At 64.7% G+C, this 115,343-nt stretch carries 96 protein-coding genes (1 of these 96 running past the window's edge); 61 read left to right on the forward strand and 35 right to left on the reverse strand.

The window, feature by feature from the left end; genetic code table 11:
- The 4 genes from G6032_RS07760 to G6032_RS07775 all read left to right on the forward strand — a co-directional run.
- Window positions 1–768: carbohydrate binding domain-containing protein (locus G6032_RS07760; protein ID WP_206211883.1), on the forward strand; the 768-nt coding region annotated here is incomplete at its 5' end.
- A 74-nt stretch (window positions 769–842) separates the two neighbouring features.
- The gene (locus tag G6032_RS07765) at window positions 843–3,995 is read left to right on the forward strand and encodes a hypothetical protein (RefSeq protein ID WP_165281584.1); all 3,153 of its coding nucleotides are present in this window, start codon (window positions 843–845) and stop codon (window positions 3,993–3,995) included.
- Window positions 3,996–4,027: 32 nt separating this feature from the next.
- Complete coding sequence (locus G6032_RS07770) at window positions 4,028–4,783, forward strand: hypothetical protein (protein ID WP_165281585.1); 756 nt, start codon at window positions 4,028–4,030, stop codon at window positions 4,781–4,783.
- Complete coding sequence (locus G6032_RS07775) at window positions 4,780–6,579, forward strand: glycoside hydrolase family 2 TIM barrel-domain containing protein (protein ID WP_165281586.1); 1,800 nt, start codon at window positions 4,780–4,782, stop codon at window positions 6,577–6,579. Before G6032_RS07770 ends, G6032_RS07775 begins: the two co-directional genes overlap by 4 nt.
- Window positions 6,580–6,607: 28 nt before the next feature.
- Here G6032_RS07775 and G6032_RS07780 read toward each other — a convergent pair whose 3' ends face one another.
- Genes G6032_RS07780 through G6032_RS07795 form a run of 4 tightly spaced genes read right to left on the reverse strand, consistent with a single transcriptional unit; the run spans window position 6,608 to window position 12,979 of the window.
- Window positions 6,608–7,663 (reverse strand): LacI family DNA-binding transcriptional regulator, encoded by a 1,056-nt coding sequence (locus tag G6032_RS07780; protein WP_206211884.1) that lies wholly within the window; start codon window positions 7,661–7,663, stop codon window positions 6,608–6,610.
- A 15-nt stretch (window positions 7,664–7,678) separates the two neighbouring features.
- Window positions 7,679–8,590 (reverse strand): glycosyl hydrolase family 17 protein, encoded by a 912-nt coding sequence (locus G6032_RS07785; protein WP_165281587.1) that lies wholly within the window; start codon window positions 8,588–8,590, stop codon window positions 7,679–7,681.
- A 33-nt stretch (window positions 8,591–8,623) separates the two neighbouring features.
- Complete coding sequence (locus G6032_RS07790; RefSeq protein ID WP_165281588.1) at window positions 8,624–9,511, reverse strand: glycosyl hydrolase family 17 protein; 888 nt, start codon at window positions 9,509–9,511, stop codon at window positions 8,624–8,626.
- A 9-nt stretch (window positions 9,512–9,520) separates the two neighbouring features.
- Window positions 9,521–12,979, reverse strand: a complete 3,459-nt coding sequence (locus G6032_RS07795; RefSeq protein ID WP_165281589.1) for a hypothetical protein — start codon at window positions 12,977–12,979, stop codon at window positions 9,521–9,523.
- Between the two features lie 190 nt (window positions 12,980–13,169).
- Here G6032_RS07795 and G6032_RS07800 point away from each other — a divergent pair, with 190 nt between their 5' ends.
- Complete coding sequence (locus tag G6032_RS07800) at window positions 13,170–13,613, forward strand: malectin domain-containing carbohydrate-binding protein (protein ID WP_165281590.1); 444 nt, start codon at window positions 13,170–13,172, stop codon at window positions 13,611–13,613.
- A gap of 16 nt (window positions 13,614–13,629) precedes the next feature.
- On the opposite strand, the gene eda is transcribed toward G6032_RS07800, so the two are convergent.
- The 4 genes from eda to zwf form a co-directional block, all read right to left on the reverse strand.
- On the reverse strand, window positions 13,630–14,289 hold the full coding sequence (gene eda, locus G6032_RS07805; RefSeq protein ID WP_165281591.1) for a bifunctional 4-hydroxy-2-oxoglutarate aldolase/2-dehydro-3-deoxy-phosphogluconate aldolase: 660 nt from the start codon (window positions 14,287–14,289) through the stop codon (window positions 13,630–13,632).
- Window positions 14,290–14,354: 65 nt separating this feature from the next.
- On the reverse strand, window positions 14,355–16,169 hold the full coding sequence (gene edd / locus G6032_RS07810) for a phosphogluconate dehydratase (RefSeq protein ID WP_346763803.1): 1,815 nt from the start codon (window positions 16,167–16,169) through the stop codon (window positions 14,355–14,357).
- A gap of 5 nt (window positions 16,170–16,174) precedes the next feature.
- Complete coding sequence (gene pgl, locus G6032_RS07815) at window positions 16,175–16,885, reverse strand: 6-phosphogluconolactonase (protein ID WP_165281593.1); 711 nt, start codon at window positions 16,883–16,885, stop codon at window positions 16,175–16,177.
- A gap of 8 nt (window positions 16,886–16,893) precedes the next feature.
- Window positions 16,894–18,357: a glucose-6-phosphate dehydrogenase gene (zwf, locus tag G6032_RS07820; protein WP_206211886.1), complete on the reverse strand. Its 1,464-nt coding sequence runs from the start codon at window positions 18,355–18,357 to the stop codon at window positions 16,894–16,896.
- A 211-nt stretch (window positions 18,358–18,568) separates the two neighbouring features.
- On the opposite strand from zwf, the gene G6032_RS07825 reads away from it, so the two are divergent.
- Window positions 18,569–19,015, forward strand: a complete 447-nt coding sequence (locus G6032_RS07825) for a DUF305 domain-containing protein (protein WP_165281594.1) — start codon at window positions 18,569–18,571, stop codon at window positions 19,013–19,015.
- A 139-nt stretch (window positions 19,016–19,154) separates the two neighbouring features.
- Window positions 19,155–20,420, forward strand: a complete 1,266-nt coding sequence (locus G6032_RS07830; RefSeq protein WP_165281595.1) for a bifunctional alpha/beta hydrolase/OsmC family protein — start codon at window positions 19,155–19,157, stop codon at window positions 20,418–20,420.
- Here G6032_RS07830 and G6032_RS07835 read toward each other — a convergent pair.
- Window positions 20,374–21,249: a sterol desaturase family protein gene (locus tag G6032_RS07835; RefSeq protein ID WP_165281596.1), complete on the reverse strand. Its 876-nt coding sequence runs from the start codon at window positions 21,247–21,249 to the stop codon at window positions 20,374–20,376. The genes G6032_RS07830 and G6032_RS07835 overlap by 47 nt on opposite strands.
- Before the next feature lie 333 nt (window positions 21,250–21,582).
- On the opposite strand from G6032_RS07835, the gene G6032_RS07840 reads away from it, so the two are divergent.
- Window positions 21,583–23,331 (forward strand): EAL domain-containing protein, encoded by a 1,749-nt coding sequence (locus G6032_RS07840; RefSeq protein ID WP_165281597.1) that lies wholly within the window; start codon window positions 21,583–21,585, stop codon window positions 23,329–23,331.
- A 67-nt stretch (window positions 23,332–23,398) separates the two neighbouring features.
- On the opposite strand, the gene G6032_RS07845 is transcribed toward G6032_RS07840, so the two are convergent.
- Window positions 23,399–26,626 (reverse strand): putative Ig domain-containing protein, encoded by a 3,228-nt coding sequence (locus tag G6032_RS07845; protein WP_165281598.1) that lies wholly within the window; start codon window positions 26,624–26,626, stop codon window positions 23,399–23,401.
- 187 nt (window positions 26,627–26,813) lie between these two features.
- Here G6032_RS07845 and G6032_RS07850 point away from each other — a divergent pair, with 187 nt between their 5' ends.
- From G6032_RS07850 to G6032_RS07880, 7 genes are read left to right on the forward strand one after another with little or no spacing between them, the layout of a single operon-like run.
- Complete coding sequence (locus G6032_RS07850) at window positions 26,814–27,407, forward strand: sigma-70 family RNA polymerase sigma factor (RefSeq protein ID WP_165281599.1); 594 nt, start codon at window positions 26,814–26,816, stop codon at window positions 27,405–27,407.
- The gene (locus G6032_RS07855) at window positions 27,407–30,145 is read left to right on the forward strand and encodes a serine/threonine-protein kinase (RefSeq protein WP_165281600.1); all 2,739 of its coding nucleotides are present in this window, start codon (window positions 27,407–27,409) and stop codon (window positions 30,143–30,145) included. Before G6032_RS07850 ends, G6032_RS07855 begins: the two co-directional genes overlap by 1 nt.
- 43 nt (window positions 30,146–30,188) lie before the next feature.
- Window positions 30,189–30,875, forward strand: a complete 687-nt coding sequence (locus G6032_RS07860; RefSeq protein WP_165281601.1) for a tellurite resistance TerB family protein — start codon at window positions 30,189–30,191, stop codon at window positions 30,873–30,875.
- Between the two features lie 2 nt (window positions 30,876–30,877).
- Entirely contained in the window at window positions 30,878–31,927 is a 1,050-nt protein-coding gene (locus G6032_RS07865) for an iron ABC transporter substrate-binding protein (protein ID WP_165282150.1), read from the forward strand.
- Window positions 31,924–32,928, forward strand: coding sequence for an iron ABC transporter permease (locus G6032_RS07870; RefSeq protein WP_206211888.1), 1,005 nt, complete (start codon window positions 31,924–31,926; stop codon window positions 32,926–32,928). The genes G6032_RS07865 and G6032_RS07870 overlap by 4 nt, the downstream gene beginning before the upstream one ends.
- Window positions 32,925–33,740 (forward strand): ABC transporter ATP-binding protein, encoded by an 816-nt coding sequence (locus G6032_RS07875; RefSeq protein ID WP_165281603.1) that lies wholly within the window; start codon window positions 32,925–32,927, stop codon window positions 33,738–33,740. Before G6032_RS07870 ends, G6032_RS07875 begins: the two co-directional genes overlap by 4 nt.
- Complete coding sequence (locus G6032_RS07880; protein ID WP_240902090.1) at window positions 33,682–34,563, forward strand: ion transporter; 882 nt, start codon at window positions 33,682–33,684, stop codon at window positions 34,561–34,563. The genes G6032_RS07875 and G6032_RS07880 overlap by 59 nt, the downstream gene beginning before the upstream one ends.
- 70 nt (window positions 34,564–34,633) lie before the next feature.
- Here the strand turns inward: G6032_RS07880 and G6032_RS07885 are convergent, their stop codons facing one another.
- Window positions 34,634–34,840: a hemin uptake protein HemP gene (locus G6032_RS07885; protein WP_165281604.1), complete on the reverse strand. Its 207-nt coding sequence runs from the start codon at window positions 34,838–34,840 to the stop codon at window positions 34,634–34,636.
- 34 nt (window positions 34,841–34,874) lie between these two features.
- Window positions 34,875–35,261 (reverse strand): HMA2 domain-containing protein, encoded by a 387-nt coding sequence (locus G6032_RS07890; RefSeq protein WP_165281605.1) that lies wholly within the window; start codon window positions 35,259–35,261, stop codon window positions 34,875–34,877.
- Between the two features lie 146 nt (window positions 35,262–35,407).
- Between G6032_RS07890 and G6032_RS07895 the strand changes: the two genes are divergently transcribed.
- Entirely contained in the window at window positions 35,408–35,827 is a 420-nt protein-coding gene (locus G6032_RS07895; protein ID WP_165281606.1) for an HMA2 domain-containing protein, read from the forward strand.
- Between the two features lie 15 nt (window positions 35,828–35,842).
- Here G6032_RS07895 and G6032_RS07900 read toward each other — a convergent pair whose 3' ends face one another.
- The 8 genes from G6032_RS07900 to G6032_RS07935 all read right to left on the reverse strand — a co-directional run bounded on the left by G6032_RS07900 (window position 35,843) and on the right by G6032_RS07935 (window position 43,569).
- Window positions 35,843–36,178: a YtxH domain-containing protein gene (locus G6032_RS07900; protein ID WP_165281607.1), complete on the reverse strand. Its 336-nt coding sequence runs from the start codon at window positions 36,176–36,178 to the stop codon at window positions 35,843–35,845.
- A gap of 10 nt (window positions 36,179–36,188) precedes the next feature.
- Entirely contained in the window at window positions 36,189–38,339 is a 2,151-nt protein-coding gene (locus tag G6032_RS07905) for a heavy metal translocating P-type ATPase (protein ID WP_165281608.1), read from the reverse strand.
- A gap of 11 nt (window positions 38,340–38,350) precedes the next feature.
- On the reverse strand, window positions 38,351–38,689 hold the full coding sequence (locus tag G6032_RS07910; protein ID WP_165281609.1) for a hypothetical protein: 339 nt from the start codon (window positions 38,687–38,689) through the stop codon (window positions 38,351–38,353).
- Window positions 38,682–39,038, reverse strand: a complete 357-nt coding sequence (locus tag G6032_RS07915) for a magnetosome protein MamC (RefSeq protein WP_165281610.1) — start codon at window positions 39,036–39,038, stop codon at window positions 38,682–38,684. Before G6032_RS07915 ends, G6032_RS07910 begins: the two co-directional genes overlap by 8 nt.
- Window positions 39,035–39,301 carry a hypothetical protein gene (locus G6032_RS07920; protein WP_165281611.1) on the reverse strand — a complete coding sequence of 89 codons (267 nt, stop codon included), beginning with the start codon at window positions 39,299–39,301 and terminating at the stop codon, window positions 39,035–39,037. Before G6032_RS07920 ends, G6032_RS07915 begins: the two co-directional genes overlap by 4 nt.
- A 379-nt stretch (window positions 39,302–39,680) precedes the next feature.
- Complete coding sequence (locus G6032_RS07925) at window positions 39,681–40,061, reverse strand: HMA2 domain-containing protein (protein ID WP_165281612.1); 381 nt, start codon at window positions 40,059–40,061, stop codon at window positions 39,681–39,683.
- A gap of 359 nt (window positions 40,062–40,420) precedes the next feature.
- Window positions 40,421–42,931 carry a hypothetical protein gene (locus G6032_RS07930; protein ID WP_165281613.1) on the reverse strand — a complete coding sequence of 837 codons (2,511 nt, stop codon included), beginning with the start codon at window positions 42,929–42,931 and terminating at the stop codon, window positions 40,421–40,423.
- A gap of 59 nt (window positions 42,932–42,990) precedes the next feature.
- Entirely contained in the window at window positions 42,991–43,569 is a 579-nt protein-coding gene (locus G6032_RS07935) for a sigma-70 family RNA polymerase sigma factor (protein WP_165281614.1), read from the reverse strand.
- A 53-nt stretch (window positions 43,570–43,622) separates the two neighbouring features.
- Here G6032_RS07935 and G6032_RS07940 point away from each other — a divergent pair, with 53 nt between their 5' ends.
- Window positions 43,623–46,538 (forward strand): serine/threonine-protein kinase, encoded by a 2,916-nt coding sequence (locus tag G6032_RS07940; protein ID WP_165281615.1) that lies wholly within the window; start codon window positions 43,623–43,625, stop codon window positions 46,536–46,538.
- Between the two features lie 67 nt (window positions 46,539–46,605).
- Here the strand turns inward: G6032_RS07940 and G6032_RS07945 are convergent, their stop codons facing one another.
- The 3 genes from G6032_RS07945 to G6032_RS07955 all read right to left on the reverse strand — a co-directional run bounded on the left by G6032_RS07945 (window position 46,606) and on the right by G6032_RS07955 (window position 50,678).
- Window positions 46,606–47,736 carry a PepSY-associated TM helix domain-containing protein gene (locus tag G6032_RS07945; protein ID WP_165281616.1) on the reverse strand — a complete coding sequence of 377 codons (1,131 nt, stop codon included), beginning with the start codon at window positions 47,734–47,736 and terminating at the stop codon, window positions 46,606–46,608.
- Between the two features lie 74 nt (window positions 47,737–47,810).
- Window positions 47,811–50,030, reverse strand: coding sequence for a TonB-dependent siderophore receptor (locus tag G6032_RS07950; RefSeq protein ID WP_165281617.1), 2,220 nt, complete (start codon window positions 50,028–50,030; stop codon window positions 47,811–47,813).
- A gap of 150 nt (window positions 50,031–50,180) precedes the next feature.
- Window positions 50,181–50,678, reverse strand: a complete 498-nt coding sequence (locus G6032_RS07955; protein WP_165281618.1) for a hypothetical protein — start codon at window positions 50,676–50,678, stop codon at window positions 50,181–50,183.
- 23 nt (window positions 50,679–50,701) lie between these two features.
- Here G6032_RS07955 and G6032_RS07960 point away from each other — a divergent pair, with 23 nt between their 5' ends.
- The 7 genes from G6032_RS07960 (at window position 50,702) to G6032_RS07990 (ending at window position 55,350) form a co-directional block, all read left to right on the forward strand.
- Entirely contained in the window at window positions 50,702–52,591 is a 1,890-nt protein-coding gene (locus G6032_RS07960; protein ID WP_165281619.1) for a DUF4382 domain-containing protein, read from the forward strand.
- A gap of 51 nt (window positions 52,592–52,642) precedes the next feature.
- Window positions 52,643–53,188: an RNA polymerase sigma factor gene (locus G6032_RS07965; protein WP_165281620.1), complete on the forward strand. Its 546-nt coding sequence runs from the start codon at window positions 52,643–52,645 to the stop codon at window positions 53,186–53,188.
- Window positions 53,188–53,553 (forward strand): hypothetical protein, encoded by a 366-nt coding sequence (locus G6032_RS07970; RefSeq protein WP_165281621.1) that lies wholly within the window; start codon window positions 53,188–53,190, stop codon window positions 53,551–53,553. Before G6032_RS07965 ends, G6032_RS07970 begins: the two co-directional genes overlap by 1 nt.
- Entirely contained in the window at window positions 53,537–53,854 is a 318-nt protein-coding gene (locus G6032_RS07975; protein ID WP_165281622.1) for a hypothetical protein, read from the forward strand. Before G6032_RS07970 ends, G6032_RS07975 begins: the two co-directional genes overlap by 17 nt.
- Complete coding sequence (locus G6032_RS07980) at window positions 53,838–54,311, forward strand: DUF3106 domain-containing protein (RefSeq protein ID WP_165281623.1); 474 nt, start codon at window positions 53,838–53,840, stop codon at window positions 54,309–54,311. Before G6032_RS07975 ends, G6032_RS07980 begins: the two co-directional genes overlap by 17 nt.
- A 207-nt stretch (window positions 54,312–54,518) precedes the next feature.
- Window positions 54,519–54,986, forward strand: coding sequence for a hypothetical protein (locus tag G6032_RS07985; protein WP_165281624.1), 468 nt, complete (start codon window positions 54,519–54,521; stop codon window positions 54,984–54,986).
- A 40-nt stretch (window positions 54,987–55,026) separates the two neighbouring features.
- Window positions 55,027–55,350 carry a helix-turn-helix transcriptional regulator gene (locus tag G6032_RS07990; RefSeq protein ID WP_165281625.1) on the forward strand — a complete coding sequence of 108 codons (324 nt, stop codon included), beginning with the start codon at window positions 55,027–55,029 and terminating at the stop codon, window positions 55,348–55,350.
- 129 nt (window positions 55,351–55,479) lie between these two features.
- Here G6032_RS07990 and G6032_RS07995 read toward each other — a convergent pair whose 3' ends face one another.
- Window positions 55,480–57,006 carry a CARDB domain-containing protein gene (locus G6032_RS07995; RefSeq protein ID WP_165281626.1) on the reverse strand — a complete coding sequence of 509 codons (1,527 nt, stop codon included), beginning with the start codon at window positions 57,004–57,006 and terminating at the stop codon, window positions 55,480–55,482.
- A gap of 166 nt (window positions 57,007–57,172) precedes the next feature.
- Here G6032_RS07995 and G6032_RS08000 point away from each other — a divergent pair, with 166 nt between their 5' ends.
- From G6032_RS08000 to G6032_RS08040, 9 genes are all read left to right on the forward strand, one after another.
- Window positions 57,173–59,194: a hypothetical protein gene (locus tag G6032_RS08000; RefSeq protein WP_165281627.1), complete on the forward strand. Its 2,022-nt coding sequence runs from the start codon at window positions 57,173–57,175 to the stop codon at window positions 59,192–59,194.
- The gene (locus G6032_RS08005) at window positions 59,191–60,363 is read left to right on the forward strand and encodes a hypothetical protein (RefSeq protein WP_165281628.1); all 1,173 of its coding nucleotides are present in this window, start codon (window positions 59,191–59,193) and stop codon (window positions 60,361–60,363) included. Before G6032_RS08000 ends, G6032_RS08005 begins: the two co-directional genes overlap by 4 nt.
- Window positions 60,364–60,404: 41 nt before the next feature.
- Window positions 60,405–61,061 (forward strand): hypothetical protein, encoded by a 657-nt coding sequence (locus G6032_RS08010; protein WP_165281629.1) that lies wholly within the window; start codon window positions 60,405–60,407, stop codon window positions 61,059–61,061.
- A gap of 285 nt (window positions 61,062–61,346) precedes the next feature.
- Complete coding sequence (locus G6032_RS08015; protein WP_165281630.1) at window positions 61,347–64,073, forward strand: HAD-IC family P-type ATPase; 2,727 nt, start codon at window positions 61,347–61,349, stop codon at window positions 64,071–64,073.
- Window positions 64,074–64,289: 216 nt separating this feature from the next.
- Window positions 64,290–64,664 (forward strand): hypothetical protein, encoded by a 375-nt coding sequence (locus tag G6032_RS08020; RefSeq protein WP_165281631.1) that lies wholly within the window; start codon window positions 64,290–64,292, stop codon window positions 64,662–64,664.
- Window positions 64,665–64,881: 217 nt separating this feature from the next.
- Window positions 64,882–67,080, forward strand: a complete 2,199-nt coding sequence (locus G6032_RS08025; protein WP_206211889.1) for a TonB-dependent receptor — start codon at window positions 64,882–64,884, stop codon at window positions 67,078–67,080.
- Between the two features lie 161 nt (window positions 67,081–67,241).
- Window positions 67,242–69,365: a 5'-nucleotidase C-terminal domain-containing protein gene (locus tag G6032_RS08030; RefSeq protein ID WP_165281632.1), complete on the forward strand. Its 2,124-nt coding sequence runs from the start codon at window positions 67,242–67,244 to the stop codon at window positions 69,363–69,365.
- Between the two features lie 211 nt (window positions 69,366–69,576).
- Window positions 69,577–70,734, forward strand: coding sequence for a hypothetical protein (locus G6032_RS08035; RefSeq protein WP_165281633.1), 1,158 nt, complete (start codon window positions 69,577–69,579; stop codon window positions 70,732–70,734).
- A gap of 4 nt (window positions 70,735–70,738) precedes the next feature.
- On the forward strand, window positions 70,739–71,887 hold the full coding sequence (locus G6032_RS08040) for a hypothetical protein (protein WP_165281634.1): 1,149 nt from the start codon (window positions 70,739–70,741) through the stop codon (window positions 71,885–71,887).
- Between the two features lie 62 nt (window positions 71,888–71,949).
- Here G6032_RS08040 and G6032_RS08045 read toward each other — a convergent pair whose 3' ends face one another.
- On the reverse strand, window positions 71,950–74,088 hold the full coding sequence (locus G6032_RS08045) for a TonB-dependent receptor (RefSeq protein WP_165281635.1): 2,139 nt from the start codon (window positions 74,086–74,088) through the stop codon (window positions 71,950–71,952).
- Between the two features lie 390 nt (window positions 74,089–74,478).
- Here G6032_RS08045 and G6032_RS08050 point away from each other — a divergent pair, with 390 nt between their 5' ends.
- The 7 genes from G6032_RS08050 (at window position 74,479) to G6032_RS08080 (ending at window position 83,087) form a co-directional block, all read left to right on the forward strand.
- Entirely contained in the window at window positions 74,479–75,723 is a 1,245-nt protein-coding gene (locus tag G6032_RS08050; protein WP_206211890.1) for an efflux RND transporter periplasmic adaptor subunit, read from the forward strand.
- Between the two features lie 15 nt (window positions 75,724–75,738).
- On the forward strand, window positions 75,739–76,428 hold the full coding sequence (locus G6032_RS08055) for an ABC transporter ATP-binding protein (protein WP_165281637.1): 690 nt from the start codon (window positions 75,739–75,741) through the stop codon (window positions 76,426–76,428).
- Between the two features lies 1 nt (window position 76,429).
- Window positions 76,430–77,587 (forward strand): FtsX-like permease family protein, encoded by a 1,158-nt coding sequence (locus G6032_RS08060; RefSeq protein WP_165281638.1) that lies wholly within the window; start codon window positions 76,430–76,432, stop codon window positions 77,585–77,587.
- A gap of 12 nt (window positions 77,588–77,599) precedes the next feature.
- Window positions 77,600–78,784, forward strand: coding sequence for an ABC transporter permease (locus G6032_RS08065; RefSeq protein ID WP_165281639.1), 1,185 nt, complete (start codon window positions 77,600–77,602; stop codon window positions 78,782–78,784).
- A gap of 119 nt (window positions 78,785–78,903) precedes the next feature.
- Entirely contained in the window at window positions 78,904–79,845 is a 942-nt protein-coding gene (locus G6032_RS08070; RefSeq protein WP_165281640.1) for a CHAD domain-containing protein, read from the forward strand.
- Window positions 79,846–79,968: 123 nt separating this feature from the next.
- Window positions 79,969–80,550, forward strand: a complete 582-nt coding sequence (locus G6032_RS08075; RefSeq protein WP_165281641.1) for an ECF-type sigma factor — start codon at window positions 79,969–79,971, stop codon at window positions 80,548–80,550.
- Window positions 80,547–83,087 carry a serine/threonine-protein kinase gene (locus G6032_RS08080; protein WP_165281642.1) on the forward strand — a complete coding sequence of 847 codons (2,541 nt, stop codon included), beginning with the start codon at window positions 80,547–80,549 and terminating at the stop codon, window positions 83,085–83,087. Before G6032_RS08075 ends, G6032_RS08080 begins: the two co-directional genes overlap by 4 nt.
- Before the next feature lie 72 nt (window positions 83,088–83,159).
- On the opposite strand, the gene G6032_RS08085 is transcribed toward G6032_RS08080, so the two are convergent.
- Both G6032_RS08085 and G6032_RS08090 read right to left on the reverse strand, forming a co-directional pair.
- Window positions 83,160–84,419 (reverse strand): hypothetical protein, encoded by a 1,260-nt coding sequence (locus G6032_RS08085; protein WP_165281643.1) that lies wholly within the window; start codon window positions 84,417–84,419, stop codon window positions 83,160–83,162.
- Window positions 84,420–84,434: 15 nt separating this feature from the next.
- On the reverse strand, window positions 84,435–84,929 hold the full coding sequence (locus G6032_RS08090) for a hypothetical protein (protein ID WP_165281644.1): 495 nt from the start codon (window positions 84,927–84,929) through the stop codon (window positions 84,435–84,437).
- Between the two features lie 244 nt (window positions 84,930–85,173).
- On the opposite strand from G6032_RS08090, the gene G6032_RS08095 reads away from it, so the two are divergent.
- The 5 genes from G6032_RS08095 (at window position 85,174) to G6032_RS08115 (ending at window position 90,862) form a co-directional block, all read left to right on the forward strand.
- Complete coding sequence (locus G6032_RS08095) at window positions 85,174–86,760, forward strand: peptidoglycan-binding domain-containing protein (RefSeq protein WP_165281645.1); 1,587 nt, start codon at window positions 85,174–85,176, stop codon at window positions 86,758–86,760.
- 65 nt (window positions 86,761–86,825) lie between these two features.
- Window positions 86,826–87,416, forward strand: coding sequence for a peptidoglycan-binding domain-containing protein (locus G6032_RS08100; protein ID WP_165281646.1), 591 nt, complete (start codon window positions 86,826–86,828; stop codon window positions 87,414–87,416).
- Between the two features lie 5 nt (window positions 87,417–87,421).
- On the forward strand, window positions 87,422–89,143 hold the full coding sequence (locus G6032_RS08105; protein ID WP_165281647.1) for a LamG domain-containing protein: 1,722 nt from the start codon (window positions 87,422–87,424) through the stop codon (window positions 89,141–89,143).
- A 69-nt stretch (window positions 89,144–89,212) separates the two neighbouring features.
- Window positions 89,213–89,665 (forward strand): hypothetical protein, encoded by a 453-nt coding sequence (locus G6032_RS08110; protein WP_165281648.1) that lies wholly within the window; start codon window positions 89,213–89,215, stop codon window positions 89,663–89,665.
- A 129-nt stretch (window positions 89,666–89,794) separates the two neighbouring features.
- Window positions 89,795–90,862 (forward strand): Yip1 family protein, encoded by a 1,068-nt coding sequence (locus G6032_RS08115; RefSeq protein WP_165281649.1) that lies wholly within the window; start codon window positions 89,795–89,797, stop codon window positions 90,860–90,862.
- A gap of 30 nt (window positions 90,863–90,892) precedes the next feature.
- Here G6032_RS08115 and G6032_RS08120 read toward each other — a convergent pair whose 3' ends face one another.
- Both G6032_RS08120 and G6032_RS08125 read right to left on the reverse strand, forming a co-directional pair.
- Window positions 90,893–91,531: a DUF4412 domain-containing protein gene (locus tag G6032_RS08120; protein WP_165281650.1), complete on the reverse strand. Its 639-nt coding sequence runs from the start codon at window positions 91,529–91,531 to the stop codon at window positions 90,893–90,895.
- Between the two features lie 80 nt (window positions 91,532–91,611).
- Window positions 91,612–92,763, reverse strand: a complete 1,152-nt coding sequence (locus G6032_RS08125; protein WP_165281651.1) for a hypothetical protein — start codon at window positions 92,761–92,763, stop codon at window positions 91,612–91,614.
- 237 nt (window positions 92,764–93,000) lie between these two features.
- On the opposite strand from G6032_RS08125, the gene G6032_RS08130 reads away from it, so the two are divergent.
- The 8 genes from G6032_RS08130 to G6032_RS08165 all read left to right on the forward strand — a co-directional run bounded on the left by G6032_RS08130 (window position 93,001) and on the right by G6032_RS08165 (window position 99,346).
- Entirely contained in the window at window positions 93,001–93,723 is a 723-nt protein-coding gene (locus tag G6032_RS08130) for a cytochrome d ubiquinol oxidase subunit II (RefSeq protein WP_165281652.1), read from the forward strand.
- A gap of 157 nt (window positions 93,724–93,880) precedes the next feature.
- Entirely contained in the window at window positions 93,881–94,627 is a 747-nt protein-coding gene (locus G6032_RS08135; protein ID WP_165281653.1) for a CHAD domain-containing protein, read from the forward strand.
- Window positions 94,628–94,637: 10 nt separating this feature from the next.
- The gene (locus G6032_RS08140; protein WP_240902091.1) at window positions 94,638–95,108 is read left to right on the forward strand and encodes a hypothetical protein; all 471 of its coding nucleotides are present in this window, start codon (window positions 94,638–94,640) and stop codon (window positions 95,106–95,108) included.
- Window positions 95,109–95,127: 19 nt separating this feature from the next.
- A complete protein-coding gene (locus G6032_RS08145; protein ID WP_165281654.1) occupies window positions 95,128–96,060 on the forward strand; it encodes an aldo/keto reductase in 933 nt (310 codons plus the stop codon).
- On the forward strand, window positions 96,057–96,782 hold the full coding sequence (locus G6032_RS08150; protein WP_206211891.1) for a DUF6064 family protein: 726 nt from the start codon (window positions 96,057–96,059) through the stop codon (window positions 96,780–96,782). The genes G6032_RS08145 and G6032_RS08150 overlap by 4 nt, the downstream gene beginning before the upstream one ends.
- A 274-nt stretch (window positions 96,783–97,056) precedes the next feature.
- Window positions 97,057–97,683 (forward strand): chalcone isomerase family protein, encoded by a 627-nt coding sequence (locus G6032_RS08155; protein ID WP_165281655.1) that lies wholly within the window; start codon window positions 97,057–97,059, stop codon window positions 97,681–97,683.
- Window positions 97,680–98,498 carry an alpha/beta hydrolase gene (locus tag G6032_RS08160; RefSeq protein WP_165281656.1) on the forward strand — a complete coding sequence of 273 codons (819 nt, stop codon included), beginning with the start codon at window positions 97,680–97,682 and terminating at the stop codon, window positions 98,496–98,498. Before G6032_RS08155 ends, G6032_RS08160 begins: the two co-directional genes overlap by 4 nt.
- A 2-nt stretch (window positions 98,499–98,500) precedes the next feature.
- On the forward strand, window positions 98,501–99,346 hold the full coding sequence (locus G6032_RS08165; protein WP_165281657.1) for a cupin-like domain-containing protein: 846 nt from the start codon (window positions 98,501–98,503) through the stop codon (window positions 99,344–99,346).
- A 40-nt stretch (window positions 99,347–99,386) separates the two neighbouring features.
- On the opposite strand, the gene G6032_RS08170 is transcribed toward G6032_RS08165, so the two are convergent.
- Together G6032_RS08170 and G6032_RS08175 are read right to left on the reverse strand one after the other, a co-directional pair.
- On the reverse strand, window positions 99,387–101,003 hold the full coding sequence (locus G6032_RS08170; protein WP_165281658.1) for a hypothetical protein: 1,617 nt from the start codon (window positions 101,001–101,003) through the stop codon (window positions 99,387–99,389).
- A 2-nt stretch (window positions 101,004–101,005) separates the two neighbouring features.
- Complete coding sequence (locus G6032_RS08175) at window positions 101,006–102,172, reverse strand: cytochrome c (RefSeq protein WP_165281659.1); 1,167 nt, start codon at window positions 102,170–102,172, stop codon at window positions 101,006–101,008.
- Window positions 102,173–102,303: 131 nt separating this feature from the next.
- On the opposite strand from G6032_RS08175, the gene G6032_RS08180 reads away from it, so the two are divergent.
- Complete coding sequence (locus G6032_RS08180) at window positions 102,304–103,305, forward strand: aldo/keto reductase (RefSeq protein WP_165281660.1); 1,002 nt, start codon at window positions 102,304–102,306, stop codon at window positions 103,303–103,305.
- A gap of 49 nt (window positions 103,306–103,354) precedes the next feature.
- Here G6032_RS08180 and G6032_RS08185 read toward each other — a convergent pair whose 3' ends face one another.
- The 4 genes from G6032_RS08185 to G6032_RS08200 all read right to left on the reverse strand — a co-directional run bounded on the left by G6032_RS08185 (window position 103,355) and on the right by G6032_RS08200 (window position 107,109).
- Window positions 103,355–103,792, reverse strand: coding sequence for a YqaA family protein (locus tag G6032_RS08185; RefSeq protein WP_165281661.1), 438 nt, complete (start codon window positions 103,790–103,792; stop codon window positions 103,355–103,357).
- Window positions 103,789–104,490 (reverse strand): gamma-glutamyl-gamma-aminobutyrate hydrolase family protein, encoded by a 702-nt coding sequence (locus G6032_RS08190; protein WP_165281662.1) that lies wholly within the window; start codon window positions 104,488–104,490, stop codon window positions 103,789–103,791. The genes G6032_RS08185 and G6032_RS08190 overlap by 4 nt, the downstream gene beginning before the upstream one ends.
- The gene (locus tag G6032_RS08195) at window positions 104,463–105,491 is read right to left on the reverse strand and encodes an amidoligase family protein (RefSeq protein WP_165281663.1); all 1,029 of its coding nucleotides are present in this window, start codon (window positions 105,489–105,491) and stop codon (window positions 104,463–104,465) included. Before G6032_RS08195 ends, G6032_RS08190 begins: the two co-directional genes overlap by 28 nt.
- Before the next feature lie 85 nt (window positions 105,492–105,576).
- Window positions 105,577–107,109 (reverse strand): hypothetical protein, encoded by a 1,533-nt coding sequence (locus tag G6032_RS08200; protein WP_165281664.1) that lies wholly within the window; start codon window positions 107,107–107,109, stop codon window positions 105,577–105,579.
- A 625-nt stretch (window positions 107,110–107,734) separates the two neighbouring features.
- Between G6032_RS08200 and G6032_RS08205 the strand changes: the two genes are divergently transcribed.
- From G6032_RS08205 to G6032_RS08235, 7 genes are all read left to right on the forward strand, one after another.
- Entirely contained in the window at window positions 107,735–109,597 is a 1,863-nt protein-coding gene (locus tag G6032_RS08205) for a tetratricopeptide repeat protein (protein ID WP_165281665.1), read from the forward strand.
- Between the two features lie 169 nt (window positions 109,598–109,766).
- On the forward strand, window positions 109,767–110,228 hold the full coding sequence (locus G6032_RS08210; RefSeq protein ID WP_165281666.1) for an NfeD family protein: 462 nt from the start codon (window positions 109,767–109,769) through the stop codon (window positions 110,226–110,228).
- A gap of 33 nt (window positions 110,229–110,261) precedes the next feature.
- Window positions 110,262–111,200 carry a stomatin-like protein gene (locus tag G6032_RS08215; protein ID WP_165281667.1) on the forward strand — a complete coding sequence of 313 codons (939 nt, stop codon included), beginning with the start codon at window positions 110,262–110,264 and terminating at the stop codon, window positions 111,198–111,200.
- Between the two features lie 196 nt (window positions 111,201–111,396).
- Window positions 111,397–112,251, forward strand: a complete 855-nt coding sequence (locus tag G6032_RS08220) for a hypothetical protein (RefSeq protein ID WP_165281581.1) — start codon at window positions 111,397–111,399, stop codon at window positions 112,249–112,251.
- Window positions 112,248–114,209 carry an MAC/perforin domain-containing protein gene (locus G6032_RS08225; RefSeq protein ID WP_165281668.1) on the forward strand — a complete coding sequence of 654 codons (1,962 nt, stop codon included), beginning with the start codon at window positions 112,248–112,250 and terminating at the stop codon, window positions 114,207–114,209. The genes G6032_RS08220 and G6032_RS08225 overlap by 4 nt, the downstream gene beginning before the upstream one ends.
- A gap of 50 nt (window positions 114,210–114,259) precedes the next feature.
- Window positions 114,260–114,916: a LamG domain-containing protein gene (locus tag G6032_RS08230; protein ID WP_165281669.1), complete on the forward strand. Its 657-nt coding sequence runs from the start codon at window positions 114,260–114,262 to the stop codon at window positions 114,914–114,916.
- A gap of 11 nt (window positions 114,917–114,927) precedes the next feature.
- Window positions 114,928–115,343: the 5' portion of a hypothetical protein gene (locus tag G6032_RS08235; protein ID WP_165281670.1), read on the forward strand. It continues 388 nt past the right edge of the window; the window shows 416 of its 804 coding nt (coding positions 1–416); its start codon is at window positions 114,928–114,930; its stop codon lies beyond the right edge, outside the window.

Here is a 115,343-nt window from a genome sequence, read left to right on the forward strand (position 1 = left end):
GTGTTCAAGGTGAAGGGCGACGCCGGTAACCTGGCGGCCTTTGAGGTCAAGTTCATTGAGAACGGCGACACGGGCCAGGTTTACAACCTCGGGACTTACAGTGGCGTGACCGACCTGGGCAACGGCTGGCTGCAGGTATCGATCCCGATGAGCGATTTTGCGGCGACCATCGCCGGCAACCAGGGCTTCCTGCTCGGCCCGCTGGGCGGCCAGGCGGCGCCGTTCACGCTCCTGTTGACCGATATCGGCTTCACCGGAACCGCGGGCGGCGGCGGAGGCGGCGGTGCGACCGGCGAGCTGGTGGTCAACGGCGATTTCGAGACCGGTGACCTGAGCGGCTGGGAGGCGTCGCCGAACGGCGGGACGATCACGACGACGAACGACAGTGCGTCCGGCAGTTTTGCGGCCAATCTGAATATCACTGCCGCGGGCAATCCGACACTCAAAGCGGCCAACCTGGGAGCTGGAGACCTCACGCCCGGCCAACAGGTTACGGTGTCTTTCGACTGGAAAGGCAGCGATGCCAATGGCGGCGTTGTTGACATCAGGCTCTTTTCGGAGCTGAGCGGGGGCGGCGTCTCTGCGACGGAAATCATTCGCGAGGGCGCCGGGTTCCCGTCGGACTGGACCACCGTGGGTCCGCTGAACATCGCCATCGGCCCTGATGTCAGTGGCGGGGTGTCATTGCAGTTGACGGCGATCTGCGGGGCCGTTGCCGGATGCGTCTCGGACATCTCCATCGACAACGTCTCCATCGTGGCCAACTGATGGTCAGGCCGGCAGGGCATTCAAGCCGAATCGACATCCACCAAGAAGTCAAATCTCAAGCAAGAGTAGTCGCTATGGCCCAATCAAGCTTCTCCAACCGTATGGCCTTTTTCGGCAGCCTGCTGGCGGCCGTACTGATCTTCGCCGCTCCCGACGTGACTCATGCGCAGGTGAACAAGGTCGAGACCTACAAGGACGAGAAGGGCTGGAAACTCAAGGTCGATGGCGAGGACTTCTACGTCAAGGGCGTGGTCTGGAGCTACTCGCCGCGGGGGCAGAACTACACCTACGGGCTGTTCAACGAGCCCGACGACTTCATCCGCAAGGTGCTGGATTACGACTTCGGCCTGATGAAGAAGATGGGCGTAAACACGATCCGGAGCTTCACGACGATCCCGCCCGAGTGGGTGGAGTACATCTACCGTGAACACGGCATCATGAGCGTCATCAATCCGCTGATGGGCCGTTACGGCTATTCCATCGACGGGCAATGGGTGCCGTTCACCGACTACTCTGATCCACGCACCCGAGAAATCCTGAAGCGGGACATGCAGGAGTTCGTGCGCCGCTACAAGGCCACCCCCGGCGTGCTGATGTTTGCGTTCGGCAACGAGAGCAACTACGGCCTTTCGTGGTCGAGCTTCGAGATCGAGAACCTGCCGGAAGGCGAGCAGAACACGGCCAAGGCCCGCTACTTGTACAGCCTGTACGAAGAGGTCATCTCCGCGGGGAAGGAGATCGCCCCGAATCATCCGTTCAGCATCGTGAACGGTGACATCCAGTACATCGATCTCATCGCGGAACTCGTTCCGTCTCTCGACATTCTCGGCAGTAACGTCTACCGCGGCACGAGTTTCACCGACCTGTGGCAGCGCGTCGAAGAGAAACTCGACCTGCCGGTCGTGTTCTTCGAGTTTGGCAGCGATGCGTTCAATGCCCGCACCTTCCAGGAGGACCAGGCGGCCCAGGCGCTGATTCTGAAGGAACAGTGGCACGAGATGTACAACAAGTCCTACGGCAAGGGCGAAGAGGGCAACGCGATCGGCGGCTACATCTTCGAATGGCGCGACGAGTGGTGGAAATACCTGCAGACTGAAAACCTCGACATCCAGGATACGAATGCCTCGTGGTCGAACCAGGCGTACCTGTTCGACTGGACCCCGGACGGCAACAACATGAACGAGGAGTGGTTCGGTATTGCGGCGCTCGGCCTGCCGAATGCGGAGGGGGTGTACGAGGCGATCCCGCGCATGGCCTACGACGTGATGAAGGAAATCTTCTCGCTGGATCCATACGAGGCATCGCGTAGCGAGATCAACTCTATGTTCGCCAGCATGGACGTGGACTATTACGAGCTGAGGGGCGACGTTCGTCGGGTCAAGGCCGACGCCAATGAGGTGAGCCGCGCGCTGAGGTTGACGGGCGGCAGGTTCCAGGCCGAATTCGTGGCGCGCGGCGAGGATCGGCCTATCGAGGAGGACGGGGAGAACGCCATCGATTTCAGCGATGGGCAGATGGTGTTCCTTGACTTCGCATTCAATCCGAACTCGAAACTTGAAGGCCAGTTCACGCTCAACGTGCTCGGCAACGTCGCAGACAAGCGCCCGCTCGAGTTCAGCTACGGTGACCGGGGGCTGGAACGCGAGATCTTCGTGGCTACTGAAGAGATCGAGGGCACTCAGCGGACTCCGATCAAGATCGACGACGGCCGGCGCATAGAGATCTATGACTTCAGTGCGGAGTACCGGGGCGAGGCCTTCGACCTGGAAGCTTTCTATCACACCCCTCGTTTCCACTGGGGCTATGAAGGCGATTTCTTCGGCCTGGTCCAGGAGGCCACGGACATCGCGGGCATCGATATCTGGGATGCCAACGCACCCTCGGGTGTCGAGATCAGGGGTAAGGGCAGCCTGGAGGGCCTGACCCTTCTGTTCGGCCCTGAGGTTTACTGGGGCGCCAACCCGAAGGCGGTCCTGAAATATGATTTCGGCCTGGCGGACATGGACTGGACGTTCATCCACTCCGAGGACGTCGCGCGATTGGGTCGGTCGGTGGGCGGCGCCGGTCAGACTGAGCCGCAGTCCCGGCAGACGACGATCTACGGCAAAAAAGAATTCGTGAACGGCTGGGAACTCGAATTCGGCGGAATCATGGCGGCTACGGAGAAGGTCGGCGACAAGTTCGATCGTTACGACGCCGGCAATGTCTACCTGGACGAGATCGACTGGAAGGATACGCTCGGCGTGAAGGCCAAGCTCACCTTGCCCCTTTTAGGTACGCGCACCTACCTCTCGGCGCACCATGCCGGGCTGGTGGCGGACGGTGGCCAGCATCACAAAGTCTACGGGGTTCTGGACCCGAGCAACCTCCCGTACTCCGGCCTTGGCAACAAGCAGGAGTTCGAGGCCGGCTCGCAGATGTTTTTCGGTAATTGGATGGTCTTCCCGCGGGTGATGTACCGGGACAACCTGGTTCACGCGAACCCGCTCATCGAGCCGGAGATCATCGACGGTATCCTGTCCCCCGGGACCAACCCGCGTAACCGCGATGCGGATCCGTTCGCAGTCCTCGGCAACCGCGAGGCGCGTTCGGGTGAGATCTATTTCACCTGGGATCCGACCGGCGCGACGCCTTACTACGACTGGGACAACGAGTGGCGGGAAGACGCACCGTTCGCGATCGACTTCGGCGGCACCTACACGGAATACCCGACCGCGACCGATTCCTATCGCTTCTTCTTTGCGCCCAACGAGTCGAACGTGGCCTTCGGAGAGGGACTGCCGGCCGAGGATGTCTGGCTGCTTTCGAGCCGGGTGACCATGAATACGAAGAATCGGACGAAGCTGATATTCAAGGGGATCCGGGGCTTCCAGCAGTCGACGGGCAGCCCCGACGGTGGGACCCAGAAATTCTGGGAGCTGCATGGCAAGGCCGTCTGGGGCGGCAAGCACAGGCTGTCGGGCTATTTCATGAAGGACCGCTGGGGGCCGTACGACTTCTACCGCCAGTTCAACGTCACGTTCCCGGAACAGGTAGAGCTGGACTACTCCTACCTGCTCGGACCGGGCTACACGGCGATCGCGGACAGTGTCTCTGAGCAGCATGCGACCAGGATCGGTGTCCGTGGCTTGTACCGGTCCTTCGGCGAGGGATCGGAGTCTGAGGAAGAGTTCCCGGGCAGCGACTACATCTTCAGCGTCAACGTCTACTTCATCTATCAGTTCTAGCAAAGTGCATGCACAGCCGAGGTAATATTGGAATGAGAGAGCTGAATCGAAAATCCGCCAGGCCGGCTCGCGGCAAGCACCTGCTCCTCGCGCTGCTGGGTACGGCAGCGCTGGTTTCCGCCGGCTGCAGCGGCGAGCGTGACGAGAGCGACGGCGAGCTGATCAATACCATCGTCCTGCCGACGGACGTGGTCCTGGATCTTTATTGCGAAAACATCGGCGTCCACCCGGAGACCTGCGTCATGGAGGACCCGGAGAACCCGTTCGCCACGACCACCATCATCGAGTTCGACGTCAACAACCCGGACGCCGACAACAAGTTCGACCTGTTCAACGCGCTGCCGCCAGGTCCGTCAGGTGCGAAAGCACGGTTCTACTTCTGGGCGACCGCGCTGGCGCAGCGGCCCTCCGGAGAGAACCAGTATTACACCGCGCTTGCATTGCACGAGTTATACGACGCGAACAGCAACGCCATCTCGACGGATGAACTGGTCCGGCAGCAGGCACTCAAGGCCTACCGGTCCGTGCTGGACAATTTCTACAGTTCGGTCACGGTGTTCGAATGCTGCCCGGCGGCTAGCCCCGACGGCGAACCCGTGCCATTTTCCATTCCGCTCAACGAACTCACGGCGGACGCCCTGTACCGGACGGAGGCCACTGGCTTCCGGCGCGTGGTTCCGGGTGACCCGATCCTCGTGTTAGAAGTCCTGCTGGACTGGGGGTATTCCTATCAGCCGGCCACGCCGCCGGATTTCAACAACGGGGTAGTGTCAGTCAACGGAGGTTGAGCGGGCGCGAAGTGCTTGGTAAAGCCCTCATCAAGGCCCTGCTGATCGCGGGGCCTTCCCTTTTCTGGAATCCGGTCATGGCGGAAGCGGTTCCCGTTGAATTGCGGCAGACGGAGGAAGGCTGGCAACTGCTTCGCGGCGGCGAGCCCTATTTCATCCGTGGCGCCGGCGGAAACCACTCACTGGAGTTGCTCGCGGCCGCCGGTGCCAACTCCGTGCGCACCTGGGATGCCGAGGATCTCGAGCCGTTGCTCGACCAGGCGCATGCGCTCGGCCTCACCGTGACCGTCGGGATCTGGCTGGGTCACGAGCGGCACGGCTTCGACTACGATGACCCGCAGCAGGTGGCCGAGCAGCTCGAGCGCGTGCGGCAGATTGTACTTCGCTACAAGGACCACCCGGCCGTGCTGTTGTGGGGGCTCGGCAACGAGATGGAAGGGTTTGACGACGGCGGCAATCCAGCCGTCTGGAGCGCCGTGAACGAGGTCGCCGCCCTGGTCAAGCGGCTGGATCCTCACCATCCGACGATGACGGTCACGACCTTCGTCCATGGTGAGCGCATCGAATGGGTTCATCGCCGCAGCCCCGCCATAGACATCCATGGCATCAATGCCTACGGTGGCGCGCCGCTGGTGCCACGGCTGCTGCGCGACGGCGGCGCAACGAAGCCGTTCGTGCTGACCGAGTTCGGTCCCGTCGGTCCCTGGGAGATGCCCGCCACCGAGTGGGGCGCTCCGCTGGAGCAGACCAGCGCCGAAAAGGCATCGTCCTACCGCGAAAGCTGGGAGCGGGGCGTCGATGCGGCTCCCGGCCTGGCACTCGGCGGCTATGCCTTCCTCTGGGGCCATAAGATGGAGGCGACCGGGACGTGGTTCGGGATGTTTCTGGAGGACGGCGCGAAGACTGCGGCTGTCGATGTCATGACCGGGATCTGGTCGGGGGAAGAGCCGGACGACCTTGCTCCGCGTGCGGCACCGCTGTCGGTGGACGGCCCGACAAGGTCAGAACCGGGTGCGGTAGTCGTGGTCCGCGCGTCCGTGGAAGATCCGGAAGACGGCGGCATCCGCGTCCGCTGGGAACTGCGGCCGGAATCGTCCGACTACCTGACCGGCGGTGATTTCCGCGCAGACATGCCCGTCATCGAGGGCGCCGTACTGGAATCAGGCATCGACGGCGCACGGGTTCGCATGCCCGAACAGCCGGGACCCTATCGCCTGTTCCTGTATGCCTACGACGGGGCCGGGCACGCAGCCACCGCCAACATCCCGCTGCTTGTCGAAGGCGAAGCTCGCATGCCGCTGCCGTTCCCGGTGTACGAGGATGCGCTCGCCGGGATGCCCTGGGTACCGTCGGGCTGGATGGGCGACATCGAGCATCTGTCGCTGGACGGCGAGTACGCCGGCAAGTTCCATCGGGGCGCACGCAGCATCCGGCTGCGCTTCGAGAAACCTTTCGGTTGGGTGGGAGTCGCCTGGCAGCACCCACCGAACAACTGGGGCGACCAGGAAGGGGGCTACGATCTCCGTGGCGCCCGGGAGCTGGAGCTCTGGGCCCGGGGGGAGTACGGCGGCGAGAACGTGAGCTTCGGCGTCGGGTTGCTCGGAGAAGACAAGGCGCATCCCGATTCCGTCGTTCGCAAGGTTGACGGCATCGTGCTGACCCGTGAATGGCAGCGCTACACGGTGCCGCTCAAGGGGGCTGATCTCTCGAGCATCAAGACGGGATTCGTGGTCACGATGACCGGACGCGCCACCCCGGTGACGGTCTATCTTGACGGGATCCGCTACGTCCGCTGACGTTGACGACGAGCGCTCGGGAGCGTCCTCAGGATCGTGCTTCGGATGGTGCCGGGCCGGTCGACTCGCGGATTCGCAGCTGAGCGGGCACAACGGCGACGCCTTTGTATAGAGAATCCTTGTGGGAGCCGTCCACCAGCGCCAAAGTCGCGAGCTCCGCCATGGCGGCGATCGGCTGCCGGATGGTCGTCAGGCTCGGGTAGAACTGGCGTGCCAGCGAAATGTCATCGCAGCCCGCTACCGAGAGCCGTGCGGGGATTTCTATACCCTGCCGTGCTGCGACACGCATCACGCCTGCGGCCATGTCGTCGTTTGCTGCGAAAATCGCAGTCGGGGGCTTGCTGAGGCCCAGTAACTGGTCGGCGGCCGCCTCGCCGCTGCCGACCGAGTTGTCGCCCTGTGCCACCAGCTCATCGCGAACCTCGAGGCCGCTGTCCCGGAGACCGTCGAGATACCCGAGATAGCGGTTGCCCACCGCCTTGTGTTGGCGGTTTCCCTTGATAAAAGCAATGCGGCGGTGCCCCAGGGAAGCGAGATGTCGGGTCATCTCCGCGCTGATTTCGCGGTCGTTGGTAGCCACGCAGAACTGTTTTCCATCTTCCTTTCCGGGGGAAAGCCGCACAACCGGGGTGCCGCTCGCCTGGATGGCGCGCACGATGCGGGGCATGTTCGATAGCGGGGCGGCCAGGATGATCCCGGTGGGCCGGATGTGCCTGATCAGTGCTTCGAGTTCCGTCACCACGTCCTTGTCGCGATAACGGCAAGGATGAATGAGCAATTCGTAATTGGCCGCGTGGCAGGCGCGCAGGGTGCCTTCCTGCAGCCGGATGACATAGCCCGAGCTCGGCACCTCATATGCGCTGGGATCGTCGTAGATCAGCCCGATGAGCCGGGAGCGGTGGCTGGCGAGGTTGCGTGCGAACTGGTTCGGCCGGTACTGGAGCGCGTCGATGGCCTTCTCGACCCGCTCGCGCGTCGATGCGCGCACGTTCGGCTCGCTGTTGATCACCCTGGACACTGTCTTGGGCGAGACTCCGGCGAGTCGGGCAACGTCGTCGATATTGGATTTGACCATTTGGGCCATCCTAACCCGCTTCCGCTATGGATACATTCCCTGCATTACGAGCTTTGGCTGCCGTTCGACGGTGAACAGGCCCCAATGCTTTTCCGGTTCGAGCGGATCCGGAGAGCCCTTCCACGGCTCATCGAAAGCCTCGAACACAAAGGTAAGAATCTGCGCGGCATTTGTCCACTCCATGAGCTGCTCGTAATAATCGCGCTGCAGTTCCTCGTTGGCGTTCCACGGCTCGATGCCCCGCCCGTTGGAGGCTGTGGTCCAACCAGCCTCCGTGATGATGACAGGCTTGCCCGGATAATGATCGGCCACGGACAGGTAATTTTGCCTGGTGTAGCTGAGCGCATCTTCCATGGTGCGGTACTCCCACGCGGGGTAGGTGTGCACCGAGATGAAGTCGAGTTCCGCGGCAAGAGGCTCGAGCTTGTAAGTCCACGGGACATAGTTCTCGCAGAAAGTGACCGGGTGGGGAATCGCGCTTTTGAGCTTGCGAACATGGGCCACCAGGCGATCGACCGGCACCATGTGGTCCGTCCACTCGACGCTGGCCTCGTTGCCGACGGAGACCGCAAACACGATATCCTCGTAGCGGCGTGACAGCTGGATGGCCCGCTCGACTTCTTCCTCGTTGCGCTTGCGGTTGCCGGCGAGCGTCTCCGGGCTGAACTCTGCGCCCCAGGGACAATGCGGATTGCTCATCTCGGCGGCCATGTCCAGTCCGAGCATCAGCCTGAAGGGTAAGCGCTCGCGCCGGATGACTTCGAGGACAAGCTCCGCGTGCGGGCTGCAATCGTAGAGCCGCAGAAATCCCCAGTTGCGGGACAGGATGCGAAGGTCTTCATGGACCTGATCGTACGAAGGGTAGACCTGGTCGACCGGGCTCTGCCCGTGCCGATACCCGGAATAACAGATCGCGTTGCCGTGCTCGAGTCTCATAGCCGTCGTCTCCAGCCGGCGCCATCCAGCCTTTCAGAAATACTTGGGGCTGCCGTGCTTGTCCCACAGTCCCCAGTAAGCCCCCACGTCGCCCTCCGCCGCTACTTTCCAGGCTTCATCGAAGGAGGAGAAATAGAAAATTTCCACCCCGTCTTCCTCGGCCCACTGGTAGGTGTCGATAAAATACTTCACGGCATTCTGGTAGGACGGCACGGCGCCCCCGGTTGCGGTCCCGATGTTGGGCCAGCCGGTCTCGCTGATGATGACCCGCTTGCCTGCCGCGACCTTGAGGGCTCGACGGTACATGTCTTTCATGTACAGCAGGGCGTGCTCTGCAGGACAGCCTTCCCAGAAGGGATAGCAGTTGGCGAGCACCACGTCGCAGGCTGCGGTGACGCGGGGATAATCGACGAACTTGAAGTAGGCATCGACATAGCCCACGGGCACTCCGGGGGCTGCCTCTCGCGCACGCTCGATGTAATCGATGAGCTCGTCCTCCGAGAGCTCGCCGCGGAGCAGGACCTCGTTGCCCACGGCGAGAATGTCTGCATGGCCGGCCCGGGCTACCTCGACGGCATTAGCGAGGTCGGCCTCGTTCCCCGTGCGATCTTCGTCCAGCCAGACGCCCACCAGGGTCTTGAGGCCGGCCTCCTTGGCGATGCGTGGCGTAAGCTCGTTGCCCTCCCGGCAGGAGAAAGTCCGGATCCAGTGCACCGAGGGCTGGATGATGCTGAGCCGCTCGCGCAGCTGGTCGGCCTGCAACTGTGTTCCCGGTTCCTGGCCCTCGAGGTAGGGGCTGAAACAAAGCCCATGGATTTTTCCCGCCAGGATCTCCCGCAGCGTGCGCTGTAACTCCTCGGGCGAGACGGCAGATGCATCGATCCCCGCCAGCGAGGTCTTTCGGGCGTAGTGATTGGACATTGGCAGTCCTCAGTGGTGCCGTGTATTGAAAAGCATGCTTGCGCCGAGGGTCAGCTCGATGCGGCGAATCTTGCCGCCGTGGCGGAAAAGCGCGGCGCTGTCCTCCGCCGTCAAGCTGAGTTGCTCCAGGCGTTGTTCACTGCCGTCGTTCCTGGTGATGGTCAGTGCAGGCGAGTTCACGGCGCCCAGGCGGTAGATGACGGGCACCTGGCACCAGGTGAAGGCGAGGGCGCCGGCCGGCACCTCGATATGCTGCCAGCGGCTCTCGGTGTCCAGGTAGCGGAAATCCCTCGACTGGCCGTTGAATTCCTGCCGACGCAGCAGCGCCGGTTCGAAGCGCGCCAGGCCGTCCGCCACGCGCAGGCCAAGCTCACCGAAGCGCGTGATGATCTCTTCCTTGACCTGGCCGGTCATGCCAGGCTGCCGCGCGCCCGCGTGCCCCGGCGTGTGGGAGTAAGGATCAGTGGGAAAGGCGCCGTACTCGGCAGGGGTCTTGTTGAAGCCGATGCCCTCCCGGATCCGGTAATAAAGATCCCCAAGGCGCTGCTGCACTTCGGCGTCAGCGTCGTGGTCGAGAGCTGCGAAAAAATTCTCCTGCGCCGCCAGCAGCAGCTTGGACACCATGTGCCAGTAGATCGAGCCAAGGCCCTCGAAGCCGAACATGGTCCCGGAACGGCCGGTGAAAGCCTTGTGATGAAACACCGACTCATAGAGCGCGACCAGGGCGGGGCGTGCGGCCTCCAGTTCTGTGCCGTACTCGGCAACGAGCAGGTCAACCTCCGCATGGAGATCGCTCACGTTCCTGAATTCCGAGCTGAAGCGATAACAGCCCTCGGCGTCGCGCGCCACGATACGCTCATCGCCCTTGTCGAACATCCGGCGCAGCATCGGAATCGCTTCGGCTTCGGCGGCGCTGATGCGGTTCTTTTCCAGAAAAGATGGCAGCTTGCGGTCCGGGTAGAGCATGAAACTGTGCTGGTCGGGGCGGTAGAGGCTGCTGCCGAAGAGGGACTCCAGCAGCGTCGCCGCCTCCGCAGCGGGAATTGCGCCTGAGCTGAGCGCTGCCACCTGGCCCTCGAGCATCGGGTAAAGGCTTTCGGTCTCTGCAGCGCCGTCGCGCAAGTCCATGAGGTTGTAAGCATTGAACAGGCCGTCTTCGCGGCGGTTGGCCTCGACGCCGTGGTCGATCACTGCGAGCGCATCCTCCAGCATGAGGCGGATCTCGCTCGCCGGCTGCTCGATTTGGCCCGAAAAACCCTCGAGCCCGTACACGGCATCCCGATAGCGACTCGCAGCCTGCCCGAGTTCGGCCAGCGCCCGGTAGCGCAGTTCGGCGCTGGCGCGACCGGGCTGCAGCTGCGCGCGAAGACCGTGCAGGGCGGACGCCGTGTCCGTGAGCCACTGCTTCACCTCGGCGGATAGCGTGAATGAGCCGTCCTCCGTCGCGAGCAGCCGGGAGAGGAAACGCACGTAGCGACGCATGTAGCAGAGGGTCACCACCGACAATCCGTGACCGACCAGCGCGTTGTTGGCGTCATTCCACTCCGGCCGCTGGGTGTTCAGCCAGATTCCGCCGTCCACGACCAGGTTGCCGAGCTTGCACAGCAATGTCACGAGCAGCTTTTCCAGCAGGTTCACCAGCCGAACCTGGCCGTCGGAGCCGAGCACCAGCTTGCCGTCGGCGCCGAGCGTGGCGACGCGATGCTCGATCCTTTGCGCCAGGTCCTCGTCATACAGCACGGTGGCCTTGGGGTCTTCGAGCAAGGCTTCGAAGGGCTTGATCCGATAAGGAACGTTGGCGTAGCAGAATCGGGGCGCGCGCAGCATGCCGGGCAACCACTCCGGATAAAACTGGCTGGAGAGTTCCAGCAGCTTCTGGAGATAGATGACCTGGTGGTCGCCCCAGTAACCGATATAGCTCCAGGGATCGGCGGGGTCCTCGACCTCCCAGTCGATCCCTTCCTTGGTGATGCGGTAGGGGTTGTAGCCGTCCATCGTCGAGGCATTGACGAACTTGGCGATCATGCTGCCGATGAACCCGGGGAAGCTGAGCGCCAGGGCTTCCCAGTTCTGGAAGATGTCGCGCCAGTTACCCTCGTAGGACAGCAGTGCATTGCCGTAATCGTCCTTGAGCCGGATGGCGAACTGGTTCCATGGCCGGCTGGGGTCGCCATGCCGGCGGCCGAATGTCAGGGGCAGGTATTCGCCGGCAAGGCGCAGCAATTGCGGGTCCCCGCAAGCCTCCACCCGCGCCAGCAGCTCCTCCACGCCCAGCTCCGGCGGCAGCCCTTCGAGCAGCTCCCGGTGGCGTGCGTGGACCTCCCGGTTGAAGTGCCGGAGGGTGCGGGAGAAGTCGCTCGAACGAACCGTGTACTGGTCGAAGAAGATGCCGCCGCGCAGAACGTTGAACAGCACGTTCGCATAGTGGTGCACCGAGACCGCTTCCTCCGCGGTGGCCTGGAACCCGTCTCCGCTCGCCAGGATCCTTGCCAGCTTGTCGCTGCCTTCCTCGACAGAGCGGGTGATGGCGTCGCCGATCTCGGCCTTTTCCCGCAAGGCCCGCCGGAGCGCGACGACATCCTTCTGCGTCTTCGCGGTGTCGGCCACGATGCGCCAGCGTTGCACTTCGCCGTCGCGCAACTGGAGCGGGACGCCGACAAGATATGCGCCGCGGATGCCGCGCTTGTGAGGCTCCGGCTGCAGTTCAAGGCCCGCACGGAAAGCGTCGATCTGCACGGAGGAGATCAGTATCGTGGGATCCTGGAGGCCAAGGTTGAATACCGTCGTGGCTTTCAGCGACTCGGCAGGCTCGGCACGGTCCGTGATGGCGGAGTAGAGGGTCATGATGGCGAGCCCGGTGGACTCGTCCAGTTCGTTCCACTTGTAGGCATCCACCAGGTTGCTGACGTTGGTTTGGGTGAACAGCGGTGTGCCCGCGGGCAAGATGTTCTGCACGCCGTCGAGCAGGTCGATGCGCAGCGTCCGTGCTCCCAGGTTCTCCAGCTCGCAGCTTCTTACGAAGCCATAGTCGCGGCTGGTCATCCAGGTGTATCGAAACGCCAGCTGGAGGTCATGATTGACCTCTTCGAAACACAACTTGTTGCCCAGGGTGTTCTTGAAGATGTTCCGCGTGACCGGGTGCCGGCCGGCCTGCTCGCGGTTGAAGGGTTCCCAGAGCTCGAAACCGTGCTCCCCGTAGACGCGCAACAAGGTGCGACTGCCGGTGTGCGTGATGCTCTCGTGAATCTTGTCGACGGTGACGTACGGAAACAGGGCGTTCGCGGGAGACACGCGACCCGCGGTAAGGCCGCCCGTGGATGACGCGAACAGCCAGTGGTCATCGCTGGAAACAACGCTGACGAAGAACGGCTGCATCTTGTCGACGTGCCGAATTGCGTAATAGCGTTCGCCGGCGATATCCACGAATTCGCCGCGGACCCGTTGGCCGTTTTCTGCATGGTCAAACATGCGCGCCATTCTAGTCAAAGTTGACAGCGCTGTCAGCACTAGGTAAACCGTTGCGAAGGGGACCGGTCACGAACGCGCGCACCAGCGGCCCGCGGCGGACCGGACAGGGTCACTCGTGCTGCAATCGCAGCATCATCATGTTCTTAGGCGCAGTGCAACAATGAACCCGAAATCTGCAGCTATTCTCGCCATGACGGCATCCGTTGTATTCACCCTCAAGGGAGGCCTGGCCCAGGCAGATGAACGCCCGATGGTATGGGCCGTCAACGTCGGCGGCCCGGCCTACCAGGCGACGGACGGTACGGCTTACGAGGCCGAGTCCTCGCTCAGCGGAGGAATAACGGGCACGCTCGATCACGTCAAAGGCTCCCAGGACCCCGTCCTTTACGAGACGTTCCGCGAAGGCGCGCTGCGGGTTGAGAGGCCTGTGCCGAACGGTCGTTACGACATCACCTTCCATTTTGCCGAACACGAGCCGATCGGCGGGGGCGAGCGCGTGTTCGATGTGCTGGTCGAGGACCGGGTCGTGATCCGGGCGCTGGACGTCATGCGCAGCCGCGACGGCATCGATGACGACATCTTCCCGCAGCGAATGCTCGTGGATTACGTGCGCGTGTATCGCCTCGAGCCGTAGCGCGTCGGGCGCGGACTCAAGGCGCCGTGCGCAGCCGGCTGGCGTGCTCGGCGAGCGACCTGATGCGGGGCCAGTCGCCAGCGCGCACGGCGTCCGCCGGCACCATCCAGGACCCGCCGACCGTCACCACGTTGCCGAGGGCCAGGTAGGCGGGCGCGCGGACTGCGTCGATGCCGCCCGTCGGGCAGAAGCGGACATCGGGAAACGGACCTGAAAAGGCCTTGAGTGCGGCGACTCCGCCCGCGGCCTCGGCCGGGAAAAACTTGAAACGACGATGGCCCGCCGCGATGCCGTGCAGCAGCTCGGTGGCCGTCGCGATCGCGGGAATGAAGGGTATCGCGCTTTCCGCCCCGGCGACGTACAAGGCTTCGCTGGCGCCGGGGGAGATCGCGAACATCGCCCCGGCTTGTGCGGCTGATTGCAGCCCCGCGGGGTCGAGTATCGTGCCGGCGCCGACGATCGCGGTCGGAACCTCCTCGCGAATAAGGGCGATCGCCTCCAGAGCGGCGTCGCTGCGCAACGTCACCTCGAGGACGGGCAGGCCGCCGTCCACGAGCGCGCGTGCCAGCGGAACTGCATCGTCCAGACGTTCGATCGTCAGCACCGGCAAGACCGGAGCTCGTTGCAGAATGGCGTCGACCGCGGCTGCACGACTTGTCGGATCCCACTTGTTCATTGCGCTTCCTCGTCTGGGCAAACCGTGCGTTCGTGCCGCCGATATCGGCGACCAGCGCCCGCGTACTAGTCTCCGTCGAACAACGCGCAGGCGCCTTGTTCCGCGCTGCCGGCGCCTCTGCGCATCAAGCCGAACATCTCTCGCCCGTAACCGACGTGATGCGTCTCCAGTTCCAGCGGGGCGGGCGTTCGCGCGGCCAGCGTGGCTGGCTCGACATCGACATCGAGTCGCCCTTGCTCGGCATCGATCGAGATCGGGTCGCCGTCGACCACGCGGCCGATGGCGCCATCCGCTACGGCTTCGGGCACGACGTGGATCGCCGCCAGCACCGTGCCGGACGCGCCGGACATGCGGCCATCGGTCAGCAGTGCGACGCGCTGGCCACGGTCCTGCAGCAACGACAGGACAGGCGTGAGCTTGTGCAACTCCGGCATGCCGTTTGCGCGCGGGCCCTGGCCGCGTATGACTGCGACGAAATCACCTGTGAGCGTGTCATCCCGGAATGCGTCCAGCAGGGCGTCCTGGGAATCGAAGACGCGGGCCGGCGCCTGGATGGCGCGGTGCTCCGGCGCCACCGCCGAGATCTTGACCACCGCCCGGCCGAGATTGCCCTGCAAGAGGCGGATTCCGCCCTCGGGCGCAAAAGGACTTGCGGCAGTTCGCAGCACGTCGATGTCGAGAGACGCTGTCGGCGGCTCCCGCCAGCAGAGCTGTGCACCGTCGAGCCAGGGCTCGCGCGCCTGCGCATACAAGTCGCCACCGTGCACGCAGGCAATATCCGGATGGAGCAATCCGGCACCCAGCAGTTCCCGGATCAGCAACCCGAATCCCCCGGCCGCATGGAAGTGATTCACGTCCGCGCTGCCATTGGGGTAGATCCGCGTCAGCAGCGGGGTCACGCGGGAGAGCTCGTCGAGATCGCTCCAGTCGATCACCAGTCCGGCGGCGCGGGCGATCGCGACGAGATGGATGGCGTGGTTGGTGGATCCTCCCGTCGCGGCCAGGCCGACCATGGCGTTGACGATCGCCTTCTCATCGATGGTCCGGCCGATGGGCGTGTAGCAATCGCCGAGGGCGGTGATCGTGCACGCGCGTTCTGCGGCGGCCGCCGTGAGAGCGTCACGCAGAGGCGTGTTTGGGTTGACGAAGGCCGTACCGGGCATGTGCAGGCCCATGACCTCCATCAACATCTGGTTCGAGTTGGCGGTGCCGTAGAAGGTGCAGGTGCCGGGACCATGGTACGACTGGGACTCGGCTTCCAGCAGTTCTTCCCGGCTGGCCTTGCCCTCGGCATAAAGCTTGCGGATGCGTGCCTTCTCGCGGTTGGGGATGCCGGAAGGCATCGGCCCGGCCGGAATCATGATGACCGGGAGATGACCGAAGCTGAGCGCGCCGATCAGCAGGCCAGGGACGATCTTGTCGCAGACGCCCAGCATTACGGCGGCGTCGAACATGTCATGTGAAAGGGCCACGGCGGTGGCCAGCGCGATGGTGTCGCGGGAAAACAGCGACAGCTCCATGCCGGGCCGACCCTGGGTGACGCCGTCGCACATCGCGGGTACGCCCCCCGCAACCTGGGCGGTGCAGCCGGCCTGGCGTGCGGCCAGCTTGATCAGCGCGGGATAGCGCTCGAGCGGCTGATGCGCAGAGAGCATGTCGTTGAAGGCAGTCACGATGCCGAGGTTGGGCCGTTGCAGCCCGCGCAGCACCGGCTTGTCGCCGGCGGAGGCCGCGAAGCCGTGTGCGAGGTTGCCACAACTGATGTTGCCGCGTGCCGGGCCCTGGCTGCGCGCCCGGTCGATCTTCGCCAGGTAAGCATTGCGCTTGGGATGGCTGCGGATCCGGATCCGTTCCGTGACGGCTTCGATGACGGGATGAATCGGCATCATGGACTCCAGTGGATTTCGATTGGCACCGTAGCGCGCCGCAACAGAGTCGCGACCGGCAGGTCCGGCCCGTTGCGCTGCGACTGGGCCTGGTCGAGAACGGCGCGCTTGGCGTCGCCGGTGGCGACGAGAAAGAGCCGCTTCGTACGCATCAGTCGGGCCAGGGTGAGCGACACCCGGGGATAGGGGGCTTCCGGCGGCAGCGGGACCGGGTTCACCACCAGGGCGGATCGGCGACTGGCCGGATCCAGGCCGGCGGCCAGCTCTGCGGCGCCTGGGAACAGCGAGGCGAAATGGCCATCGGCCCCGATGCCGAGCAGAACGGCATCGAAAGGCTCGCTGACCGCGCCCATCGTGGTCTCGCCCTGTTCGGCATTGGCGTCGGCGTCGGGTCCCACGGCTGCCGGGACCAGTTCGAGCACGTGCACGCCGGCAGCCGCGCCGAAGGCGTTACGCACTTCGCGGCTGTTACGCGCGGGGTGACCCGCCGGCACCCAACGCTCATCAGTCGCGACCAGGGATACTCTCGACCAGTCCAGCCGGGCCTCTGCGAGGCAGCGATAGATCGGAAAAGGCGTGCGCCCGCCGGCCAGGGCCAGCACGGCTTTGCCGCTCGAGTCGAGCGCTTCACGAACCAGGGCCTCGAACTGCCCTGCGACCCGGGTCGCAAGCGTCTCGGCGTCGGCATGGCTCGATTCCGTCCAGCTCACGTCGAGATTCACTCGCGCCAGCTGTGACCGTAGCGCTCGGTCAGCGTCACGGCGCTGCTGGGCCCCCAGGTGCCGGCCTGGTAGCGTTTCGGGCCATGTTCGTTGTTCCGCCAGCCCGACAGGATCTCGTCCACCCAGTGCCAGGCGGTTTCCACCTCGTCACGGCGGACGAACAAGGTGCTGTTGCCTTCGATGGCATCGATATACAGGCGTTCATAGGCGCCGCGCCGGCGCACGTCTTCGAAGGCGTCATCGAGATCCAGGTCCAGGGCCACCTGGGACAAGCGCAGCCCGCCGCGGTCGAGACCCGGCGCCTTGTTCATGAGGTGCAGGGAGATGTGTTCTTCTGGCTGCAGGTGGATCACGAGGGCATTCGGCTCCACTCGCGCTCCCCCGTTGGCGAAGATCGAATGCGGGACGGCGCGGAACTGGAGGCAGATCTCGCTGCAACGTCGCGCCATGCGCTTGCCGGTGCGCAGGTAAAAAGGCACGCCCGACCAGCGCCAGTTGTCGATATGGGCCCGCAGGCCGACGAAGGTCTCGGTGCGGCTGGGTGCGCCGAGTTCCTCTATGTAACCGGGCACGGCCACGCTGTCCACGGCTCCCGCGCTGTACTGGCCGGACACGCTGTGGGTGGCGATGTCGGCGCCCTGGATGGGCCGCAGTGAGCGCAGGACCTTGATTTTTTCGTTACGCACCGCGCTCGGGTCGAATCGCGAGGGCGGTTCCATCGCGGTGAGGCACAACAACTGGAGCAGGTGGTTCTGCACCATGTCGCGCATGGCGCCGGACTCGTCGTAATAACCGGCACGACCCTCGACTCCGACGGTCTCGGCCACGGTGATCTGCACCTGCTCGATATGCCTGGCGTTCCACAGGGGTTCGAACAGCGCATTGCCGAATCGCAGGGCCAGCAGGTTCTGCACGCCTTCCTTGCCGAGGTAATGGTCTACTCGGTAGATGCGGCCTTCGTCGAAGGTCGTGGCGACGGCATCGTTGATGCCGACGGAGCTGGCGAAGTCGTGTCCGATCGGTTTTTCCATCATCACCCGCGTGCCCGGGCCAGTCAGTCCGGCCGCGCCGAGTGCGGCGCACACGTGGCCGTACCAGCGCGGGGCCGTCGACAGGTGAAACAGCACCTCGCCGGTGCGCCGCTCGGTCACAAGGCGGGTCAAGCGGTTTATCGACTCCTGGTCCTCAAGATCGACCGGAAGATAGTCGACCCGGGCGAGCAGGCGTTGCACGCTGTCCTCGCTTCGATCCTGGGGCGGGGTTCTTCGCGTGATCGATTCGGCAACCTGGGCGTGAAAAGCCTCGCGATCGAGGTTGCTGCGAGCGCAGCAGAGAATCTGCAGCGATTCCGGGAGCAGGCCGTCACGCTCGAGGCTGTGCAGCGAAGGCAACAGCATCCGCTGCCCCAGGTCGCCCGTGGCGCCGAATATGACCAGCAGCGAAGCCGCCTGGGAATTCAATGCGCTACTCCGCGCACATCGTTGTGTAATGCGTCATGGTTGAGCATGCTCGACGAAGTTGACAGCGCTGTCAATCGGGCGATACATGTGGCGCGCGCCGCGTTGTCCTGACTGCGCCCTGCCTCGGCCTGCCTATACTTGATGCAAAGGCAGGCCGACCGTCTTCCGCACGGCCGATGCCTGCGGTCCGGTCATTCAGAAGGAAGCATCCATGAAATCTTACCTGCGATTCGCCGCGATGATCGCCACCTCGACCGTCGTGATGTTCGGCCTCATGTACTTGAACACTTACGAGTTCGGGCACCTCTTTTTCAGCGAGACCCGCCTGTACATGGCCCTGTTGATGGGTGCATCCATGGCGATCGTCATGCTGAGCTTCATGTGGAACATGTATTCGGATCGTCGCGTGAACATTGCCATCTACGTGCTGGGCGCCGTGGTATTCGCGGCATCTTTATGGCTCGTGCGGAGCCAGGCTACGGTGGACGAGGTGTCGTACATGCGGGCCATGATTCCGCACCACTCGATTGCAATCCTGACCAGTGAACGCGCCACCATCGAGGATCCGCGGGTGCGGGAACTCGCGGACGAGATCATCGCAGCGCAGCGCCGCGAGATCGAGGAGATGGAAATGCTGATCGACGACCTGGATCGCTAGGGATCCGAGTCCCGAGACGCAACCGATTTTGATGGCCGTGTGCCCGTCCCCGTGAAATCGCGTGTCGCGGCCCGTAAGCTTTCGGCATGCAGCCGGGTCTTACAGGTAGCGGCATACGAAACACGCGGAGGGGAAATTGATGGCCGAAGAGCGCATTCGCTTCATGGGAACCGGGGGAGAATGGCTCGTGGGCCGCATCACGCGACCGTCGGACGGCGCGCCGCACGCCTGGGCCCTGTTTGCCCATTGCTTCACCTGCAGCAAGAGCATCGCGGCGGCGACGCGGATTTCACGCGCCCTCGCGGAGCGCGGCTTCGGCGTATTGCGCTTCGATTTCACCGGGATCGGTGAGAGCGCGGGAGATTTTGCCGACACTAACTTCTCCAGCAACATCGAGGACCTGCTGGCGGCCGCCGACTGGATGCGCAGCGAGGCCCGTGCGCCGCGCTTGCTGGTCGGCCATTCCCTGGGCGGCACCGCCGCACTGGAGGCGGCGGCCCGGATAGAGGAATGCGTGGCGGTGGCGACGATCGGCGCGCCGGCGCGCGCGGATCACGTCGAGAAGCTGTTTGGCCCGGATCGCGAGTCGATCATGCAGGACGGCGAGGCGACCGTGGACCTCGGCGGACGGCCGTTCAATATCAAGCGGCAATTCATCGAGGACCTGCGCAAACACGATATGCCGCGGTCGTTACGCAAACTGCGTCGCGCGATGCTGGTCATGCATTCGCCGCAGGACGAGGTGGTGGCGATCGACAATGCCAGCGAACTGTTCAGCCACGCGCTGCACCCGAAGAGCTTCGTCAGTCTCGACGGGGCAAACCACCTGCTCACCGGGACGGCCGATTCCCGCTACGTCGCAGAGGTGGTTGCCGCGTGGGCCTCGCGCTACCTGCCCGAGGAGGACGTCTCGACGGCCGCGGCTCCGCAGGACGCACCGCAGGAAGAAGGCAGGATTTTCGCCCACACCGGGATGGGCGCCTTCCGGACCGAGTTGCAGGTCGCCGGACATGCATTGATCGCCGATGAGCCGGTTTCGTTGGGTGGTGACGGCGCTGGACCCGGTCCCTACGACCTGCTGGGCGCCGCGTTGGCGGCCTGCACGTCCATGACGCTGCAGATGTACCTGGCGCGCAAGAAATGGCCGGCCGAGGCGATCGACGTGACGGTGCGCCATGACCGGATCCATGCGGCGGACTGCGCGGACTGCGGCACGCGCGAGGGCAAGGTGGATCGTTTCCGCCGGGAAGTACACGTCACCGGCGCGTTGGACGAGGCCCAGCGGGCCAGGCTGCACGAAATCGCCGACATGTGCCCTGTGCATCGCACCCTGGAATCCAGGGTGCAGATCGAGACCGTTACGGCTCATTCTCCGGCTCCGGCGGGTCCCACGAACGGCGATTGATCGTGTAGCCGCTGATCCGGCCGCGAAACGGCAGCGCCAGCAGCCCGGTCAGCCAGCAGGCCTGGCGCGGGTCGGTGCAGCCATGGATGCCGATGGTCATCCCCGTATGCCCCGCCCGGGGCTGGGCGCGGTAGGTGCCGAACAGGCGGTCCCACCAGGGCAGGCTGAAACCGAAGTTGGAATTCGTTTCGTCGTCCTCGACGGAATGGTGTACCCGGTGCATGTCCGGTGTCACCAGGAACCAGCGCAGCACTCGCTCCACACGGCCGGGGAGACGGACATTGCCGTGGTTGAACATGGAAGTCGCGTTGAGCAGCACCTCGAAGATGACGACGGCGACCACCGGCGGGCCGAGCAGGGCGATGGCGGCGAACTTGATCAGCATCGACAGCAAGATCTCCAGCGGATGGAAGCGTGCGCCGGTGGTCAGGTCGAAATCGAGATCCGCGTGATGCACCCGATGCAGGCGCCAGAGCGCCGGGATCGCGTGCACCATCACGTGTTGCAGCCAGATGACGAAGTCGAGCACCACGACTGCGAGGACGACCGCCAGCCACGCAGGCAAGGCCACCTGGTTCAGGACGCCCCAGCCCTCGCCGGCCACCCAGGCGGCCATGCCGACCGCCGCGGCCGGGAAGACCAGGCGCAGCAGCACGGTATTGAGGACCACCAGGCCGATATTGTTCCCCCAGCGGAGGCTCCTGGAGAGGGTCAGGGCGCGCGCCGGGGCGCGAAGTTCCCAGGTCGCCATCAGGGCGAAGACGGTGACGAACGCGGCCCCGCGGACCAGTATTTCGTGGGCAGCGATCCAGTCAGCGAAGGCTGCCATGTCGGGTTGCTCGGCTAATTGGAGATCGGGTCAAGCGATGATGCTTGCAGGATGGTGTCGCCTTGTCAAAGGACCCCGGGGGAAGCCTCCTGCGGCCGCCGGCGTTTTTTTCGCCAACTGCTCGGCCGCCGTGAAATTCGCCGCCCGGATATGAATTCTTTGTGACACCGGCATTTTCGCTATCAAGGGCGGCTTACAAGAGCCGCTAAGGGGCGCATACACCCAGGTAAGCGAACGATGCCGCTTCTAGTCCCGCCGTCTGGTGATCCGGTCGCGACGGATCCAGCCGCCGATGATCCCGCGAATAATCAAGGCACACCGTCGCGGCATGCCGTGGACCTTTTGCGAGCATCGTCGTCCAGGGGACTGTCACTCGACGGGATCATCGAGTCGGGGACGACCGTCGACCCGGATCGCGTGGCGAGCGAAGTCCTCGACCTGTTTCTCGCCGACCATGATCTGCGCGTCATTCCCGTGATCGACCAGGGCCGTCCCGTCGGCCTGGTGAATCGCCAGTCCATGGTGGAGATGTTCAGTCGCCCCTTTCGCCGCGACCTTTTCGGCCGCCGCGAAATCCGCCACCTGATGGACCCCGACCCGATCATCGTGCATGCGACGACCGATATCGATGATCTCGCCCAGACCCTGGTTGCGGCGGGCTTGCAGCAGATGCTCGACGGATTCCTGGTGGTCGGCGCGGACGGTTCGTACGCCGGGATCGGCAATGCCCAGACCCTTCTGAGCGAGATGACGAAACGCAAGGAAGCACACCTTTACCAGATGGCGCATTACGACGCGCTGACCGGGCTGCCGAACCGGATCCTGTTCCGGGACCGGTTGACCATGGCGCTGGAGCAGGCCAGCCGCAGCCTGGCCCAGGTCGCGGTGGTCTTTCTCGACATCGACCATTTCAAGCGGATCAACGACACGCTCGGGCATCCGGCCGGCGACGACCTGTTACGCACCATCGCACACCGGTTGCAGAGCTCGGTACGCGGTTGCGACACGCTGGCGCGCATGGGAGGAGACGAGTTCACTTTAGTGCTGACCGGCCTGACGGGGAGCACCGATGCGGCGGTCGTGATTCGGAAGCTGCGCGCGCGCCTGAGCGAGCCGATGGCATTGGCCGGGCGACAGACCATGGTCACTGCGAGTATCGGCATCGCCATGTACCCGGGCGACGGGCGGGAGATGGACGACCTCGTGCGCAAGGCCGACATCGCGCTCTATGCGTCCAAGCAGGCCGGTCGCGACACCTATCATTTCTTCGACAAGACCCACCAGCGCTTCGACGACTCGCGCCTGTATCTCGAGGAAGAACTTCGCGTGGCCATCAGCCAGCACCGGGTCCAGCCGGTCTTCCAGGCGCTCGTTTCGGCCTCGGACGGAAGAGTGGTCGGCATGGAAGCCCTGGCGCGCTGGCGGCATCCTGAGATGGGCATGATTCCCCCCTCGACCTTCGTGACGCTGGCCGAGGATGCCGGCCTGATCCGTGCCCTCGGGCTGTCGATGAATCGTGCGGCGAGCCTTGCCGCCGCCAATGATCCGGACACTGCCGGCTTGCGGCTCTCATTGAATGTATCGGCGCTCGAAATCCGCGCGGACGACTTCGTGAGCAACCTGCTTCAGCAACTCGAGGAGGTCGGTTTGCCTCCCGCGCAGGTCCAGCTCGAGCTGACGGAGCGACTGTTCCTGGATCCCAGTCAGAAGCTGCTCGCCAAGCTCGAGGAGCTGCGCGGCAAGGGCATCAAGATCGCCATCGACGATTTCGGCATCGGTGCCACGTCACTGCACCTGCTGCACAAGCTGCCGATCGATGTCCTCAAGATCGACCGGGTGTTCATTCATGGCCTCGAGGAAGACGACCGCATCGGCACGCTCGTGCGGGCGATCATCGAGATGGGCCATTCACTCGGTCTCGAGATCGTGGCCGAGGGCGTGGAGACCGCCACCCAGGCGCAACGGCTTCGAGGCTACGGTTGCGATTACCTGCAGGGATACCTGTTCTGCAAGCCGATGGCGCCGCCGAGGTTCCGCGCCTGGCTGCGACGGGGTGAGCCGTTGAGCCAGGCTGCGGGGTAGACGCGATTCGCGCCGGCAGGAGCGGCCTGGCTGATCTGCAGCCAGGCCGCTCCGATGGCTTCGAGGTTCAGGGCAACTCGGCGTAGGCCCAGGGCAGCAGCACCGACGGAAGCCCGGTCGGATCCTCCTGGCGCCAGAGGACCGTGAAGGTGTCGCCGTCGCTGCTGATCAACGGGTCGTCTGCGAAGCCCGCCTGGTTCTCGAGCTGTACGCTGGACCAGTCGGTGCCGTCGAAGGTGCCGTAATGGACCTGTGGGAAGCCGCTGCCCGAGCCATCCTGCTGTACCCAGGCGATGCCGAAACCCGTATCGTTGGCGGCAAGTCCGCCGCTGAAAGCCTGGTTCAGCAGTGCGTCACTGGTTCCCACTGCCTGGGCGCCCAGCCACGCGGAGCCGTCGTGCACATTCGCGCGCAGGGTGGACGACGTGAAGTCGGCATCGTCCCTGGATTCCCAGCTGATTGCGTAACCGCCGGTGACCGGGTTGGCGACCAGCGCGCGCAATGTTGTCGAGATCGTGTCGTTGTCGAGCAGTTCGGGTGAAGACCAGGCGCTGCCGTTCCACAGGCTTGCGTATATGTCGTTGGAAAACCCGGTCGTCGGGCGGGTAGACCAGGCCAGTCCATAGCCCGTGCCGTCCGACGCGACCAGGATTGGAGAAGCGACCGTCGCAGAATCGTCGCTCACGCGCGCCGTGGTGAAATCACCAACTGCACCGGTAGGAGAAACGCTGGCGTACGCATTCCTGAAGACGTCTCCCGCGGGGTTGTGGGACCAGTAAATCATGTACCCGGTCCCATCGGAAGTGATTTCTGGCGAGCCATTCGCACCGTCAGAACCTATGATCGTGTGACCGCTCCATGCCGTCCCGTCGAAGATGTTCACCGGCAGGGTATTTTCCAGGTTGTTCCAGGCGGTGGCATAGCCCGTGCCGTTGGAGCCGATTTTGACCCGCTGGACGAACTCCGCGCCGTCATCGATCTGCACAGGCCCGCCCCAGGCACCGTTCTCGTAAAGACTCGTCCACGCCCGATTCCGGTCGAACGATGTGTCGGAGAACAGGGATGCTTGTGCCCACGCCGCCATGTAACCCGTGCCGTTGCTCGCGATCGCGATGCTTTGCGGAAACCCCGTCAATGTGGCGTCGATCGCGGTCACCGGGCTCCATGCCTGTCCGTCGAATACGCGCACCACGACGTCGTAGTTCCCGTCAGCGCGGCTTCCCCGGCTTCCGATGATGGCGAACCCGGAGTCACTGGCAGCGATGCTGTCGTCTTCTTGCACACTCAAGCCGAGTTCGACCGGGTCGCTCCAGTCGCCGCTGGCGCCCCTTGTGCTTGCGTAGGTGCTTGTGTCGGCACCGTTTCGCTGAGTCCAGACGGCCAGCGTCAGGCCCCCGTCGTTAGTCACCAGGCGGGCCGGGCGCACACTCGACCCGGGTTGCAGGCTCACGAGCGCGCTCGGGCTCGTGAACGGGGCGTCGCTACGGGACACATACACCTGCGTGCCGCTGTCGTCGGATGGTTGCTGGGACCAGTAGGCGAAAGCGTCGATCCCGCTGCCGACAGCGACAAGGCGCTCCGGAGAATCGGGCAGGGTCTCGAGCAGGACCGGCGCGCCGCTGCCCCAGGTGGCCGCGTCCAGGCGATAGCCGAACAGGTCCCGGGTAGTGTTCGGCGCAGGGGATTGCGTGTAGTTCACGACAAAACCGGTGGCGTTGGGGGCCGCCTCGACGCTGCTCGCGGACTCGGTCCCGGTGTCGAGGGCCAGTGGGGTCTGCCACGCGCCATCATGGAGATTCGCCCAGGCGCGAGTCCGGCTGTCAAACTGGCTCCATGACACGAGATACTGCGACCCGTTGTTGGTCAACGTGACCTGGCTGGGACTCCTGGCACCATTGTTGATCGTGGTCGGTGCGTCGAAGCCCGTGTCGATCGAGCCCACCGTGGCACGAAGCGAGTTTCCTGCGGCCGTCCAGGTGACGAGGTAGTCGCTGCCGTTGCTGATCATACGCACGTCGCGGACGACGTCGGCGCTGCTTTCCAGGGGCGTGACGGCCGACTGGACGAAGCTGCCGGAGAATCGCATTCCCAGGACCGAGGCGACGCCGCCGTCATCCCCGATCCAGGCCAGCTGGTAATCGCTGCCGTTCGACGCGAGCGCGGGGAGCGATGAAGAATTCACGTCCTCGATCAGTGCCGGGACCGGGTTCCATCCCGAGCCGACGGTGTGGGTGATCCGGATACTACGGGCCGTAGCGGTGTTTTCGGTCCATGCGACCATGGCCGAGCTGCCGTCGCTCGCAAGCACCGGCAGGAAAGAATCGCTCGGGGCGTTCAGGCTCTGGATTCCGCTCCAGCCGGCGCCGACAGCGGCAAGCTGTGCGGCCCGGATCGTGCTTTCTCGATCAAAGGTCACCGGGTCGAATGATTCCTGGCGTCGCCATGCAGCGACGTAACCTGATCCCGACGAGATCAGCGCCAGGTTGTCTAAACTGAGGAAACGGTTGGTGGTTTCATCGAGACTCTGCGGCGTGGAAAAAGCGCCGTTGGCGAACGTCGTTGCGAAGAGTTCGGAGCCGTTCTGATTCCGCTGAGAAAACAGGACGGAAACAGAATCGCTGCCCCCGGCAAGCACGAACGAATATCCCCCCGGCGGCGGAGCGCTGACGAGTTCCTGGCTGGCGGACCAGCTTTGCGTGGCGGCGGTGTAAACCGAGTAGTGCAGTGCCTCGCTGCTCTGCAAGTCGAACTGCCACACGGCCACGCCATCACCATTGGCCATGAAGGCGGCGTCGATGTCATCGATCGAGGCCGTGCCGAGTTCGCTGCTCAGCAGTTCGAAAGGCGCCGGAACGGTGATGAAAAACGACGCGAGCGATGTGTCGGCCGTGCCGTCGCTGACCGAGATGACGATCGGGCCGAAGGGCCCGACATCAAGGTTCGACGGCGTGCCGCTGAGTGTGCCGGTGGCCGGATCGAAAGCGGCCCAGTCGGGCGCGCCGTCCACATCGAAGGTCAGAGAGTCGCCGTCGGCGTCGCTGGCCGTGGGGATGAAGGTGTAGTCCGCGCCTACAACGACCGACGTGGCGGGCGTGCCGGAGATGACGGGTGCGGTGTTGGTGCTGCCGCCGCCGGAGCCACCGCCGGAGCCACCGCCGGAGCCACCGCCGGAGCCGCCGCCACCGTCACCCGAGCCGTCCCCGGCCGAGGAGCCACCCCCGCCGCAGCCGGCTAGCAGCAAGCAGGAAAGAAGCATCGGGACAGCTGATTTCATCGCGCCACGCATCATGTTCATGTCAATACACTCTCGGTTCCCGGGGAAGTTTTTTCGTTGTCTCACTCAGGTAAACGCTATCGGACGGGGAATTCCCTCATTCCGTCCGGGTTTTGTTTGCACGGCAAGACTCGACATGACGTTTCGAAAGATTGTTGCTGGGGGCGCCCTCGGCTAATCTCGACCCCTCGCACCACAGGGGAGAGTCATGTCGCCGCCGCAGGGAATCACGCAGTTGTTGTCGCGCTGGCAAGGCGGGGAAGCCGATGCGCTCAACGAATTGTTGCCGCTCGTCTATGACGAACTGGCCCGCATTGCCCGGCGCGAATTTCATGGCCAGCCATCGGGGCATACCCTGCAACCGACCGCGTTGATCAACGAGGCATTGCTGCGACTGGTGGACAACCAGATCAGCTGGCAGGACCGGGCCCACTTTCTCGCGGTGATGACCACCACGATTCGCTGGGTGCTGGTGGACCACGCCCGGAGCGGGCGGCGTGACAAGCGCGGCGGCGATGTCGTTCGCGTGACCTTGTCGGACCAGGCGCCCGGGGCCGGGCAGACGCCCGGGGCCGAGCAGACGGTCGACCTGCTGGATCTAGACGACGCCATGACGGCTCTCAAGGCGCACGACGCCCGGAAGGCGAGGATCGTCGAGTTGCACTATTTCGGTGGCCTCAAGTACGACGAGATGGCCGCGGTCCTGGGCCTTTCCGAAGCGACCGTGCATCGCGAACTGCGTTTTTCGCGGGCCTGGCTGAAGGAGCGCCTCGCGGGCGACTCCGAGGGGCAATCGGCCTGATGGACGTGGGGGACTGGCAGCGCCTGCAGCAACTTTTCGAGGCGGCGCTCGAACTCCCCGAGGCCGCGCGCGGCGAATTCCTCGACCGCGAGTGCGGTGCGCATACCGCTCAGCGCAAGGCGGTCGAACGCCTGTTACAGCAGGACACCATCGACGACCAGTCCCTGCACAAGGTTGTCGGGGTCACGGCCGCAGAGGTGGTCGGCGCTCGCCCCAGCGAGCGAATCGGGGAGCGTCTCGGCGCGTGGCGCATCACCGGCCATATCGCGGATGGCGGCATGGGCGCGGTCTTCATGGCCGAACGCGCGGACGGCGAATACGAGCAACGCGCTGCCGTCAAGTTGCTGAACCCGGCCTTCGTGTCGGCCAATGCCAAGGCACGACTGGAGACCGAGCGGCAGATTCTCGCCGGGCTGTCCCATCCCAATATCGCCCGCCTGCTGGACGGCGGGCGCAGCGACGAGGGTGTGCCGTACCTCGTGCTGGAATACGTCGACGGCGAGTCGATCGACACGTGGTGCGATCGGCAGGGACTCGACACCCGGGCCCGCCTCAAGCTCATGGCGAAAGTGTGCCATGCGGTCGATTACGCGCATCGCAACCTCGTGGTGCACCGTGACCTGAAACCCAGCAACATCCTGGTCGATGAGCAGGGCGAGCCGCGGCTGCTCGACTTCGGCATCGCCAAGATGGTGGAAGGCGGCGCCGGGCTGACCCGCAGTGGCCACCGGGTGCTCACGCCGAGCCACGCCAGTCCCGAGCAGATCACCGGCGGTCCGGTCACCACCGCCACCGACGTGTATGCCCTCGGCGTGCTGCTGTACGACCTGCTGACGGGCCGTGCGCCCTACGACAATGAACCGTCCAGCGCGGTCGCGCTCGCCCGGGAGATCGTCGAGGGTGAGCCGACGCCGCCCAGCAGCGCGGTCACCGGCACCAGCAGCCGGCGCATCGCGGCCGCGCAGTCCCGGGGCGACCGGCTGACGCCGGCAAGACTGGCGCGCGAGCTGTCCGGCGACCTGGACAACATCGTGCTCATGGCGCTGCGCAAGGAGCCGGAGCGTCGCTATGCGTCGGCCAAGGCCCTGGCCGAGGACATCGAACGCACGCTGGCGCACCTGCCGGTCCGCGCGCGGCCCGATTCGTTCCGCTATCGCAGCGCCAAGTTCCTGCGTCGTCACAACGTCGCGGTGCCCGTCTCGGCACTGGCACTGCTGCTGGCGCTCGGCGCGGCGGCGCTGTTCACCTGGCGATTGGCCGAGCAGCGCGATATCGCATTGGCCGCCGAGGCGCGGGCGAACAACGCGGCCGAGTTCACCGCCTCGGTGCTGGGACGCACCAGCGCAAGTGCCGACGCCTCCCGTCTCGTGTCGGTGCGTGAATTGCTCGATCGTGCGGCCGAACGCCTGGAAGAGGAATTGCTCGACGAGCCTGAGGTGGCGTTGCGGGTGCGGCTTGCCCTCGCGGACGCCTACACCAGCTGGGGCGCTTACGAGGAGGGGTATGCACAGGGACTCGCCGCGCTCGAGCTGGCGGAAGTGCTGGACGTCCGCCCGCAGGAGGCCGAGGCGCTCAGGTTGCTTGGCACGGTAACCCATGGGCTCGGCCGGCTCGAAGAGTCGCTGGACTGGAGCGAGCGCGCGGAGGTCGTGTGGCGGGAGGTCGGCACCCCGGCCGAGCACGCGAGCGCACTCAGCGACGTTGCGGTGACCCTCAACGGCTTACGGCGTCGCACGGAGGCGGAACCGGTGTTCCGGGAAGCGCTCGCACGGCTGCGCATCGCGCATCCGGAAGGTCACGGCGATACCGCGTGGTTGCTCAACAACATGGCGTGGGGACTGCACGCCATGGGGCGGTTGGACGAGGCCCGGCCGCTGTACGAAGAAGCGCTGGCCATGCAGGCGCGTCTCGGCAGCCCGATCTTCGAGCTGTCGCAGACGCGAAACAATCTCGCCGGCCTGCATTTCGACCGCGGTGACCTGGCGCAGGCCGAAGCCATGTGGCAGCAGACCCTGGACGAATTCGTATCCGTGTTTGGCGCCGACGGGCATGCCGCGGTGGCGCGTGGCCAGATCGCCCTGGCCCGGGTGGCGCGGGTGCGCGGCCAGACCGTGCGCGCGCTGGAACTGACGGCGCGGGCGCTGCGGACCAACCGGGCCCTGGTGGGCGATAACCATCGCTGGACGGCGCGGTCGATGGCGATCCACGGCATGGCGCACCTCGAGGCGGGCGACCCCGACAGCGCCGAACGTTTCCTGGAACAATCCATGGCGGTTCGGCGTGAACTCCTGCCGCCGGGTCACTCGGAGTTCGCGCGACAGCACCTCGGGCAGGGACTGATCGCCCTGGCACGCGGCGATGCCGTCACGGCAGAGCGGGAGCTACGGGAGGGCCAGGCCATCGTCGCGGCGCTGGCGTCCCCGGACCGAACGCCGATCGACGCCATCGAGCTTTCACTTGCGCGGGCCGTCGCATTGCAAGGCCGCGTTGAGGAGGGCGTTGCGATTGCCCGCAAAGCGGTGGAGCGCATGCAGACGAACATGCCGCCCGGGCACTGGCAGCGACGCGCGGCTGAGGCGATCGTCGGTCTGCCGCCACTAGTGGTTCAGCCTACGGGCGCTACTTTGGCTCAAGCGGAGCAGACGTTGGCCGAACTGCGCGCAGAGTTGGGGCCGAACGCGCCATCGGTGCGCGAAATCGAGACTGCCCTGGCGACGTCCGCGCCAGGGAACCGGTAGGCCGTCGGCCGGTCAAATCCGGCTGTTTAACAAGGAGAGACACGTGTTCGACGCAAAGAAACTTCTCGACCAGTTCGTGAACAGCGGGGCCGCGGGCGGCTTCGCAGGCGGGCTCGCCGGCGGGGCGGTGGCCAATGCTTTCATGGGCAAGAAGGGCCGCAAGCTGACCAAGTCCGCGGTGAAGCTGGGGGGGCTCGCGCTGGTCGGGGGCCTGGCTTACAAGGCGTGGCAGAATCACAAGCAGTCGTCCGCCGGGCCAGCTGCGGGGCCCGCCGCGGGCTACGGGCCGGCGGCGGTGCCCGCCGGAAACCCGGCGTCCCAGGTGCCGCAGGGCACCGGCTTCCTGCCCGGGCCCGGCGATGAGACGGGGGCCCAGGAGCTCAGCCAGCTGATGGTTCGCGCCATGATCTCCGCGGCCAAGGCTGACGGACAGATCGACACGCGCGAGAGCCAGATGATCCTGCAACAGGTGAACGACCTGCCCCTGGACGACGAGGCCAAGGCGTTCCTGTTCGCCGAGTATTCCCGCCCGCTGGACATCGAGGGTCTCGTCGCCGCCGTCGACTCGCCGGAACACGCCGCCGAGGTCTACGCCGCCTCTGCGCTCGTCGTGCACCCCGCTTCACCCGCGGAACAGTTCTACCTCGACTCGCTGGCGCGCGGATTGCGTCTCGAAGCCGGGCTCGTACAGGAATTACACGCAGCGGTCGCATCCAGCACCACCGCGTGAGGATGTTCCGGTCCACGACATTGCGGCTGTTGCTGCTGCTCGGCTGCGCGCTCGTCGCGCAGCCGGCTGCGGCGCGCACCGTGACCGACAGCGCGGGCCGCGTGGTGGAGTTGCCGGAGCGGATCGAGACCGTGTTCGCCTCCGGGCCGCCGGCGTCGATACTTGTCTACGTGGTCAAGCCCGAGGTGCTCACGGGCTGGCCGCGCGCGCTCCGCCCGGAGGAGGCCCCCTATATCGCGGAGCCGTACCGCGATCTTCCGGAAACCGGGCGCCTCACGGGGAGGGGCGGGGACGCCAATCTCGAGCGGGTGCTGCAGATCGAGCCCGACCTGATCATCGATTTCGGCTCGGTGCGGGACACCTATATCGACCTGGCCGATCGGGTCCAGCGCCAGACTGGGATACCCTACCTCCTGATCGACGGACGCTTCGAGGCGACGCCGGCCGCATTGCGGCTCGTCGGCGAAGTGCTGGGGGTGCCCGAGCGCGCGGAGACGTTGGCCCGCGACGTGGAGCAGACCTTCGCCAGGGTGGACGAGATCCTCGCGGCGACGCCGGAGAGCGAGCGGCCCACGGTCTACCTGGCGCGCGGGCCGGACGGCCTGGAGACAGGGCTGAAGGGTTCGATCAACACCGAGATCATCGAGCGCGCCGGCGGCCGTAACGTGGCAGACCCCGGGGACGGACGACGCGGCCTGGTGCGTGCTTCGATCGAGCAGGTCATGGTGGCCGATCCCGAGATCATCGTGACCTGGGACAGCCACTTCTACCAGCGCGCCCAGCTCGATCCGCTCTGGGCCGGGATAGAGGCCGTGCGCACTGACCGGGTCTATCTTGCACCCACCGTCCCGTTCGGCTGGATCGACCGTCCGCCCTCGCTGAACCGGTTGATGGGATTGCGGTGGATGGCGGGACTGCTGTATCCCGACGCGTGGGACGAGGCCCTGCGCGAGGATGCCCGCGCCTTCTACCAGCTGTACTACCATGTCGACCTCGCCGACGCGGAGCTGGACAGGCTGCTGGAATGGAGCAAGGGGAGACCACCGGAGTGATCGGCCGGGCACCGGGCGTGCGCGTCTCGCTCGTGCTTGCCCTCGGCCTCATCGTCGCAGCGCTCTCCGTGGGGGCCCTCGCCATCGGACCCTTCGCCCTGTCGCCCGCCGAGACGATGGTGGCATTGTTCGGCGGGGGCGAGGAGCAGGCGCAGGTCGTGGTGCAGAACATTCGCCTGCCGCGCGTGGCGGCCGCGCTGCTGGTCGGCGCGGCGCTGGCGGCGGCCGGCGCCAGCTACCAGACCCTGTTTCGCAATCCCCTGGTCTCGCCGGACATCCTCGGGGTGTCGGCCGGCGCCGGACTCGGCGCCGTAATCGGCATTTTTCTCTCGCTGCCTGTGGCGTTCATCCAACTGTTCGCTTTCGCCGGCGGACTGGCGGCGGTCGTGCTGGTGACCGTAGTCGCCTCGGCGGTGCGCAACACGGACCGGATTCTCGCGCTGGTGCTCACCGGGGTGGTCATCGGCGCGCTGGCGGGGGCCGCCACTTCGTTGCTCAAGGTACTGGCGGATCCCTACGACCAGTTGCCGGCCATCACCTTCTGGCTGCTCGGATCCCTTGCTTCGGTGACGACGACCGACATCCTGCCGGCGCTGCCGGCGGTCTTGATCGGCCTGGTGCCTCTCGTGTTGCTGCGCTGGCGCATCAACGTGCTTTCGCTCGGCGACGACGAGGCACGCGCGCTGGGCGTGGAGGCGGGGCGGGTTCGTTTCATCGTCATCGCGGCAGCCACGCTGATCACCGCCAGCGTCACCGCGCTGGCCGGCGTGGTCGGATGGGTCGGGCTGGTGATTCCGCATATCGCAAGGATGATCGTCGGCCCCAGCTTCGCGCGCCTGTTGCCGGTATCGGCCATTATCGGCGCCGGGTACCTGCTGGTCGTGGACACGCTGGCCCGAACCATCGGGGCCGTGGAGATTCCGCTCGGCATTCTCACCGCGGTGATCGGCGCGCCGTTCTTCATCTGGCTGCTGGCGTCCGGCCGCCGGGGCTGGTCATGAAACTGCAGGCCAGCGGACTGGAGATCGGCTACGGGCCCGTCATCGTCGGGCGCGACATCGACCTGGCGGTGGCGCCTGGCGACATCTGTTGCCTACTCGGGCCGAACGGCTGCGGCAAGACGACCTTGTTCCGCACGATGCTCGGGCTCATTCCGGCGCTCGGCGGGCGAGTGATGCTCGGCGGGCAGGCGCTGGAGAGCCTGTCGCGAATCGAGATCGCGCGGCGTATCAGCTACGTGCCGCAGGCCCATGCCCCACCGTTTCCCTACGAGGCGCTCGAGATCGTGATGATGGGACGCACCGTGCGCCTGGGCCGCTTCGCACAGCCGGGCCCGGCCGATCGCGCGGCCGCCTACGAGGAGATGGAGCGCCTGGGCATCGCCGACCTTGCCGGACGCGACTACACGCGGCTGTCCGGCGGCCAGCGGCAGCTGGTGCTGATCGCGCGGGCACTGGCGCAGCGGACTCCGTTGATCGTCATGGACGAACCGACTGCGAGCCTCGATTTCGGCAACCAGGCGCTGGTGCTGGGCGAGATCGGCAAGCTGGCACACGCCGCCAGCCAGAGCGGGCAGGGCGTTGTGCTTTCCACGCATAATCCCGATCATGCTTTTGCGCTGGGCTCCGAGGTGGTGCTCATGCACGAGGGCGGCATCTATCGGCGGGGCACTCCACAGGAGGTGCTGACCTCCGAATCGCTGAGCACGGTCTACGGCGTGCCGGTGGGCGTCGAGCGCACACCGAGCGGGCGTCATGTCTGCGTCTCGGCCCCGTTGGGTGATGGCGCTCGGCTTGCAGGCCGGGGCGCCTGACAAGGAGTTTTCGGTGATACGTGAGCAGCTCGGCCGCTGGATCGGCCATCCCACGGTGCAGAAGACGATCATCGGCCTGATCCTGATCAATGCCGTGATCCTCGGCCTGGAGACCTGGCCGGCGGCCATGGACACAGCGGGCGGATTGCTGAAGGCGCTCGACCGGATCATCCTGGCGGCGTTCGTCGTGGAGATCGCGGTGCGGATCTACGTCCATCGCATGGCTTTCTGGCGCGACCCCTGGAGCCTGTTCGATTTTGCGGTGGTGGCGATCGCCTTGGTACCCGCGTCGGGCCCGTTCGCTGTGTTGCGTGCCTTGCGCGTGTTGCGGGTGCTGCGCCTGCTGACGATGGTGCCGTCGATGCGCAGGGTGGTCGGCGCCTTGCTCGCGGCGATCCCGGGACTGGGCGCCATCGGGCTGGTGTTGATGATCATCTTTTACGTCTTTGCCGTGATCGGTACCAACCTGTTTGCCGACAGCCACCCGCAATGGTTCGGCAGCCTCGGGCGCACGCTTTACACGCTGTTCCAGGTGATGACGCTGGAGAGCTGGTCGATGGGCATCGCTCGGCCCGTCATGGAGGCGTATCCCTACGCCTGGCTGTTCTTCGTCACGTTCATCCTCGTGGCGACGTTCACCATGCTGAACCTGTTCATCGCGATCATCGTCAACGCGATGCAGAGTTACCAGGACGTGGAACACGAAGAAACCGTGCAGGCGCTGCACGAGACGCAGGAGCACATCGAGGGCGAGTTGCACAGCGAAATGCAGTCGCTGCGAAAAGAGATGGCCGAGCTGAGAGTCTTGCTGGCAAAACGCTGAGCCGCGCCAGGCCCATTTCGGACCGGGAGGACGACACCAGCACGTGATGCCCCGGACAGCGAAGGCGCCCCTACTTGTTGAGAATCAGCTTTCCCTGGCGCGTCTTGCGCAGTATGTAGGTCTGCCCTTCGTGCTCGATATGAAGCAGTTCGGCACCGCGGAAGAGGGCGCGACTGGTGACGTGCGACGCACGAGGTGCAGCACCAGGCGAGTCGTCGTGCCCGACGGTCCGACCGCGCGCACTCCGATCGGTGTTCGTGCCCTCGCTGCAGTCCATGCGTCGCTCCGGAGCGTTGCGATTCCAGCTCGGCTCAGATTCTCGCGCCGAGCAGCGAGGCCAGCGAGAACGTCACGCCCTTGTTGACGAGCACGCCGAGGGCCATCCGGCCGATCTCCGCGGCGAGCGGGGTTCCGGTACGAGCCGGCTTGCGAGCTGCCCGTAGCGGTGTGGCCTGGGCCTGCGCCTGCGTGGCGCGCAGCGACTCCGCGTGCAGGAACGCAAGGATCTTGTCCGCGTTCATGACGTCTACGTCGTAAAAGACCGTGACGCTTCCGGCCTTCGGATTCAGGCGGACGCTGCGGATGCCGTCCTGGGCCTGGAGCTTGCGAAGGGTGGTGGCGCGGGCTGCCGAGTTGCAACGCAGGGACTTCGCGCGAACGCGCAGCCGGCCAGGTACATGGTGCAGATAGTCGGTCATTCAGTCGCCTCCCAGGAGAAAGAGTTCGCGCGCGAAGCTGTCGGCGTGACCAGCTGTTGCAATACTAGTAAGAATCGTTACTATTCGCAACCGTGGTCCCCACCAATCCTTCGGGTGGCTGAAAACTCCCTGGAGCCCAATATCTCATGATCGTCAGCACTGTTGCCGGGCGCATCCGGGTTCGGTCCAACTCATTGAAATCACGTTCTTTCGCCGAGCAGGTACAGCGTGGCGCGGAAGGCCTGGCAGGGGTGGCCGAGGTTCGCACCAACCTCGCGGCCGGGAGCGTGGTCGTGATCTACGATGTCCGTGAGGTCGATGCCGAGGCGTTGGAAAGCGCGCTCGAAGCGCTGTGTCTGCCGGTGCCGGCCGCCCGCAGGCCGGCCACGGCGGGGTTCTCCCGCCAGCTCAACCGGGCGACCAAGATCGGCATGGTGGCTTCCCTGGGCTCAGCGGTGGCCCTGGGTTTCATGGGCAAAAAGAAAGCCCATATCGGCTTCGGGACTGCTTTTCTCGCCCTGGCCGGCATGCACATCTGGCGAAATCAGCGCACCTTGCTGCGCTGACCCCCGAACGGCCGATCAGCCTTTGGACGCGGTCCTGGCGGCTGTTTTTTTCTTCGCGGCGGATTTCTTGCGCACGGCTTTTTTCCTGGCCGCGGGCTTGGGCGCTGCTGCCGGCTTCGCCAGGGGCTCCTGCGGTTTTGCGGCGGACCGTCCTGGCGTCACTTTCTCCCGCAAGCCGCTGACACCCTGCGACACCTTGCCGGACACCTGGCCCGCAGTCTCGCGGACCTTGCCGCCGATCTCGTGGGTAGTCCGCCTGACTTCCCGACGCAGTTTCTCATCGCGATAGAAATAGGCCCCGAGCCCGCCGATCACTGCGCCGGCTACGAAAGGGATAAGGGGAATCGCCATGTCTTGCTCCTTAGGTCTGACTGTTCAGGCTGGGCTGGCCAGCCGTCGTATTGTCGTGCCGGATGGCGCGACTTGCGGGATCGGGATCGCCGAGGCCCCGGAGAGCCCGCACCAGGAGGCCCACCGTCGTGCCGTTGTGCAGGATCGCCGAGACGACGGGAGAGATCATCCCGAACGCGGCGCCGACCATCACTCCGGTGTTGATGCCGATGGCCGCGCGATAATTGGTCGCGACCAGCTTCATCGTGCGTTGCGAGATATCGTAGGCATCGACCAGCAGTCCGAGCCGGTCCTCGAGCAGGACGACATCCGCCGTGGCGCGTGCCAGTTCGGCGCCGCGCGACATGGCGATCCCGACATCGGCTGCAACGAGGGCCGGTCCGTCATTGACCCCGTCGCCCACGAACGCCACGCGGCGCCCCTCGGCGCGCAGCTGCTCCAGCACGCCTGCCTTGTCTTCAGGTACCTGCTCGGCGAAAACCTCGTCGATGCCGAGCTGCCGTGCCATCGCCTGGGCGCGCTGCTCGTGATCGCCTGTCAGCAGCACGAGGTGTTTCACGCCGCGTTTGCGCAGCTCCGCGAGCACGGCCGGGGCATCCTCCCGCAAGGTGTCGCGCAGGGCGATCAGGCCGATGGGTTCATGCCGGGTGCCGATATAAAGCAGCGTCTTGCCTTCATCTTCGAGGGCCTGGATCTGGCTGCGGAACATGTCGAACGACAGGCCCTCGTGCTCTTCGACGTAGTGGCGGCTGCCGATCAACAGGTGGTCCCCGTTCACCGGACAGCTCATGCCGTGCGCGACGAGATACTCGGCCTCGCCGTGATCGATGTGGTTGAGTTTTTCTTCCCGGGCCTTGCGAACGATGGCTTCCGCGATCGGATGGGTGGCGTGCTCTTCGATGGATGCCGTGACGGCCAGCAGGCGGTCCCGCGGCCAGCGCTCCGGGTCGAGGACGACGACATCGGTGACTTCGAGATCGCTGTGGGTCAGGGTGCCCGTCTTGTCGAACACGACGGTGTCGATTTCCGCGAGGCGTTCGACGGCTTCCCCGCCCTTGAGCAGGATGCCCTCGGCGGCGGCGCGATACATTCCCGACTTGAAGGCCAGCGGGGTGCCCAGCTTCAATGCGCAGGAGTAATCCACGAGGAACACCGAGGAAAGGCGGCGCTGGTCGCGGGTTACCAGGTAGATCAGCGCTCCTGTGCCGAGCGTCAGGTACACACGCCGGTCCGCCAGGCGTTCGGCCATCCGCTGGGTTTCCGAAGTCTGTTGCAGGGAGTCGTCGATGAACCGGGCGATTCTTGCGGTGGTGGTCTCGTCGCCGACGTGACGCGCCTCGATGCGAAGGCGGCCGTCTTCGACGATCGTGCCGGCGATCACGCGATCCATGATCTCCTTGCGCACAGGGACGGACTCCCCGGTGATATTGGACTGGTTCACCAGCGCGGCGCCATCGAGGACCAGTCCGTCGATTGCGATCTTCTCGCCCGGACCCACCTCGATGCGGTCGCCGGTCACGACCTCGTTGTCCGGCAACTGCTTGAGTGTGCCGTCGCGCTCCACCCACGCGAGCACCGGCTCGGGCCGCAGCAGCCGTCGCAGCATCTGGTCGGACTTGCGCTCGGTCGTTTTCTCCAGGAACTCGCCGAGATGCATGAGAAAGTCGGTCACGTTCGCCGTGAGGTACTCGCCGCGCCAGGCGGACAGCCCGATGGCGGTCGCATCCAGCACCTCGATCTTCATGCCGCGATGGATCAGTGTATCGACACCCTTGAACAACGTCCCGCTGATGTTCAGGAACGTCAACAGGCGACGCATGGGCGGTGAAAAGAAGGGCAGGGCGAGGATCAGCAGGCCGGTCGCAAGCATGGGCGCCAGTTCCGCGGGCTCTGCCGGCAAGGATTCTCCGTTTGGAATCTGTTCACGCCGCAGGCCGCCGAGGAGCGCCAGCATGGCGTCTCGTGTCGCCGGCTCGCCGTCGTATTCCAGCACGATCGAGCGTGCATGGCGGTTCACCCGCACGCTCGAAACGCCGCGAACCGACTCCAGCCAGGTCTCGAGCCAGGAGAAATCGATCAGCGGATCGACCAGCATCGGCAAGCGGACGCGCAGCCGCCCCGGCGTCTCGTGCACCAGCCGAAGTCCGTTGTCGGCGCGCATTCCAGGCGTGCTCAGTCGGCGTCCCCGGCGCTGGCGGCGTGCAGTTCTGCTTCCGCGTCGCGGAAACGCTCCTTCATTTCCTCTACGCCGCCCTGCAGCACCGACCACGCCTTGACCGCGCCTTTGACGGCGGCTTCCTGCACCTCGGGATGGCTGAGCAGATAGGCGGCCAGGGCGCCGACGAGGGCGCCCTTGAAGAACCGCGGGTTCGCCAGCGGGCCGGGAGCACTCATGGGAGGCGGGGGTGGCGCTGCGTAAAAGGTGCCCGGAGGATAGTAGCCGGACGCACGGGATTGTGGCGGCACATAGCCGGGTGGAACACCCTGGTAATAAGCCCGCGGATCATACATCGCCGCGCTCCTTGCGTTGCTCGGTGAGCACGTACATGACGGCGGTCCCGGTCGCGAACGTCGCGGCCATGGACGCGGCCGGGTAGCGCGCGAACATGCGTCCGACCGCCGTGGCGGCCGCCGTCGCGACGCCGGCCTTGAGACCGACCCTGGCGGAATCGACCAGTGCCTGCCGCCAGGTGGATTCGGCGTTGCGGACGCGGTGCAAATTGAGGGCGGCGGCTCCGGTGGCGCCGATCAAAGCACCGGTCCTGGCCGCGTTGAGCAACATGTTCATGTCGTGCCGCTGCTGCCACGCCTGTTGCTGGTCGTATTGGACGGGCGCCATAGGATAGTAATAATGGGTCATCGGCCTTGCTCCTCTTCTGCTGCCGCGTCGGTTCCCTGTTCGTCTGCATCTTCGGTGGACTCTTCGCCGAAGCCGGCCATACCGGCCTTCATTGCGTTTGCGGTCTTGGCCGCGCTGCCCAGCAGGGCGTTGCGCAGATCGTCATTCGTCATCAACAACACGATGGCTGCGCCGACCAGTGCTCCTTTCCAGAACTCGCCGTCGTTGAAATTCAAGAAACCCTTCAGGGCACCGAGACCGCTCTGGTCGGCGATCTCGTTCATGGCAGCCGAAAGCCCGGCGGCCGCGGCCGGGTCCGGGCCGAAGGGTTGCTGGGGCCCATAGCCAGGAGGATAAGCGCCCCAGCCCGGCGGCATTGGACCGTAGGCCCCGGGCGGCGGACCGTAGCCGAAACCGGGTCCTTGCGGTCCGCCCCACTGGTTATGCATGTCCGGCCCCGGGCCGAACGGGCCCGCCCCTGGGCCGTGCTGCATCGCTGGACCGTGAGGACCGGGGCCGGCGCCGTAATGCCCCATGGCGGGACCGTATCCGCCCGCCCACTGACTGGGGTCGCCCTGGAAACCCGGCGCATCGGTGCCCGAGCCTGGCCCCGGACCCTTGGCGCCATGTTGCTTGTCATGCATCTCGTTCAACCCTCTCTTTTCATGAGTTACCGTCTGATACGGCAACCGGAATTCCTGCGGCTTGCGCCGCGGATACGGCCGAGGCCAGTTCGTTTTCCAGCAGTCGGTTCATCAGGCCGACGGCTGCGGACTCGTGTCCGAGAATCAAGGTTTCCCACCATTCCGGCTTGATGGTGTCGGGCCGATACTCGACGACCACCGAGCCTGCACTGGGATTGACGCGTACGTCCTTGATGCCGTCCAGCGCGCGCAGAATCCGGTCGAGCGCCTTGCTGTCCACGGCGCCGAGATCCTTGACGATGGCGGGTCCTGCACGCAGCCGGATGCGACCGGGGATGTGGTGTGCAATCCGGAGGTGGCGACGCACCGCGAGGAAAGGTCCGAGATCGACCTGCGTCATGGGCACCGGGCCCCAGGGCCGGGATTCGGTCGATGGAATCGTGAAAAACGAGCACTCATGGTCCAGCACCTGGACGCTGCCGCGTCCTCGAAGTTGTTCCTGGCTGGCTTGGCTGCCGGCCCGCGGAGGACTGCGGGGGCGCCTGGCTGGCTGGGCTTTATTTCCAGGGCGCCAGTCTAAGCAGGGTGCGGAACAGGGGCAATACTGAAATTACCTAGGCCGGGGAGCCCTCCCGCGCTGGGAGCCGCCCGAGGCATTCCGGCGGCGAGTTTCTGGCGATGCGCGCACGCTTGAGACCCCGGTCGCCAATAGGGGACGTGTCAAGCTGGCGCACTGACGCCTCGACTAAGATGGGTACATCAGTCATTGCCCGCCTCATCCAGCAGGATGTCCGCGAGAAGATCGCTCACACCGTCCTGCACGTCGGATGGTTTCAGGACATTGATCGCAGTTTCCCGGTCCTCGCCGTCAATCGTGACAAACGCGGTGTACTGGTCGTTCGAGGCGATGTAGCCGAGGCCGTCGACGGTGGAAATATCGGCGGTGCCGTCATCTACTTCGGCTTTTACGGATTCAATAACTTCCGTTGTCGGCAGGCGGTCGAGTATTTCCTGGGTGCTGATGACGATATCGCTGGTCTCCTGGATGCGGTAGACGTTCTGCGACGCGGTGTTGATTGCCGCCGCATTCGAATCGCTCAAGACGGTCTCTGTCCAGGTCCGGTTGTAAACGGTGTAGCGCCTGTTGAACGGTGAGCCGAAGGTATGCGCGTGGGATGCGGAAATGGTCACCCTCCGGTTCGCATAGGCGGCATCGAGTGCAGCCTTCAGGGCCTCGCGCAGCGCTTCGTCGTCTGCTTCCTGCGCACGGAGCTTGAGTTCCGCCATGGCCGCTCGCGGCGCCACGATAGCCGCCGCAGACCTGTTGAAAGCGGACGCACCCGCGCTGTTGGCAATTGCATTCTCATCCGAAACATCGTCCAGGCAAACGCGGCCGACGAGCACCGAGACACAATTGTTTCTCATGTACGAGAGTGTCCTGCTCCTCGCATCGCTCCGCGCCGCAGGCGGAATGCCGTCCAGCGTCGCGATCGCGGCATCCATCATCGCCGGTAAGGACTCGCGTAGCCCCCGCAACGATACCTCGAACTCGTAGTCTTGCGTCGCCTGCTCGAGGTCCTCGGTCAGCTGCTCGACCTCCGCCAAGCGGCGATCCAGCGCCGCGGACACCGTGTTGTTGATGTTGGCGGAAAAGCTTTCCGGGAACTCGACCCGGCCGACCGTTTGATTGTCTGCAAACTCGAGTGAAACGGACAGGGACTGGCCGCCTTCGTCCACGCTGCCCGTCAGGCCGACCACGTCGTTCTCTACGCTCAGCAGGCCGGCGATCGACGCTTCCGGAAGCTCGCTGCCCCAGGTGCCGTCGAGGAAAATGCCGTATTCGCCGTCGCCGTTCAGGTAGCCGCTGCCGGTGGCCGTGGCCGAGGGGCCAATGTTGTAGGGATCGGGGAACAGGGCCTGGTCCGGTTCGATACTCAAGGCCATGGCGAGCTGCTGGCGGTCAAAGCCGACGTCCAGCGTCGCGCTGACTTGTGCGAGATCGAACGAGAACAGTCCGAAGCCCACCACCGACAGCGCGAAGTTGAGGTCGCCGTTCAGCCCGCCGCGATACTCGAAGTCGGACTCAAACACATCGTCGAAATTGATGTCGGCATATGTACTGTTTTTGAATACGCCGGTGCCGCTCACCTCGAACACGTCCACGAACTTTGTGCCAAGGCCGATCGAGCCGTTTTCCAGTTGATGTCCGGTAAAGCTGTCGAGCTCGACGAAGTCCAGCGCGGGCACGAACGGAATCAGGCCGTTGTCGGATGAACCCATCCCGCGCGAACCAACCAGTGCCGTGCTGCTGAAGTCGTACAGGAACGTGTCGGTCGGATCGGTGATCATGAGGATCTGGCCGGTGGCCGGCGTTCCGAGCGTGACCGTCTCCTGCTGTGTCGGGTCGTTGCGATCGGTGATCGTGATGTCGAAGGCCGTGCCGACATAGAAGACGAAATACTTCGTGTCGTCCATGAGCTGGATGCCGAAATCCGTATCCTCGTTGATTTCGCGCCCGGTCAGCGTCTCGACGACGGCGCGGACATTGCCGTTGACGGCAACGTTTTCAGAGAGTTGCAGCGGCAGGTCGGTGTCACCATGCAGCAGGTCCAGCTCGCCGTCTTCGCCGAAGATCAGCGTCAGGGCCGCGTTCCGGAACTCCTGCTCGAACTCGTTGGTCGCAACGACGAGATCACCCACCGACTCGTAGCCATCCGTTATCGGGATGACATCGCCCATCGGCGCAAAGCTCGCCCGGCTGAGCCGTTCCGGCATGACGGCGATCGAGAACGGGCTCAGTGACGCCGACAGGCTGCCGTCGCTGACGGAGATCAGGACGTCCTCGACGGCGCCGATATTCCCGGCGGTGGGGCTGCCGGACAGCTCGCCGGTGTTGGTGTCGAACATCGCCCACAGCGGCGCGTTCTCGATGCTGAACGTCAGCGCGTCACCGTCCGGGTCGGACGCTGTCGGGGTAAAGCTGTAGCTGTCGCCGACACTGATACTGGCGGCCGGCGATCCCGAGATCGATGGCGCCCCGTTGGTCGGTGGCGGTGTTCCGCCGGTGCCGCCAGTGCCGCCGGTGCCGCCGGTGCCGCCAGTGCCGCCAGTGCCGCCAGTGCCAGTGCCAGTGCCAGTGCCGCTGCCAGTGCCGCTGCCAGTGCCAGTGCCGGCATTGCCGTCACTGCCCCCACCGCCCCCACCGCCGCAAGCGGCGAGGAATGCTGTGAACGCCAGGGCCAGGAGAATTCGTTTCGTTGCCGATTGCATGGTCCCGCTCCGATTGTGCTGTCCTTACCGGGGAATGCAGGAAAACCACGCAGATCGGGTCACGGGGGTGGTCCGACGTTGCGCTCCAGGTAAGCGGCGATCCAGGCCTTGCCGAAGCGCAGGGCCCGTTTCGCGGTCGCCTCGGAGATCTCCAGCACCCGGCCGGCCTCCTTGTAGGTCAAACCGCCGAAATAATGCAGTTCGACGATATCGGCCATGCGCTTGTCCTCCCGGGCGAGTTCGCACAGTGCGCGGTCGAGGTCGATGACGTCTTCGGCCTTCTCCCTGTCGCGCACGGTCGCCTCGTCGAAAGTCACGCGAACGGCATCGCCGCCGCGTTTCTCCGCCGCTTTTGCGTTGGCGTGGTTAAGGAGGATGCGGCGCATCATGCGGGCCGCGAGCGCATAGAAGTGGGCGCGGCTGTCCCAGTCGACCGACGCATTGACGAGTTGCAGGTACGCTTCGTGCACAACCGCGGTCGCCTGCAGCGTGTGGCCGCCTCGCTCCTGCCGGAACGCATTGCCCGCAAGCTTTCGAAGTTCGTCGTAGACCAGCGGCGCCAGTGCCGCAAACGCCGCTTCGTCGCCATCGCTCCAGCGCTTCAGCAGTTGCGTTATTTGTCGGTCATCTGCGCTCATCCATGTATTATGCCCCCGTCAAGGCGGCGAAAAGCCACTATCGGCGAGAGCTCATGGCGGAAAACCGGTTCGCGAAGCTCGAGGCACTGTTCGACCAGGCCATGTCCCTGGACCCCGCGGCGCGCGAGGCATTTATCGCGTCGCAGACGGCACAGGACGCCGAGCTCGGCAAGGCCCTTGCGGATCTCGTACGCCATGGCGCAGACGAGACCGGTTATTCGGATGCGGTCGGCTCGATCGCCGAGTCCGCGCTCGGCGTGTCCGGGAATGGCCTCGAGCCCGGCAGCCGGGTGGGTAATGTCGAGATCGTTCGCCGTATCGGCACGGGCGGCATGGGCGACGTCTATCTCGGCACGCAGTCCGAGCCGCTGAAGCGCCGGGTGGCGGTCAAGCTGGTTCGCTTCGGGGTCGCGCGGGAGTCGCTGCTCGCACGGTTCGAGGCCGAGCGACAGGTGCTGGCGCGCATGAACCACGCGAATATCGCGCAGGTCTACGACGCAGGCGCACTGGAGAATGGCCAGCCCTACTTCGTGATGGAGCATGTCCAGGGCTTGCCGGTCGACGAGTTCTGCGCGACGCGCCAGCCGGGCCTCGCCGAACGCCTCGACCTGTTCGCGAAAATCTGCGACGGCGTCCAGCACGCGCACCAGCGCGGCGTCATCCACCGCGACCTCAAGCCGTCGAACGTGCTCGTCGATGACGACGGCAATCCGAAAATCATCGATTTCGGCATCGCCAAGCTCATCGAGGACACCGGCCAGGACACAAGGCTCACGCAGGTCGACGAGACGATCGGCACACCCCAGTACATGAGCCCGGAACAGGCGGTATTTCACAACGAGGAGATAGACACGCGCAGCGATGTCTATGCGTTGGGCGTTCTGCTGTTCGAACTCCTGACGGGCAAGTCACCGTTCGACACCGAGGGCAGGACGCCGCTCGAGATCCGCGAACTGATCGCCCGGACCGACGCGCCGAAACCCAGTTCGATCATGACCGCGGACATGCCATTCGCCGCGCGCGAGATTGCCGGCGACCTCGACTGGATCGTCGGCAAGTCGCTGGCGCGAGAGAAGGACCGGCGCTACGGTTCACCGGCGGAGCTTGCAGCGGACATCGAGCGTCACCGCAATGCGGAACCGGTGCTCGCGGGTCCCGACGAGGTCTCGTACCGGCTGCGCAAGTTCGTCCGCAGGCACAAAACAGGGGTCGCGGTCTCCGCCGTTGCGCTGGTCACCATATTCGCGGGTCTTGCCGGCACATCCATCGGGCTGTTGCGCGCGCTGGAAGCCGAACGTGCAGCGGCCGAGTCCGCCGAGATCGCGAACCAGACAGTTACCTTTGTCGAGGATCTTTTCAGTGCCGCAGATTCGACCAAGGTCAGGGGCGCACAGATTACGGCCAAGGAGGTCGTCGACCAGGGCGTGATCCAGCTCCGCAGTAACGAGGAACTGCCGTGGGCGCTGCGCGCGAGCATGCTGCAAACGATGGCGCGCGTGTACTCCGGTCTTGGGCTCTACACAGACGCCTTGCCGCTGCTCGAGGAGTCCACGACCCTCTACACGAGCAACATAGAGCGCCTGGCCGATCGGTCGGCACCGTACTTCGCAGCGCAACTGGAGTACATCGAGATTCTTAAGATCCTCGGTGAATCCGAGCGGGCGGAGACGTTGCTCGATGAACTGATCGAAAGCCAGGTCGAGGCATTCGGCCCGGAAGACCGGCGCCTGGTCGATTCGTATATCCTCAAGCTGAATTTTTTCACGGGCGAGGCCGACGCCGCGGCGGCGCGAGCGCATTTCGAGAAGACCATGGCGTTGCTGGACGCGACAGGTGCTTCGGACCTCGACCGGTCACGCCTGCTCACCATCATGGCATTTATCTACGTCGAGGGCGCGAGCTTCGACGAGGGAATCGAGGCCGGACGAAAAGCCCTCGAGCTCAGGACCGACGCGCTCGGTCCCGACCACTGGAGCACGCTGATCGCCCGCGCGAACCTCGCCTGGTACCTGACGCGCAGTCGTCGCTACAAGGAAGCGGAACAACAGTACGACGGGATTGTTGGAGTCAAGAAGAAGATCTACGGCGAAGATCACTTCTCGCTTGGCATCACGCTCTTCAATCTCGGTTCGCTGCAGAGAGACCTCGGCGACTACCAGGACGCGCTGGCCAATTACCTGCGCGCTCGCGACATCTGGGCCGACCAGCTGGGCCCGGGCCACAGCTACGTCACGGCTACGATCAGCAACATCGCGCAGCTCTATTACGACCTCAACCGCAACGAGGAGAGCGAGGCCATGTATCTCGACCTGATCGAGCTGGAGCGGCGGACACTCGACGAAGACGATCCGCGGCGGGCCTATGCACTCAACAATCTCGGCATGGTCTACCATGCCATCGGGGAGCTCGACAAAGCCGAGACGTTCCTGAGCGAGGCGCGGGATCTGCGGATCCGAACGCTGGGCGAGGGACACGACCTCTTGCTCGACGGCTACATCAACCTCGGCCGGCTTTACCGGGACAAAGGGAAGCTCGAACAGGCGCACGACAATTTCCGCAAAGCGATCGACATCGGCACGGAGCGTTTCGACGCAGATTCCCCGATCGTCGGCCTCGGGCGGCTGGAGATGGGCATCCTGCTGATCGAACAGGACGAGCCGAAGAAAGCCGTCGCCTATCTCGAAGATGCGATGCCGGCCTTTGCGGCCGCCTATCCGGACGACTTCTGGGGAAACGGGCAGCTCAAGAGCACTTACGGCGAGGCCTTGATGCTGAGCGGCGACCTCCCTCGCGCCGAGGAACAAATGACTGATGGGCTGGCAACGTTGCTTGCAAGTGAAGACCGCGGGGGCCGACACACGCGGGAAGCGATCGAACGGCTGATCCGCCTGTATGAACGGACCGGTGACGATAAGCGCAAGGCCGAGATGGAAGCGCTGTTCGAGGAAATCAGAACGGAAGGCCGGTGAATCACGTGCGTGAATCGCACGTTGACCAAAAAACAGGCTCGGCTGGCAACCAAGCCGGCCCAGTCCTTCAAAGGAAGTGGGCCACGTAGAGCGTGCCGAACACGGCGCCGACGCCGAGCACCCCGACCGTCGCCCAGTGCCAGCGTCCCATGCCCGCGCGGGTACGCCGCCAGGTCAGCCATGTGCCCGTCCCGGCGAGTGCCGTCAGGATAAGTCCGGCAATGAACCAAATGGTCTTGGTAAGCATCCCCCCGACGTCGCCAAAGTGCCAGGGGTCTGCAAGTTCCGTAACGTATTGCAGTACCGTGATGTTTTTCGGGGACTGCACCTGCAGCACGGACGCATCATAGGGGTTCAGGAATACTCGGCTGGCACGGTCACGTACAAGCCAGTCATCCGAGCGTCCCATGACCGTGACAGGAGCGCCCGCGCGCGACGGGAACAGGATCGAAGTCGGTCGGAGTTCGGGGTACGCGTTGACCGCGGCGGCGATATAGCGAGAGGGGGACGGGTAGGTCTGGAACTCTTCGGGGATCGGGATCTCTGCCGTGTACCGGGGCGCCTCGGTGCGAATGCCGGACTTGTTGAGTCCCCACTCGGCCAGGTACCAGAAACTCGTCACTACCATCAGGAGCGTGAACCAGAAGGTCCACAGGCCCATTGATCGGTGGAAATCGCCCACCACGACACGTGCGCTCTTGTTCGTCCTGAGTGTCACCAGGCCTTTCAGCCATTTCCTGATCGTCACCAAGCCCGTGACGAGTTGCACGGCAAGCACGCCAGCGGCGATGGTGACGATCGGCAGGCCGATGCCGCCCGTGAGGATGAACAGGTAGCGATGCATTTCGCGTAGCAGGCGCTGCGCGGACAACCAGTGGCCTTCACCGGTCAGTTCGCCGGTGGCTGGATCGAAGAATATGAGGTGCGGGCGCTCATCCGGCTTGGCCGTCCGCACCTGGGCGGCCATTGCGCGGAACTCGCCAAGCCGGATTTCGGCGATCCGGTGTCCGGGCTGGCGTTCGCCTGCGGCCTCGTAGATGGCGTCCCACTGTGGCGGGGCGGTCGACGGGGCCACGCGCCGGTTGCCGTCGATCAGCCAGTCGATCTCGTCACCGAAAACTGCGAGTGTGCCGGTCAGCAGTACGACGAAGGTCAGCAGGGTGAGCTGGAATCCGGCCCACGAGTGAATTGCGAACATCTGTTGCCGGAGCGTTCGGCGGCGCGTGGGTTCGCCCGCAGGGCGAGCCCCGCGCCTCCGGGTTGCGGTGTTCGTCACCAGCGTGTCGTCAGGGACAGGTACCACGTTCTCGGCGTGCCGATGTTGATGCGTTGGCCATTGTCAAAGCCGCTAGCCGGATACCAGGTCTCGTCCGTGAGGTTTTTCACTGAAAACTGAATGCGCGTCGGCAAGCTCGAATCGCGCCCACGGAAAGTGAAGGGAAGGTTGTACCAGGCTGAAAGGTCCAGCAGCGTGTAGTCCCCAAGACGCCAGGTATTGGCATTGTCGCCATATCGGTCACTCGAGTGAAAAGCGCCGCCACCGACGCCCAGTCCCCTCAGGCGCCCGTCCTGGAACTCGTAGCTGAGCCACGTGTTGAAGGTGTGTTTGGCTACATTGCGCGGCCGATTGCCGTTCGGCAGCGAGGCGTCCGTGTACGCGTAGCCGGTGACAAGATTCATGCCGGGAGCAATTTGTCCTGTTCCGCTGATTTCGAAGCCTCGACTTTCCTGGCCTTTCGTGAGGACCGCATCCGCGCCCGATCCCTGGACCACGTTCTCCTTGTCAATTTCGTAGGCCGCCATGCTCATGTTGAAGCGCTCCTCGAACAGGCTGGCCTTGAGTCCGACCTCGTATTGCTGCGACTCCTCCGGCGGGAACGGGTCGCTGGTCGAGACGTTGCCGTCGAGGTCGACCACGGTCTGGACGTTGGGGATGAGGGCTTCAGAGTAGCTGCCGAACAGGACGATGTGGGGGGCGACGGCATAGCTGAAGGCCACCTGGGGCGATAGCTCATCGACGCGGTCGAGCGGTCCGCTGCCGTCCGCGTCCACGAAATCCATGCGCAGGCCAAGCAGTGCCGAGAGCTTTTCGTTTATGCGGATATGGTCCTGTACCGCGAAACCGTACTCGTCATCTTCCGCCGCCGTGTCGAAGCCCCTGGAGAATCCTGGAGAAAGCGTGCCGTAGACGGGCGCGTTGATGTCGAAAAGTGGCAGGGTGATGCCATCCGTGTTCGGGTTCAGGCCGAAGAAACGTGATTCCTCGCTCTCGCGGTAATCGGCTGAAAACGCGAGCAGGTGCTCGATCGATCCGGTCCAGACGCTTCCGGTGAGCTGCGCATTCGCGTAAGTGGCATCGATCTGGCGGTCCTGGCTGCCGTCAACGCGACGCGCGAGCAGGATGCGGTCGGTCGGATCCTCGAAGAATGGTTTCGGTTCGGCCGGCTCGGTGAAAAACCCATCGACGATCGGCGCGGATGCATCGAAGATGAGGATGGCCCGAGGGCGTACCTGGATGTCGTCGGAGTCTGATGTTTCGTGCGCACCGGACAATCGCAGCTTCCATCTTTTCGACAACTCATGGGTGAGGTCCACGCTGAAGAACTCGAATTGCGTATCAAAGATCTCGAATGCCTCGCCGAACCGGCGCGACCGGGGCGTATCGACGATTGTGCGACTGCCGTCGGGGGTGGGCACCGCGATGGTGCCGCGGTCCAGCGGGCGGCTCTCGTCCCGATATTCATACGAGAGATCGAGTCGCGTCGCATCGCTGACGTCGAAACGTCCGGTCAGGGCCACGACGTCACGCTGGATTTCCGTGAAATCCCGGAAAGACTCCGAGTCGTGCATCGACGCGTTGAGGCGGACAGCGAATCGGTCGGTGACCGGCTGGGATATGTCCAGGAGGGCGAAATAATCGTCAAAGCGCCCCCCGCGCAGCTCGACGTAATTGCGCGGCTCGTCCAACGGTTTCTTGGTGACGATATTCACCAGCCCGCCGGGCTCTACCTGCCCGAAGCCGATGGCGGCCGGCCCTTTGACGACCTCGACGCGCTCGACGTTCGTCGTGTTGGTCTTGAAGTTGCTGCGTCGGCGAAGTCCGTCCCGGTAGACGGTGTTCCGTCGAAAGCCCCGGATGAAGTAGTCGTCGTTGGTGCCACCGAAACCGTCACCAAGGGTAATGCCGGGCACGTTGCGAAGGGCCTCGCCCAGGTCGGTTACCTTCTGGTCGAGCAGCAATTGCTCGGGAATGATCTCGACGACGCGGGGGAGGTCGAGAAAGTCGAGGGGAAAGCCGGTGAGTGCGTCCGTCGTGCGGGTGTCGTAACGCGATGGCGGCGTGCCGTAAATTACGATCTGCTCCATCATGGCCGCAATTTCAGTTTCGCCGTCGGCCAAGGACGGGGTTCCTTCAGCGTCGCCGTGAACCGTTGGCGCGGCCAGCAGGGCGGTAAAACAGCAGGTGCTGCCGAGTTTTTTCGTCCAGTTCATTGCGGGCCTCCGATGCGCCCTTCCATTAACCGGTACGAAAAGTAATGCGAAGGATTCGCAGTCGCAATAAGGAATAATCCGTACTGGCTCACTCAGGTGCTCGGATCGAGTGATTCCGCCTTTCGCAGCGCCCGGCTTCACGAACCCGTGTCAACCAATCTGCTCGTCAGGCGTTGTCCTCCATGAACTCATTGAAAAATCGAGGACGGCATGAACAAGCCAATTCTGGTATTCGCCCTGGTCGGCCTGGCGTGGGCCGGGAACGCCGCGGCAGACCCGGGTGACCGGGCCGAGGCACGGCTCGACCGCAAGGGCGATCGCGTTGAAGCACGCATGGATCATCGTGGAGATCGTGTGGACCATCGGCTCGACCGTCGTGGAGATGCCGCGGAAAGACGTCACGACCGGGCGTCCGATCGCGCCGATGCAGCAGGCCGCGAGCGTCTCGCGGAAGGTCTGGAGCGGAAAGGCGACCGCATCGAGCAGCGACTGGATCACCGCGGCGATCACATCGATCGGCGGCTCGACTGGCGAGGTGAGCGTACCGATCGGCGCCTCGACAATCGCGGCCAGCGCATCGAGCGGCGCTGGGATCGGCGCGACTGATATCCCGTTGCGGCGTGCGCCGATAGTGCTCGCCCCGGTCAAAAACGCCTACCAAGGAGATTGAAATGTACCCGTATCGATTATTCAAACGTGCGCGTGCCACGCTGGATCGTGCCGGCGGCGCATTCGGACGCACTGGCGCCGTGCTGGTGATGGCCATGCTGCTCGGCGCATGTGGCGGCACCGATAACGGCGGCAGCGACGGCATCGCGACAACGCCACCTGCAACCGCCGAGAACGGCGAACTCATAGTCACACTGACGGACGCCCCGGGCGACTTCGTCGCGTACCTCGTCGACGTCACCTCGGTGCGGCTCACGCGGGCCAACGGCGACGTGGTCGAAACCCTCCCTCTGACCACGCGGGTGGACTTCGCGGAGCTCACCGACGTGTCGGAGTTCCTGACCGTGGCGACCGTGCCCGCGGGGTTCTACGAGACGGTGACCCTGACGGTGGACTTCAGCAACGCCGAGATCATGGTGACCAATGCCGCCGGGGAGATCGTCGCGGCTGAGCCGGTGGATGCGCAGGGCGAGCCGCTGAGCACACTCGATCTCAGTTTGTCACTGACAAACGGCAGCGCCATCAGGATCACCCCGGCCACGGTGCATGCAGTCAGCCTGGATTTCGACCTGGATGCTTCCAATGTCGTGGATGACACGGTCGAGCCGCCGACGGTGACCGTGGAACCGGTGCTGCTGGCCTTGCCGGAACTCGAGGAGGATCGGGACCACCGTGCCCGCGGCCTGCTGAGCGAGGTGGACCAGGCGGCGTCGACCGTGACGTTGCGGGTTCGGCCGTTCCGTCATTCGCGCGGCGCGTTCGGAGAACTCCTCATTTCGGTTGGTGACGACACCGGCTACGAGATCGATGGCGAGGTTTACCAGGGCGCCGAGGGACTGGTCGCGATGGGCGAGCTCGACGAGGGTGCACCGGTCATGGCCCAGGGCCGGATTCGCAGTGGGCGCTTCCAGGCGGATCGCCTGCTCGCCGGTGACAGCGTGCTCTGGTCCGATGCAGAAGTGGTGCAGGGCGTGGTCAAGTCACGGGACGCCACCTCGCTGACGGTGAGCGGAGTCAGGGCGGCGTTCGCCGACGGTCGGGTCCGCTTCGAGCGCGAGATCACGGTGTTGCTCGGCGACGAGACGATCGTCAGCGCGCCGGGCCAGGGGGCGACGCTCGATCAACTCGATATCTCCGTCGGCCAGCGGATCGCTGCGAGCGGTGAGTTCGCGGATGACGCGACGCTGGACGTCAGCGGCGGTCGCGTGCGCTTGCTGATGAACCGGCTGTGGGGCGACGTGGTCACGGTCGATCCGCTCGTGGTGGATGTCTCTCTCCTGAACGGCCGGCGGCCCGCGGCTTTCGATTTCAGCGGTACCGGGATGACGAGCGAGGAGGATGCGAATCCTGACGCATACCGGATCGACACGGCGACTCTTGGCTTGCTCCAGCTCGACGCGGGCGACATCGTGCAGGTGCGGGGCCTGGTCAATCGCTTCGGCTTCGCGCCGCCGGACTTCCAGGCGCGCACGGTTGTCGACGTCGCGACCAAGACGCGGGGCGCAACCGCCATGGTGGGCTGGCCGGAGGGATCGAACATGCCATTCATCGCCAGTGCCCCGGACCGGCTTGACCTGGACCTGGCTGACACCCGCTCGGTGATCAAGCTGCATGGCCGCGTGCGCGGACTGCCGATCGAGCCCGAAGCCCTGGCGTTGGTCGCGCCGGCCGATGGACGCGGCAGCTACGTGGTTGTCCAGCGAGGCGCGGGTATCGTGATGGTTTACCGGGAGTTCTCGGCTGCAGCCGAGGCTATGACAGGGCTGCTGGACGCCGGTGCCGAGTTGCACAGGCTCACGGCACACGGCCGGTATACTGACAACCTCGACGAGTTGCTTACGGTGCGGGCAAGCTTTGTTTTCGAGGTGGTCGATACAGGCGCAGGTAACTGATGGCGACCCGCCCCGGGCGCTTGTGGAGCCCGGGGCGGGTCCGTTGACGCCATGAACCAGAGCGCCGAGATGAACGCCTTCCTCGCGGAGGTCGAGAAGCGGGCTTTCAACATGGCCCGCTTTGGCGTCAGGGACACGGAGGACGCGTTGGACATCGTGCAGGACACCATGTTGACCCTCGTCCGGCGCTACGGCCGGCGGCCGCGGGCCGAGTGGCGCCCCCTGTTCTTTCGTATCCTGCAAAGCCGGATCACCGATCATCACCGCCGCTCCGCGGTGCGCCGCAAGTTGTTCGGCTGGATCCCGGGCGGGTCCCGAGACGCCGGGACACACGAGGACGACCCGGTGGCCGAGGTGATGGATCCCGGCGTGGCGGACCCGGCACTGCTTGTCGCGCTGGACGGTTCGGCCGCCGCGATGGAGCAGGCGGTGACGACGTTACCGCTTCGCCAGCAGCAGGCCTTCCTGCTGAGAACCGTGGAGGGCCTGTCCGTGGAGGAAACGGCGCAAGCCATGAACTGTTCGTCGGGCAGTGTAAAGACCCATCTCTCGAGAGCGCATACCACGCTTCGCACGAAACTGGAGGACCACTGGTGATGAGCGGACAGAACGAAGACCGTCAGGACCAGGACAAGCTCGCTGCGGCCGCCCGCCGGCACACCGAGGAGGTCTCTCCGGAGGTGGCGGAGCGACTCCGGGCGATGCGCCGCGTTGCGGTGTCGGAACTGGGGGAGGGCCCGGCTAACGCGGCGCCGGGATGGCTGTGGCCGGCCGGCGTTGCGGCGGCGGGAGTCGCGTTGACCCTGGCCCTGCTGCTCGGTGAGCCGGACGGCTCTGCGCCCGACCCATTGCTGCTCGCCGACGCCGACGAACTCGCGGTCGTGGCGGATCTCGACGTGCTCGAGGAACTCGAGTTCCTGGCCTGGCTCGAGGAGGAGGGGCCGGATGACGGCGAAGGCTGAGATTCTGGTTGCCTGGCTCGCCGTGACCCTGCTGGTCACGGCGGCCCGGGCGGCGGAGCTCCCGCGGGCGGGCTCGTCGTCCGAAGAGTTTTCACCGGCAGCGCGGCCGCCGGCGGAGTCGCTGCCTGATGCGGGTTTCCTGGAGTTTCTCGGCCTGCTGATCGAGGACGGGGACGGTTACCTGGATCCGCTCGACATGGCCGTGGACGAAACGACGGAAGCAGATCACGAGGCTGAGGCCGAGGGGCGACCGGGTTCGGATCCGGGCGCCGTGGAGGATGAGGATGAACCACGGAATTGAGCTGATGCTGAAGCGGAGCTTGCTGGTCGTGTTGCTGCTGTTAGCCACGCCAGCGGTCGCGCTCGAGTGGGACGGCTTGAGCGAAGCACAACAGAGACTGCTGTCCGACTACGAGGCCGAATGGCAGGCCTTGCCGGAAGCCCGGCAGCTTCGCCTGGCGCTGGGTGCCGAGCGCTGGTTGGCGATGCCGCCGGAACAGCGCCAGCAGTTCCGGGAGCGTTACCAGCGCTGGCAGTCGCTCAGTCCTGCGGAACGGGACATTTTGCTGGACCGCTTGCGCCTGTATCGCGAGCTGAGTCCCGATCAGCGGCTCCGGATGCGCGACAATCTGCGCCGCTTCAGGGACCTGCCGCCGGAACGGCGCATGGAGTTGCGGGAGCGTTTCCAGCGGCTGTCGCCGGCCGAGCGGGCTCGCGCGCTGGAGCGGCTGAAAGAGCGTCAGCGGCGCACCCGCTGAGCCGGACTGGCTGAAACCCGTGGCGACAACCCGACCCCGGGGCCCAGCGGGGAGCGCTGAACTCTCGAATAGACCAGGACTGTCGCACGGCTGTCGCACCGGGCCGTGCGACAGCCTGGCGTCATGGCGTACCGCTGTCGTTGGCCGTGTAAACTTTCGTCCCTGTAATCGGTTCCGCGCAATCCGGCGCAGTTTCGAGGAACCGAGATGGAACACGATACGCTGCACAGCACTCCGGCCGGCAACCCGGGAGCGTCCCGCATGAAAGTCAGCCTGCGCCACGGCATCGAATGCTGGTTCGACGTCGATGACATCACCATCCGCGTCTGGGGCGCACCCTGGAGCGGGCGGGAGGTCATTAGCGTCCAGGACGCGGCCGGCGAGCGCGTCGTCTCCCAGAAGCGCAACCTGCGGTTCAACTCGCCGCATGAGTTCGAGTACGGCGGACACCTTTACCGGGTGGAGATCCGGCTCAAGTTCGGTGTCGCCGAGATTCGCCTGTTCCGCGACGGCGAACTCATCGACTCGGACCTGCATGACGGGGGCGTGCGCATCAATCTGGAGACCGGGCGGATGAACTGGTCGGCGACGCTGAAGAAAATCCTCCCGGCGCTCGTGCTCGGGGGGCTCGTAGGGGCGGCCTTCGGTTACCTGGTCGGGAGCCTCTTCAAGTGAGCCGCCCCGCAGCTTCCACCCTGCCGTCGGTGCCACGCGGATGAACGTCTCGGCCGATCGTATACGCCAGGCCCGCATCGAGCGTGGCTGGACGCAGCAACAGCTCGCGGAGATCGCGAACCTGAGCCTGCGCACCGTTCAACGGGTCGAAAACCAGGCCGTTGCCTCGAACGAGACCGTCTCGGCGCTGTGCGCGGTGCTGGAGCTGTCGCGCAACGAACTGCTGCTGCAGGATCCGACCCGACCGGAGCACCAGGCCGCTGCGGCGCGCTTGCGACTGTTGCTGCCGATCGCGGTCATGCTCGGCGCGGCGTTGGGGTCCGGTTTGACCGTGCTGTTGATGAGCCTCGGCGGCGCGGGCTAGACCCGCGCCGCCGTGCCAGGCCCTGTCAGAACACCCGCGGCGTCCACTGGCCGGAGCGGAAAGCCTCGATCAGTGCGAGGATCTCGTCGGCCCAGCGCCGTCCATCGGGTAGCTGCTCCAGTATGAGAGCTACTGCGGCCGAGGCGGCCGCGGTGGTTTGTCGCGACCGCGTGGGGCGGTGCCATCGCCGCCGCAACTGGCCGGGACATTCACCGTGATCCTGAACGTGTTGTTGGCTTCATTGCTCTCGGCAATCTGCTTGGCGGGATCGATGTCCACGCGCAGCAGGTGCGAACCGGCGGCAAGAAAAATGTTTCCGCTCACGTTCCGGCTCTGGCCCTTGCCGATGTTCAGGCCGGTGCCCATGTGGAGCTGAGCGGTGGCCGACAGTCGACTGGTGGCCCCCGACGCGTCGACCTGGCCGTCATTCGCGACGTCATATTTCATCCGGAACTGGCAGCCACGCGGCGTGTTCGCCGCAGCATCCGCTTCGGTCAGGTTGAGCACGCCGCCCCAGGGCGCCGCTTGCTGGCCGATCGTCATGCCTTGATGCGAAGTGAGATCCGGCAGGGCGCTCCCGCCGGGAGGCGTTACGGGGACCGCGACGATCGGTGTCATGGCCTGGCAGTTCACGACGTAGCTGTCGCTGGCCGAGCGCGTTTTTTGCCGGTATCGCACCTGCAGTTCAACCGTTTCCGTCGGCGCCAGGCCGAGCTGCGGCTTGGGCTGCATGCCGCTGCCCTGGACGCCCAAGGCCTTGTTCGGCGGCTTGTCCGGCTGCGACGGACCTGCGACATCATGCTGGGCTGACACTGCGCTGACCTGCTTGCCTGCCGCCACGAGCTGCTTTTGCCAGGGTGAAACCGGCTGACCGTTATTCAGGAATCGGTATTCGAGCTCGCCGCCGTTGCCGCTCGTATGGATCGTGCCATTGAAGCTGATCTCCGCGGGACAACGACCCTTGTAATTTTTCGGGTTCGCGGTCACGGCAACGTGGCCGATCGTGAGCGGTTGTGCCTGTATGTTGCCGGGGAGCGGCAGGGCAGGCTTCGGGGTGGTGGGGGTGAGCGCGGCGCAATTAACCCTGAGCGGGTGGGGCTTGATGACGTTCTTCGACTCCATCAGCACGCCGTATTTTCCGGCAAGATCGCGGCACTGGAAACTGAACTGGCTCCAGACCTGGTTGTCGAGCGTCAGCGAGAAGGCCTTGCCGGCTTTACCCTGGCCCTGGCTGTTGCACGCCTGGATCGCATTGGATCGAACCTGCTGGTTCGGCTTCCAGTCGATCGAGATGGGTTTCATGCTGCTGGACCAGGTGCGGTCCCTGTTCGTCAGGTTCTCGTAGACATATTTCCAGGTCAGCCCGTCGCTGACATATTGAAATGGCGCCGCCGAATCGGTCAGCCGATAGGTGATGACCTTGTAGGCATGGGCCCAGACACAGCGCCCACGCGCCTCGGCGTTGAATGTCAGCGAGTTATTGCCTTCCACCTGTGTATAGCTCCCGTTCTCCCCGGTGACCGTCAACTGGGGAAATGGCGAGCGAATATTCATGTCCGCGTATTCGACGGCCTTTGTGGCATGGGCCGTCCCTGTGACAAACAGCGCTGCGAGGGCCACCGCCCGAACGGCCACGGAAACTGTCCTGGGTTTCATTTCTTGCTTCCTTGTGCAGTCATTCTGCTTATGCAGGCGGCGTTGTCGCCCGGGTCGGGACGGTCATGCTGCACCATTTCTTATCGGGGAAGTGTGAACGGGTTCTCGGAAGATTGCAGCAATTCGTGTACAAAGGCGGAAATAATACGCTTGGCAGGGGATGCTTATGCGTGGATTCCTCCTGCTGATATTCGCAGCGATGGCGCCGGCCGTCCACGCGCAAAGTGATATTCCCATCCAGGCGCTCGACCAGCGCAACTTCAGCCTGGCGCTGCCGGAAGCTGCTTTCGGCCAGGAAGGTTCCAGCCTCGCCGTCGATATCTCGGGTTACGATGTGACCGGCTTCAGCCGGATCGACGGGGTTTCCCTCGTCGTCGAGATGGACTCGCCGCTGCCGCCCGGGGAATACCTCGTCACCGTCCTGCAGGTTTTTGCCGACGGCAATGCGGCCGTGTTGCTGGATGCCTTGCTTGGGGTGGCGGAGCCGGACGGCGGCCAGTATTCGCTCAATGGCATGCTGCAGAGCAGCTACCGGGTCGCGGACGGCTCCGGGCAGGCATTCGACGGGACCGACGAGTCGGTCACAAAAGGCAGCTTGTCTTTTGAAGGAGTTCGCACGTCGGGCGCGTTGCGTCTCGGCAGCGCGGTCGACGTCATCTATGACCGTTACAACGCGGCAACCCCGCCCGAGGAACGGTGGCTGTTGCCGGATTACCTGGTATCGGCGACGCGCGACGGAGCGGCGCTGACCTCTTCGCTGAAGATTGGCGGCGTCGGCGTAGGACAGAACGACTTCGTCTTTTCCAGCTTCCGGCGACGTGGTGTGAGCCTGGAAACGGTGGATGTCTCGGAGCGCTTTGCCATCCAGGCCTTTTCGGTTGTCTCGACGCCCCGAAACCTGCTCAGGGGGGAAGAGCTGCTGCCGCGTGAAAGCGATGACCGGGCAAGCGGTGTCACCGCCTCGATCTCGCTGCTGGATGATCGGCTGCGATTCAAGGGTGGACTGGTCGATGGCCGCACGAGCCTGAGCGGGGCGGGATTCAACAACTTCGGCGACCCCGCGGTCTACGGCGGCGAGACCTGGAACGCCGGCCTCCAATCCACGCTCGTCGATGGTGGCATCGAGATCTCCCTGGAGCGCGCAGGATCACGCTTCGACGCGGACGGAATCGGCCTCGGCGAGTCCGCCCGGGGTGGTGACGCCGAGCGTGCAACGGTCGTTTTTTCATCTGCCGGAGGTTTCGGGAACGGGCCGTTCGCATACTGGTCCATGCAACTCGAGCATCGGGAGGTGGGGATCGACTTCTACAGTCTCGGCAATATGTCCCTCCCTGGAAATCTCCGCGTACAGAGCGCTTACCTCCAGGCCGGCTTCCGTGACTTCGCCGTCGATCTCGACTTCGCCCGCGAGCGCAGCAATCCCGACGACGCACCTTCGCTGGCTTCGCAGACGCTGGACCGGGCCGGGATCAACTTCGTCTATACGCCAGGCATGCTCGAGCTGTCCAGAGCGCCCTGGCGCTGGCTGGGTGCACCGTCGCTGAATACCTGGTTTTACCGCATGGACAGCAGCCAGCCCGATACCGATGCGGTGCTGGTCGGTTTCGACGTCGATAACACGACGGAAGAGGCGGGCATCGGCTTGTCCTTTGCGAAAGACCGGTTGACCTGGGCGCTGCAAGTCGGCCTGATCGATTACACGGACCGCAGTGTCGCGGTTTTCGACGGCCCGTTCCTGCTCTACGAGCCGCCATCGGACAGCCGCAACGTGCAGGTGTCACTGCAAATGAGCTGGGTACCCACGGAGAGGACCACGCTCGATGCCTTCGTGCAGAACAACCAACTTGACGAGAGCGAATCGAACAATGCTTACCGCAACCGGGTCTACGGCGTCGGCGGTTCGTTCGTTCTGTTGCCGGACAAGCTTTCCGCGCGCGCGAGTGTCAGTATCGGACGTGACCAGAACAGTTTCGGCAACCCCCTGTTCCTCGATGAACGACTCCGCTCGCGTGTTGCCGACCTGCAACTCATCTGGCATGCCGTCGCGGCGCGCGACAGCCGCCCCGGCTTGCGGCTGACATTGAGCGGCAACTATGCGCGTAACGAGGACCTGGCCTGGCTGGTGGACGACGAACTCTGGTCCGTGATCATCGGCGCCCAGCTCGACTGGAGGAGAGACCGGCCATGAGACATCGTATGCTCAAGACATTGCTCGGCCTGGTCATGGCCCTCCATGGCATGGCGGGACTGGCAGAGCTCGCCGACATCCGCGCTACGCCGGCGCAACTGACGCTTCTCGCCGCCAGCAATAACGTGGTCCAGGTGCGCTGGCAAGTGGCCACCACCCCGGATCATACGTCCGGTGTCTTTTCGCCGCCGGCCGCGATTCTCGATCCCTCCACGGGAGGCATACTGCAGCGCGTAGATACCTCCCTTGAGGCCGCCGGCACCGGGCCGTTCGTGCTGAGGGAAACGTTGCGGCTCGATGCAGGTACCGTCAGGGGATGGTTGGACGAAGGCATCCAACGTGTCGTCCTGGAGCGCAGTTTTGCGGACGACGTGGGCCGGGCCAGGGTCGCCCGGGTCGTGCTCCGGCTGAGCGGAAGCCGGCTTCAGTCGATCCGCGAAGGCGCGCCGAGCGAGCTCGAAGTCGTTTCGCTGCGACTTGAATTCGAGACCGGCAACAATACGGCCATCGTCGCGCCGGAGACGTCCCTCCAGGCTGCGCTCACGGTGCAACATACCGGCACGGGCGTGCTGCGTGGTCGCTGGCAGATTGCGGAGCCGGGCAGTTCAGAGGTGGTCCCGGTGTTCCGGACGCTGGCGCTCGTGAACGCCCAGGTCCGGGCCGGCCAGAGAAGCTACTATCGCAGCCCGGTCCTGCCGACCGGGCAAGCGGGCATCTATGCGTTGCGCTTCTGTGTTTCCAACCCCGACCTGGCCGACCCCGGAGATGATCTGCAATGTCCGGACTCCACGCAAATCGTCTATGGCAGCTACCAGGTCCAGCCACAGGACACTTCGCGCCCTGTGCGCATCCGTGGGCTGGCGCCGGATCGCTCGCGCGCCGGACCCGAAACGCCGTTTCGATGGGATGCCGTCCGCTCCGCCGCAACGTACCAGTTCCAGGTCTTCGAGTTCGCACTGCATACCGGGGAGGGCGACCCGGTGCCGCCCCGCTTCGTCGGTGGAGTGCTGATACCCGGAGAGGCGAACCACACGCCGCTCGGCGCCAGCCTGGTCAACAAGCTGGTTCCCGGAGAGCGGTACCTGTGGCGAGTCACCGCGCATGATGAAACCGGCCGCACCGTCGGTTCCAGTGTCGAGGCCACGTTTATATTCGGTCTCGCCGACTAGAGAGTCGCTCCGAGCGACCAATACACAGAGAGGAAAGTGATATGCATGGTATTCAGAGAAAATCCTGGATGAAATCAATGGCCGGAGGATTATGGGCGCCGGCCGTCCTCGTGATGCTGGCCGCACCGCTCACGACAATGGCCGACGAACGCGCTGTCGCGCCCCCTGAGAAGAAGCCTGAGCCGATTGGGCTGTTGCTGCCGGCAGTACAGAAAGCTCAGCCCGAGACCTCAGGCGAAGAGGCGAAGCCTGCGCCTCGAGGGATTCAGGCTACACCGCAGCGCGGCATCGAGCCGGATGAAATCGATGCGCCAGCACGTGCCCGCGCGGGCAGCGCCGCCCCGTCTGGGAAAGTAATCGACAAGAGTTCGCCGTTGCTCATGAAGAGTGCGGGCGGGGGTGGGGGCGCCGGCAAAGTGTCCGTCCAACAGATGATGGCGAAGCTGAAGCCGCGCCAGGCGATGTCCGTGGCGCCCCGCCCCGGCTCCGGCGCCGGGGCGGCGACATCGGTCCAGGCGCGGCCCACCGCGCCGCCCAGGTACGAGATCGCGGACTGCGGCACGCCGTCGAGTCCGATGATTTGCTGTCACCACGAGGCGGGCGACGGGTCCAGCTGCAACCTGTTCAAGATCCTCTGCGGAAACGCCGGCGGGACGGCGCAGGGTGACGGAGAATCGGCGGCCTGCTCCGACTGGTAAGCATTACCTGCAAAGCCGCATTTTTTGCGGCCGACCCGTTCGAGGCCGCTCCTGACAAGAGCGGCCTCGTCATTTTCGACACCCCGAAGCGGCGTGAGCGGCCTGCAGTTTCGACTACTACACTTTGAGCAGACTGCACCCCGGCGCTTTCCGGATGTCTCGAGGTGTCTGCCATTCGAACAGAGGTAAGCGAAGGCCGCGTCCGACAATTAATGGCGCCAGGATCGCTGAGCCAAGCTGGGGGTTCATTCTCGTGGCGTCCGGCAATGAACGGAACGGAAAGCCTTGACTGATTCGGGCCTCCCCGCGCCAGACGACCTGGCTGAAAGGTCGTGGCACGCCCTGTCCGCTGATGAGGCGGTCGCGGAGCTCGACACCGATGATGGGGGGCTGAAGGACGAAGAGGCCGAACGCCGTCGAGAGGCGTTCGGGCCGAACAAGCTTCCGGAGCGCAAGCGGGAGACGCTGCTCCAGACCTTCCTGCGACAGTTTGCGGATCCCTTGATCTACATCCTGCTCACGGCCGGACTGGTGTCGCTTGCACTGGGTAACATCGAGGACGCGGCTTTCATCTTCGCCGTCCTGCTGTTCAATGCGGGCCTGGGGACGTACCAGGAATACAAGGCCGAGAGCGCTGCGCAGTCGCTGCAGAAAGTGATGCGCATCACGGCGCAGGTCACCCGTAACGGCAAGCGCCGCAAGATCGATAGCACTGAAGTGGTGCCGGGCGATATCGTGTCGGTCAAGTCCGGCGCCTCGGTCCCGGCGGACATCAGGCTGCTGCACTCGCAAGACTTGCGCGCGGACGAGTCCCTGTTGACGGGCGAGTCCGTGCCGGTCGAGAAGAAGGCGGGAGCAGAGCTCGAGGAGGACACCGCCCTCGGCGACCGGGCGACGCTGCTCCACGCTGGAAGCAATATCACCAGTGGTCGCGGCAAGGGGGTCGTCTGTCGCACCGGCCCCATGACCGAGCTCGGGCGGATCGCCGAGTCGCTCAGCGAGGAAGAGCAGGTGCCGCCGCTGGTGATCCGCGTGCGTCGTTTCACCCGGGTGATCGCGGTGGCCATCTTGTTGATCATCATCGTCCTTGGCGCGATCCAGGCGCTGCGCGGTGACGAGCTGACGCAGATCTTCTTCCTGGCGGTGGCGCTGGCTGTCTCGGCGATTCCTGCCGGCTTGCCCGTGGCGATCACCGTCGCACTTTCGATCGGCTCGAACCGCATGGCCGAGCGCAACGTCATCGTCCGCAAGCTGCCGGCGGTCGAGGGCCTCGGCGCGTGTACCCTGATAGCCAGCGACAAGACCGGGACCCTCACCGAGAATAAGCTGACCGCGAACCGGATTCGGCCGATCGAAGGCGAGGACGTCGAGGTCAGCGGCGCCGGCTATGTGGCGGAGGGTGAGTTCACCCGCAACGAAGGCGATATCGACCTCGAAGAAGAGAACTGGCTGAAAGAGCTGGTGGTCAGCGGGGCGCTCTGCAACGAAGCCGGCTATGAAGTCGAGGACGACGAAGTCCAGGTGAGCGGAGATACCGTGGACGTGGCCTTCCTCGTGCTGGCGCGCAAGCTTGGCCTGACACGCGATCGCCTGCTGGAAGACCATCCAGAGGTCGGTGGCATTCCTTTCGAGTCCGAGCGTCGTTTCGCCGCCAGCTTCAATCGCCACGACGACAGGATCGTGGCGCATGTGAAAGGCGCGGCGCAGACGCTGGCCCGGATGTGCGATGTCGACGAGGAGGCCGTGCGCGAGCGCGAGGAGCAGCTCGCAAAGGATGGCTACCGGGTGCTCGCCGTCGCCGCGGGCGAGGTCGACAGGGAGACCGCCGAGGAGGCAGACCCCGATGCTCTTGGCAGCCTGCACTTCCTGGGACTCGTCGGACTCATCGACCCCGTCCGCGAGGAGGTGCCGGGCGCCGTCAAGGCCTGCCAGGACGCCGGCGTCGAGGCGCGCATGGTCACCGGAGACCACCCGAGCACGGCGCTCGCGATCGGTCGCCAGTTGCACATGGCGGACGACGCGGACGAGGTCATCACCGGCGAGGAAATCAGTCAAGCGGAGGAGGGGGACGACGGCAATGCAGCCGACCGGATCCGCCAGGCTAAGATCTATGCTCGCGTCGAACCCCGGCAGAAAGTGACGATCATCGAGGCGCTGCAGGACGCGGGCCACTTCGTCGCCGTCACTGGAGACGGCGTGAACGATGCGCCGGCGCTGCGCGGGGCGCATATCGGCGTGGCGATGGGCGAGAGTGGCACCGACGTGGCGCGCAATGCCGCCGACCTGATCCTGACCGACGACAACTTCGCCTCGATCGTGAACGGCATCGAGGAAGGTCGGATCGCCTACGACAACGTCCGCAAGGTGATCTGGCTGCTGATATCGACCGGCGTGGCCGAGCTGGTGCTGTTCACGCTGTCGGTTATTTTCAACACGCCACTGCCGCTGACGCCTGTCCAGCTGTTGTGGCTGAACCTCGTTACCAACGGCATCCAGGACGTCGCGCTCGCTTTCGAGAAAGGCGAGCCGGGCGTACTCAAGCGGCGGCCGAGGGATCCGGACGAGCGCATTTTCAACCGTCTCATGATCGAGGAGGTGTTGACTTCGGGGCTGTACATGGGACTTGTCGGCTTCGCCGTGTTCTGGTTCCTCACCGCACAGATGGGCTACGAAACCTTCGATGCCCGCAACCTGTTGCTGCTCCTGCTGGTGCTGTTCGAGAACGTGCATGCCTTCAACGTGCGCTCCGAGACCCGGTCCGCCTTTCGGATCCCGCTCAGCGCGAACCGGTTGCTGGTCGGTGCCGTCGTCGTTTCGCAGGGTGTGCACATCGCCTCGATGTTCATCCCGGGCTGGGGCGGGGTGCTCGATATTGAACCCGTAGCCTTCACGACATGGGTGATCCTGCTCGCCATCACGCTGAGCAAGTTCCTTGTCGTGGAGGCTTACAAGGCGTTCCGGGGTCGCTTGTTGGCCGAGCAGATCTACCAGCGTTCTTCACGCATGGTGTGATGTTGTCAACGTGCAGGCGGCGCCATCGCCCGCGTGGCGTTGGGAATTCCGGTCGCTGGGAGAAAGGCTTGATTCCGGACTGATGGAATACGACGTGTCAGCCGGGCCACGCCGGGCCGGGGCCTACCAGCGCCCGCCGACGCGTATAAAAAATTTGTAATTTAGAGTAATCTGAATTTCAGTCTGCATCGTGTCGACCGCCGCGAGACTCTGCTGTTGTCCCAACTTCACCGCTTCCGACAACCCTGTCCCGGCGTGACGCTGCTGGTCCTGGTCCTATGCGCCCGGGCGCTCGTGCCGGAGGGTTTCATGCCCGCCCAGGGCGCGCTGGTCGAGCTCTGTACGGAGCATGGCCTGCAACGGGTGCTGGTGGATCCCCAGACCGGCGAGGTTCTCGGGCAGGATGAAGGGGCCGCTTCACCGACCTGCCCCTGGTCTCTCATGCTCCCCACGCTGGCGCCGCCGGCAAGCCCGAGCGAGACATCGGTTGTATCCACGGGGCGCGATCATGCTTCAGGCTCGACGCGTCTCGAGCTGGCGTCCGAAACCACTGTCATCCCTCCCGCACGCGGTCCGCCAAGCCTCACCTGACTCGTGGTCCACGGCGACCCGGCGCGCAGACCTTGCGCCGGCGCGACGCCGTCCTGTCGAGCAGCCCTGCAGCTGCTCGTCGCACGCTGTAAATAGAGGACTGGATATGATTCCGCGCTCCTTTTCGGTCGGCCGACTGATGCTGGCCTTTTCGCTGCCTCTGGCGGCAGGCCCCGCCTTTGCTCAACCGGAGGCTGATGACTCGGAAACCGGCGAGTTGACCAAGACTTCCACCGCCACACTTACGTCGATCGAGGTTGAAGGCCGGAGAATGCAGGAGCGTCAGCTCGGCGCCGTCGATGTCGGAGCTGAGACGCTGCGGCGGCTCCGGTCGGCAACCAGTGACTCCGCGAGCCTGTTGCACGATGTGCCGGGTCTCAATCTGAATGCGGCCGGCGGGGTCTCGAGCCTCCCGTCCATCCGCGGCCTTGCCGACGACCGCCTGCGAATCAAGATCGACGGCATGGACCTGATCGCTTCCTGCCCTAACCACATGAACCCACCGTTGTCCTATGTCGATCCGAGCAACGTGGGCGTCGTGAGAGCCTTTGCCGGGATTTCTCCGGTGAGCGTGGGCGGCGACAGTATCGGCGGGACCATTTCAGTGGAGACGCTGGCCCCGGAATTTGCTGCACCCGGGGAAGACCACAGCAGCGAGGGCGAGCTGGGCACCTTCTATCGCAGCAACAACGGAGCCTTCGGCGGCAACGCCTCTGCGAGCTACGCTACCCCGACGACGAGCATCCGCTACGACGGCAGCTGGAGCCAGGCGGACAACTACACGGCCGGGGGCGACTTCAAGACCGACGTGGCCACCGGCCGCCCCGGCCACACGCTGCCGCTGGACGAAGTCGGATCGACCGCCTACGAGACTCGCAATCACACGCTCGGGATGGCGTTCAAGAACGGCGGCAACCTGTTCGATGTCGAACTCGGCTACCAGGATATGCCGGAGCAGCTTTATCCGAACCAGCGCATGGACCTCCTGGACAACGAGCAGAAGCGTATCAACCTGGGTTGGAGCGGCGCCTTTTCCGGCGGCGGCCTGAAAGCGCAGCTCTATCATGAGCAGGTGGAACATGTCATGGATTTCGGGCCCGACAAGCGTTTCTGGTACGGCGGTCTTTCCCAGCCGCCGGCTGCCCCGGAGGTGGGGACTCCATGCGCGCCGCTGGGCTTTTTGACCTGTGCGGCCGGCATGCCGATGTTCAGCGAGGGCGACACCACCGGCGCCTCGCTCAAGGCGCGCTTCGACCTTTCACCGGCCGACCTGGTGCGAACCGGCGTGGAATATCAGCGCTACCGCCTCGATGACTTCTGGACCGCGTCCGGTGGCGCCATGTGGCCGGGCACATTCCTCAACATCAACAGTGGGGAACGCGACCGCATGGCGTTCTATGCCGAGCGCGAGACGCAGATCGACGCTCGCTGGCTGGCGTCGGCGGGGGTGCGTGTCGAGCGGGTGGACACCGATGCGGGTGATGTCGAAGGCTATGCGACTACCATGCCGTCGCCGGGCAACCAGATCGCTGAGGCGGCAGCATTCAATGCCCGAGACCGGGAACGCACCGATCACAACGTCGATTTGACGGCCCTGGCGCGTTACCGGCACAGCGACGGGCTCGATATCGAGCTTGCGGCGGCGCGCAAGGTTCGCTCGCCCAACCTTTACGAGCGCTATGCCTGGTCGAGCTGGCCGATGGCCGCGGTCATGAACAACCTGGTGGGCGACGGCAACGGCTACGTCGGGGACCCGGATCTTGAAGCGGAGACTGCGTACAAGTTCTCGGCGACCTTCGACTGGCATGCGAAAGATGGCAGCTGGGAATTCAGCGCCACGCCGCATTACTCGCGTGTCGAGGATTACATCGACGCCGTGGCTTTCGATTCGACGGGGTTCCAGGTCGGGCAATTCAACGTTCTGCAATACGACAACCAGTCGGCGCGCCTGTTCGGTATCGACCTGGCCGGGAAGATGGTGCTGGCCGACGATGCCGGGGGTACATGGGGATTGAACGGCCTCGTCAATTACACCGACGGCGAAAACCGCGACACTGGCGATGGGCTGTACAACATCATGCCGCTGAACGCACGGTTCACGCTCACTCACCAGCATGGCGGGTGGGATAACGCTTTGGAATGGGTGCTGGTGGACAACAAGGATGAGGGCTCGGCCGTGCGCAACGAGATCCGGACGGGCGGCTACGGGCTGGTGCATCTGCGCGCCAGCCACAGATGGAAGCGCATCCGGCTCGATTTCGGCGTGGAGAACCTGTTCGACAAGTTTTATTTCCTGCCGACGGCCGGCGCTTATCTCGGGCAGGGCACCACGATGCAAATCAATGCGATCAGCTGGGGCACGGCCGTCCCCGGCATGGGGCGATCGATTTACGCCGGGGTGACCATCAGCTTCTGAACCGGCTCGCAGTGAGCCTCCCGCGTCATGTCTCTGCAATCAAGGTGTGACTCCAACGTCACGCGGCGTCGCTACTTTGCCGCGTAGTCCTGCGGTCATCTCGCTCTTCGCAACAACGAAAGATGAGGGGCTGCACCCCACCGGAATTGGAGACAAGACACATGGCCTCGATCGTGTTCCCCGACGCGCCGAATTCTCTTCGCAACGTCGCGCTGGCGCTTGCGGCAACATTATTACTTACCGCCTGCGAGGGTGACGATGGCGCTGCAGGCGCCCCAGGCGCCGACGGCGCTGACGGAACGCCGGGGGCCGCGGGTGCGCCCGGACCAGCGGGAGGACCCGGCCCGGCGGGCGACGCCGGCTTCAACTCGCTCAGTAACACGATCGAAATTCCAATCGGCGACGCCCAGTGCCCGGGCGGGGGGCTGGCTTTGCAGACCGGCCTGGATACGAACCGCAACAACGCCCTCGACGCCGGGGAAGTACAGGCCACCACGACGATCACGTGCGAGACCAGCGCTGTCGCGTTCACGCTTTCGATCCTGCATGCCAACGACGGCGAATCGAAGGTCATCAGCGACACCGACTTTGGCGGTCTCGATCGCTTCGGCGCCCGGTTGCTGCAGCTCCGCGATGAAGCGACCGCATTCGATCCCGGCAACGACACGCCGCGCGGCGCGATCACGGTGACCTCCGGTGACAACTTCCTCGCCAGTCCGGCCATCACCGCGGGCTTCGAGAACCACGATGCGGGCGGCCGGATCTACGATGCCATTGCGCTCGACTATCTCCGTTTCGATGCCATGGCCATCGGCAACCACGACCTGGACTTCGGACCGGATCGCATGGCCGACTTCATCGGCGACCACGTCGGCAGCCAGGTGCCGTTTCTCAGCGCCAATCTCGACTTCAGCAATGAGACTGCCGAGCTGCAGGCCCTCGTCGCGGCCGGCAGGATCGCCTCGAGCGTCGTCGTCCAGACCGCAGGCGAAGAGGTCGGCATCATCGGCGCGACCACCGAAGGACTGCCGTTCATCAGCTCGCCGCGAGACATCATCATCGGCGACGTGGCTGCGGCGGTGCAGGCTGAGATCGATGCGCTGACCGCCGCGGGCGTAGACAAGCTCGTGCTCATCTCGCACCTGCAGAGCATTGACGAGGAGCTCAGCCTTATCGCCGGGCTGACCGGCGGCATCGACATCGTCATCGCCGGTGGCGGTGACGAACTGCTTGCCAATGACGACGATCTCCTGGTTCCCGGCGACACCGCCTCGGGGACGTATCCGTTGGTCGCGACGGATGCGGACGGCCGCGAAGTGCCGGTCGTAACCACGTCCGGGGACTACGAGTACATCGGTCGTCTCGTGGTGCATTTCGATTACGAAGGCGAGATCCTCGAGATCGACGATGCGAGCGGCGTCGTGCGAGTGGCCGGCGGCGCGGAGCCTGACGCGGTGTTCCCGGACCCGTTCATCCTCCAGCAGGTCGTCGAGCCCGTGGCGGCTTTCCAGGCCGACCTGGCCGCCAATCTCATCGTCACGCCGGCCAGCTGCGAGGTCGATCTCGATGGCACGCGCGGCCAGGTGACAAGCACCCCGTTCGCCATCGTCACCCCCGGCGTGCGGAACTCCGAGACCAACGAGGGCAGCCTCATCGCGGATGCCCTGCTCTGGCAGAGCCAGCAGCTCGCGGCCGGCTTCGGTGCGCCCGTGCCGGTCGTCGGAATCCAGAACGGCGGCGGTATCAGGAACAACGACGTCATTCCCTGCGCCTCGGCGGGCCTGAACGAACTCGACACCTTCGACATGGTGCCGTTCTCCAACTTCGTCTCGATCATCGAGATCCCGCGCGCCCAGTTCAAGGAAGTCATGGAGAACGCCGTATCGCGCATCGAGAACGGCGACGGCCGCTTCGCCCAGGTCGCGGGCTTCTCCTTCAGCTTCGACCGTGACGGGACGGCGCAGATCCTGGACGCTGATGGCAATGTCATCACGCCGGGCAGCCGCATAGTGGACCTGTCGCTCGACGACGGCACGGTCATCGTGGCCAACGGCGTGGTCCAGGCCGGCGCGGATATCGCCATCGCGACGATCGACTTCCTCGCGCGTGGCGGGGACCAGTATCCCTACCGCGGCGCGCCATTCACCAACATCGGCGTAAGCTACCAGCAGGCGGTGCTCAACTACGTGGTTTCGCCGGCTGCCGACGGTGGGCTCGAGGGCGCCATCCTGGCGGTGGACTATCCGGAAGGTGGCAGCGGTCGAATCACTGACGTCACCCCGTAATTTTGTATGCGCCCGGCGCCGGGGAACCGGCGCCGGGCGCATACGTTTCCAACCATCGAAGTTGCTGCAAACCGCGTTCCCGCAGCGCGCCGAGACGCTGCAGCCGCATCCCCTGGCTTGCTGAGCCGACAACGTCGCATATACTGGGCCCGCACCGCGGGATCGGAGCGGTGCTGGCATCCGCACGTACGCACGCGAGAAAGGGGTCGCAATGCCGTACGCCACATGGGTCGGCATCCTGGGCTTCGTCGCTGTCGCGGCGTGCTGGGCCCTTTCAGTGGTGCTGTTCCGCGTCGGAGCGCCCGGCACCGTGGCGCGCAAGCTCGCCTGGCTGCTCGTCATCGAGGGCATCACCCTCGTCACCGGGGGATTCATCTGGTTCGTCCTGGCCGGGGATGAGATCTCGGACCAGTGGTTCAACAACAACATCCCGGTGGCGTTCCAGATAGCCAATTTCATCGTGCACCATCTCGGCGACGCCGGCATGATCGCGCTCTATCCGGCCTTCCTCGCCGCGGCGCTGCGAACCCGCCTGACACGCCCCTTCGGACGCAAGAGCCTGCGCATCACGATCGCGGTCGCGGGCGTCCTGATGGCCATCGGCACGGTGGTCACCAAGGCCCTCTGGAACTCGTTGTTCGGCAGCGCGGTGCTGTACGCCGCGATCATGGCGCTGTTCCTGTACGCCCTCGTGGTGTCGATTCACGCCTGGCGGATAGCGGAGCCGGGTATCGCGCGCACGCGCGCCCGGGTCTTCGCCATCGCGTTCGGCATCCGGGACATCTGCTGGGGGTTCAGCTATGCCGCGGCGTTCTGGACCATCCAGGTAAACGTGCCCTTGGATGAGTCCCCCGTTTTCTGGGCGGGGAAGATCGTTTATGCGCTCGGCACGCTCCTCGCGGTACCGCTAATCGCCCACGGCATCCTCAAGGCAAAGACGTTCGACATCGATCTCAAGGTTCGCTGGACGCTCAAGCAATCGACCTTTGCCGCGGCAGTCCTGGCGATCACCTTCGCCATCTCTGAGGGTGCGGAAATGCTCGTGTCCGCCGAGCTGGGGGACAGCTGGGGCCTGATTGCGGCCGCGGTGGCATTGCTGTTCCTGAAGCCCTTGCAGGCTTTCGCGGAAAAAGTGGTCGGCCTGTTGATGCCCAATACGCAGAACACGCCCGAGTACCAGCGCTCGCGCAAGATGCGGGTATACGAAGAAGCACTGATCGAGGCAATGGACGAAAACGGTATTTCTTCCAAGGAGCGATCGCTGCTGAACCGGTTGCGTGACTCGCTCGAGATTCCAGCGGCCGACGCCGAGGCCATGGAAGAAGAAATCAAGAGCCGCTTCGGATCGGCCCGCCTCGGGCTGGCGTGATCTCGTGTTCCAGGTAACGCCGTGGGCTATTTTCGGGCTGGCCTCCGTCACGCTGTGCTGGGCGCTCGCGTTCGTGCTCATGCGGGTCGGCATGCCCGGCAGCGTCGCGCGCAAGCTGGCGCTTCTGCTCACTGTCGAAGGCTTCGCCCTGCTGACCACCGGGATTTGGTTCGATTTCCTGGCGCCCGAGTTCGCTGCGCGCGTGGCCGGGTCCGTCTTCGACACGTTCAGTTTCCATGCCCACACGTTTTTCGATTGCGTGATGCTGGCGCTGTATCCGCCGTTCCTCGCGGCGTCGTTGCAGACGAAATTGACCCGCCCGTTCTCGACCCGCGGGGCTCAAGTCGGCCTGGGCGTCTTCGCGGCCGGGTTGTTCGTTGCGGTCGTTTCGACGCCCTACCAGCTCGGAATGACGCTGCTGTACGCAATGATGGCATCGCTTTTCCTGTACGCCCTCGTGGCCTCGGTCCATGCCTGGGCCGTATCCAAGCCAGGCGTCGCTCGCACGCGCGCGGGGGTATTCGCGCTTGCCTTCGGTTTCAGGGATATCTGCTGGTTTTCCGTCTATGCCGTGGCGACCGGGATCGTCTGGGGCGGGATAATCCTGGCTGAGGAAGGGGCCGGCTACGCGTTTTATCTCGACCTGTTCTACCGTCTGGGTACGCTGCTTTACGTCCCGATCATCGCTTACGGAATCCTCCGCACACACTTGTTCGACCTGGACCTCAGGCTGCGCTGGACACTCAAGCAGTCCACCCTGGCCGGCCTCGTCGTGGCGATCCTCTACATCGTGTCCGAGGGAGCCGATCGCTTTTTTTCGACGGAACTGGGTGACTGGGGCGGCCTGCTGGCGGCAGCCGTGGTGGTGTTTTTCCTGGCGCCGCTGCAGCGCTTTGCCGAGCGGGTCGCGGGAGCTGCGATGCCGAACACCCGGAATACGCCCGAGTACACGATATTCCGCAAGTTGCAGGTGTATGAGTCAGCGCTGAGCGACGCATTGCGGGAAGGCGGCATCTCGGCGAAGGAGCGCGTGCTGCTGGGCCACCTGCGTGACTCGCTGGGGATCTCTGAGGCCGACGCGGCGGCCATCGAGAGCGATCTTGTCAGCCGCGCCGGCGAAGTCGGGGGCGGCCGGCCGAGTCCACCCGCCTGAGCCGCGCCGCCTGAGCCGCCACGCCTGAGCCGCCACGCCTGAGCTCATCTGCCTGAGCCGACTCAGCGCTGCCTACCCAGGTGGTAGCGCAGTTTGACGCCGGCGGTGCGCGGTCTCAGCAGGAAGGCGGATGGATACTCATCGAAGCGATAGATCCAGGTGGTCCCATCCGAGTCGGTCACGTTGTGGACAAAGAGTTGCAGGTCCCAGCGTCCCAGGCGCAGACCGGCCGACAGGTTGAGCGTCGTGTAATCCCCGATTTCCTCGCCTTCCTCCTGCAGGTTGTTGTAGAAGCCGCCGACATAAGCCAGGTCGGCGCGCGCGTAGGCGGGCAGGCCACGCAGCAGCGTGTCGAACTGGAGTCCCAGGTTCGCGGTGTACTCCGGAGTGCCCGGCAAGCGATCGCCGTCCACGCCCAACCCCGGGGCGTCAGACGTCAGTTCGCCCTGCGTATAGGCGGCGCTGAAGTCGAGGCGCCATTGTGCGTCCAACAGCGCGCTGCCCTCGAGTTCGACGCCTCTCGTGCTTGCCTCGCCGGCGTTGAACAAGAAACCCACCGCGCAGTCGGCGACCAGGAGGATCGGGAAGTCCTTCCACTCGTTGTAGTAAGCCGCGGTGCGCAGCAGGATCCGTCCACCGGCAAAACTGAGTGCGCTGCCGATTTCGTAACTGTTCAGCGTGTCGGCCAGGACCTGGTCCTGTGGCGCCAGGCCGATCCCGTCAAGCAGTCCGTCCCCGTCGATATCACAATTGGACCCGGCCGAGGACAACGGGTAGCCGGGATTGAAGCCCTGCGCCCATTGCGCGTAGTAGAGCGATTCGTCGGCGGGCGCATAGGAAACATTGACCTTGTAGTTTTCGCCGCTTTCGCGCGATTCGGAATCGAGCGCGAAGCCGTCTCCCGCCACCAGGCCTTCGCCAAACTCCGTGCTCTCGGTGTCGTAGTCGAACCGCCGCGCGCCGACGGTGGCCGACAGCGCGGGAGTGATATCCCAGGACAGTTCGCCGAAGAACGCCAGTTGCTCTCTTTGGGTGCGGAACGTTCCGTCGAAAATCAACGCCCCCGCGAACGGGTCGAGCGCGGGGTCGCCGTCCCATTCGACGATCTGAGCGCCTGTCTGGTCCAGGTCCTCGTAGTACGCTCCGGCAAGAAAATTGACCGGGTGATTCCATTCCGAGGTGACGCGGAATTCCTGTATGAAAGAGTCCGAGTCGGTGTCGTTCCGGATGAAAATCGGTGCATCGTCCTCATACAGGAAGGTCCAGAACTGGCCGACATCCCAGTCCTGGGTGTTTTCGTAGCCAATCCATGAGGTCGAGGACGTGAACGCGAACCGGTCGGCGTCGTAATTCACGACCAGGTTCGATATCCCGAGGTCATCTTCCGTGTATTCGCCCCGGCGTGTGCTGACGCGTGAGTAGCGGGCTTGCCGGAAGCCGCCCAGTTCGAGATCCGCATAGGGATTGCCGTCCTGTTCGATGCTCTGGCCCAGCACCATGAGCTCGACGTCGAGCCTGCTGGAGGGAACCCAGCGCGCGGATACGCGCCCGCCCCTGAAGCTGGAGTTGCCCACGTCATCGCGGTCCAGGGCCAGCGCTCCGGTGCGCGCGGCGCTGGCCGATTTGACGGGATCACTGGCCGCGATGTTCTTGTAGTAGCCGCTGTTCTCATAGCTGTAGGCTACCGCCCGGACGGCGAACACGTTCTCCACGAGCGGCATGTTCAGAATGCCCTCGCCGTGGTAGTTGGTGCCGCCCGGGTCGCCGGTCGACGACAGGGTCGTGGCGACGCTGCCGCTGAACGCATCGAGGCGCGGCTGCGCGGTGATGATCCGCACGGTGCCGCCCACCGAGCTGGCGCCGTAGAGCGTCCCCTGCGGGCCGCGCAGGATCTCCACCCTTTCGACGTCCACCAGCTTCAGTTCGGGGCTGCTGTTGCCGAAATCGCCGAGGCTCGTGATCGGGGTCTCGTTGATGTAGGTGCCCGTGGTCTGGGCACTCTCCTGCGGGTCGGCGGAAATTCCGCGAATCACGATGCTCGAGCGGCCGGCGCCGAACTCGTAATAAGTGACCCCGGGGATGGTGCGCAGATAATCGTCCATGCCCACCAGCCCCTGCCGGTCGATCATCTCTCCAGAGATGACGGATGCGCTCATTGCGACATCCTGCAGGTTCTCGGCGCCGCGTTTCTGCGCGGTCACGACGACCGTTTCCAGTTGTGTTGAATCCGGCGATGTTTCTTCCGCCGCAATTCCGGCTGCAGCAAATGCACTGGTTACGAGCAGGCATGCGTGCCCCAGGCTGATTGGTTTCACAACGTCCGTCCCTGTCGCTGGCACATCGCCGATAACCCTGTTTAACAATTAATAGCGCCGAGGGGAAGCTCGGAACCGCATGATGAATGGCACTGCCTGTGCAGCTTGGTCCAGCGAAAAGGCGGGTGGCGGGCGCGCTTTTCTTGCTGGAGGTGGGAGAACTTGGCGGGGAATCGGTTCGGCAGTGACAATCGTCACATCCACCCCATGACGAATGGCACTCCCTCGCGGACCGCAACATGACGGACAATGCCTGCTGCTAGAATCGAGGCCGTCATGGACAAAGCCGAGCTGCTCAAGGAACTGCGCATCGATCGCGAGCCACCCCCTGGCGGGGGCTCGCGGGCTGGATGGTGGCTGCTGCTCGCGCTTGCGCTGCTGGCTGCGGTCCTCGTGGCTGCGTATCTCTGGGCGACGAGGGCGGACGAAGCCGTGCTCGTGCGCGTCGCCACGGTGCAGTCGGCCGGCACGACCGACGCGGCCCGCTCGGTGCTGGATGCCACGGGCTACGTCACCGCCCGGCGCATCGCCACCGTGTCGGCGCAGGTGACCGGGAAGGTCGAGACCGTGCTGATCGAGGAGGGCATGCAGGTCGCCGCGGGCGAGGTGCTGGCCACGATCGATGACACCGAGTGGCGCGCCCAGGTGGCGCTCGCCGAGGCGCAGCTCGAGTCGGCGCGCTCCCAGCTCGCGGAGATCGAGGCCCAGCTGAGCAACGCGCGCCGCGATCTCGAAAGGCAGCGCGACCTCGCGGGGCGGGGCCTGGCTTCGCAGGCCGCCGTGGATGCGGCCAGCACCGAGGTCGATGCGCTCGCGGCGCGACTCGACAGCGCCGCGACAGGCGTCACGGTGGCGCGGCGCTCGCTGGAACTTTCGCGGGTCCGACTCGACAACACCGTGATCCGCGCCCCGTTTGCCGGGATCGTGACGGTCAAGGCGGCCCAGCCGGGCGAGATGATTTCGCCGGTCTCCGCCGGTGGCGGCTTTACCCGCACCGGCATCGGCACCATCGTGGACATGGACTCGCTGGAGATCCAGGTGGACGTCAACGAGTCGTTCATCCAGCGGGTGCATCCCGGGCAGCGTGTCGAGGCGACGCTGAACGCCTATCCGGAATGGCGCGTCCCGTCAGAGGTCATCGCCATCATCCCGACGGCGGACCGCAGCCGTGCCACGGTGCGAGTGCGCATAGCGATCCTGGAGCGCGACGAGAGAATCGTGCCCGACATGGGCGTGCGGGTGGCTTTCCTGGGAGAGGGAGAGAGTGCCGCGAGCGATGCGGCAACGGCGGGCGCGACGCTGCGGGTGCCGTCCGGTGCGGTGGTGGAAGAGGGCGGCGAGTCGTTCGTTTTCGTTCTCCAGCCCGGCGACGAGGGCCAAAGCGTCGCGCGTCGCGCCGTGCGTGTCGGGGTGGCACGCGGCGAACTCCGGCCGGTGCTCGACGGCCTGCGCAGCGGCGAGCGCGTGGTTCTGCAACCCCCCGCGGATCTCGCCGACGGGGACAGGGTACGACTGGAATAACAGGCAGGTAGAGACATGAGTGCATTGATCGAGATTCGCGGCCTGACCAAGGTCTACACTCGCGGCAAGCAGAAAGTCGAAGCGCTGCACGCGGTGGACCTCGACATCGAGCGCGGCGATTTCGTTGCCCTGATGGGCCCCTCGGGTTCCGGCAAGACGACGTTGCTGAACCTGATCGGCGGACTCGACTCGCCGACCTCGGGCACAATCAACGTCGATGGCCAGTCGCTCGAGCGCATGAGTAGCGGCGCGCTGGCGCGCTGGCGGGCCGCCCATGTCGGCTTCGTGTTCCAGTTCTATAACCTGCTGCCGGTGCTCAGTGCGCAGCGCAACGTCGAGTTGCCACTGTTGCTGACCCGGCTGTCCGCGGCACAGCGGCGCAAGAACGCGGGCGTGGCATTGCAGCTCGTCGGCCTTGCGGACCGAGCGCAGCACAAGCCGCGCGAGCTTTCCGGCGGCCAGGAACAACGTGTCGCCATCGCCCGCGCCATCGTCTCCGATCCGTCGCTGCTGGTGTGCGACGAGCCCACAGGGGATCTCGATCGGGAGACCGCGGACGAGATCCTCGAGCTGCTGCAGATGCTGAATCGCGAGCACGGCAAGACCATCGTCATGGTGACCCACGACCCGAAGGCGGCCGAGCATGCACGGCGCCTGGTGCGGCTCGACAAGGGCAGCCTGGTGCCGGACGAGGCGGCGGCCTGAGATGAAATACTTCCACCTGGTCTGGGCCGGCCTGTTCCGCAAGAAAGTCCGCACCGTGCTCACCCTGTTGTCGGTGGTCGTGGCTTTTCTGCTGTTCGGCCTGCTGCAGTCCGTCAACGAGGCGTTCAGCGCGGGCGCCGAACAGGCGCGGGCCGACCGGCTGATCACGAACTCGCGCTATTCGATTATCGAGATGCTGCCGATCAGCTACCTGCCGCAGATCGAGTCGGTCCCCGGCGTCAAGGAAGTTTCGTTTGCCAGCTGGTTCGGCGGTTCCTACCAGGACCGGCCGGTGCAGTTCGCCGTGTTCCCGGTCGAACCGGAGCGTTACCTGAGCACCGCGCCGGAGATCGAGCTGCCGCCCGCGCAACTCGAACGCTGGCGCGAGACACGCGATGGTGCCGTCGTCGGGCGCTCGCTGGCCGAGCGCAATGGCTGGGAGATCGGGGAGCGCGTGACGCTGGTGGCGGACATCTGGCCGCAGCGTGGCGGCAACAACGACTGGAACTTCGAGATCGTGGGGATCTTCAGCAGCCCGGAATCGGAACAGAACGAGGGCGCCTTTTTGTTTCAGTGGGAGTATTTCGACGAGGCTCGCCAGTTTGGCCGCGGTACTGTGGGCTGGTTCATCATCCAGGTGGAAGACCCCGACCTGGCGGAAAACGTCGCGCAGACGGTAGACGCGTTGTTCGCCAATTCCACCAACGAGACCAAGACGCAGACCGAGAAGGCGTTCGCGCAAGGGTTCGCGCGCCAGTTCGGCGACGTCGGCCTGATCGTCACCTCGATCCTCGGCGCGGTGTTCTTCACTATCCTCGTGTTGACCGGGAACACGATGGCGCAGGCGGTGCGTGAGCGGATTCCCGAGCTGGCGATTCTCAAGACCCTCGGGTTTAGCGATCGGGCGGTGCTGGGCCTGGTGGTGGCGGAGGCGCTGGCGCTCATCCTGCTCGGCGGGCTCGTCGGCCTGGCGCTGGCTGCCGGCGCACTCGGTGCGCTCAGCGCAGCGCTGGCGGGATTCGGTGTGCAGGGCATCAGCACTTCAGTAGTGCTGACGGGCGTGGTCCTGATGATCGCGCTTGGCCTTATCGTCGGCCTGCCGCCGGCGGTGCGCGCCATGCGCCTGAAAGTCGTCGATGCGCTCGGCGGACACCAGTAGGAGGGACGGTTGATGAACGCACTAAAACAAGTCGCGGCCGTGTCACTCATGAACCTGCGCAGCGTGCCGCAACGCTGGAGCACTTCGCTGGTCATCGTCGTCGGCATTGCCGGGGTCGTCGGCGTGCTGACGGCGATTCTCGCGATGGGCGAGGGCTTCCGCGCCACGCTCGGCGCCGCGGGCAAGGAAGACCAGGCGATCGTGTTGCGCAGTGGCGCCACCTCGGAGTTGACCAGCGGGCTGGGGCGCGAATCGGTGGACCTGATTGCGCGCTCGGCCGGCGTGGCGCGGGGGGGCGACGGCCAGCCGATCGCCTCCGCGGAGATCCTGGTGATCGCGGATTTGCCCAAGCGGGGCACCGGGACGCTCGCCAACGCCCCCATTAGGGGTGTGCAACCCGGCGCCTTCGAGCTCCGACCGGAAGTCGAGATCGTCGCGGGACGGAACTTCGAGCCCGGCCCGCGGGAACTCATCGTCGGGCGCGGCGCCGCCAGCCAGTTCGAGGGGGTGGAGGTCGGTGCGCGGCTCGCGTTCCGGGATGCTGACTGGACGGTGGTCGGGATCTTCTCCGCGGGCGGCGGCGCCCACGAGTCCGAGTTGTGGGGCGACGCCGAGACCGTGATGTCGGCCTATCGGCGTGGCGGCTTCCAGTCGGTGACCGTGCAGCTCGAGGATGCGGCGGCGTTCGAGGCGTTCCAGGCCGCCCTCGCGGATGATCCGCGCCTGAACGTCGAGGCCCAGACGTTGCGCGCCTACTACGCCGCGCAGTCGCGGCAGATGAGCATGCTGATCAACGTGCTGGGTTACGCCATTGGCTACATCATGGCCATCGGTGCATTGTTCGGCGCGTTAAACACCATGTATGCGGCGGTCTCCACGCGCGCGCGGGAAATCGCGACGCTGCGGGCGCTCGGCTTCGGCGGCGGGGCGATCGTCGCCTCGGTATTGCTCGAGGCTTTGCTGCTGGCCGTGATCGGCGGAGTGCTCGGGGGCAGCCTCGCGTGGCTGTTGTTCAACGGCTACACCGTCTCGACACTGGGAGCCAACTTCAGCCAGGTCGCCTTCGATTTTCGCGTCACCGGAGAGTTGCTCCTGCAGGGCATCGCCTGGGCCCTGGTGATCGGGTTCCTCGGCGGACTGCTCCCCGCGTGGCGCGCGGCGCGCCAGCCGGTAACGACCGCGTTGCGTGCCCTGTAGTCGTCAGCGTCACGCCTCGTCGTGCCGAGGCATGGCCGTGCCGAGGCATGGCGGGCCGTCGAGCCGCGTGGCGCGACCGGTTCAAGGCATCTCCTATACTGAAAAAAAGGAGTACTGCCATGAACTATCAACTGGAAATCAACGAGCCCATCGATGTCGGCGTGCGTCGCATCGCCACTGAGCTGATCGATGACGCCATCGCCCGGATCGAGGCGCCGGACCGCGATCCCCATGAGGTGGTCCACGAGGTCCGCAAGGACTGCAAGAAGCTGCGCGGGCTGCTGCGCCTGATTCGTCCGCAGGTGCCGAAGCTGTACAAGGCCGAAAACAAGTATTTCCGCGATGCCGCGGCGGCGTTGTCCGGGATCCGCGACGCAGAGGCGGCCAGCGAGTCCTATGATGCGCTGCTGAACGCTTTCGAGGGCGAGGTGGATCGACAGGGCCTGGCACCGGTGCGGCGAGCGCTCACGATGCACAAGCAGCACCTCGCCGAGCACCAGGGCGATCTCGACGCCCGGCTGGAGGCCTTCGGCGAGCAGATGCGCGCGGCGCGCAAGCGCGTAGCGGATTGGCGTCTCCCGGCGGACGACGCGAAGCACGGCAAGGGCGGCTTTGGTCTCCTGCAGGGTGGATTGACGAAGACTTACGCGCGTGGCCGCAAGGCCATGGACGTCGCCTGCGGAGATCCCGAGGTCGAGACGTTCCACGACTGGCGCAAGCGCGCGAAGTATCTTCGCTATCACCTGCGGTTGCTGCGCCCGATCTGGCCGCAGGTCTTCAAGTGCACCCGCAAAGAGGTCAAGAGGCTGGGTGACTTGCTCGGCGACGATCACGACTTCGCGATCCTGGAGAAGGTGCTCAAGGACGGCCTGGCTAACGACCCCGACGAGGGACGGCTGGAGGTGCTGGACGCCCTGATGCGTCAGCGCAGCATCCAGCTCCGGGACGAGGCTGAATGGCTGGGGCGCCGGATCTATGCCGAAAAACCCAAGGTGTTCCGCAAGCGCATCGGTGGCTACTGGGCGACGGCCCACACCGAGCAAGAAGCCACGATGGCCTGAGCACGGGCCCGACCGACCGCTGGGGGTTGAAGGTGCAGCGATGTCCGATGATGATCGATGGTATCGTCGGGCATTGAGGCGTGGCGCGCGTGCAGGGACGGCAGACTTGCCGGAAGGGCGGGGATGGGCGACGACAGCGCAGAGAAATACGAGCGGATTCACGAATTGCTCGCACGGGTGGATCGGCATGAGCCGGATGCCTTCGGCGACCTTGTTGCGGTCGTCTATCCGGAGCTGAAGCGACTCGCGCATTTCCAGCTGACCCGCGAGCAACCGGGCCATACGCTCAACACGACGGCGATCGTGCACGAGGCCTATGTCCGCATGGCGTCCGGCGCAGGACGCTGGGACGATCGCAAGCACTTCCTGCGCGCCGCTTCGGCGGTGATGCGTCACCTGCTCGTGGACCACGCCCGCAGGAAACGGGCCGACAAGCGCGGCAGCGGCAATGTCCTGCTCGAACTCGAAGAGAGCCGCGTCGAAGGAGGTGACGACAGCCTGGCGGTTCTGGCGCTGGATAACGCCTTGAAGGATATTGCTGAGATCGACCCGCGGCTGGAGCAGATTATCGAGTGCCGGTACTTCGCCGGCCTGAGCATCGACGATACGGCGGAGGCGCTGGGCATGTCCGTCCGCACCGTCGAACGCGACGTGCAACGCGCCCGGGCATACTTGGTGGAAGCGATGGGCCCGGATGAGCATTGAGCAAATCGTTCGACATAATTGCTGATCAGCTTTTCAGTGCAGCATTGCTGCAGCCCGCAGGGGAGCGGGCAGGGTTCGTGCGGGAGGAGTCGGCCGGGAACGCGCAACTCGAGCGCCGCGTTATGAAGTTGCTGTCCGCCGCGGGCAGCCCTGACGAAAAGCTTGCCGGCGCATTCGATACGGCGCGCGAGAGTTTGTGGCGCGACGTCCTGCGAGAGGAAGCTACGGCAGGTGAGGACCTGTCGGGCCAGTGTGTCGATGACTGGCGGCTCGTCCGGCGCCTGGCCCGGGGCGGCCTGGCCACCGTCTACCTGGCGCGCCGCGAAGATGGCAACTTCGATCAGAAGGCCGCTTTCAAGGTTTTGCGTCGCGGGCTGGACACCGATGACGTGGTGGCTCGGTTCCGGGCCGAACGCCAGATCCTGTCGACCCTCGAACATCCCTCGATCGCCCGGATCCTCGACGGTGGAGCCATGGGGGACGGACGCCCGTACCTTGTGCTGGAGTTCGTCGACGGCCTGCCGATCACCCGCTATTGCGACGAGAACGGCGTCGAGCTGCGCGGCCGCATCAGGTTGTTGATGCGGGTGCTCGAGGCTTTGCACCACGCGCACAAGCACCTGGTGGTCCACCGTGACATCAAGCCCTCGAATATCCTCGTGAACGCCGAAGGCCACGTTTCGTTACTTGATTTCGGTATCTCCAAGCTGCTCGACCCGGAGTCGTTGCCGGGTGGTGGGACGCTCACTCGCACCGGCGTTGCGCTGCTTACGCCTGGTTACGGCAGCCCGGAGCAGCAGGCCGGCCGACCGGTGACGACGGCGTCGGACATCTACCAGGTCGGCCTGGTGGCCTATGAACTGATCACCGGCAAGCGTCCGTTCCGCGATCTCCGGCTGCCTGGGCACGTTGAGACACCGCTCCCGAGCCGGTCGTTGGACGACGGCAAGCTGCGGCGTGAAGTGACGGGGGATCTCGATGCCATCATCGGCATGGCCATGCATGACGATCCCGGTCGTCGCTACGCATCCGCGCTCGACATGCGCGACGATCTGCAGCGCTATCTCGATCACCGCCCGATCGTGGCCCGCCCCGACACCCTCGGCTATCGCTTCGCCAAGCTCGCGCGCCGGCGTCCCTGGATGGTTCCTGCGATCACCGTAGCGATCCTTGCCGTTGCCGGATACCTGGCCACACTGACCGTCTACAACCGCCAGCTCGAGTTCGAGAAGCGACGCGCACAGGCTGCGGAGAACTTCATGGTGGACCTGCTGCGCAGCCCGGACCCGTTCACCCCGGCGGACCCGGAACTTGGCAGCAGTATCACGGTGGTCGAGGCGCTGGATCTCGGCGTGGCACGCCTGGGTTCGGGGGACATCGACGACCCCGCGCTGCAGGCCTCGCTGCTCGACTCGATCGCGGGCGTCTATGCGAGCCTGGACCAGCACCGCGAGGCCATTGAACTGGGTGAAAAGGCGCTGGCGATCAAGCGCGAGCTTCACGGTGACAACGCGCGCGAAGCGCTCGCGGGGCTCGTGATGCTCGCGCAGCAACACCAGGCTATTGGCGACTACGATACGGCGCTGGGTTATCGCGAGGAGGAACTGGCGCTAGCCAAGCGGCTGTTTCCGGAATCCCATCCCCGGGTGGGCGCCGCGGAGGCCGGCGTCGCAGCCCTGCAGGAAGCGCTGGGCAACTTTGAGGAAAGCGCGCGGCTTTACGCGCTGGGCATCGCCAAGATGCGACAAGCGCCTGAGGAGCATTCCCGGCCGCTGATCAACGCCCTGGCGGCACTGTCCGGCCTGCTCGATGAGCCCGATCCGCCTGAAGCCGCGGCGCTCCTGGAGGAGGCCCGAGCCCTGGCGAACGAGCTTTTTGGCGCAGACAGCCTCTCGATGGCGTTGATCCATGTACAGGCCGCCACCGCAGCATCCAACTACCGGGACTTCGAAACCGCGACGAGGGAGTTTCGCGCCGCGCTCGACATCTATGAAGCCCGGCTGGGGCGGCAGCACGGTGCAACGCTGACGGCCTTGAACAACCTCGGCGTGCTTCACACGAGGGCGGGGGAGCAGGAACGTGCCGAGCAGGTGTTCCGCGAACTGCTCGAGTTGTCCGAGCAGAAGTACGGCCGCGAGCACCGCAGCGTCGCCGTCCAGTATCAGAACCTCGGCACCGTGGTCGGCCGCCAGGGCCGCTTTGCAGAGGCTGTGCCGCTGCACCGCCAGGCCCACGAGATCTTCGACGCAACGCTGCCCGGGCATTTCATGACTGCGTATCCGCTCATCTCCCTTGCCTATGCGGACCTGCAGATAGGGGAACCTGCAGCCGCCGAACAGGCTGCGCGCGGGGCTCTGGAAATCCTGGGAACATCAGATAGCCAGGCCTATGCCATCGGCGTGGCCCGCTGCCTGGCTGCGCTGGCGCTGGAAGCACAGGGCGCCGAAACCGAAGGCCAGCAATGGATGGTCGATGCGCGGGCGTTGCTGGCGGGGTTGTCGGTGGATCCGATCTACCAGGTCGCCTGCCGGCTCTGATTCGGCCCAGGCCCCGCAAACTCGACTGACGCGATCCCCAGTAAAGCTTCGAGCGCGGTGACGCAGTCGGCCTCAGGCCTTGGCAATGGCTGCAACCAGGTAGCCACGAAGCCATTCGAGCTCGTCGTCTTTCAGTCCGGCGCCCATGGCGCGTTCGGTGCGGTCGGTGGACAGCAGCAGTTCCTTGCCGGAAAGCTTAAGCGTTCGGGTATTCGTTAATTCGGAGTCCCGGTCGCGGACATGGATGCTTTCGATTTCGCACAACGGCAGGGCGAAGCTGCGCCGTTGCACCAGCCGATCTTCGTGGCGGACTTCCTTGCGCGTGATGATGATTCGGTTCGGGTTCTTGCGCTGCAGGTACCAGATGCCGAACGCTACGCCCCCAAGCAACAGCCCGGCGAAAACCGGGCGGAACTCCAGGTTCCATACACCCAGAAACAAGAAGAAACCGCCCATGCCACCCAAGATATAGAACACCGGCTTGGGAAGGCTGGCGGCATGAACGGTCAAGTGCAGCTCCTGTGATGCCGGATCGTCGGCGCTGCCGCGCTGCTCCACGGCCAGCGAAGGCGGTGGCGCGTTATCGTTCCAGTCGACTGCAATGCTGCCTTCATCTGCCATTTGCCTGATCGACTTGTCCAGGTCGACGGCCTGGCGAACCTCGCTGGCGCCATCGCGCGCGTCGATGGCGGGGAGACCCAGTGATGCGGCCAGTGTCTCCCACAACGGTCGCAGATCACTTTCGGCTGCGTGATGCGCCGATCGACGGGCTGCCCCTCTCGTGGTGGCGCGCTCGATCAGGTATTCCAAGACATGGCGCCGGCCGGTGGTCTTAACTGCCAGGGGAATTGTCTTGGCCTCATCCGGATGGACCAGTTCGATCACGTGCCGGAAACGCTGTTCGTCGCGTGTCACCGGGACATCACGCGTGCTCGTCTGGATTTTGTAGCGCTGCCAGCGCACACCGTCGTAGTTGGCGAGGGGCTCTGACCACTGGTGACTTTTGAGCCACCGCTTCGTCGTGACGGTCACGCTACGGCCATCGATCACGGCGCGGCTCTCAGTCTTCCATCCCGCCAGGCCGCACCACAGCCGACGCGAGGCCACGGCAATCAGCGCCACCGGCAGGAGCGCCTTGACCGGGGCCGTATGTTCGCCGAACGCATTCTCGGGGATCAGTTCGCCGGCCATGAAGGCAAGTACCAGGAATACGGCGGCCAGTCCGAAGATCGCTATAAGGCTCGCGCCGGACCAACGCCAGGCAACCTCGAGTGGGAGCATATTGCCCTCGCTGAGTTGCTCGACGTCCAGATGCGCGTGTTTTCTGCTCATCTTTGCGATCCGCAGCTAACGGACGTTCGAGCCCCTGAAGCCGATCATTGCGTCGCATGTACCGCGCGCATCGACGAAACGCGCGACGATGCCGATCATGCCGTTGTCTTTCATAACCCAGCTCGAGTCGATCACCGCCCAGTCCGATTCGAGCGCCTTGGCCTGGGAATCCGGCTCGCCGAATCGCTCGACCAGGATCGGCAAGACCTCGTCGTGGAAAGCCAGGCAGGTGTCGCGCTCATCGGCGATTTCCGGTCTGATCTCAGCGCCTGTCAGCCTGTTTTCCAGTTCCTCATCGCCGCGCGTGAAATCCCCGAGGTGCGGGTATATGTCGAAATTCCTGTCGGCGAAAGACAGTTTGCCGTCGGGAAAGGCTTCCAGGAGCTCGGCTTCGGTCATGCCGACCACCAGGCCTTCGAATCCTTCGAGGGCGTCCGGCTCCTCGGCCTGCGCGGCCGGCACCATGGCCATGAAAGCGACCAGGCCAAGGATGCGTGTCATCTTGCGCATGGTGATGTCCCTCTCAGTCAAGGTTCTTCGGTAGTGGTCTTCCTATAAGCGTGTTGGCGTTGCCCGAACCGCCATCAGGGTGCTGCCTGCGAGCAGATGCGCGAGGGCCAGCCTTGAGTTGCGCTATAGCCGGCAACGAACCCTTGGTGCCTCCCGGTGGCGGATTTGTCGCTGGGCTGCGCTTTAGATGCTGAAGGCCGGGAGTAATTTCCCGGCGAGACTGCATTTCACCTGGAGAGCGCTGATGAGCCCAAGACTCGCCCCGGTTGCGTTTCTTTGCTGCATTCCCGTGGCTGGGGTGCTCGGCGCAGAGGTGCCGCCCTCCACCAACATCTCATTCGAGGTGATGGCGGAGAGAGGGTACTCACCCACTGACTTGACGAGCTCGCAAATACTCGAGATCGAAGGCGTTACGAAGTCCGAGCGCCTCGAGCGCAGCGGCGCGGAGTTGTATGAGGTCAATCGGAATATCCCAGGACTCACCGACATGATGCCGGATCCCGGCAGCATTCCCGGCTTCGGCGACGGCACCGGCGTCGCGGAGTATTTCGAAGTCGTGTCGATGAACGTCGACGATGAAAGGATGAACTTTGCCCGGGCGGTTCCCCCCGAGGAAATCGGGCGGCGCAAGGTGGAGGCAGGGGGTATCACTCCTGAAGAATTGGCCGACGGGCTGGAAGCGTATTCGAACGCTCTGCTTGCCATCGGCGGGGCGATTCGACAAGAGGTGCCGGGCTTAGGCTTCCTAGGAGGTTATGTTCATCATGACGGGGGGATTGACGATGCCCCTAGAGCGATGCCTGGCGTTGTAGGTGCTTGGCAGGGTGCAGAAATGTGCGCCATATGGGGAGGCGAGGACGCGGTGATTGAGATTGAACCTGGATTCCCGCGCGACCCGGCGGTGCGCCCATACACGCGGGAGGACAGGGAACAGGTGGGGGAATTTGCATCAGAGTGGTTGGACAACTCTTGGTTGAGCCCTGATCCACTGACCTTTCTGACCGGTCCGGCCTGCATGTCCAGGTATACCGCTGCCGTCTTGCGGGCCAGGGACCTGACGGAGGAACAGAAAAAGGACGAGATCACGCGTGCACGCGAAGAGGCGGCGCGCCGGATCGAGTTGGCGAGTCGCGAGGAAGTCGACGGCCGGCCGACTTACAAGCTGGAAATGAATGATCTCAACGTCATCCAGACCATGGAAGACGGCACGCAGATCGACTTTCACAATGCCGCGGTCTGGATCGACGAGGAATACTTCGTCCGTCGCAAGATGCGCATGGAAGGGATCATGCATGCCGAGGGGGAGTCCCGGGAATTCTTTCTCGAAAGCCTGGACCAGGACTACCGGAATGTGCCGGGCAGCCAGCTCTATGAGCCGTACCGGACGGTGATGCGTACCGGCGGCATGATCACGCCCGAGCAGCAACGCGAAATGCAGACCGCATTGGCGGAGCTGGAAGACTACGAACGGCAGCTGGCCAGCATGCCGGCCTCCCAGCGGGCCATGATTGAACGCATGATGGGCGACAAGATCGACCAGGCCCGCAGCCTCGCTACCGGCGGCGCGGTGGAGTTCGTGATGCTCACCACCAGCATCGTGATCAACCCCGATTTCAGCGCCGCACCGTCGCTGCTGGATGATGGGCCGGATCTCGTGCGCACCATCCAGCAGGGTCTGACCGACCTTGGTTACGACCCGGGACCGGTCACCGGCGAGATGAACCAGCAGACGGCCGTCGCCATCGTGCGATTCGAATCCGACCAGGGCATGGAAGTGACCGGCCAGGCGACCCCTGCGGTCGCTGCGGCGATCCGCTCTGCCAACCGATGAGCCATGACTCGGCCCCGGCTGCACCGGCGGGGTCGTGTGCGTCCAAGTCGAAGGGGAGATACCCAATGACCCATTACCGGCTGAATCTCATTCTTTCAACGTTGCTTCTGTTCGGCACTCTCCTGCCGGCGCCTGTGGCAGCCGACGAGCTTACGAAACAGATCCAGCGGGACCTCGTTGTGCTGGGCTACGACCCGGGCAGCATCAGCGGGGAGAGCACGATCGAGACTGCAACCGCGATCGCCAAGTTCCAGGCGGAACATGGTCTCGAGATTACCGGCACGGCATCACCCGACGTCGCCGGGCGACTGGCGACCGAGGTCCAGGCGATGCGCGCCGGGACACGCACACCGTCACCAGCCTCGGCGCCGGCGCCGGCGAAATCGGTGCCCGCCGATCCCGTTGCTCGCCAGGCCGCGCGTCAGGCTTGCCTGCAGGAGAAAATCGCGGCAAGGCAGGAAGCCCAAAAGAAAAAGCGGGGACTCGGCCGATTAATGAGCGCGGTGTCGCGCACAGCTTCGAGGATGGGCAACCAGGACGTCTCCCGGACGATGGGCGATGTCTATTCAGCCAGCCAGACCGCCGATGATCTGTCCGCGGCGGCGCGGGACCTCGGTGTCACCGACGATGAGATTGCGGCGTGCCAGGAGCTCTGATCGACATGAGAAAATATATTCCATTCGCGGCTGCGCTTGGGTTGCTGGCATTCGTACATGCGGGCACGGCAATAGCCCAGTCCTGCGAAGCCTACTTCCCTTTCGATGGCAGTCTCGCCGATGCCAGCGGCAACGGCTTCGACGGCCGCATGCTCGGCCAGGACGGGGCGGCAGCTACGCCCCGCTTCGTGGAGGGACGTTCCGGCCAGGCGCTCGCCTTCGACGGTACTTCGGCGATGCGGGTACTCATGGACCTCCATTACGAAGGTTGTCCGCAGGTCAGCTTCACGGCCTGGATCCGGTTTGACGGTCCTTTGCCGAAAGGCAACCAGGTGATCCTTGCCACCGGAGGGTCCGGGCCGGGGCTGCGGGCGGCCGGATCAACCCTGAGCCTGAACGGTACCGCGAACGGTCTCTCGGCGCGAAGCGCCGTCAGTCGTGACAGCGGCTGGATGTTCGTCGCGGGCGTCTACGACTATGCCAACAACACCTATTCACTCCACTGGCGCAATCGCAGTGCCGAGGGAACGCTGAGCCAGCATCGGCGTCCGCCCGAGGAGGCGGTCTGGGTCGGGGCGATGAACGACCGGCTCACGAATGCCGCCTCCAGCATCGTCATTGATGATCTCCGGATATTCGGCGCAACACTCAGGCCGGAGGACATTCGCGCATTGGCCCGGGACACGCGCGTGGTGCGTCGCACAGGGCCAACGTCCACAGAGGGGACTGCGTTGCCGGGTGACCAGTACGATCCGGCGCGCCTGCCGGGTGACCAGTACGATCCGGCGCGCCTGCCGGGTGACCAGTACGATCCGGCGCGTCTGCCGGGTGACCAGTACGATCCGGCGCGTCTGCCGGGTGACCAGTACGATCCGGCGCGTCTGCCGGGTGACCAGTACGATCCGGCGCGTCGGCGTGGAAGCCATTCAGCCGCGTCAAGCGCTGGTCCTCAAGGGCTTCAGCAAGGGATCGAGGAGAACCAGCCGATCGTATTCGGGTCAGCGCCGGAACCGACTTCTGGATCTCGTGAGATTGTCACGACGGATGTTCGGGACAGTCTTCAGGAGAGTGTTGACGAACGGCGGCCCATCGAATTGGGCTACGAGTCTGAAGAAGAAGGGGTCGCGGCGGCGGAAGCAGCAGCGGCTCGCCGGGAAGCAGAGGCTGCTGCTGCGGCGGCGGACACCGCCCAAGCCGTGGTTCCGCGCCCAACGGGCTCGCCGAGGTTCAGTGCGATCGCCGGAACGTCTGGTGACGTACAGAGAATTATTGATCTGGAGACGGACTTCTTGCATCAGATTTGGTGGCGCGAGCAAGGCGACGTTCCATGCCGAATTGGCGTTAGCACGGCAGATATTGAGCGCGAAGCTGTCACTCCGACAGAGTTATGTCCGGCGTTGGTACTGCCAGGGAGCAGTTTTCGAGTGACACTCCAGACAAGTGTCATCTCCAGTATCGAGGTCTGCCAGCGCGACAGCAATCAAAGGCTGAAGGGAATTCGGGTCGTAGGCGACCGGGTGAACGCTGACGGAACGGTTGAGTATGTACCTGGCGCGGCGGACCAGGAATCGTTGACCAACTGCCAGACCTGGAGTCCGAGAGTAATGTGCCCATCGCAGCAAGTTGCGACCGGCCTCGTAGTGCATACGCAGGAACGACGAGGAGAGACCGAAGCCATCACTGGACTGCAGCTTGTCTGTCGAGCCGTGACGGCTCAATCGAACTAGCGGCAGGCCGACCATGCTGAACCCCCGTTTCGCTTTCGGGCTGCACAAAGACGTTGGAGGGTTCTAGGAATGACCACTCATTTCAAATCCGGGACGGCCGGACTGGCATTGCTGTTGGCGTTTACGCTCGCTGCCTGCGATCGCGAAACCTCGGGAAGCAGCAATCCGGACGGACCCAAATGGCGCCTCACCTACTCCGGCGACCTATCCGGCCACATCGAGGGAAAGTCCGTGGTAATCGTGAGAACGGGTCCGTCCGAGCACCTGAATTTCGCCGTGAGGACAATCGGCAACAACCCCGGGCTGACGGCGACGCTCTCAGTGCACGAAGGCAAACCTTCCGGGTTCCTTACCCGGGTGACCCTCGAGGACGGCACCCGGTGCGCGCCATTCAAACGATCCGATGTGAGCATTCTCGATACGAGCAAGGAGACCTTCCACGCGACGGTCAATGGGCAGATGAAGTGTGGTGAGCCGGAGGATCAGATCATCGACTTCCAGGCGGTCATTCAGGAACGATGATGCCTCCCACGTGAATGCCAAGCTTCGGGTCGGCCGGTCGGCGTCCCGTGCCAGTCGGCGGGGCGAGTGCCGTAGAGCCACACTGCTCCAGGACCTCGGCCGTCCGAGTCAACCAATGGGAAATCGATCATGCTTGCACTGAACTGCACTTTCTCGCTGATCAGGGGCGCCCTGTTCGCTCCCGAGGCGACCTGGCGTGGTTATCTCCCGGAGGCAGACAACTGGCAGAAGACTGCATTCCTGCTGACCGGCCCGCTGATCATCCTGGCGGCCGTGCTCGGCTACGTGCTCGGCCTGCTTTTCAGCGGCGCGTACGTTGTCGGCTTCCGCCCCACCATCGGGATGACGCTGCTCAGTATCGTCTTCGGCGCGATCGCCGCCGGCATCGTCGCATTCATCGTCAGCACGCTGGCCGGCCTGTTCGGCGGCAAGCGCAGCTTCGCGCTTGGGCTGGCGGCTACCTCGCTGGCGTTCGTGCCGGGCTATCTCGGCCAGGCGCTGAGATGGCTGCCATGGATCGGGGGTTTGGTGTTTCTCGTCCTGTTCATCTATGCCCTGGTGCTGTTGTGGCGCATCATCCCCCTCTACCTCGAGGTGCCTGCCGGCAGGCGCGTCGGCCATTACATCCTCACATTGATCGCTACCGTCGTAGTCATGGTTCTCATCGGGTTGCTTTTGCGACCGGTCATCGGTCCTGAGATGTCGGGCCTCGGTGACTACGCTGACGTCCAGTTCCCTGACGGCGATACAAGTGGTGTCGGTGGAGTGATGGGTGGCGCCATCCGCCAGGCGGAGCGCCTGGCGGCGGCGGAGGAGGACCGCTATGCGCCGCCAGCGAACGGCAAGCTCGAAGAGAATCAAGTCAAGGAGTACGTCCGCGTCATGATTCGGGCGCGCGACATCTCGGCAGAGAACGCCGAGCGGCTGCAGGCACTCGCCGAGCGGGCGGATCGCAACGAGCGGATGTCGCTGAGCGACATGAACGAAATGATGAGGGGCGGCACGCAAATGATGGGCATGAACACCATCGAGCTCGAGGTGGTGAAATCAGGTGGCGGCAACTGGGCCGAGCACCAGTGGGTTCGCGAGGCGCTGCGCACGGCCTACTTTCAACGCGACACCGACGCGGTCGCTGCGCACAACTACCAGCTCTTCAAGAAGTACGAGGACGAGCTGGCCCAGTTCATCGCGCGGTAATTCGACCGGAAACAAACCCCGCCTGCTCGCCTATTCGCAGCCGCTGTATCCGGCTGGCACCTCGTAGGTTCCCGCGGGCGCCGCCTTCTGCTCGATGGACTCGAGCTCGGTCCACATCTGTATCGGGCCCATCTGGATCTCGGAGCGGACCGGAAAACCGCCGAGGTCGTATACCGCGAGCATTGCCGCAGATTCGGGTGTCGCGACACTTTCCATGTAGGCGCGCTGGATCGGGTCGACATCAAATTCGCCGGTGATCCAGACCACCATCTCGATACCGTCGTTGCCGCCGGTCAACTCGTGCACCTCGGCTTGCCATGGGCCGACGGCCTCCGACTTGCCGGTCTTGCGAAATTGCACGGCTTCGACGGCCTTCTGCAGTGCGGGCAGGTCGCGATCCACGTCGCGCGTAGACACGCCGTGACAAGTCCGGGCCTGGTCGTCGACGATGTAGAGCATGCCGGCGGCCAGGTCGCCAATCATCCGGCTGTTGTCGTCGATGCGTGCGATCCGGTTCTCACCGGACCAGAATCGGACCGTGCTCGTGCTGTCCGCTGATGCGCCAGAGCCCTCGCGTATGACCATCAGGGTATCGCCCAGGGCTACCGGTACCCAAAGGATGGTCAGCAGCGAGGACGCGAAGATCCGTCGAGAACTAATGGAATACATGGGTTGCTCCTCAGAACGCGTCAAAGAGATATCAAGTCGGCTGTTTTGCGCGGTGACTCCGTACCCGCTGGCTGAACAGCCTAGAAACGCAGCTGGAACGCCACCTCGAACACCGGCCAGCCGTTGTGTGTGCAGCGGATCTCGCGCACCCTGTCCGAGGTGTCGCCGAGATCTGCAAGCTGGTACATCGGCACCACCAGTCGCCCGCTTGTCGCGGGCAGCGGGATACTTCGGGGCACGGAAAGAACGAAGTCCGCTCCAGGGCCGACCCGCTGCGACTCGATCGGGTTGCCGGCCTCGTCCAGCGGCGCCATGCTGATCTGCACGTCTTCCGGCGTGTCTGCGCTTTTCAGAACCTGCTGGAAAAGTCCCATCAGCTGCGCCATGCCGTCGGCTTCGGGGCCTTGCCCTTGCTGGGGCATGGTGTCGGCGGCCCCCTTCAACAGGTTGCCGATGAAATCGCCGCCGCCGATGGTGCTGGCGGAGCACTCCAGTGGTACGGCCGGGTCGGCGTTCCGGTAGTCGAACTCCACACCGTACCGGGTACAACGGCCGCGTTCACAGTTGTCCTGCCCGTCGACCTGGATGATCGTCGCCTGTTTGCAGACGCGCTCACCGCACAACTCGCCGGCGCGGAAAGCCGCCACTCGCATCGCGTCCGGTCCCGCCGTGGGATAGGAATCGAATACCGGCTCGACGACGGCTCCGCCAGCGCTGAGGCAGCGTCCCAGGCCGCGGCTGCAGCTGAGCTGCGCGCCCTCGGGACAACGGAAGGCCGGTTCATGGCTGTTCGGTGCATGCAGTGTGTACTCGAAACGGATCGGGGCGCTGTCGAATGGTCCGCTGCCCATGGCCCAGGACGCGGCCCGCTCGAGACCCCAGGCTTCGATGGCCTGGGTGTGACAATACGTGTCGCAATCGAGGCCCTGGGCATTCATCCGGCAGGCGTCGAGGCAGTCGTCATGCTCGCGGCAGCCCCGGTGGGTGCCGCAGCTGTGCGACACCACCCGACGGACGCGTTGGGTGTCGAGGCACTCGAAGGCAATCGATTGGCTGCAGGACCCTGGGCAGCCCTTGCCACAGGCGCCGCGACACATCGAAGGCAATGTTCCCGGCATCGGGCCGAAGGCATTGCGCACCGTTTCGCCCGGCTGGGCCGACCGCTCCGCAGACGCGGCCAGGGGCAGGAGCAGAGTGAGTGCCACCAGAAGTAGCAGGCGGGCAGGGCTCATCTCTTTCGCTCTCCCTTCAGTCCAGAACGAGGCGCCGCATGATCTCGAGGGCAGCATTCGCCCGACCGCACGGTTTCTTTCACTACACCCGACTAAAGCGCAAAAAGGTCAACGCTACCGCCACCTGCACGCCGAGGCTGCGACCGGGAAAACCAGCCTATACTTCGCGAGCATGGGTGCTGCGGGTGAAATTGAATGACTCAGGCTATGAACGGGGTGTCCGGAGGGCCGGTACGGATGGCGTGGAAGGTCCTGCTGGTAGTGGCGTCGATTCTGCCGGGCTTGGCATTCGGCGCCTGGCTGGGCGCGCAGTTCCTGGTGCCGCGCGACGCCGGCCTGGCGGCTGGCGCCATGGTGCTCTGGTACGGCTTGCTCGGCGGGCTGGTCGCCGTCATCGGAGCCGTGCTGCTGGTGCGTTACCTGGCAGGGCCACGCCTCCGCGTCACGGCGTTGTTCATGGCCGGTGTGAGCTTTGTCTTACTGGTGTGGCTGACGCTGAGTTTCGCCGAGATGGGGACGGAACGGGCTGAACACCGGCGACAGGCCGTAGCGATGTTGCCGGCCTTCGAACTGGCGCTGACAGGGCAACTCGAGCCGGGACTGCGACGCTTCACCTACACGTCGCAAAACAACGACTGGCGCATCGAAAAAATGGATGGGACACGTTGCCAGGGAGGACTGCCCGAGGGCAAGGCTGGAAACAAGGCTCGGGTGGAACTGTTGAGCGCACTGCGCGGACTGGACGTGGCCGGCGTCCTGGCGGCGCCGCCAGGCTGTCAGCAGACGGGCGAGTTGCTTGCGATGCTGGCAATGAGGATTCACGAGGCCAAACCGCCACCTACCGAAGGAAGCCTTTCTCTGACCACGGCCTGCCGGGGCGAAATTCCGGAGATCGCAGCGTTGCTGGAGCGTGTCGAAAGCGTCTACCGGATTTACCAGAAAAGCCTGGTCTGCGACTGATCCTTTCCACATTCGAATGCGGATGTCGCATGGGCAATGTGGCAGCCCTCGCGGCGTCCGCATGGCCTTTGCCTACGCAAAACACCTGACCCGATGATCGCGGACCTGGCAGGGCCTTCTCCGCGACTTCTATACTCGGTGGAGACGGAGCACAGCCATGTCCTATCAACTCGAAATCTCCGAACCCATCGATGTCGGCGTGCGTCGCATCGCCCACGAACTGATCGACGACGCCATCGCGCACATCGAGGCGCCCGAGCGTGACCGCCAGCGCCTCGCGCCGGCGCGCAGGGCGCTGACGCTGCACAAGCAACACCTCGCCGCGGACGTGGCGGATCTCGGTGCGCGCCTGGACGCCTTCGGTGAGCGCATGCATGAAGCCCGTCAACGCGTATCGGAATGGCGCCTTCCGACGGACGACCCGAACCAGGGCAAGTGCGGCTTCGAACTGCTCGAGGGTGGTCTCGAGAAGACCTACAGGAGAGGCCGCAAGGCCATGGCGATCGCCGGGGACAATCCTGGCGTCGAGACCTTCCATGAATGGCGCAAGCGAGCCAAGTACCTGCGGTATCACTTGCGCTTGCTGCGTCCGGCCTGGCTACGGCTGCTCAAGCGCACCCGCAGCGAGGTCAAGACGCTGGGTGACCTGCTTGGTGACGATCATGACCTGGCGGTGCTCGAAGAGACGCTCGTGGTCGCGACAGGTGACAGCGCGGACAAGGAGCGGATCGAACTGTTGAAAGGCCTGATGCATCAGCGCAGCGTCACGCTTCGTGCGGAGGCCTGGTGGTTGGGTCAGCGCATCTACGCCGAGCAGCCCAAGGCGTTCCGCAAGCGGATCGGTCGCTACTGGATCACGGCTCGCGACCAGCACCGCGCTGCTACCCGTGGCTCGAGCACTTAGCAGCGCATTCATGAGTTCCGGATCGACAGCCCCGCGCAACCGAGGGATTCCGCTACCGCACGCCGGCCCCACGGCCTGGACGAGATTCCTGGCGCACTTTTTGTTCGTGCTTGCCGCGTGGACTATCTTTATCAAGTACGTATTCCCGATCGCCTTCGCGATCGCGGAGGGGGAGGCGCCGACACGATGGGTCTACTGGGATCTTTGGCCTGTCGCGCACGCCTGGCTGGGCTGGGCGCTGTTGTTCCGGCCGCCATGGACCCGGAAGCTCGCGATCGGGATGGCGGTCACCGAAATCGCGATCATCGCAACGCTGCTGTCGCTGTTCCTCGCCGATCCCGAATGGTCCATCTGGCGAACGAACTGGTTCGTCAACAAGGTGTTCGTCCTTGCCTGCTTCGTGCTGGTGCTGACGACCGCGCTGCTACAGCCCGAACAATTCAAAGGCAGAGCGGTCAGTCCTGTAGAAGGAGCGCCCTGAGAAGCCCCGGGAGAGCCGCATGAGTTTCCAAGCCGATCGCCGCAGAGTCCTGAAGCTGATTTCCGCCGGGATGATTGGCGTCTCGTTGGGCCCACGGAGCCTGCTGGCGGCAAGCGATTCGCCGATGACCAAGCCGATCCATGCCACGGGGCAGGCTTTGCCGGTCATCGGCATGGGCACCTGGCAGACCTTCAATGTGGGTCGCGACGAGCAGCTGCGCAGGGCACGCACCGAGGTGCTGGCGGCCTTCGTCGAACATGGCGGCGGCATGGTCGACTGCTCACCGATGTATGGGTCGTCGGCTGCCGTGATGGGCTTCGCTCTCGATCAGCTTGGGCGGCCGGACTCGGTCTTCTCCGCAGAGAAGGTCTGGACCCGTGATGACGGTGAGACGCGCAAGCAGATCCTGGGACAGGCGGCGCAATGGGGCATCGACCGCTTCGACCTGGTGCAGGTTCACAACCTGCTCGCCTGGCAGGCCCACCTGGAAACGCTGCGCGAGATGAAACATGCCGGCGAGATCGGGTACATCGGCATCACCACCTCGCATGGGCGTCGTCACGAGGAATTCGAGCGAATCATGGAACAGCAGCCGCTGGACTTCGTCCAGCTGACCTACAACCTCACGCACCGCGAGGTCGAACAGCGTTTGCTGCCGCTGGCCCAGGAAAAGGGTATCGCCGTGATCGCCAACCGGCCCTATGACGGCGGGCCCCTGATCAAGCGCATCCAGGCGCGCCATCGAGTGCCCGCCTGGGCCGCGGAAGAGTTCGATTGCAGGAATTGGGCCGATTTTCTGCTCCGATTCATCGTCAGCCATCCCGCCGTGACCTGTGCCATTCCGGCCACCACGCGCGTCGAGCACATGTACGAGAACATGCACGCCGGCCAGGGACCGATGCCATCGCCGGATCTGCGCGAACGTATGATCCGGCATGTCGAGTCGCTGTGAATGACCAGATCGGGACGGGCCCGCTCGGCGATCCCGGCAGCTACGCGCTGGTGGATCTCGTGCCGTTTTCGGCCGAAGTCTACTTCCGGCTGCTGGAGCGAGTCGGCGAATCGTTCTGGCCGTTGCACATGGCGACGCTGGTGCTCGGCGTTGCCGCAATGCTCCTGATGTGGCGCGGCAGGGCGCGTATCGCATGCATGCTGCTCGCGGCGCCATGGGCCTGGGTCGGTATCACGTTCTTCGAGCAGCGATACGCTCAACTGAACTGGGCCGGGAGCTGGTTTGCCGGGGCTTTCCTGGCCCAGGCCGCCCTGCTGCTACTGCTTGCGGCGATGGGTGCAGGTTTTGATCGCACCGCAATAACGCAGCACACGACGCGGACGGGTATCAAGCAACAATCGCTGCCGCGTGCCGGCGGCCTGGTCCTGGCCGGGTTCGGGGTGCTTGCTTATCCCGCCATCGCACCGCTGTCAGGGTTCGCCCCGTTCCAGGCGGAGACTTTCGGCGTGCATCCGGACCCGACGGCCGTGGCCACGCTGGGTATCCTGCTGGTCGGACTGCGCGGCTTCGGGCTCTGGCTGGCCGTCTCGATCCCTGCGCTCTGGTGCGTGGTCACGGGGCTCACGCTGCACGTGCTCAATGCCGCCTGGGGACAGATCCCGCCGGCGGTCGCGGTACTCGCGCTCGTCCTTGCTCTATGGAAGACCGTGAGAAGCAAATAGCCTTGGCGAGTCGTTCGCCGGGCGATCATTACCCTGGAGCCCCGCGGCATTGGCCTGGGCGAGGGCAGCAGAGCGTCATTCCTTCGTCATATTGCCCGATTACCGTGATCGGCTGCGGCCGCCGGGGCTGACGTGGACAAGCGGGCGCAAAAAACGTACCGTCACTTGCTGAGGCATGCATGGCAGCCTTGGAACGACAGGCCGGCCGCGTCGGGACGACTTTCACAGCGCGCCGACTCGGTACTTCCCCGTGGGAGCGACGGAAGCCAACCCCATGAACACCGCGAAGATAATCGTCCCCTGGACGCTCGTGCTCGGCATGCTGTTGACGCCGGGCATGGCGCACAGCGATGAAACCAGGGGCACCGCGCGTTTCAGCGACAGCCTGCGTATAGATTACTCGGACGAGCAGCGAGTACTGCGGCAGACGGGCCAGACCGTGCGCAGGCAGTATTTCATGCAGATTTACGCCATGGCACATTACCTGGAGGGCGTTCTCCCGGAGGACGGCGACTCTCTTTACCGAAGCATTATCGATGCGCCGGGCATCAAGCAGATCACGATGGTTTTCCTGCGCGACCTGAGTGCCGGCCAGATCCAGGAATCCCTGTCATCCGGCCTGAGGTCGAACGCCTCGAAAGAGCGTTATGAAAGTATCAGGCCGGATATCGAGATATTCATGAGCGCCATCAATGACGACGTCAAGAGCAGCGATGAGTTCGTCCTGCGCTGGTACCCGGACGGCACGATGGATTCCTATCACGAGGGCACCAAGGTGAGTTCCATCAGCAACGCTGAGCTTGCGGAGACGATGTGGTCGATCTGGTTCGGTGAGAGTTCCGTCGTGGACAGGTCGGCGCTGGTCGAGCGTCTTTCTCGAGCCGACGAGGCGCAGCTATGAAAATCATCAAGGGCGAATTGTCATTGGGCCGTTTCCTGGTGCCCTATCGTGTGTATGGCGAGGCGGCGCGTACGATCGTCTGCATCAGCGGTGCGAAGCAGACCATGGCGGCGTGGCGTTCATTCATCAGTCATTTCGTTTCGGACTACTCGGTCGTGGTGTTCGATCTTCCGGGACAAGGCCGCGCCCGGATCCTGTCAGGGTCGCCGGGGGTGAGTTTCGATGAGCAGGTCGATGTCCTGCACAGTGTCGTCATGGAGACCAATCGCAATGGTCCCGTATGCCTCGCGGCCGCGTCCTGGGGCACGATCATCTCCGCCGCGCTCGCTGCCCGCCATCCCGAGCTGGTCGACAAGATGATACTCGGCAGTTTCGGCACGAAGCCGAGCAAGGCGCTCATCGCGGTCATCAAGGCCGGCCAGCAGTTGTTCGACGGGAACAAGACGGTCGAAATCGCGCCACTGATGATCGAGAACTTCGGCCAGTACATTCCCGATTCGCACAAGAAGCAGATGATCGAGCAGTTCCGGCACATGAGTCGTGAGCAGTTGCTCAGTTTCTACGAGCACTGCACTTTCATCGAGAAGGCCGCGGATGTTTCCGAGTTCGTCGACCTGGCGAGCATCAAGGCTTCGACCCTCATCGTCACTGGGGAATACGATTCCATTCTCGACGTGGCGGATGTCGAAGAGGCATCGCAGCGTATTCCCGACTGCGAGTTCCGTCTCATCCGGGGCGCGGGGCACTTCCTCCACTGGGAGCGCGCCGACATCCTGTATACCTACAGCGAGTTCCTGGCGAGGCAGCCGGCCTGACCATGAGCGAGCTGAAACTGGCCTCGGTGGACCGCCTGCCGGTCCTCGACAGCGCGAGTTTCCAGGCGGACTACTTCCGGCCGCTGAAGCCGCTCGTGCTGCAGTCATTATCGAAGAGCTGGCCTGCATCCTCGAAGTGGACGCCGGAGTTCTTTCGCGAGGTTCATGGCGACAAGCAGGTCAAGGTCTACGATGCGAGTTTCGTCGCGGCGGGGCGCAACTACATGAGCGGTGTCCAGACGCTGGCGCTGCGCGACTATATCGACCTGGTCATGACGACGGAGCAGGACCTGCGGATGTTCCTCTACAACATCCGTTACGAGATTCCCGAACTGCTCGAGGACATCCGTGTTCCCGATCTCGTCGAGAGCGTCTCGAAGAATTTCGTCTTCATGTTTTTCGGCTGCAAAGGCTCGGTTACGCAGATGCACTTCGACATCGACATGTCGCACGTGTTGCACACGGTCATACATGGCCGGCGAACGGTGTACCTGTTTCCGTACGCGCAGGGCAGGAACCTGCATCGCTACCCGTTCACCTGCCGAAGCTACGTCGATGTGGCCCGACCGGACTTCGACCAGTTCCCCGGGCTGGAGAACGCCGAGGGATTCAAGGTCACCCTCGAGGCGGGGGATACGCTCTACATGCCGAGCGGCTACTGGCACCACTTCGTCTACGACGAAGCCGGCTATGCCGTGACGTTCCGTTGCAGCAGCACGACCCTGGCCGGCAAGCTGCATGGTTTCTATAACCTCGCCGTGATGCAGATGATCGATCGCCTCATGAACAAGCTTTCCCCAAATAGCTGGTTCGAGTGGAAAAGGCGGCGAGCCGCGACCCTCCAGTAAAGGCAATCGCCAAAGCCAGGATCCGTGGCTTCAAGCCCTCTCAGCGAACCACCGTCCGGGCGTTCGCGAGGACCAGGCCCGAATCTGCAGACATGGATTCGTAGTATCGAAGGAAACGGCGGGTCTCGAAAGCATCGTAAGGGGCCAGATTGTGTGCCCAGCGGAAAGAGATCGGCTGGTACCACAACGAAACTTCGATGGTGTAGGGGCCGGGTGTGTCGCCCACATCCATGCGGTAGCCGATCGTGTCGCCGCCACCGCGGAACGAGCCGTCCTCAGATGCGCCGCCGCGCACGGCGATGTCGGCGGGGGCCGTCCTCTTGTCGAAACCCTCGGGCAGCAACCGGTTATCCTTCGTGTAGCGGGTGGCGGTCAGCAGGCCGGTCGTTACCTGGCCGTCCGGCCCTGCGAGAATGCCTTCGTAGATCTGCACCTCTGAAGGATCGTCGATGGTCTCGTAGTGAGGCTCGTATCGCCCGGGATCCATGTCGTTATCGTTGCCCGCGATGGACCCGTCCGGCTGGAGGCGGCCCGACTCGAACACGAGCTCACCGTCTGCGTCGCGCAAGGTGACATGCAGCCAGCTCCGCCGCGAGGGATAGGCGGTGGGCAACTTGTGGCCTGCCTTGTTGCGAATCTGCACGACGGCTTCCACGGTGCTTGCGGTTTTTTTACGCGCCGTGACTTCGAGTTCCGCCGATGCGCTTTGGAGGTGCTCGATGGTCTCCCGGACGCTGTTCTCGAGGTCGCCGGCCGCAGCCGTGACGCCGAGTTCGCCCCGGTAGCGATTCAACATCCGCATCATGAAGAAGTTGCCGCCGCGAAAAACATGGCGTGAGAACCCCTCGCGCGGCTCGCCCAGCACAGCGCTGACCGGCATCTCCTTTTCCAGCGTCGGCATGTGGCAGCTCTGGCAGCTCTCGCGGCCGGGATAATTGCTGTGCTCCCACTCCAGGTAGGGCATCTGCTCCGGCAACGTGCCGATCACTGCGCCGTCCTTGCCGCGGCTGTGCGTGTAGAGCGTGTGGCAGCTCCCGCACAGCCCTGAATCCTGGATATGAGCCCCTTCGCGCGGCTCGAACAGCGCGGCGGAGTTCATTATGTGGCGGCGTCCTTCGCTCACGACGAAAGGCCCGAAGATCGTGCGATCGCCCCGGGGTGTCGTCTCGTCCACCACGAAACCGGCGGTGAAACTCGCCTCGTCGCCCAGTCCCTCCGGCTGGATCTGGTGGCACATGGCGCACGAGGTGCCGTCATGCGCAAGTGCGGCCTGCTCGTCGGGGTTGGGACCCACGGGGAGGTGAGCGAAGACCTCGCCTTTTTCCCCCGCTGACATCGCCTTGTAACGGGCCATGGGCATGTGGCAGGCCGAACACTCGTCCTGGATTTCCGCGGCGGCTTCCGGGTGGTCGATCATCTCCCTGCGCACCGCGGCCTGCCAGTAGGGATCCCGTGCGGAATTCGCCATCATCGAGCCGCTCCAGTCGTCGCCGATGGAGACATCATCGCCTTCGCTGGTGACCAGGCCGTTATGGCAGGCCACGCAGTTGTCGCTGGTGGCGAACAGCTTCCCCACGACTTCCTGCGCGCTGCTGCTGACGGGGACCAGCATGTGAGCGGCTGCGACCAGCACCAAGAGTTTCGTCGATACCGCCATCGTCACCATCCGTCAGCCAGGCCGCCGTCGAAGAAATCCCACAGGACGTAGATCCTCGCCTCGATATCGCGCTCGTCGGTGTTGTTGAGCGGGATCCGCGCGCCGAGGCCGAGGCGAACGTGCTGCCGGCGGTTCAGCGTTACCTGGACCTGCGGTACCGCGTCCCATTGCGTGTCCGCGCCGGAAACGAGTTCCCGGCTGCCGAGCACTTCGACCATAGGTGTCCAGCGACGGCCCCACCGACCCTCGGTGATCATTTTCCCCGCGGCCATGCGCCAGAACGCCTCGTCATCCGCCTCCTCGGCATCGAGGGACAGTCCCAGTCCCGCCTGCCCGTGCATGAAGAGACCTCGGGAGAACAACTGGCCCACCAGGAGCATCGGTTCGACGATGACGGTATTGCTGGAAAACCCGCTTTCTTCGTCGCCCGTCGGCAACACCACTTCCACCGCGGCGCTCACGATGGTGCCGCGAGCCAGGCTCGCATACATCACGCGCTTGTATCCCAGCACGATATCGCCGAGTACCGAACGCCAGTCGCCCGTGCCGTCACCGGTCGTCGTGACGGACTCGCGCCAGGCGATCGGCACTGCCACTTCCACCTGGTTTCGCGCCCCGATACGTTTCTCGAATATCGCTTCGAGTGCGACGCTGCCCGGGCCTTCCATGGCGACGGTGCCCTGGAGAATCATTTCATCCTCCGGGAAAGCCTTGGTGGTATACAGCGGCAGCGGGAGATTGAGTTCCCCCCGCGGCCAGGCATCGTCGCGGCAGAAGGTCCTGATATGGCCGTCCACGGCGCGCAGCTGGTCTTCACTCAGTGCTTTGCCGAAGGCCGGCATGAAGCGGGCGAAGGCGCGGACCGGTCCGCCGTCATGCGCCACGGCAACCCAGTCGGCCTGCGCTTCACGAGTGGCGAAGTTGCAGTCCGTGAAATCCGGCGGCGGCACGGCGAACCCGAGTTGCTCCTGTCGGACCCCGGCGCCGTCGGCGCCATGGCAGGCGGCGCAGGCCTCTGCATAGATGCGTTCGCCATCCTGCAGCGAGGACAGGTCCGTGACGCCACGGGCCGCGAGCGGGTGGGGAGGGGCCGCGGTCACCGGCGCAACAGTTGCCGCCGCGAGCAACAAGGCCGAAGCCGCAAGAAGAGTTCCCGTGAGATTGCGCATCGCCATCGCAGGTGACTATGTTCGAAGTGCGTCGTCTCGGCATTGAAGATTCGCAATGTTCCGGTGCAGCGAATGGCCTAGTTTGTCTTCCGATTCCCGTCTGCAGAAGTGAAAAAATGGGAGGGGCCCGAATGGACTATTTCCGTATACCCGATACCGATCTCGAGGTATCCCGAATCGCGCTCGGCAGCTGGGCCATCGGCGGCTGGATGTGGGGGGGTACCGAACGCAAGCGCTCCATCGAGACCGTGCACGCGGCGCTCGAACGTGGCGTCAACCTCGTGGATACCGCACCAGTCTATGGCTTCGGCAAGTCCGAGGAGATCGTCGGCGAGGCACTACGGGAATACGGCGGCGATCGTCCCATCCACGTGTCGACCAAGGTCGGCCTGGACTGGACCGATGACGAGCAGATCGTCCGCAACGGCAGTCGCGATCGTATCCGTTACGAGATCGACGCATCGCTGAAACGATTGGGAAGAGACGTCATCGACATCTATTTCGTGCACTGGCCGGATTCGGGGCGGCCCATCGCCGACACGGCCCGGGCGATGCGCGAACTTCTCGATGAGGGCCGTATCCGCGCCGTGGGAGTGAGCAACTTCACGCCGGACCAGATCGCTGCGTTCCTCGACGAGTGCCCGGTCCACCTTTGCCAGCCACCCTATAACATTCTCGAGCGCGACATCGAGACTCATGTGAAGCCCTTCTGCGAGCGACGGAATATTGCCCTGATGACCTATGGGGCCCTGTGTCGCGGCCTGTTGTCGGGGAAAATGTCGAAGGACCGCGAGTTCGAAGGGGACGACCTGCGCAACCAGGATCCGAAGTTCGCGGCGCCCCGCTTCGAACATTACCTTGCCGCTGCGGCGGACCTGGAGTCCCTGGCAAAGCAGAAGTACGACCGTTCGCTACTCGCGTTCAGCCTGCGCTGGATACTGGAGCAGGGCGTCGCGATCGCGATCTGGGGCGGACGCAAGCCGTCACAGATGGAGCCCATCGACGAAATTCTCGGCTGGTCGATGGATCTCGCCACATTGTCTGCGGTGGACAGCATTCTCGCGGAGCATATCGAGCAATCCGTGGGTCCGGAGTTCATGGCGCCGCCTACGGGGATGGAGCCGGCCGAGTGAATCGCATCCAGCCCGCGGGCGCTCCCCGTGTCCGGTCATCGGATCGGTATCATGCCGCCGTCTGCTGGGCGGCAAATACCAGCCATAGCACCACGGCGTAGCGCGTTCCCTTGCCGATCGCCACGAGCACGAGAAAGAGCCAGAAGCGCACGCGCATCAGACCGGCGACGAAGGTGAGTGCATCGCCGCCGATCGGCGCCCAGGCCATGAGCAACGACCAGACCCCGTAGCGCTGGAACCATTGCTGGGCGCGTGCGAGTTTCGTCTCCCGGAAAGGGAACCAGCGGCGGTCCTTGTAGCGCAGGAAGAATCGAGCCAGCGCCCAGTTCACGGCTGAGCCCAGGGTGTTCCCGGTGCTCGCCCACAACCAGAGCGCCAGCGGATCGTAACCTTGTATGAGCAGCCCGCCGAACAATATCTCGGAGTACGCCGGCAGCAGGGTTGCGGCGAAGAAGGACGTCAAGAACAGCCCGACATAGACGCTCAACCGGGTTTCACCCCGGAGCGGTAGTCCCGCGCTGCGGCCACCAGGGTGCGGAAGAGCCGGCGCTGGCGGGACAGGTAGATCAGGAACTCGGGATGCCACTGCACGCCCATGAGAAACCGACGTTCAGGATTTTCCACGGCCTGCACGATCTCGTCGATATCACGGCCGCAGACCCGGAGACCCTCTCCGACGCGGTCGATACTCTGGTTGTGCAGGCTATTGATTTTCAGTTCCGCGCGCCCGAGGATGCCGGCGAGTTTCGTGCCGTCCTCGACACACAGCGTTTTCAGCGGCAACAACGTGCGCCGCTTGGAGGTCTTGTGACGACGCCGATGCAGGTCCTGGAACAGCGTGCCCCCGAGGCGCACGTTGAGAAGCTGTGCGCCCCGGCAGATGCCGAGCAGCGGCGTGCCGTCGGACAAGGCACAGTCGATGATCTCGGACTCGAACGCGTCGCGCTCCGAATCGTAACGGCCCTCGACTTCGGCTTCCGCCTTGTACAGTACGGGCTCGACGTCGTGGCCCCCGGTCACGATCACTCCGTCGAGCGTTCGGGTGCTCAGCTTGTCTCCGGGCCGCAGATGCAACGCCCGGCCACCCGCCATGAGTAACGCGAGATGGACGCAGACCCTTGGGCCCCAGGCACCGCGGCGCGGGCCGGTGACGCCGATTACCGGCCGGCCTTCTCGCCGAGCCATGACTCGACCTCCCGAGCCCAATTCTCGAACAGGTGGCGCATCGGCTTGTCCAGCCAGCGGGCGTAGGCCCGGCAGATGCGCTCGAGCCGGTCGCGATCGGTCGCAAGCCTCTCGACCTTCAGCCAGTCGCCCCACGGGATATGGATGCCCCAGCCCGGCTCATCGATCTCGCAGTTCGGCAGCCGGTAATGCAAGGTGGGCCGCGGCTTCACCCGCGGGTCTTCCACGACCGCGCGCACGCGAGCCTCGTCCAGGTGCAGGAACAAGGGCAACATGTCGAGCGCACGGTTTCGGGTCGGATTATCCGCCAGGTAATCGTCGATCAGTCGATCCTGGGGCGGCCAGTACTCCGGATCGATCGTCTTGCGCACATAGGCTGCGGGGAACGGAGCCGTAAATCGGGTCAGTTTGCGCGTGAAATCCGGGGCGGAGCGTTTCTCCAGCCATTCGTAGAGACAGAAGAACGCCTTCAGGTAGGAAGCGATGGTGCGCGCATCGAGTGACGGCAGCTCCGGATTGAGTTGCAGCCCGAACGCGTAGGAGATCCCGGCCCCGGTCCCGCGGGCCCCGGCGTCCCGCAGGCGCACGATCAGCGACTGCAAATCGGCGAGGCGGCGCATCGGCAGCGGTGGGCTGATGACCTCGACGGGTACGATGGTCTCCGCGCCGGCCCGCACCAGACGCTCCGCGGTCTCGTCTACGAAGGCGGCAAGATCGGTGTCCGGCGCTTCCTCGCGGCCTTTGCGCTTGAGGTATTCCCAGTCCAGTTCGACGCGCCACTCGCCGGCCTCGTCGCCATGCACGATGTGCTCATAGGGGCTCTTTTTTTCACATCGACCGCCCACCTGGTCGGCGACGATAGCGCTGACGTCCGAGACCCCGGGACCGATCATCTCGAGTTCGACGCCGACCCGCCGGGCTTCGCCGGTCGCGGTTTCCCTCGCCGGGGGTAATGGCGGCTCCCAGTCGCGGAAAGGGTGCCTGTTTTCGTCGTCTTCCATGCTGATTCACACTAGCACATGACGGCCGGCGACTTGCGTGGAACGCAGCGGTGCAGGCGGACCCGATGCGCAGTGGAGGAGGCTACTACCTGGCAGGATCGCCGATGAGATCGAGGAATCGATCCAGGTAGGCGCGCTCATTCTCTGCCAGGTAATGCAGGTTGCGGCCCCGGTCCACGATTTCCCAGAAATGCGGTGGGGCCTGGCGCAACAGCTCATCATGCATCTGGACTCTGAACTCCTCGGACATGTCGGACATGTCGTCGGCGATCAACTGCGCCTTCATCTGCTCGCCCTTCGAAAGGTAATACACGGCCAGGCGCGTCTGCGCCTTGCGTACCCCTCGCAGGCCTCGATAGTGCCGATGCGTCTGGCTGGCGTCCTCGGCATCCAGGGCCAGCAGTTCCCGCAGCATGGGCTCGTCGCAGCCCAGTTGCTCTCGATGAGCGAACTGGCAGAGGCTGGCCAGGTCGTAAGCGACGATCTCCGTGATCGAGCTCAGTTCGTCTTCGAACGCAAGAAAGCCGTAGCTCTTCATGAAGCGCACGCCCTCGCAGGCTTCCTCGCAGAGATCCTGTCGCAAGAGCTCCTCGATGAGCATCCGGTACTGAAGCAACACGGAATTGGTTGTCCCTTCGACCCGCATGTCGATCGCCACGCGGAGATAGGAGTTGAAGAAACGGAACACCATCCGGATCAGGTCCGTCCGCCGCGCCGCGGCAGCCGCCTCGCCGAGGTAGCGGGTATCGATGGCGACCTGGGAGTCGATGTCGCTCATCGATTCCAGTGCCTCGCTGTAGACGCGCAGGAATTCGTGGAGGATCTTCCATTCGACCCAGAGGTGCCGCGTCTCGAGCTCCTGCTGCAGCTCCGTATCCATCCCCACGAAATCCGGATGGAAACGCAACTCGTCACCGAGCCGGTACCAGGGCCGTTCGTCGGGCGGCTTCATCGCGACGTATTCGACGACGAACTCGCAGAGCGAGTCGATGGCCTGGCCGGCGATGATCTTGTCCCGGCCCTCGATGGAATTGTTCGCAATATCGGTGATTTCCTCGATCTTCTCCAGCACGCGGCCCTGCAGGCGATCCACATTGTCGGGCGGCTGTACGTCGAACCCGCGCACGGTCAGGCGGACCGCATGGCCCCGCAGCCGGTCGATGATGTTGCCCGGCTCAAGGAACCAGAAGGTATATGCGAAATAGGGCAGCATCGCGGCGAGCCCCAGACTGGTCAGAACCATGACCAGCAGGAGAAGGCTCCGGGGCACGAAGTCGGGCCGCAGCGTGACGCTCAGCCAGACTGCGCAGAGGCTGGCGATGATGTAGAAGCTGATGACAATGATGTGCACCGGCTCGCGCAGGAACATCATCGCGACGCTCGTGTAGCGCTCCGAAGAGAGCTGCACGATGATCGCGACCACGGTCAGTACGATGCCGAGGACCGCGACGATCGTCATGCCCAAAGCCGGCAGGGCGTCGGTGATGAGCATGGGGTCGAAAGACAGGTAGTGCTCCAGCATCCCGCCCGCACTGCGCAGGCCGGCGCCGAACAGCAGCGAGTCCAGCACGTAGAAGGCGGTGCAGAAAAACACGGCGACCAGGATCACGATCACCATGGGCGAAACCCAGGCGAGGACGACCGGCGGCGCGATCCTCCGCTTTGCCCGTGTCGCGGTTATCCGGCCGATGCGCCGTGGGCTATTGTCTGCGCCGCTGCGCCCGTTTCTCCCTGATTCATCCTGCATGCCCGACCTCCTGTCATGCGCCAGATAGCTGGAGGCAACGCCAGCCACCACGGCCGAATCGATTGCCGTCCAGGCAAAGGGGCTCTACCTCGCCCGTAAGGACCTGGGCGGCAAAGGCGTCTTATGACCCGATAGTAGATTGATTTTGCCCCCATGGAAAACTGCTTGTCATTCGTAGAGTTGGCGTGACATATCGATGCGGCTGACCGGGACGCATCTGCGGCCCCGGCGTCCCGAAGGATGACTCTGTGCTGTCTAGAAACGGACGCGCGAGAAGATGATGGACCGGATCGAGGACATCCTCAAGGACGAGGAGGGGCATGCGGACGATCTCGTGGGGATGCTGGAGACGGATGTAGGTTAGCGGCCCGGCCCAAGAGGCCTTTCGCCATCAGGCGGCGGAAAGTGGCCATCCAGCTCGGCGCCAGGTCGGCGAACTCAGGCGCACAAGCCCCATGCTAGACTCGCGGCAAACCCCCTGCGAGCGTGGCGGATAATGACTCTGCTGGCCGAACTGAAGCGGCGCAACGTCATTCGAGTGGCGATTCTCTACGTCGTGACGGCGTGGCTCCTGTTGCAGGCCGCCGACGTGGGCATGTCCGCTTTGGGCCTGCCGGAGTGGACCGGGCGTATGGTCCTCCTGCTGCTGGGGCTCGGCTTCCCGGTGGCGCTGGTGTTTTCGTGGATCTACGAGTTGACGCCGGAAGGGCTCCGTCGGGATTCGGAGATCGATGCTCCGGGAGCCCTGAGCGGGCGGACCGGGCACAAGCTGAATGTCGCCATCGTCGTCCTGCTCTTGATCGCCATCGGCCTCGGATTGGCGGACCGGCTGGCGTCGCCTGGGACCGGGTCGGCAGAGGGACTCGATGGGGACGTCGACACGCCTGCGGACACGGCGGCCGGAACAGTCGCCCGTACATACGTTTCAACGGTTGTGGATGCGCCTGTTCGAAGCCAGGCATCGGATTCGAGTATCGCGGTGCTGCCTTTTGCCGATCTGAGCCGCGAGGGTGACAACGAGTATTTTTCCGACGGCCTGACCGAGGAATTGCTCAACGCACTGGCCAAGGTGCGTGCGCTCAAAGTGGCCGGACGCACTTCCTCGTTCGCATACAAGGGCCGGGACGTGGATCTGCGCGTCATCGGCGAGGAACTGGGGGTCGCGCACCTGTTGGAGGGCAGCGTCCGCAAGTCGGGCAACCGCCTGCGCATCACCGCGCAGCTGATCAAGGCGGAGGACGGCTACCACGTCTGGTCGGAAACCTACGACCGCGAACTGACCGACGTGTTCGCCATCCAGTCGGATATCGCCGGGCAGGTGGTCGAGGCGCTTGAGGTGACTCTGCTGGGCGAGGACGAGACCCGCATGCAGGCTGGCGGCACCACCAATGTCGAGGCGTACAACGACTACCTGCGCGGCCGGTACCTGCTCAACCAGGGGTCGCGCCAGGATACTCTGCAGGAAGCAGTGGCGGCCCTGGAGAGCGCGCTGCAGAAGGACCCGGAGTTCGCCGATGCCTGGTTCGCACTTGGTAACGCCTCCACCTTGCTGGTAGCCAACGGCTGGATTGGAGCAGAGGAAGGCTGGGCGCGAATCGAAGAGGCTGCGGTCCAGGCACGCCGGCATGCCCCGCAGATCGCCGCCGGCTACATGCTGGAGGGCTATCTGTTGGCCTACCGGGATCTGCAATGGACCGAGGCCCGGGCCCTGATGCGCCGCGCAGTGGAACTGGAGCCGGGCAATTCCACGATCAGTTTCAATTACGCCATCCTGTTGCGGGGCCTGCCGTATTACGACGAGGGCCTGGCGGCGATGCGTCGGGCTGTGCAGTTGGAGCCGACGAACCTGGTCAACCAGGTGTTTCTCGGCAACATGTTGATGACGGCCGGGAGGTACCCCGAAGCCAAGCCGGTACTGCAGCAGGTCCTGGCGGTCGATCCTGGGTTCAACCGGGCACATTACTACCTTGGTGTGTGCGAGTACCTCGAAGGCGACTATGCGGCGGCGTTGGCTCGTTTCGAGGCCGAGCCGCTGGGCTGGATGCATGTCACCGGGCGTGCGCTGGCGCTCTACAAGCTCGGACGTAAAGCAGAGGCCGATCAGGTCGAGGCAGAGCTGGTCGAGACTTTCGGGGACAGGGCAGCCTATCAGCAGGCCCAGGTGGCGGCGCAGCGAGGCGCGCTCGACCTGGCCTTTGAGTCGCTCGAGCGTGCGTTCGTCTCAGGTGACACCGGTGTGTCCCAGCTGCTGACCGATCCGCTGGTCGCGCCGTTGCATGACGACCCCCGTTACAAGGCCGCGCTGGAAAGAGTGAACCTGCTCCAGTTCCTGGGCCAGGCTGCACGGCCGGACCAATAGGTGCCGATCGAGCTTTTCAGCCCGCGAACCTTTACGAACCACGAGCCAAGCCCGGCCCTCTCACCTCGCGGCGAGCACGTGCCGACGGGCATGCCGCGGGTACCCAGCACGCGCTCCTGCGATTACACTGCGGCGGTTGCCCCCGCTGTGGGCGTGGCAGGATCCGGGAATGAATATCGACTTCAGCGTTTCGCCGGCGGCGGTATGGACACTGCTTGGCGTGCTCCTGATCCTGGCCGAGTTTGCCTTGCCCGGGGTGATCCTGGTGTTTTTCGGCATCGCGGCCCTGCTCATAGGGATCGCGCTCTGGTTCGGGGTCGGCATGACGCTCAACACGCAGATCCTGGTGTTCGGGCTGCTCGCGGTGGGCCTCCTGCTGGTGGCGCGCAAGCGCGTCAAGAGCTGGTTCCTGGGTAAGTCGGAGCTCGCGAGCGACGGCATCGAAGTGCTGGTGCCCGGCACCCCCGTTACGGCTCAAGAAGATTTCGTCGACGGGATCGGGGTGGTCACTTATCGCGGCGCCCGGTGGAACGCGGAATGCAGCGAACCGGTCGCCGGCGGCCAGCGCCTCTGGATCACCGGGCGCCGGGGACTGGTTCTGAACGTCAGCAGCGAACGCCCGGGCGAGTAGGCCGGGCCGGTTTTTTTTCAAGGGAGCATCCGCGTGGACAGCATCAACATCATGACACTCATATCACTGGTGTTTCTCGGCATCATCGTGGTGGCGCTGTTCAAGACTGCGCAAATCGTGCCGCAGCGCTCCGCCTACATCGTGGAGCGTCTCGGGCGTTATGCCCGCACGCTGGACGCCGGTTTCCATATCCTGATCCCGTTCATCGATCGCGTCGCCTACCGCCAGACGCTCAAGGAAGAGGCGATCGATGTGCCCCAGCAGCAGTGCATCACGCGCGACAACATCAGCGTGTCGGTGGACGGCGTGCTGTACCTGCAGGTCGTGGATCCGCACGCGGCCAGCTACGGCATCGCCAACTATCATTTCGCCACCGCCAGCCTGGCGCAGACCACGCTGCGTTCGGTGGTCGGCCAGATCGAGCTGGACAAGACGTTCGAGGAACGCTCCAAGATCAACGAAGAGGTGGTCAAGGCGCTGGATGAGGCCGCCAACCCCTGGGGCGTTAAAGTCCTGCGCTACGAGATCGCCGATATCGTGGTGCCCACCACGATCACCGATGCGCTCGAGCAACAGATGCGCGCGGAACGCGAACGGCGCGCGGTGGTGGCACGCTCAGAGGGCCAGCGCCAGGAGCAGATCAACGTCTCCGAAGGCGAGAAGATCCAGATCATCAACATTTCCGAAGCCCAGAAACAGAAGCAGATCAACGAGGCCGAGGGCAAGGCGCGCGAGATCCAGATGCTTGCCGACGCCACGGCGCTCGGCATCGAGCGTATTGCCACCGCGATCAACATCCCCGGTGGGCGCGAGGCCGTGAGCCTGCGCATCGCCGAGCAGTATGTCCGCGAGTTCGGCAACCTCGCGAAGACCAACAACACCATGATCCTGCCGGCCGAGCTGAGCAACATCGGTGGCGCGGTGGCGGGATTGGCGGAAGTGTTGAATACGGCGCGGGCCGGACGGGAATAGACCACGAGAACGGTACCGCCCCGCTAGCGCCTGTAACCGGGCGTTCGCACAGCGCATGAGAATGTCGCCCGCGATCGAAATCGCGGTTTCGCACCAGAAGAATGTTTTTTCGACCCGGATGAGGGAAAAATCTCCTTCCTGACGATAGACGGTATGAACCCGAAGAATTGCGCAATTCCCAGGAGATCTACCGTTGATGAAGACGACCCCCAGCTTTCACCGCGCCGGTCGGCAAGGAGGCCCGGCCAGGTTCCTGTCTTTGCCCGTGATTCTAGTGGCGCTGTGCTGGCTCGCTCCCGCCGCGGCGCAGGACATGGTCGAGGCGGCGCTCGATGCCGCGGGCGTACCCAAGGTCGGGGCGTTCCTGCCTAACCAGTACGACGTGGCGCGCACTGAGCCGTTGCCGATCGACGGCGTGTGGCGGGTCAACACGATCAACAAGAAGATCCGCATCGAACAGGGCCGGGCGTATGCGATCGACCCCTGGCGGCACCTGTTCGTGCTGCAGATCAGCCCGGGCATGGTGGTCATGCAGGATTTCCGGCGCACCGGGGCCGGGGTCTACACGGCTGAGGACCTGCCGTTGCTGGGGCCGGCGACCCTGACACTGAACCGCGAGGGCCACCTCGACGTCTCGGTGCAGGGCAAGCTCGGGCCGGCGCGTTACCAGTTGATCCGGCTGGACGCCCAGTACCCTGATGCCCTGTCCCATGAACTCAGCGCGATGGCCGGCGGCGCAGCCCCACCGTCATTCGCGCCGCCGCCCGTGGCGCCGCTGCCGGGCATGGCTCCGCAGCCCGCAGCGCCCGCGGCGCCCGTGTACCCGGTCCAGCCCGGCGCCGGCGCCGCGCCAGGCCAGCCGTTACCCGGCATGCCGGTCACGGCCCCGATGCCGGTACCTGCGCCTGCGCCTGTCCAGCAGCCGGCGCCGCCGCCGGCATGGACACCGCCCCCTGTGGCGGCGCCCCCTGGCACCCCGCCGGCACCCGTACCGGAAAACTGCACGCCGATCGGCATCGATCCCGACACCGGCCTGACGATCTGCGCATGATCCGGGGCACATTGCTCGCGAGCCTGCTCGCCATGACGGCCTCGGTGGGCGCGCAGGACTTCGGCCGTGCGCCGGCCGACGTGTTCGCCGGGTGTGACGAGCCGGCCCTGGCCACCGCACCGGACGCTGCGCCCCAGCCGCCGGTCGGCGCTGCCGCGCCACGCGTGGACCGCATCACCCAGCGTTCATTCGCGAGCCTGAGTCTCGATGAACTCGATTCCGGGGTGCCCGAGGAAATGGCCTCGTTGTGCTGGGCGCGCCTCGACGGCGTGTGGCGCGAGACCGGCACGATCACGCTCGACCGCTCGCGTGACGACCCCGGCATCTGGGGCAGCGACTCCCCGGAGCTGGTGTCGATGGCCAACGGCAACTACACCACGCCGCGCTTTCTCGTCGTCGTCGAGACGGCCGACCCGGCGACAGGGCTGCATCTCGCGACCGGGATCGAGGAGACGCCGTTCGTGCGCTTCGTCAGTAACGACGGCCTCGCCCTGCGCGACGTCCTGCAGCGGCTTGGCCCGGTGAAGACCTATCGTGCGACCGCGCCGTTTCCCTACGGTACGACACTCACCTTGGACGTGACGCGCAGCGGCAGCGTGCGCCTGACGCTGGACGGCGCCATGTTCGTGCGGCCGGAGCCGAGCGCCTCGCGCGCCGGGGCCGACAGCCGCGTCCGCATCGACGATTCCTGGCTGTTGAGCGCTTACCTGATGAACGTCGCTGCCAACCGTCGTGGCTACGACATCGTGACCCAGGACCCGTTTCTCCTGCTGCAGAACCACAAGGAGGAGATCCTGGCCCCGGTGGACCCCACCATGTACTCGATCACCGAGGGTCGCACGGTGCCGGTGGGGCTCACCCTGATCCAGGACGGCCAGCAGGGCACGGTGTATCGCAGGACCCTCGTCGCCAGCGAGACCGAGCTGCAGCAGACCAGCACCCACACCTTCGGCAACAGTTTCAGCGCCAACGTCCCTTCGACCAAGATCCCCGGCGTGAGCGTGTTCGAGGCGAGCGCCGGCTACGAGTCGACGCGTGCGTCCATGTCGGGCATGCAGGAAAGCAAGTCCGTCGCGCAGGCCGCCGCCTATTCGCGCCACAAGCAGTACGCGCTGGTGCTGGACCACCCCTACATCACGCTGTCCAGCGCGTTCATCGACGCGGTGGAAGACGCGCGGCGCTTCCATCGCTACCAGTCGTTGATCGATCGCTTCGGCACCCATTACCCCTACGCCGTCACCTACGGCGCCAGCGCCAAGATGACGCAGATGTTCACCGAGGAGTCGTACGCGCAGCAGGAGCGCAGCGAAGAGGGCTTCAGCGAATTCGGCGGCGCCAAGGTGTTCGGCAATGGCGGGTCCGCACACCACAGCCAGCTTGCAGGCACCCAGACCGGATCCCGCGGTACGGTCGGCAACGAGGGTGCGACCTTCGTGGCGGTCGGCGGCAATGGCTCCTGGGACCAGGGCGGCTACAGCGCCGGCGGCACGCCTTACCCGATCTTGCTCGACCTGCGCCCGATCTACGAACTGCTCAACCCGATGAATTTTCCGGGCGAGCCCGAGGTGTACCAGAGCGTGCGCGAGAACCTCAAGCGCGCGGTCGTGGCCTACCTGGAACACAACACCACTGCGCTCAGCGCCGACTCGATGCTGCCGAAAGTCGAGCCGCTGCCGCCGCCTGCGCCGCCCCCGAAGCGGCAGGTACGCAGCAAGGTGTTCAAGGACCCGCTGGTCGGCGGGCGTTGGCTGGACCTGTGCTATGCCCATGGCAGCTGCCGCACGCAACAGGCGCTGAACGCCTTCTGCCGCCTGCAGGGCTACAAGACCGGCAGCCGCCAGCGCAACAGCAAGTCGAAGCTGGGGCACGTGAACGTGCGCATCGGCGACAACAGCAAGTGTACGTCAACCGGCCTCGGCAACTGCCACCGCATCACTCAATTGACGTGCAGGGATTGAACAGGCCTCAACGATCATCGGCCGCAACATGCGGTCCCAGGAGTCGCAACGTGAAGAAATTACTTAGAAAAGGGACGCTGGCATTGCTGGCCTGCAGCCTGTGGATTGGGGCGGGCACCGTCGCGCAAGCCTACGAGCCGGATGTCATGGTGTTCGATGGCGAAGTATCGCTGGACTTCCCGCCGTCGCCGCGCCTGGCGCTCGCCACCGGCGGAACGCTGGAATTCTGGGTGGCGCCTGACTGGACCGCTGATCCGGGCTACGACCCGGTGATCATCACCAGCGCGGGTCCCGAGGGCCCGGCGTACCTCGTGGCCATGCTGCGGGAGCGGGACGGCATCGCGTTTGCCGCCGGGGACGAGGAGGCGGTGTTCCTGTTCGACTTCACTGATGGCCAGCTGCACCACGTGGCGATCAGCCAGTATGCCGACGGCGTCGAGGTCTACATCGACGGCCGCCAGGTCGGCAGCGAGCCGATCATGGCGCTGGACCTGCCGGTGACGGGAGTGTGGCTCGGGTCGATCGACGGCGAGAACAATACTTTCCGCGGTGTGCTGGCCGGGCTGCGGATGTGGCAGGAGGTGGTGCCCCGCGAGACGCTGGTGGCCTTCGCCCTGAAGGACATCTTCGAGAATGAGCATCCACAGCTCGACGCGCTCGCCGCGATGAGCGACTTCAACACGGCTGCATTGCTGCTGGTCGAGTGAGGAGGTACGCCATGAGAGACCGTTCGATCATTACTTCCCTTGCGCTGAGCCTGGCGCTCGGCGTGGCATTCACCACGGCAGGCTCTTTCCTGATCGTGGCCCCCGCCGAGGCGAGGTCGCCATCGCCGCCACCACGCTCGGCTGCACCGCCGACAGCCCGGTCTCCCTCGCCCGGCACGTCCGCCCGGTCGGGTGCCCGCTCGGCCCAGGCCCAGCCCCGGCGCCCGGCCACCGCGCCGGCCCAGGCCGGTGCGAACCGGGCGCGAGCCACCGAGCGTAGCAGCCAGGCGCGCTCCGCCACTGGCGATACCCGCCGCCAGGCGGTGAACCTGGGTAGCACTTCGCCGCTGAACTGGTCCACCTGGAACCAGGCGACCCGTCCGGCAACGACGGCCGCAGCGGCGCCGCAGCGCACCCGCCAGAGCGG

Source organism: Wenzhouxiangella sp. XN24 (assembly GCF_011064545.1).
Lineage (GTDB): Bacteria > Pseudomonadota > Gammaproteobacteria > Steroidobacterales > XN24 > XN24.

Bases quoted from the DNA above. Each gene is read 5' to 3' on its own strand.
- G6032_RS07825 (WP_165281594.1), top strand. From the start codon at position 18,569: ATGAAATCTTACCTGCGATTCGCCGCGATGATCGCCACCTCGACCGTC.
- eda (WP_165281591.1), bottom strand. From the start codon at position 14,289: ATGAACAAGTGGGATCCGACAAGTCGTGCAGCCGCGGTCGACGCCATT.
- G6032_RS08225 (WP_165281668.1), top strand. From the start codon at position 112,248: ATGATCCGGGGCACATTGCTCGCGAGCCTGCTCGCCATGACGGCCTCG.
- G6032_RS08140 (WP_240902091.1), top strand. From the start codon at position 94,638: ATGAGTTCCGGATCGACAGCCCCGCGCAACCGAGGGATTCCGCTACCG.
- G6032_RS08205 (WP_165281665.1), top strand. From the start codon at position 107,735: ATGACTCTGCTGGCCGAACTGAAGCGGCGCAACGTCATTCGAGTGGCG.
- G6032_RS07920 (WP_165281611.1), bottom strand. From the start codon at position 39,301: ATGAACGAGATCGCCGACCAGAGCGGTCTCGGTGCCCTGAAGGGTTTC.
- G6032_RS07930 (WP_165281613.1), bottom strand. From the start codon at position 42,931: ATGCAATCGGCAACGAAACGAATTCTCCTGGCCCTGGCGTTCACAGCA.
- G6032_RS07800 (WP_165281590.1), top strand. From the start codon at position 13,170: ATGACGGCATCCGTTGTATTCACCCTCAAGGGAGGCCTGGCCCAGGCA.
- G6032_RS07900 (WP_165281607.1), bottom strand. From the start codon at position 36,178: ATGGCGATTCCCCTTATCCCTTTCGTAGCCGGCGCAGTGATCGGCGGG.
- G6032_RS08115 (WP_165281649.1), top strand. From the start codon at position 89,795: ATGCTTGCACTGAACTGCACTTTCTCGCTGATCAGGGGCGCCCTGTTC.
- G6032_RS08060 (WP_165281638.1), top strand. From the start codon at position 76,430: ATGAAATACTTCCACCTGGTCTGGGCCGGCCTGTTCCGCAAGAAAGTC.
- G6032_RS08200 (WP_165281664.1), bottom strand. From the start codon at position 107,109: ATGGTGATCGTGATCCTGGTCGCCGTGTTTTTCTGCACCGCCTTCTAC.
- G6032_RS07985 (WP_165281624.1), top strand. From the start codon at position 54,519: ATGGAACACGATACGCTGCACAGCACTCCGGCCGGCAACCCGGGAGCG.
- G6032_RS07990 (WP_165281625.1), top strand. From the start codon at position 55,027: ATGAACGTCTCGGCCGATCGTATACGCCAGGCCCGCATCGAGCGTGGC.
- G6032_RS08030 (WP_165281632.1), top strand. From the start codon at position 67,242: ATGGCCTCGATCGTGTTCCCCGACGCGCCGAATTCTCTTCGCAACGTC.
- G6032_RS08035 (WP_165281633.1), top strand. From the start codon at position 69,577: ATGCCGTACGCCACATGGGTCGGCATCCTGGGCTTCGTCGCTGTCGCG.
- G6032_RS07780 (WP_206211884.1), bottom strand. From the start codon at position 7,663: ATGGCCCAAATGGTCAAATCCAATATCGACGACGTTGCCCGACTCGCC.
- G6032_RS07950 (WP_165281617.1), bottom strand. From the start codon at position 50,030: ATGAACTGGACGAAAAAACTCGGCAGCACCTGCTGTTTTACCGCCCTG.
- G6032_RS07905 (WP_165281608.1), bottom strand. From the start codon at position 38,339: ATGCGCGCCGACAACGGACTTCGGCTGGTGCACGAGACGCCGGGGCGG.
- G6032_RS07875 (WP_165281603.1), top strand. From the start codon at position 32,925: ATGAAACTGCAGGCCAGCGGACTGGAGATCGGCTACGGGCCCGTCATC.
- G6032_RS07890 (WP_165281605.1), bottom strand. From the start codon at position 35,261: ATGACCGACTATCTGCACCATGTACCTGGCCGGCTGCGCGTTCGCGCG.
- G6032_RS07895 (WP_165281606.1), top strand. From the start codon at position 35,408: ATGATCGTCAGCACTGTTGCCGGGCGCATCCGGGTTCGGTCCAACTCA.
- G6032_RS07980 (WP_165281623.1), top strand. From the start codon at position 53,838: ATGAACCACGGAATTGAGCTGATGCTGAAGCGGAGCTTGCTGGTCGTG.
- G6032_RS08190 (WP_165281662.1), bottom strand. From the start codon at position 104,490: ATGGCTCGGCGAGAAGGCCGGCCGGTAATCGGCGTCACCGGCCCGCGC.
- G6032_RS08095 (WP_165281645.1), top strand. From the start codon at position 85,174: ATGAGCCCAAGACTCGCCCCGGTTGCGTTTCTTTGCTGCATTCCCGTG.
- G6032_RS07975 (WP_165281622.1), top strand. From the start codon at position 53,537: ATGACGGCGAAGGCTGAGATTCTGGTTGCCTGGCTCGCCGTGACCCTG.
- G6032_RS07765 (WP_165281584.1), top strand. From the start codon at position 843: ATGGCCCAATCAAGCTTCTCCAACCGTATGGCCTTTTTCGGCAGCCTG.
- G6032_RS07790 (WP_165281588.1), bottom strand. From the start codon at position 9,511: ATGTCCAATCACTACGCCCGAAAGACCTCGCTGGCGGGGATCGATGCA.
- G6032_RS07770 (WP_165281585.1), top strand. From the start codon at position 4,028: ATGAGAGAGCTGAATCGAAAATCCGCCAGGCCGGCTCGCGGCAAGCAC.
- G6032_RS08135 (WP_165281653.1), top strand. From the start codon at position 93,881: ATGTCCTATCAACTCGAAATCTCCGAACCCATCGATGTCGGCGTGCGT.
- G6032_RS07855 (WP_165281600.1), top strand. From the start codon at position 27,407: ATGGACGTGGGGGACTGGCAGCGCCTGCAGCAACTTTTCGAGGCGGCG.
- G6032_RS08175 (WP_165281659.1), bottom strand. From the start codon at position 102,172: ATGCGCAATCTCACGGGAACTCTTCTTGCGGCTTCGGCCTTGTTGCTC.
- G6032_RS07945 (WP_165281616.1), bottom strand. From the start codon at position 47,736: ATGTTCGCAATTCACTCGTGGGCCGGATTCCAGCTCACCCTGCTGACC.
- G6032_RS08065 (WP_165281639.1), top strand. From the start codon at position 77,600: ATGAACGCACTAAAACAAGTCGCGGCCGTGTCACTCATGAACCTGCGC.
- G6032_RS07845 (WP_165281598.1), bottom strand. From the start codon at position 26,626: ATGAACATGATGCGTGGCGCGATGAAATCAGCTGTCCCGATGCTTCTT.
- G6032_RS08090 (WP_165281644.1), bottom strand. From the start codon at position 84,929: ATGCGCAAGATGACACGCATCCTTGGCCTGGTCGCTTTCATGGCCATG.
- G6032_RS07965 (WP_165281620.1), top strand. From the start codon at position 52,643: ATGAACCAGAGCGCCGAGATGAACGCCTTCCTCGCGGAGGTCGAGAAG.
- G6032_RS07915 (WP_165281610.1), bottom strand. From the start codon at position 39,038: ATGACCCATTATTACTATCCTATGGCGCCCGTCCAATACGACCAGCAA.
- G6032_RS08165 (WP_165281657.1), top strand. From the start codon at position 98,501: ATGAGCGAGCTGAAACTGGCCTCGGTGGACCGCCTGCCGGTCCTCGAC.
- G6032_RS08130 (WP_165281652.1), top strand. From the start codon at position 93,001: ATGGCGTGGAAGGTCCTGCTGGTAGTGGCGTCGATTCTGCCGGGCTTG.
- G6032_RS07960 (WP_165281619.1), top strand. From the start codon at position 50,702: ATGTACCCGTATCGATTATTCAAACGTGCGCGTGCCACGCTGGATCGT.
- G6032_RS08145 (WP_165281654.1), top strand. From the start codon at position 95,128: ATGAGTTTCCAAGCCGATCGCCGCAGAGTCCTGAAGCTGATTTCCGCC.
- G6032_RS07835 (WP_165281596.1), bottom strand. From the start codon at position 21,249: ATGGCAGCCTTCGCTGACTGGATCGCTGCCCACGAAATACTGGTCCGC.
- G6032_RS07865 (WP_165282150.1), top strand. From the start codon at position 30,878: ATGTTCCGGTCCACGACATTGCGGCTGTTGCTGCTGCTCGGCTGCGCG.
- G6032_RS08120 (WP_165281650.1), bottom strand. From the start codon at position 91,531: ATGTATTCCATTAGTTCTCGACGGATCTTCGCGTCCTCGCTGCTGACC.
- G6032_RS07925 (WP_165281612.1), bottom strand. From the start codon at position 40,061: ATGACGCAGGTCGATCTCGGACCTTTCCTCGCGGTGCGTCGCCACCTC.
- G6032_RS08170 (WP_165281658.1), bottom strand. From the start codon at position 101,003: ATGGCGGTATCGACGAAACTCTTGGTGCTGGTCGCAGCCGCTCACATG.
- G6032_RS08010 (WP_165281629.1), top strand. From the start codon at position 60,405: ATGCATGGTATTCAGAGAAAATCCTGGATGAAATCAATGGCCGGAGGA.
- G6032_RS08195 (WP_165281663.1), bottom strand. From the start codon at position 105,491: ATGGAAGACGACGAAAACAGGCACCCTTTCCGCGACTGGGAGCCGCCA.
- G6032_RS08125 (WP_165281651.1), bottom strand. From the start codon at position 92,763: ATGAGCCCTGCCCGCCTGCTACTTCTGGTGGCACTCACTCTGCTCCTG.
- G6032_RS07940 (WP_165281615.1), top strand. From the start codon at position 43,623: ATGGCGGAAAACCGGTTCGCGAAGCTCGAGGCACTGTTCGACCAGGCC.
- G6032_RS07850 (WP_165281599.1), top strand. From the start codon at position 26,814: ATGTCGCCGCCGCAGGGAATCACGCAGTTGTTGTCGCGCTGGCAAGGC.
- G6032_RS08055 (WP_165281637.1), top strand. From the start codon at position 75,739: ATGAGTGCATTGATCGAGATTCGCGGCCTGACCAAGGTCTACACTCGC.
- G6032_RS08005 (WP_165281628.1), top strand. From the start codon at position 59,191: ATGAGACATCGTATGCTCAAGACATTGCTCGGCCTGGTCATGGCCCTC.
- G6032_RS08075 (WP_165281641.1), top strand. From the start codon at position 79,969: ATGGGCGACGACAGCGCAGAGAAATACGAGCGGATTCACGAATTGCTC.
- G6032_RS08155 (WP_165281655.1), top strand. From the start codon at position 97,057: ATGAACACCGCGAAGATAATCGTCCCCTGGACGCTCGTGCTCGGCATG.
- G6032_RS07830 (WP_165281595.1), top strand. From the start codon at position 19,155: ATGGCCGAAGAGCGCATTCGCTTCATGGGAACCGGGGGAGAATGGCTC.
- G6032_RS08160 (WP_165281656.1), top strand. From the start codon at position 97,680: ATGAAAATCATCAAGGGCGAATTGTCATTGGGCCGTTTCCTGGTGCCC.
- G6032_RS07795 (WP_165281589.1), bottom strand. From the start codon at position 12,979: ATGTTTGACCATGCAGAAAACGGCCAACGGGTCCGCGGCGAATTCGTG.
- G6032_RS07785 (WP_165281587.1), bottom strand. From the start codon at position 8,590: ATGAGACTCGAGCACGGCAACGCGATCTGTTATTCCGGGTATCGGCAC.
- G6032_RS08210 (WP_165281666.1), top strand. From the start codon at position 109,767: ATGAATATCGACTTCAGCGTTTCGCCGGCGGCGGTATGGACACTGCTT.
- G6032_RS08085 (WP_165281643.1), bottom strand. From the start codon at position 84,419: ATGAGCAGAAAACACGCGCATCTGGACGTCGAGCAACTCAGCGAGGGC.
- G6032_RS07995 (WP_165281626.1), bottom strand. From the start codon at position 57,006: ATGAAACCCAGGACAGTTTCCGTGGCCGTTCGGGCGGTGGCCCTCGCA.
- G6032_RS08220 (WP_165281581.1), top strand. From the start codon at position 111,397: ATGAAGACGACCCCCAGCTTTCACCGCGCCGGTCGGCAAGGAGGCCCG.
- G6032_RS07910 (WP_165281609.1), bottom strand. From the start codon at position 38,689: ATGTATGATCCGCGGGCTTATTACCAGGGTGTTCCACCCGGCTATGTG.
- G6032_RS07885 (WP_165281604.1), bottom strand. From the start codon at position 34,840: ATGGACTGCAGCGAGGGCACGAACACCGATCGGAGTGCGCGCGGTCGG.
- G6032_RS08180 (WP_165281660.1), top strand. From the start codon at position 102,304: ATGGACTATTTCCGTATACCCGATACCGATCTCGAGGTATCCCGAATC.
- G6032_RS08000 (WP_165281627.1), top strand. From the start codon at position 57,173: ATGCGTGGATTCCTCCTGCTGATATTCGCAGCGATGGCGCCGGCCGTC.
- G6032_RS07880 (WP_240902090.1), top strand. From the start codon at position 33,682: ATGTCTGCGTCTCGGCCCCGTTGGGTGATGGCGCTCGGCTTGCAGGCC.
- G6032_RS07970 (WP_165281621.1), top strand. From the start codon at position 53,188: ATGAGCGGACAGAACGAAGACCGTCAGGACCAGGACAAGCTCGCTGCG.
- G6032_RS08100 (WP_165281646.1), top strand. From the start codon at position 86,826: ATGACCCATTACCGGCTGAATCTCATTCTTTCAACGTTGCTTCTGTTC.
- G6032_RS08070 (WP_165281640.1), top strand. From the start codon at position 78,904: ATGAACTATCAACTGGAAATCAACGAGCCCATCGATGTCGGCGTGCGT.
- G6032_RS07935 (WP_165281614.1), bottom strand. From the start codon at position 43,569: ATGAGCGCAGATGACCGACAAATAACGCAACTGCTGAAGCGCTGGAGC.
- G6032_RS08105 (WP_165281647.1), top strand. From the start codon at position 87,422: ATGAGAAAATATATTCCATTCGCGGCTGCGCTTGGGTTGCTGGCATTC.
- G6032_RS08110 (WP_165281648.1), top strand. From the start codon at position 89,213: ATGACCACTCATTTCAAATCCGGGACGGCCGGACTGGCATTGCTGTTG.
- G6032_RS08050 (WP_206211890.1), top strand. From the start codon at position 74,479: ATGGACAAAGCCGAGCTGCTCAAGGAACTGCGCATCGATCGCGAGCCA.